The organism is Bradyrhizobium sp. AZCC 1610, from assembly GCF_036924515.1.
Taxonomy (GTDB): Bacteria; Pseudomonadota; Alphaproteobacteria; order Rhizobiales; family Xanthobacteraceae; genus Bradyrhizobium.
The window spans coordinates 1,893,791-2,009,133 of record NZ_JAZHRR010000001.1 but is presented as its reverse complement, the minus strand read 5'-3'; the positions used below and the strand labels follow the sequence as shown (position 1 = coordinate 2,009,133).

General features: G+C 62.2%; 98 protein-coding genes and 10 pseudogenes (1 of these 108 cut by a window edge). 51 read left to right on the top strand and 57 right to left on the bottom strand.

Translation table 11 applies throughout. From position 1 onward, the window contains the following. Nucleotides 1-260 precede the first annotated feature (260 nt). From asnB to V1279_RS37785, 3 genes and pseudogenes are all read left to right on the top strand, one after another. On the top strand, nucleotides 261-2,264 hold the full coding sequence (gene asnB, locus V1279_RS09590) for an asparagine synthase (glutamine-hydrolyzing) (RefSeq protein ID WP_334434677.1): 2,004 nt from the start codon (nucleotides 261-263) through the stop codon (nucleotides 2,262-2,264). Nucleotides 2,265-2,404: 140 nt separating this feature from the next. After that, a pseudogene (locus tag V1279_RS09585) lies at nucleotides 2,405-3,454 on the top strand (O-antigen ligase family protein); the annotation flags it as partial. A 233-nt stretch (nucleotides 3,455-3,687) separates the two neighbouring features. Beyond that, nucleotides 3,688-3,792 (top strand): annotated as a pseudogene (locus V1279_RS37785) (transposase); the annotation flags it as partial. Nucleotides 3,793-3,983: 191 nt separating this feature from the next. On the opposite strand, the gene V1279_RS09580 reads toward V1279_RS37785, so the two are convergent. After that, entirely contained in the window at nucleotides 3,984-4,208 is a 225-nt protein-coding gene (locus V1279_RS09580; protein ID WP_334434675.1) for a hypothetical protein, read from the bottom strand. 94 nt (nucleotides 4,209-4,302) lie between these two features. Beyond that, nucleotides 4,303-5,100 carry an FkbM family methyltransferase gene (locus V1279_RS09575; RefSeq protein ID WP_334434673.1) on the bottom strand — a complete coding sequence of 266 codons (798 nt, stop codon included), beginning with the start codon at nucleotides 5,098-5,100 and terminating at the stop codon, nucleotides 4,303-4,305. Nucleotides 5,101-5,461: 361 nt separating this feature from the next. On the opposite strand from V1279_RS09575, the gene V1279_RS09570 reads away from it, so the two are divergent. The 6 genes from V1279_RS09570 to V1279_RS09550 all read left to right on the top strand — a co-directional run bounded on the left by V1279_RS09570 (nucleotide 5,462) and on the right by V1279_RS09550 (nucleotide 9,138). Continuing rightward, nucleotides 5,462-5,725: a carbamoyltransferase C-terminal domain-containing protein gene (locus V1279_RS09570; RefSeq protein WP_334434668.1), complete on the top strand. Its 264-nt coding sequence runs from the start codon at nucleotides 5,462-5,464 to the stop codon at nucleotides 5,723-5,725. Between the two features lie 479 nt (nucleotides 5,726-6,204). Then, on the top strand, nucleotides 6,205-6,516 hold the full coding sequence (locus V1279_RS09565) for an ATP-dependent DNA ligase (RefSeq protein WP_334434666.1): 312 nt from the start codon (nucleotides 6,205-6,207) through the stop codon (nucleotides 6,514-6,516). Between the two features lie 119 nt (nucleotides 6,517-6,635). Then, entirely contained in the window at nucleotides 6,636-7,055 is a 420-nt protein-coding gene (locus tag V1279_RS09560; RefSeq protein WP_334434664.1) for a VanZ family protein, read from the top strand. A 329-nt stretch (nucleotides 7,056-7,384) separates the two neighbouring features. Continuing rightward, the gene (locus V1279_RS09555; RefSeq protein ID WP_442894746.1) at nucleotides 7,385-7,756 is read left to right on the top strand and encodes an acyl-CoA dehydrogenase family protein; all 372 of its coding nucleotides are present in this window, start codon (nucleotides 7,385-7,387) and stop codon (nucleotides 7,754-7,756) included. After that, a complete protein-coding gene (locus tag V1279_RS37780; RefSeq protein ID WP_442894745.1) occupies nucleotides 7,756-7,962 on the top strand; it encodes a hypothetical protein in 207 nt (68 codons plus the stop codon). Before V1279_RS09555 ends, V1279_RS37780 begins: the two co-directional genes overlap by 1 nt. A 15-nt stretch (nucleotides 7,963-7,977) precedes the next feature. After that, a complete protein-coding gene (locus V1279_RS09550; protein ID WP_334434662.1) occupies nucleotides 7,978-9,138 on the top strand; it encodes a GNAT family N-acetyltransferase in 1,161 nt (386 codons plus the stop codon). 107 nt (nucleotides 9,139-9,245) lie between these two features. On the opposite strand, the gene V1279_RS09545 is transcribed toward V1279_RS09550, so the two are convergent. Next, on the bottom strand, nucleotides 9,246-12,455 hold the full coding sequence (locus V1279_RS09545) for a VCBS domain-containing protein (RefSeq protein WP_334434660.1): 3,210 nt from the start codon (nucleotides 12,453-12,455) through the stop codon (nucleotides 9,246-9,248). Nucleotides 12,456-13,019: 564 nt separating this feature from the next. On the opposite strand from V1279_RS09545, the pseudogene V1279_RS09540 reads away from it, so the two are divergent. Continuing rightward, nucleotides 13,020-13,160: pseudogene (locus tag V1279_RS09540) on the top strand (helix-turn-helix domain-containing protein); the annotation flags it as partial. 313 nt (nucleotides 13,161-13,473) lie between these two features. Then, nucleotides 13,474-13,803: pseudogene (locus tag V1279_RS09535) on the top strand (LysR substrate-binding domain-containing protein); the annotation flags it as partial. 135 nt (nucleotides 13,804-13,938) lie between these two features. On the opposite strand, the pseudogene V1279_RS09525 reads toward V1279_RS09535, so the two are convergent. From V1279_RS09525 to V1279_RS09500, 6 genes and pseudogenes are all read right to left on the bottom strand, one after another. Then, nucleotides 13,939-14,980 (bottom strand): annotated as a pseudogene (locus tag V1279_RS09525) (amidase); the annotation flags it as partial. A gap of 247 nt (nucleotides 14,981-15,227) precedes the next feature. Next, nucleotides 15,228-16,927: pseudogene (locus tag V1279_RS09520) on the bottom strand (relaxase/mobilization nuclease domain-containing protein); the annotation flags it as partial. Next, on the bottom strand, nucleotides 16,924-17,148 hold the full coding sequence (locus tag V1279_RS09515; RefSeq protein ID WP_334434658.1) for a hypothetical protein: 225 nt from the start codon (nucleotides 17,146-17,148) through the stop codon (nucleotides 16,924-16,926). The pseudogene V1279_RS09520 and the gene V1279_RS09515, both read right to left, overlap by 4 nt. A 326-nt stretch (nucleotides 17,149-17,474) precedes the next feature. Next, the gene (locus V1279_RS09510; protein ID WP_334434656.1) at nucleotides 17,475-18,539 is read right to left on the bottom strand and encodes an IS110 family transposase; all 1,065 of its coding nucleotides are present in this window, start codon (nucleotides 18,537-18,539) and stop codon (nucleotides 17,475-17,477) included. A gap of 199 nt (nucleotides 18,540-18,738) precedes the next feature. Then, entirely contained in the window at nucleotides 18,739-19,248 is a 510-nt protein-coding gene (locus V1279_RS09505; RefSeq protein WP_334434654.1) for a S26 family signal peptidase, read from the bottom strand. Continuing rightward, nucleotides 19,245-19,706, bottom strand: coding sequence for a DUF2840 domain-containing protein (locus tag V1279_RS09500; RefSeq protein ID WP_334446290.1), 462 nt, complete (start codon nucleotides 19,704-19,706; stop codon nucleotides 19,245-19,247). Before V1279_RS09500 ends, V1279_RS09505 begins: the two co-directional genes overlap by 4 nt. A gap of 793 nt (nucleotides 19,707-20,499) precedes the next feature. On the opposite strand from V1279_RS09500, the gene V1279_RS09495 reads away from it, so the two are divergent. Together V1279_RS09495 and V1279_RS09490 are read left to right on the top strand one after the other, a co-directional pair. Continuing rightward, nucleotides 20,500-20,736 (top strand): helix-turn-helix domain-containing protein, encoded by a 237-nt coding sequence (locus V1279_RS09495; RefSeq protein WP_334434651.1) that lies wholly within the window; start codon nucleotides 20,500-20,502, stop codon nucleotides 20,734-20,736. 42 nt (nucleotides 20,737-20,778) lie between these two features. Beyond that, nucleotides 20,779-21,810, top strand: coding sequence for a tyrosine-type recombinase/integrase (locus V1279_RS09490; protein ID WP_334434648.1), 1,032 nt, complete (start codon nucleotides 20,779-20,781; stop codon nucleotides 21,808-21,810). 328 nt (nucleotides 21,811-22,138) lie between these two features. Here V1279_RS09490 and V1279_RS09485 read toward each other — a convergent pair whose 3' ends face one another. The 21 genes from V1279_RS09485 to V1279_RS09385 all read right to left on the bottom strand — a co-directional run bounded on the left by V1279_RS09485 (nucleotide 22,139) and on the right by V1279_RS09385 (nucleotide 47,657). After that, entirely contained in the window at nucleotides 22,139-22,891 is a 753-nt protein-coding gene (locus V1279_RS09485; RefSeq protein ID WP_334434647.1) for an ABC transporter ATP-binding protein, read from the bottom strand. Further along, a complete protein-coding gene (locus tag V1279_RS09480) occupies nucleotides 22,885-23,952 on the bottom strand; it encodes a FecCD family ABC transporter permease (RefSeq protein ID WP_334434645.1) in 1,068 nt (355 codons plus the stop codon). The genes V1279_RS09485 and V1279_RS09480 overlap by 7 nt, the downstream gene beginning before the upstream one ends. After that, on the bottom strand, nucleotides 23,949-25,121 hold the full coding sequence (locus V1279_RS09475; protein ID WP_334434643.1) for an ABC transporter substrate-binding protein: 1,173 nt from the start codon (nucleotides 25,119-25,121) through the stop codon (nucleotides 23,949-23,951). Before V1279_RS09475 ends, V1279_RS09480 begins: the two co-directional genes overlap by 4 nt. Beyond that, nucleotides 25,118-26,347: an MFS transporter gene (locus V1279_RS09470; RefSeq protein ID WP_334434641.1), complete on the bottom strand. Its 1,230-nt coding sequence runs from the start codon at nucleotides 26,345-26,347 to the stop codon at nucleotides 25,118-25,120. Before V1279_RS09470 ends, V1279_RS09475 begins: the two co-directional genes overlap by 4 nt. Next, nucleotides 26,344-28,233 (bottom strand): IucA/IucC family protein, encoded by a 1,890-nt coding sequence (locus V1279_RS09465; RefSeq protein ID WP_334434639.1) that lies wholly within the window; start codon nucleotides 28,231-28,233, stop codon nucleotides 26,344-26,346. Before V1279_RS09465 ends, V1279_RS09470 begins: the two co-directional genes overlap by 4 nt. Then, a complete protein-coding gene (locus tag V1279_RS09460; protein WP_334434637.1) occupies nucleotides 28,233-29,372 on the bottom strand; it encodes an NAD/NADP octopine/nopaline dehydrogenase family protein in 1,140 nt (379 codons plus the stop codon). The genes V1279_RS09465 and V1279_RS09460 overlap by 1 nt, the downstream gene beginning before the upstream one ends. After that, on the bottom strand, nucleotides 29,369-30,379 hold the full coding sequence (locus V1279_RS09455) for a PLP-dependent cysteine synthase family protein (RefSeq protein ID WP_334446288.1): 1,011 nt from the start codon (nucleotides 30,377-30,379) through the stop codon (nucleotides 29,369-29,371). The genes V1279_RS09460 and V1279_RS09455 overlap by 4 nt, the downstream gene beginning before the upstream one ends. Then, the gene (locus V1279_RS09450) at nucleotides 30,361-31,755 is read right to left on the bottom strand and encodes a Y4yA family PLP-dependent enzyme (RefSeq protein WP_334434635.1); all 1,395 of its coding nucleotides are present in this window, start codon (nucleotides 31,753-31,755) and stop codon (nucleotides 30,361-30,363) included. Before V1279_RS09450 ends, V1279_RS09455 begins: the two co-directional genes overlap by 19 nt. Next, nucleotides 31,752-32,183, bottom strand: coding sequence for a ParB N-terminal domain-containing protein (locus V1279_RS09445; protein WP_334446286.1), 432 nt, complete (start codon nucleotides 32,181-32,183; stop codon nucleotides 31,752-31,754). The genes V1279_RS09450 and V1279_RS09445 overlap by 4 nt, the downstream gene beginning before the upstream one ends. 47 nt (nucleotides 32,184-32,230) lie before the next feature. After that, nucleotides 32,231-32,401: a hypothetical protein gene (locus tag V1279_RS09440; RefSeq protein WP_334446764.1), complete on the bottom strand. Its 171-nt coding sequence runs from the start codon at nucleotides 32,399-32,401 to the stop codon at nucleotides 32,231-32,233. Between the two features lie 31 nt (nucleotides 32,402-32,432). Further along, on the bottom strand, nucleotides 32,433-34,724 hold the full coding sequence (locus tag V1279_RS09435) for a TonB-dependent receptor (protein WP_442894744.1): 2,292 nt from the start codon (nucleotides 34,722-34,724) through the stop codon (nucleotides 32,433-32,435). 524 nt (nucleotides 34,725-35,248) lie between these two features. Then, on the bottom strand, nucleotides 35,249-35,632 hold the full coding sequence (locus V1279_RS09430) for a response regulator transcription factor (protein ID WP_334434631.1): 384 nt from the start codon (nucleotides 35,630-35,632) through the stop codon (nucleotides 35,249-35,251). A 357-nt stretch (nucleotides 35,633-35,989) separates the two neighbouring features. Continuing rightward, complete coding sequence (locus tag V1279_RS09425) at nucleotides 35,990-36,796, bottom strand: enoyl-CoA hydratase/isomerase family protein (protein ID WP_334434629.1); 807 nt, start codon at nucleotides 36,794-36,796, stop codon at nucleotides 35,990-35,992. 31 nt (nucleotides 36,797-36,827) lie between these two features. Continuing rightward, on the bottom strand, nucleotides 36,828-38,372 hold the full coding sequence (locus V1279_RS09420; RefSeq protein ID WP_334434627.1) for an AMP-binding protein: 1,545 nt from the start codon (nucleotides 38,370-38,372) through the stop codon (nucleotides 36,828-36,830). Then, complete coding sequence (locus V1279_RS09415; RefSeq protein ID WP_334434624.1) at nucleotides 38,365-38,883, bottom strand: (2Fe-2S)-binding protein; 519 nt, start codon at nucleotides 38,881-38,883, stop codon at nucleotides 38,365-38,367. Before V1279_RS09415 ends, V1279_RS09420 begins: the two co-directional genes overlap by 8 nt. Then, nucleotides 38,880-39,695, bottom strand: a complete 816-nt coding sequence (locus V1279_RS09410; protein ID WP_334434622.1) for an FAD binding domain-containing protein — start codon at nucleotides 39,693-39,695, stop codon at nucleotides 38,880-38,882. The genes V1279_RS09415 and V1279_RS09410 overlap by 4 nt, the downstream gene beginning before the upstream one ends. Next, complete coding sequence (locus tag V1279_RS09405) at nucleotides 39,692-42,703, bottom strand: xanthine dehydrogenase family protein molybdopterin-binding subunit (protein ID WP_334434620.1); 3,012 nt, start codon at nucleotides 42,701-42,703, stop codon at nucleotides 39,692-39,694. Before V1279_RS09405 ends, V1279_RS09410 begins: the two co-directional genes overlap by 4 nt. A gap of 134 nt (nucleotides 42,704-42,837) precedes the next feature. After that, the gene (locus tag V1279_RS09400) at nucleotides 42,838-43,680 is read right to left on the bottom strand and encodes an AraC family transcriptional regulator (protein WP_334434617.1); all 843 of its coding nucleotides are present in this window, start codon (nucleotides 43,678-43,680) and stop codon (nucleotides 42,838-42,840) included. Between the two features lie 105 nt (nucleotides 43,681-43,785). After that, entirely contained in the window at nucleotides 43,786-45,516 is a 1,731-nt protein-coding gene (locus V1279_RS09395; protein ID WP_334434614.1) for a thiamine pyrophosphate-binding protein, read from the bottom strand. Nucleotides 45,517-45,591: 75 nt separating this feature from the next. After that, entirely contained in the window at nucleotides 45,592-47,016 is a 1,425-nt protein-coding gene (locus V1279_RS09390) for a UbiD family decarboxylase (RefSeq protein WP_334434612.1), read from the bottom strand. 29 nt (nucleotides 47,017-47,045) lie between these two features. Next, nucleotides 47,046-47,657, bottom strand: a complete 612-nt coding sequence (locus V1279_RS09385) for a UbiX family flavin prenyltransferase (RefSeq protein WP_334446284.1) — start codon at nucleotides 47,655-47,657, stop codon at nucleotides 47,046-47,048. Between the two features lie 199 nt (nucleotides 47,658-47,856). Here V1279_RS09385 and V1279_RS09380 point away from each other — a divergent pair, with 199 nt between their 5' ends. The 3 genes from V1279_RS09380 to V1279_RS09370 all read left to right on the top strand — a co-directional run bounded on the left by V1279_RS09380 (nucleotide 47,857) and on the right by V1279_RS09370 (nucleotide 51,513). Next, the gene (locus V1279_RS09380) at nucleotides 47,857-48,843 is read left to right on the top strand and encodes a LysR family transcriptional regulator (RefSeq protein ID WP_334434611.1); all 987 of its coding nucleotides are present in this window, start codon (nucleotides 47,857-47,859) and stop codon (nucleotides 48,841-48,843) included. A gap of 95 nt (nucleotides 48,844-48,938) precedes the next feature. After that, nucleotides 48,939-50,183, top strand: a complete 1,245-nt coding sequence (locus tag V1279_RS09375; RefSeq protein ID WP_334434608.1) for an alpha-hydroxy acid oxidase — start codon at nucleotides 48,939-48,941, stop codon at nucleotides 50,181-50,183. Nucleotides 50,184-50,532: 349 nt separating this feature from the next. Continuing rightward, nucleotides 50,533-51,513: a Bug family tripartite tricarboxylate transporter substrate binding protein gene (locus tag V1279_RS09370; protein ID WP_334434606.1), complete on the top strand. Its 981-nt coding sequence runs from the start codon at nucleotides 50,533-50,535 to the stop codon at nucleotides 51,511-51,513. Between the two features lie 352 nt (nucleotides 51,514-51,865). Here V1279_RS09370 and V1279_RS09365 read toward each other — a convergent pair whose 3' ends face one another. Next, a complete protein-coding gene (locus V1279_RS09365) occupies nucleotides 51,866-52,546 on the bottom strand; it encodes a response regulator transcription factor (RefSeq protein WP_334446283.1) in 681 nt (226 codons plus the stop codon). Nucleotides 52,547-52,837: 291 nt separating this feature from the next. After that, on the bottom strand, nucleotides 52,838-54,433 hold the full coding sequence (locus V1279_RS09360) for a Do family serine endopeptidase (RefSeq protein WP_334434603.1): 1,596 nt from the start codon (nucleotides 54,431-54,433) through the stop codon (nucleotides 52,838-52,840). 370 nt (nucleotides 54,434-54,803) lie between these two features. Here V1279_RS09360 and V1279_RS09355 point away from each other — a divergent pair, with 370 nt between their 5' ends. Next, nucleotides 54,804-55,517, top strand: coding sequence for a hypothetical protein (locus tag V1279_RS09355; RefSeq protein ID WP_334434601.1), 714 nt, complete (start codon nucleotides 54,804-54,806; stop codon nucleotides 55,515-55,517). A 237-nt stretch (nucleotides 55,518-55,754) separates the two neighbouring features. Here V1279_RS09355 and V1279_RS09350 read toward each other — a convergent pair whose 3' ends face one another. The 9 genes from V1279_RS09350 to V1279_RS09310 all read right to left on the bottom strand — a co-directional run bounded on the left by V1279_RS09350 (nucleotide 55,755) and on the right by V1279_RS09310 (nucleotide 64,776). Beyond that, a complete protein-coding gene (locus V1279_RS09350) occupies nucleotides 55,755-56,276 on the bottom strand; it encodes a DUF1993 domain-containing protein (RefSeq protein ID WP_334434598.1) in 522 nt (173 codons plus the stop codon). 73 nt (nucleotides 56,277-56,349) lie between these two features. Next, the gene (locus V1279_RS09345; RefSeq protein ID WP_334434596.1) at nucleotides 56,350-56,847 is read right to left on the bottom strand and encodes a cytochrome c-type biogenesis protein; all 498 of its coding nucleotides are present in this window, start codon (nucleotides 56,845-56,847) and stop codon (nucleotides 56,350-56,352) included. 4 nt (nucleotides 56,848-56,851) lie between these two features. Next, the gene (locus tag V1279_RS09340; RefSeq protein WP_334434594.1) at nucleotides 56,852-58,834 is read right to left on the bottom strand and encodes a heme lyase CcmF/NrfE family subunit; all 1,983 of its coding nucleotides are present in this window, start codon (nucleotides 58,832-58,834) and stop codon (nucleotides 56,852-56,854) included. Continuing rightward, nucleotides 58,831-59,322 carry a cytochrome c maturation protein CcmE gene (gene ccmE / locus V1279_RS09335; RefSeq protein ID WP_334434592.1) on the bottom strand — a complete coding sequence of 164 codons (492 nt, stop codon included), beginning with the start codon at nucleotides 59,320-59,322 and terminating at the stop codon, nucleotides 58,831-58,833. The genes V1279_RS09340 and ccmE overlap by 4 nt, the downstream gene beginning before the upstream one ends. A 41-nt stretch (nucleotides 59,323-59,363) precedes the next feature. Beyond that, nucleotides 59,364-60,467: a c-type cytochrome biogenesis protein CcmI gene (gene ccmI / locus V1279_RS09330; protein WP_334434589.1), complete on the bottom strand. Its 1,104-nt coding sequence runs from the start codon at nucleotides 60,465-60,467 to the stop codon at nucleotides 59,364-59,366. 162 nt (nucleotides 60,468-60,629) lie between these two features. After that, on the bottom strand, nucleotides 60,630-62,036 hold the full coding sequence (locus V1279_RS09325; protein ID WP_334434587.1) for a hypothetical protein: 1,407 nt from the start codon (nucleotides 62,034-62,036) through the stop codon (nucleotides 60,630-60,632). Nucleotides 62,037-62,198: 162 nt separating this feature from the next. Continuing rightward, nucleotides 62,199-63,572 (bottom strand): sensor histidine kinase, encoded by a 1,374-nt coding sequence (locus V1279_RS09320; protein ID WP_334434585.1) that lies wholly within the window; start codon nucleotides 63,570-63,572, stop codon nucleotides 62,199-62,201. A gap of 98 nt (nucleotides 63,573-63,670) precedes the next feature. Next, nucleotides 63,671-64,342: a response regulator transcription factor gene (locus tag V1279_RS09315; RefSeq protein WP_247520805.1), complete on the bottom strand. Its 672-nt coding sequence runs from the start codon at nucleotides 64,340-64,342 to the stop codon at nucleotides 63,671-63,673. 281 nt (nucleotides 64,343-64,623) lie between these two features. Next, nucleotides 64,624-64,776 (bottom strand): hypothetical protein, encoded by a 153-nt coding sequence (locus tag V1279_RS09310; protein WP_247785450.1) that lies wholly within the window; start codon nucleotides 64,774-64,776, stop codon nucleotides 64,624-64,626. Between the two features lie 263 nt (nucleotides 64,777-65,039). On the opposite strand from V1279_RS09310, the gene ku reads away from it, so the two are divergent. Continuing rightward, nucleotides 65,040-66,017, top strand: coding sequence for a non-homologous end joining protein Ku (ku, locus tag V1279_RS09305; protein ID WP_334434580.1), 978 nt, complete (start codon nucleotides 65,040-65,042; stop codon nucleotides 66,015-66,017). 36 nt (nucleotides 66,018-66,053) lie between these two features. After that, the gene (locus V1279_RS09300; protein WP_334434578.1) at nucleotides 66,054-66,290 is read left to right on the top strand and encodes a hypothetical protein; all 237 of its coding nucleotides are present in this window, start codon (nucleotides 66,054-66,056) and stop codon (nucleotides 66,288-66,290) included. Nucleotides 66,291-66,394: 104 nt separating this feature from the next. On the opposite strand, the gene V1279_RS09295 is transcribed toward V1279_RS09300, so the two are convergent. Further along, a complete protein-coding gene (locus V1279_RS09295; protein WP_334434576.1) occupies nucleotides 66,395-66,559 on the bottom strand; it encodes a Flp family type IVb pilin in 165 nt (54 codons plus the stop codon). 343 nt (nucleotides 66,560-66,902) lie between these two features. Here V1279_RS09295 and V1279_RS09290 point away from each other — a divergent pair, with 343 nt between their 5' ends. From V1279_RS09290 to V1279_RS09270, 5 genes are all read left to right on the top strand, one after another. After that, nucleotides 66,903-68,537 (top strand): thiamine pyrophosphate-requiring protein, encoded by a 1,635-nt coding sequence (locus V1279_RS09290; protein WP_334434574.1) that lies wholly within the window; start codon nucleotides 66,903-66,905, stop codon nucleotides 68,535-68,537. Between the two features lie 102 nt (nucleotides 68,538-68,639). Continuing rightward, the gene (locus V1279_RS09285) at nucleotides 68,640-68,867 is read left to right on the top strand and encodes a hypothetical protein (protein WP_334434572.1); all 228 of its coding nucleotides are present in this window, start codon (nucleotides 68,640-68,642) and stop codon (nucleotides 68,865-68,867) included. Nucleotides 68,868-68,938: 71 nt separating this feature from the next. After that, nucleotides 68,939-72,049: a GAF domain-containing protein gene (locus V1279_RS09280; RefSeq protein WP_334434570.1), complete on the top strand. Its 3,111-nt coding sequence runs from the start codon at nucleotides 68,939-68,941 to the stop codon at nucleotides 72,047-72,049. Between the two features lie 2 nt (nucleotides 72,050-72,051). Continuing rightward, nucleotides 72,052-72,441: a response regulator gene (locus V1279_RS09275; RefSeq protein ID WP_334434568.1), complete on the top strand. Its 390-nt coding sequence runs from the start codon at nucleotides 72,052-72,054 to the stop codon at nucleotides 72,439-72,441. Next, the gene (locus tag V1279_RS09270; protein WP_334434566.1) at nucleotides 72,438-73,685 is read left to right on the top strand and encodes an adenylate/guanylate cyclase domain-containing protein; all 1,248 of its coding nucleotides are present in this window, start codon (nucleotides 72,438-72,440) and stop codon (nucleotides 73,683-73,685) included. The genes V1279_RS09275 and V1279_RS09270 overlap by 4 nt, the downstream gene beginning before the upstream one ends. Before the next feature lie 10 nt (nucleotides 73,686-73,695). Here V1279_RS09270 and V1279_RS09265 read toward each other — a convergent pair whose 3' ends face one another. Continuing rightward, a complete protein-coding gene (locus V1279_RS09265) occupies nucleotides 73,696-75,270 on the bottom strand; it encodes an MDR family MFS transporter (RefSeq protein WP_334446281.1) in 1,575 nt (524 codons plus the stop codon). A gap of 174 nt (nucleotides 75,271-75,444) precedes the next feature. Continuing rightward, nucleotides 75,445-75,960 (bottom strand): YcgN family cysteine cluster protein, encoded by a 516-nt coding sequence (locus tag V1279_RS09260; protein ID WP_334434564.1) that lies wholly within the window; start codon nucleotides 75,958-75,960, stop codon nucleotides 75,445-75,447. A 292-nt stretch (nucleotides 75,961-76,252) separates the two neighbouring features. Between V1279_RS09260 and V1279_RS09255 the strand changes: the two genes are divergently transcribed. The 5 genes and pseudogenes from V1279_RS09255 to V1279_RS09235 all read left to right on the top strand — a co-directional run. Further along, complete coding sequence (locus V1279_RS09255) at nucleotides 76,253-78,538, top strand: transglycosylase domain-containing protein (RefSeq protein ID WP_334434562.1); 2,286 nt, start codon at nucleotides 76,253-76,255, stop codon at nucleotides 78,536-78,538. Nucleotides 78,539-78,690: 152 nt separating this feature from the next. Continuing rightward, entirely contained in the window at nucleotides 78,691-79,269 is a 579-nt protein-coding gene (locus V1279_RS09250) for a DUF1214 domain-containing protein (protein ID WP_334434560.1), read from the top strand. Next, entirely contained in the window at nucleotides 79,266-79,880 is a 615-nt protein-coding gene (locus tag V1279_RS09245; RefSeq protein WP_334434558.1) for a DUF1254 domain-containing protein, read from the top strand. The genes V1279_RS09250 and V1279_RS09245 overlap by 4 nt, the downstream gene beginning before the upstream one ends. A 263-nt stretch (nucleotides 79,881-80,143) precedes the next feature. Then, nucleotides 80,144-80,494: a DUF2846 domain-containing protein gene (locus V1279_RS09240; protein ID WP_334434556.1), complete on the top strand. Its 351-nt coding sequence runs from the start codon at nucleotides 80,144-80,146 to the stop codon at nucleotides 80,492-80,494. Nucleotides 80,495-80,554: 60 nt separating this feature from the next. Beyond that, a pseudogene (locus tag V1279_RS09235) lies at nucleotides 80,555-80,884 on the top strand (DUF1254 domain-containing protein); the annotation flags it as partial. A gap of 146 nt (nucleotides 80,885-81,030) precedes the next feature. Here the strand turns inward: V1279_RS09235 and V1279_RS09230 are convergent. Then, nucleotides 81,031-81,888 carry an MBL fold metallo-hydrolase gene (locus V1279_RS09230; RefSeq protein ID WP_334434554.1) on the bottom strand — a complete coding sequence of 286 codons (858 nt, stop codon included), beginning with the start codon at nucleotides 81,886-81,888 and terminating at the stop codon, nucleotides 81,031-81,033. Between the two features lie 93 nt (nucleotides 81,889-81,981). On the opposite strand from V1279_RS09230, the gene V1279_RS09225 reads away from it, so the two are divergent. Beyond that, the gene (locus V1279_RS09225; RefSeq protein WP_334434552.1) at nucleotides 81,982-82,839 is read left to right on the top strand and encodes a LysR family transcriptional regulator; all 858 of its coding nucleotides are present in this window, start codon (nucleotides 81,982-81,984) and stop codon (nucleotides 82,837-82,839) included. 173 nt (nucleotides 82,840-83,012) lie between these two features. Here V1279_RS09225 and V1279_RS09220 read toward each other — a convergent pair whose 3' ends face one another. After that, the gene (locus tag V1279_RS09220; protein WP_334434550.1) at nucleotides 83,013-84,809 is read right to left on the bottom strand and encodes a vanadium-dependent haloperoxidase; all 1,797 of its coding nucleotides are present in this window, start codon (nucleotides 84,807-84,809) and stop codon (nucleotides 83,013-83,015) included. A gap of 456 nt (nucleotides 84,810-85,265) precedes the next feature. Here V1279_RS09220 and V1279_RS09215 point away from each other — a divergent pair, with 456 nt between their 5' ends. The 7 genes and pseudogenes from V1279_RS09215 to V1279_RS09185 form a co-directional block, all read left to right on the top strand. After that, complete coding sequence (locus V1279_RS09215; protein ID WP_334434548.1) at nucleotides 85,266-85,562, top strand: hypothetical protein; 297 nt, start codon at nucleotides 85,266-85,268, stop codon at nucleotides 85,560-85,562. Nucleotides 85,563-85,722: 160 nt separating this feature from the next. Next, nucleotides 85,723-86,394 carry a tyrosine-type recombinase/integrase gene (locus V1279_RS09210; RefSeq protein WP_334434546.1) on the top strand — a complete coding sequence of 224 codons (672 nt, stop codon included), beginning with the start codon at nucleotides 85,723-85,725 and terminating at the stop codon, nucleotides 86,392-86,394. Between the two features lie 716 nt (nucleotides 86,395-87,110). After that, a complete protein-coding gene (locus V1279_RS09205) occupies nucleotides 87,111-87,389 on the top strand; it encodes a hypothetical protein (protein ID WP_334434544.1) in 279 nt (92 codons plus the stop codon). Nucleotides 87,390-87,685: 296 nt separating this feature from the next. After that, nucleotides 87,686-87,931 carry a DUF2934 domain-containing protein gene (locus tag V1279_RS09200; RefSeq protein ID WP_334434542.1) on the top strand — a complete coding sequence of 82 codons (246 nt, stop codon included), beginning with the start codon at nucleotides 87,686-87,688 and terminating at the stop codon, nucleotides 87,929-87,931. Nucleotides 87,932-89,265: 1,334 nt separating this feature from the next. Then, complete coding sequence (locus tag V1279_RS09195) at nucleotides 89,266-89,628, top strand: hypothetical protein (RefSeq protein WP_334434540.1); 363 nt, start codon at nucleotides 89,266-89,268, stop codon at nucleotides 89,626-89,628. 605 nt (nucleotides 89,629-90,233) lie between these two features. Further along, a pseudogene (locus V1279_RS09190) lies at nucleotides 90,234-90,395 on the top strand (transposase); the annotation flags it as partial. Nucleotides 90,396-90,411: 16 nt separating this feature from the next. Then, a pseudogene (locus V1279_RS09185) lies at nucleotides 90,412-90,549 on the top strand (IS5/IS1182 family transposase); the annotation flags it as partial. A gap of 17 nt (nucleotides 90,550-90,566) precedes the next feature. Here V1279_RS09185 and V1279_RS09180 read toward each other — a convergent pair. Further along, entirely contained in the window at nucleotides 90,567-91,283 is a 717-nt protein-coding gene (locus tag V1279_RS09180; protein WP_334446279.1) for a hypothetical protein, read from the bottom strand. A 73-nt stretch (nucleotides 91,284-91,356) separates the two neighbouring features. Beyond that, nucleotides 91,357-91,557 carry a hypothetical protein gene (locus tag V1279_RS09175; RefSeq protein WP_275183902.1) on the bottom strand — a complete coding sequence of 67 codons (201 nt, stop codon included), beginning with the start codon at nucleotides 91,555-91,557 and terminating at the stop codon, nucleotides 91,357-91,359. A 245-nt stretch (nucleotides 91,558-91,802) separates the two neighbouring features. Between V1279_RS09175 and V1279_RS09170 the strand changes: the two genes are divergently transcribed. After that, complete coding sequence (locus tag V1279_RS09170; protein ID WP_334434534.1) at nucleotides 91,803-92,780, top strand: DUF2336 domain-containing protein; 978 nt, start codon at nucleotides 91,803-91,805, stop codon at nucleotides 92,778-92,780. On the opposite strand, the gene V1279_RS09165 is transcribed toward V1279_RS09170, so the two are convergent. The 3 genes from V1279_RS09165 to V1279_RS09155 are packed head-to-tail and all read right to left on the bottom strand — an operon-like array spanning nucleotide 92,777 to nucleotide 95,728. Then, nucleotides 92,777-93,121, bottom strand: a complete 345-nt coding sequence (locus V1279_RS09165; protein ID WP_334434532.1) for a DUF1491 family protein — start codon at nucleotides 93,119-93,121, stop codon at nucleotides 92,777-92,779. The two genes, V1279_RS09170 and V1279_RS09165, sit on opposite strands and share 4 nt — an antisense overlap. 35 nt (nucleotides 93,122-93,156) lie before the next feature. Beyond that, nucleotides 93,157-93,879: a peptidoglycan-binding domain-containing protein gene (locus V1279_RS09160; RefSeq protein ID WP_334434530.1), complete on the bottom strand. Its 723-nt coding sequence runs from the start codon at nucleotides 93,877-93,879 to the stop codon at nucleotides 93,157-93,159. Continuing rightward, entirely contained in the window at nucleotides 93,863-95,728 is a 1,866-nt protein-coding gene (locus V1279_RS09155; RefSeq protein ID WP_334434528.1) for a sensor histidine kinase, read from the bottom strand. The genes V1279_RS09160 and V1279_RS09155 overlap by 17 nt, the downstream gene beginning before the upstream one ends. A 373-nt stretch (nucleotides 95,729-96,101) precedes the next feature. On the opposite strand from V1279_RS09155, the gene V1279_RS09150 reads away from it, so the two are divergent. Next, entirely contained in the window at nucleotides 96,102-96,524 is a 423-nt protein-coding gene (locus tag V1279_RS09150; protein WP_334434526.1) for a DUF5330 domain-containing protein, read from the top strand. Between the two features lie 83 nt (nucleotides 96,525-96,607). Further along, nucleotides 96,608-97,036, top strand: a complete 429-nt coding sequence (locus tag V1279_RS09145; protein ID WP_334434524.1) for a SufE family protein — start codon at nucleotides 96,608-96,610, stop codon at nucleotides 97,034-97,036. Nucleotides 97,037-97,075: 39 nt separating this feature from the next. Here V1279_RS09145 and V1279_RS09140 read toward each other — a convergent pair whose 3' ends face one another. Then, entirely contained in the window at nucleotides 97,076-97,489 is a 414-nt protein-coding gene (locus tag V1279_RS09140; RefSeq protein WP_334434522.1) for a MucR family transcriptional regulator, read from the bottom strand. Between the two features lie 29 nt (nucleotides 97,490-97,518). Further along, entirely contained in the window at nucleotides 97,519-98,403 is an 885-nt protein-coding gene (locus tag V1279_RS09135; RefSeq protein WP_334434520.1) for a DUF308 domain-containing protein, read from the bottom strand. 347 nt (nucleotides 98,404-98,750) lie between these two features. On the opposite strand from V1279_RS09135, the gene V1279_RS09130 reads away from it, so the two are divergent. From V1279_RS09130 to V1279_RS09120, 3 genes are all read left to right on the top strand, one after another. Beyond that, nucleotides 98,751-100,400 (top strand): glycosyltransferase family 39 protein, encoded by a 1,650-nt coding sequence (locus V1279_RS09130; protein WP_334434518.1) that lies wholly within the window; start codon nucleotides 98,751-98,753, stop codon nucleotides 100,398-100,400. 114 nt (nucleotides 100,401-100,514) lie between these two features. Next, nucleotides 100,515-101,294 (top strand): class II aldolase/adducin family protein, encoded by a 780-nt coding sequence (locus tag V1279_RS09125; RefSeq protein WP_334434516.1) that lies wholly within the window; start codon nucleotides 100,515-100,517, stop codon nucleotides 101,292-101,294. A gap of 31 nt (nucleotides 101,295-101,325) precedes the next feature. Then, nucleotides 101,326-102,309, top strand: a complete 984-nt coding sequence (locus V1279_RS09120) for an NAD-dependent epimerase/dehydratase family protein (protein ID WP_334434514.1) — start codon at nucleotides 101,326-101,328, stop codon at nucleotides 102,307-102,309. A 170-nt stretch (nucleotides 102,310-102,479) separates the two neighbouring features. Here the strand turns inward: V1279_RS09120 and V1279_RS09115 are convergent. The 4 genes and pseudogenes from V1279_RS09115 to V1279_RS09100 form a co-directional block, all read right to left on the bottom strand. Beyond that, nucleotides 102,480-103,015: pseudogene (locus V1279_RS09115) on the bottom strand (REP-associated tyrosine transposase). A gap of 74 nt (nucleotides 103,016-103,089) precedes the next feature. Beyond that, nucleotides 103,090-104,493, bottom strand: coding sequence for a M20/M25/M40 family metallo-hydrolase (locus V1279_RS09110; RefSeq protein ID WP_334434512.1), 1,404 nt, complete (start codon nucleotides 104,491-104,493; stop codon nucleotides 103,090-103,092). Nucleotides 104,494-104,510: 17 nt separating this feature from the next. Continuing rightward, on the bottom strand, nucleotides 104,511-105,830 hold the full coding sequence (locus V1279_RS09105; protein WP_442894881.1) for a glycosyltransferase family 87 protein: 1,320 nt from the start codon (nucleotides 105,828-105,830) through the stop codon (nucleotides 104,511-104,513). Nucleotides 105,831-105,867: 37 nt separating this feature from the next. After that, entirely contained in the window at nucleotides 105,868-107,493 is a 1,626-nt protein-coding gene (locus V1279_RS09100; protein ID WP_334434508.1) for a helicase HerA-like domain-containing protein, read from the bottom strand. A 337-nt stretch (nucleotides 107,494-107,830) separates the two neighbouring features. Between V1279_RS09100 and V1279_RS09095 the strand changes: the two genes are divergently transcribed. The 8 genes from V1279_RS09095 to scpA form a co-directional block, all read left to right on the top strand. Next, nucleotides 107,831-108,196 carry a DUF2267 domain-containing protein gene (locus V1279_RS09095; protein WP_334446277.1) on the top strand — a complete coding sequence of 122 codons (366 nt, stop codon included), beginning with the start codon at nucleotides 107,831-107,833 and terminating at the stop codon, nucleotides 108,194-108,196. Between the two features lie 55 nt (nucleotides 108,197-108,251). Further along, nucleotides 108,252-108,659, top strand: coding sequence for a DUF4332 domain-containing protein (locus V1279_RS09090; protein WP_334434506.1), 408 nt, complete (start codon nucleotides 108,252-108,254; stop codon nucleotides 108,657-108,659). A 74-nt stretch (nucleotides 108,660-108,733) separates the two neighbouring features. Beyond that, nucleotides 108,734-109,591 (top strand): dihydropteroate synthase, encoded by an 858-nt coding sequence (folP, locus tag V1279_RS09085; RefSeq protein WP_334434504.1) that lies wholly within the window; start codon nucleotides 108,734-108,736, stop codon nucleotides 109,589-109,591. Continuing rightward, nucleotides 109,588-109,959 (top strand): dihydroneopterin aldolase, encoded by a 372-nt coding sequence (gene folB / locus V1279_RS09080; protein WP_334434502.1) that lies wholly within the window; start codon nucleotides 109,588-109,590, stop codon nucleotides 109,957-109,959. Before folP ends, folB begins: the two co-directional genes overlap by 4 nt. 1 nt (nucleotide 109,960) lies before the next feature. After that, nucleotides 109,961-110,452 carry a 2-amino-4-hydroxy-6-hydroxymethyldihydropteridine diphosphokinase gene (gene folK / locus V1279_RS09075; RefSeq protein ID WP_334434500.1) on the top strand — a complete coding sequence of 164 codons (492 nt, stop codon included), beginning with the start codon at nucleotides 109,961-109,963 and terminating at the stop codon, nucleotides 110,450-110,452. A 93-nt stretch (nucleotides 110,453-110,545) separates the two neighbouring features. After that, complete coding sequence (locus tag V1279_RS09070) at nucleotides 110,546-112,414, top strand: methylmalonyl-CoA mutase subunit beta (RefSeq protein WP_334434498.1); 1,869 nt, start codon at nucleotides 110,546-110,548, stop codon at nucleotides 112,412-112,414. Beyond that, a complete protein-coding gene (locus V1279_RS09065; RefSeq protein ID WP_334434496.1) occupies nucleotides 112,411-112,878 on the top strand; it encodes a GFA family protein in 468 nt (155 codons plus the stop codon). The genes V1279_RS09070 and V1279_RS09065 overlap by 4 nt, the downstream gene beginning before the upstream one ends. Before the next feature lie 409 nt (nucleotides 112,879-113,287). Then, nucleotides 113,288-115,343, top strand: the 5' portion of a protein-coding gene (gene scpA / locus V1279_RS09060) for a methylmalonyl-CoA mutase (protein ID WP_334434494.1). 104 nt of this gene lie beyond the right edge of the window; 2,056 of the gene's 2,160 nt are visible here — the first part of the coding sequence; its start codon is at nucleotides 113,288-113,290; its stop codon lies off the right edge, out of view.

Below are 115,343 nucleotides of genomic sequence, written 5' to 3'. Positions count from 1 at the left end.
AACTTGAAGCGGACGAGCCGCTTCTTCATTGGATTTCGGTTCGCTTTCACCAGCCTTGTCTGTTTGTTTCCGTTGCAGGCCAACGTGGGAGTTGTGCATGTCCTGTACGAAATCAAGGTAACGGCATCTGTACCATTCACAGACCAGGTGGTCTGGGGTTCTACTGTGATCGAGAATGGGTAATCCGAAAGGGTCGAGCCCCGGACCGGTTCAAAAGACTATGCTCGCGTTGACCTCCTCCAGCGAGCTCTTTTCAAAGCATGTGCGGAATTTCCGGAATTTGGGAGCGGAATGGTTGCAGCCTGCAAGTTCTAGAAAGGCGCGCGTCTGCAATGACGAAAACCCTGAGTCACCGCGGACCAGACGACAGTGGAGTTTGGTTGAGCCAGGAGGCCAGCATTGCCTTCGGGCAGCGTCGCCTTGCAATTATCGACTTGTCCCCAATGGGACATCAACCGATGACCTCGGCCAACGGCCGATATACAATTACGTTCAATGGTGAAATATATAATTTCCGAGAGCTGAGGACCGAGCTGGAGGGTCGCGGAGTTCGGTTTCGCGGGCAATCAGATACAGAAGTTATTGTCGAAGGCTTCGCCCAATGGGGCGTCAAATCGACCATCGCTCGCTTGAACGGGATGTTCGCAATTGCAGCGTGGGACGCGGGAGCGCGTCAACTGTTCCTATCTCGTGATCGAATGGGCGAGAAGCCGCTTTATTGGGCGATCTTCGATGGACTAGTGTTGTTCGGATCAGAATTGAAGGCGCTGCGCGCTCATCCCGGTTGGAAGCCAAGTCTCAATCGTGGAGCGATCGCCGCTTTTCTCCGGCATAGTTATGTGCCGGGTCCATTCACGATCTATGAAGATGTCTACAAACTGCCGCCCGCCGGGTTCGTAAAAATCGCGAGCGGCGGCGGCCCCGAAGTGGGCGTGTACTGGGATCTCGCTGGTGTTGTTTCTCAGGGTCGGCGCACTACGCTTCGAGCCGACGAAGAGGAACTGGTCGATGAACTCGACGCGTTGCTTCATGATGCAGTATCGCGCCGCATGGTTGCGGATGTACCGCTTGGCGCCTTTCTGTCCGGCGGTTATGACTCATCTACTGTCGTCGCACTGATGCAAAGAGCTTCTCGGAGACCAGTCAGGACGTTTACCATCAGCTTTGAGAACGCGGCATTCGACGAATCGAAACACGCTGAGGCTGTCGCTCGGCATCTTGGGACCGAGCATACAACGTTTCCCGTCAGCGGCGCTGAAGCTCTCGATGTGGTGCCGAAGTTGGCCGAAATGTATGACGAGCCATTTGCTGACTCCTCCCAGATCCCGACCCATATTGTCTCCGCGTTGACGCGGAAGCGCGTCACGGTGGCCCTCTCAGGAGACGGTGGAGACGAATTGTTTTCCGGGTATGACCTGTATCGGTGGACGGAGAGCGTTTGGCGGCCGAGTGCGAAAGTGCCGCTTGCACTCCGCCGCCTCGCGTCTTCAAGCATTCGCGTTGTGCCGCCTAGCGCCTTCGACAGGATAGCGCGCTATGCACCATACTTTCGGCGTGTGCCACAGGTTGGCCAAAAGGCCCATCGGTTGGCTCACATCCTCTCAGCGTCATCGATCGACTCCGTGTACTATCAAGTTGTCTCGCACCATCAGAACCCAGACAATCTTGTAAACGGGTCACAAGAGGTGCGGACGGCCTGCTGGGGTCAGAACCTCAAGGTCCTCCTGCCCGATCCGGTGGACCGTATGCGCTACCTCGACATGTGCACGTATTTGCCCGATGACATCCTAACTAAGGTTGATCGCGCTTCTATGGCTGTCGCTCTTGAGGTGCGCGCTCCGTTGCTCGACCATCGTCTAGTTGAATGGATCTGGAAGCTGCCGTCATTTCAGAACGCGCGCGCCCCGCGCCCCAAACACTTGCTCCGGCGTGTTCTTGCCCGCTATGTGCCCGATGGTTTGGTCGAGCGCCCGAAAATGGGCTTCGGAGTTCCGCTCGCAGATTGGTTGCGCGGTCCGTTGCGGGATTGGGCCGAAGACCTGATGGACGAGGCTGGCCTGAGCGCCGGTGATATTTTTGACGTCGAGGCAGTTCGTTCGGTCTGGGCCGAATTCTTGAGCGGAGATAATGGACGCTATTTCTTCATCTGGAACATTCTAATGTTTCAGGATTGGCATCGTCGGTGGGGCGGTGCATCGGTGGCGGACACCGGAACAAGGAGACCAGCTCTCTATTCCCAGCCGGAGGTACGATGTCCTTGGTAAACTTTCTCCAGACGAGCGAGCCGCTTGAGCGAGAAACCGTTGGACGGACAGCATCCCAACTTGTGGCCGCGATTTCGCTGCCGACCGCATGCTTGACTTAAAGAGAAACATTTGGACTGGGCTTTGGTGGAGAACCGCCGATGCGATCCCTGACAATGTCAAATGCACATCCTCAGATATCCGGGCTCATCTACTCGAGAGTCGCCGAACTGCTATTCATCGGTCTGCTGCTGGTCTTTATATATCCATTCTTTTTTGTGATTTCCGGAACGGATCCGACTATTCCGATTGAAAGTCAATCGGAGACAAAAAACGTCTATTATTTACAGATGGCACTTCCGTTTTTTTGCCTCGTAATTGCCTTGATGTGTCGGGGTTCAGGCGTATGTCTTCCGAGCGCGATTATGATTTATGCCGGTATCTGCCTCGCATCGACCGTATGGTCTGTTGATCCATACGACACATTCAAGCAAGCGTCGTTGGTGTTTCTATATATCCTTGCCATTGCCGCTGTCTGTCAGGTTTTGGATATCGGTACCTTCTGCAAAATAATAGTCAAACTATTGGTTTTTTTGATGCTCGCGAGCGTGGTGATGGCGGTCGCTTTTCCGAAATATGGAATACATCAAGTGAATGATAGCATACATCAAGATGAAAATGTCGGCCGGTGGCGCGGGGTATTCGCGCATAAAAATCAACTGGGCGCCGCGGCGTCTATCAGCGTTTTCACCTTCTTGTTTCTCAGGCGTCTCATAAACGTGTCCGTTGGTTTCCGCGTGATTTGTATTGTCGCGGCGATTGTGTGCCTGATATGCGCGCAATCGGCAAACTCGTGGATCGCCTTGTGCATGCTGTTAGTCTATTACTGGCTGATAGGCGCTGTTCGTGCTTCCCGAAGCACTCTAATGCTGATTGTGGTCGGTGTAAGCGCATTGGCGTTTACAGCCTTCTCTTTTTTCAGCGAAGACCTCGTAGCTGTCGTTGGGCGCGACGCGACCTTTTCTGGACGCACCGACATCTGGCGCATCGTGCTTGACGCAATTTGGCAGAAGCCCCTCCTTGGATACGGCTATTACGCCGCAACGGCCGATTTCATGCGACCTCTTCTCGTTGGCGAAATCGGAAAGGCTGCCGTCGATGCTCATAATGGATATCTTGACGTCTTGCTTGGAACAGGGATCGTTGGTCTGGTGCTATTGCTATGTTGTATTTCGTCAGTCATAGTAATAGGCATTGGCCGCGTGAAGACGTCTGCCCCCGAAAGGGATTTCTTTATGCTGCTTTTGAGTTTTCCTATTTTGGGCTTGTTGTCTTCATTCTTCGAGGTGGCGGCATTGTCCGGGGTTCAGGACCCGCTCGGTGCGCTGACTATCTTATCGTTAACCGCGATCCCATTGTATTTGCGATTCGATCGCGGCACTTATCAGTGGACGTCTGCCGGACACACGGGATCAGCAGCGCGACTTTCTGTTACTGGAAGTGGAGGTACGGCGCGCTGAGGGGCTCCGACGCTCGGCGGCTGAAGGCGGCGCGCGTGTGCGACTGGCGACCTCCCAAATACTACCTCGCTGCCGGGAGTGCGGGTCGTTCGCAGGCTCGAGGCCGTCATCGCCCACCGCGGCCGGCAGGCGAAGTGCGTCGCGGATTCGGCGCCGAGCTGACGGCATGGCAATCCTACGCTGGAGTATGCTGACCGAGTAGCACCAACAGCAAAACGACTCAAGCGCAGCAGTTAGCGCGACGCTGCCAGAGTTGCCGCCGCGCCGCCGCGGTCGACCACCCAAACATGGAGCCCACGATCACCAGCCAGCTGGCTGATCGCCGAGTACCCTGCGCCTGGGGAATTTCTGCTTCGCCACATCTGGGGAAATTTGAACCGGCATTGACAGCGTCGAGCATCCGCTCGGCCAGAAGCTTCTTCAGCTTCGTGTTCTCCTCTTCCAAGGCCTCAGCCGCTTGGCCTCGGAAGCATCCATACCACCGAATCTAGCCTTCGCGGTTCATCTTGGCCGGCTGTCTCTGCGAGCGAGAAGCTCGCTTAGGCACTGCCCATGCGCACCGTCGGGCAGTACAGAAAGTTATTGATATAGGAGAGACTCCTCCGACGTTCGTTCCCAGTCTCGAAAGCCAGCGACGGTAGTTGATTGCCTGCGTTGTCGAACGTTCTGGCAGGACGACGCTTGCCACGCTCAAAATAGAACCCTTCGTAGCCAAGAGCGGACAGGCTCTTATCAATTCGGCTAAGCCCACCTGGATTGTGGCGTTCCTCGATTTCTATCAGCAGGCAGGGGCGATCGCGGACGATTGTTTCTCGTCCTCCGTCAAGCACGTCCTCCTCATGGCCTTCGACGTCGATCTTGATGAAGGAAATGTTTTTGAATTCATAGTCGTCTAACCGACGCAGAGAAACGTCGATCGTCCGAGAAAGGCGCTCGTCAGCGACCACGCGCGGCTCAAGGCTGGCCATACCTTTATCCTCTCCTTGAGAGGGAACGAGCGGAATTCGCAACTTTGCCCGGCCTTCCTGGGATGATAGTGCAACATTCTCGACTACAATATTCCTCACTCTCAACCGGCGAATGCGCTCGGCGTCTTCTGGAATCGGCTCGAAAGCATAAACGTAGCGGGCCATCCGACTGAGATGGTATGCATAGACCCCAGTACTGGCGCCGACGTCGAGAGCAACACCATCTCTGCGCACATATTTGTGCAATTCGCGCAGCTCCCATTCTCCAGTGCGGAGGTACTCATGCCAAAAACACTTGCGCATCCCGAGCCAGTATCTCATCTCTGCCCATCGCGCGTACTGTGAAATCTCAGTGGCCTTGTCCAACATCGTAGTTCCCCAAACCAGTATCCTTGAGCGACGACTGACCTGTCCTGGTCATGCTACCAACTGGTGCTTTCTCAACCTCTTTCGTTTCAAGTGCCGGCACGCATTGCAGCGGCCCTCATCTGTTTACGGCTTCCTGACCACCAGCTTTCGGCTCGGCCGAAGATTGCCCACCTTCCAACATCCAAAATACGCTTGGCGACGCCCGATACAGCCAGCCATTGGGATATCGTGCCTGCCCCAAAAGGGGTAACTAGCGGCTCTTGATGATCAGTGGCTCCTTACGTCATCTCCGGCCATAATAGGTCTCTGACCAGAGCGCGGCGCCAAGGTCGGAGCCGTCGTCGCTTGTGGCCGGCTGAACTTGGCCAATCCCGGCCATACGGAGATGCGTGATCGCATCGACGCGATGGTCAAGATGCGCGAAGCCTTCCGCCCGTTCGCTCCGGCGGTGAGTCTCGAACAGGTACAGGATTGGTTCGAGGTACCGAAGGGCTTCGAACTTCCCTACCTGATTATGATCGCCGACGTTCGCCCTGAGCATCGTGCCGCGCTGCCTGCGATTACGCGCACGTCAGCGGCTCGGCTGCAGACGATCAACAAGGGCAATCGGGAATTCCACGCGTAGGTGCAGGCTGTCCGTAAAGTGACTGGTCGGGAAATGGGTGCTGAACATGAGCTTCAACGCGAAGGGTCGGCGATCGTCAACACCCCGCGCAAAGCCATCGACACGTTCTTCGGGACAGGCATCGAGTTTCTCTTCCTCGAGAACACACTCGTCCGCCGCGCAGGGCAGAGGTAGCGGCGCAAAGGCACACATTTTGCGGAGCGTTAAAGCGTCGCTCGCGCTGCTCCAACCAACCACCATATTCGTGCCCTTGATCGACAATCTCCCGATGGGAAGTTCCGGAACTCATCCTTCCCGAGCGCAATGGCGGTCTACGCCGGAAACCTCTCACCACAACTGACGATCGGCTGGCAACCTCGACCATCTATCTGAGTCTTTGCCTCGCTCAAATACGACATGCCGACCAGCACTGTGGACGACACAGAAGGCCCCAGCTCTAAGGGTAGATGAGGCCTTCGGCATGGCGGCATGGCAAGGTCTTGGGCAATTTCGTTCTCGGTGGCGAGGCCGTCGCGCTCGATGTTGACGTCATCGCGGATTTCAACGCGCTCCCTTCTCGCAAGCACGACAAAGAAGTGCAGCTCTGCGCCTTCGACGTGCTGGCCGCAGGCGGCGCGGATCTCCGCAAGCTTCCCCTCTCGACGCGCAAGATGGACCTCGAACAACTGCTGGCGCGGCGTCCTGAGGGCGTCTTCTCAATTCATGGGCGGGTTGCAGAGACGACCATAACCGGTGGAACTCAAGAGGAGTGCCCCTTTTTAGCAATTATTCCACCCGGTGCACTTGCGTAGGCTAGCCCGGCGCACCGGCTTTACGGCGCGACCCCGGTCCTGAGAGCGGGCCGCCATGGCAAGCTCTGCGCTTGGGCTAGTTACGCCAGGCAGTAGAGCAAAGCCGAGAGGAAAACCTCATGTCTCAAAAACTACTTAAGTTCGCTGCATGGGCCGGTCTGTGTGTCATTGCTTATTTAACTCTGTCGCCGCTTAGAGATAGGCCGATTTTGCTGACCTCGTTGAAGCTGGAACATCTTGCAGCATTTGCCATTCTCGGCACGCTCTTCTGCTTAGCCTATCCTCGACGCACTCTTGCCGTCCTATTCATCGTACTTGGCAGCGCCGCATTGCTTGAGCTTCTGCAGTTTCTTAATCCGGATCGCCACGCGCGAACCTTAGACGCACTCCAAAAAATTGCTGGAGGCGCCGCAGGCGTTTTCGCTGGCCGCGCTGTCCTACGTTTCGATCGAGCACGTTTCTGGTTGTTACGCGCCGCAGGCACCCGAACTGTCGAGCGGGCCGCCAACATTAGACATCGCACCAATTTGCACGATTGATCGACGCGTCGCCAAGCCGTCATGTGCCGCTGTTATCGCTAGATTATCGTAGCGTCCTGGAAGCTCGTCACGGGCGACTTCATTCCCCGCTCGCGGCCCACCACGATAGTCCGGCCCCATCAAGCCGCCAGGTCAGATTTGCGAGCTGACGGCCTTGGGACCAACGACACTTCGGAGGTACCTCGTCCGGAAGCGCATTGCTCATCGACATCCACCTTTGCGCCGCCGACTCCGCAGGCGCGGTCGGGTTAGATTCTCGCCCTCGAAATCTGCGTGGCATTCATCTCGACGCGATGCGGATCGTCCGACCAAATGGGAGGCTTTGGGCTATGAACGTGCAGGAAGCCCAGTTCCGCAACTTCGTCCTGGAAAGCAGCCGAGTACAATTCCGTTCCGACTGCGCCTCATTCCGGCAGCGCGCGGCCGCCGTCGCAGAGGCTGCGGCGGCGGAGGTCGAAGCCGCGGACCGCGAGGCGCGCTTTCCGCGGAAGGCCATCGACGGGGTGCGCAAGCAGAGGCTTCTGGGGCACCCAGATCCCATCGAATTCAGCGGAGACGGCGCATCGATATCCGAGGTGACCGACATGTGTTACACGCTCGGTCGCGCCTGCGCATCAGCGGGCATGACCTTCGCGACGCTTCAGACCAAGGTCGCATGTCTAGTCCGACACGGCGCGGGCAGCGCCGGCACGAAAGGCTGATGCGCCGCGTGGCCGCAGATGAGCTGCTGCTGGCGTCATCGACAACGGGAGGCCAGAACGGCGGGAACATGCGCTTCAGCTCGGCGGCAGTGGAGCGCGCCGGCACGGAGATCTCACTGCTGCGCGACGCGACTGTGATTTCCTGCGGCGCCGAGGCAGACGGCATCATCACGATCGCCCGTCGGAGACAAGCACATTCAATTTGACGGTGAGTGAGAAGCATGGCCAGGTTGGCTGTTCTAGAGCCTGGGAAGCAAGCCGCGTCGTTCCGCGTAGAGTTTGTCCGCGACTGGACCAAAGCCTCGGCGCGCTGGGGCAACGGCGGCGACGCCACGGTCTTTCAGCACAGGCACTGGCTCGATGCATGGTATCGCGCCTTCGACACCGTCAATCCCGTTATTGCCATCATCAGCGACACGAGTACGCAGCGCGATGTCGCGCTCGTTCCGCTGGTGTTCCGCAATCAACACGGCGTTCGCTCGGTCGAGTTCGCGGATCTGGGCCTGAGCGACTACAACGCGCCGATACTGGCGTCCAACGCGCAGTATGTTGCCGCAAGCCTGCGCACGATCGGTTCCGCGCTGCTGGCGGCATTGCGCCAATTGCCTGATCGTCCCGATCTGATCCGGCTGAAAAAGATGCCGCTTGAAATCTGTGGGCGTCCCAATCCGTTGGCGGAGATCGAGGGGGCCCGATCCTGCTCGATGAACGGCAATCTCGTCGAACTCGGCGATGATTTCGAGGTCTATCGCGCCTCGATCCGCAAAATACAGATGCCGCGGTGCTGGCGCGTCTTCACCCGCCACCACCCCGGAGCCCGATTTGAAATCGTCACCACCGTCGACGAAGCGCTGCGGATTCTCGATGTGATGGACCGCCAACAGCACAAGCGCATGAAGCAGTTGGGAGAGAACTTCGTTCTCGACGAACCCCGTCGCGCGAAGTTTTATCGCGACGTCGTAAGTCGCGGTCTCGCGGAAGGCTACGCCGTGGTTTCGGCGTTGATCTGCGACGACGGCGTCGTGGCCACCACCCTGGGACTCAGGCACGGCCGGCACTATTCTCTGCTGCGGAACACCTACGGAGAGCAGTGGTCCAATTTCTCACCGAGCCGGCTTTGCATCGAGCGGACGATGGCCGCCTTGCACGGGCAAGGTGTGCGGCACTTTGATTTCAGCATCGGCAATTACGATTACAAGCGGCGTTTTGGCGCGGAACCTCTTCCATTGACGGATGTCGGTATCGCCCTTTCCTGGCGCGGCACGCCCCATGTGCTGCGCGACCAGGCCGTGGAGAGACTGCGACGCTATCCGCGGCTCGCCGGAAAGGTTCGGCGCGCGGCCGGCAGTGTTGCAGCGGTAAAAAAACTCTGGGCACGGTGACGGGTTGCGCGGCCCTTACGCCGCGATGTCTGCGCTGTGCAGGATCGGACGCGCGAACGATGGATGGTCGCGTCCGCCGCGCGCTTCAAGACCGGAAGGCAGCACCATCACACGATCAGATCGTGCGGCACATGATGCTGTGCGCCCTTGGCGTGATCAGCGGCGTTTTGCTCCGGGAGCGAAAGCCCGGCCGGTTCAGTATCCTGGATCGCTTCCAGCCCATCATGTTGGACAATGTGCCGGTCATGCGCGGCCGAAGCCGGATCGTTGCCCACATCTGCCACAGTGTCTGAATGTTTGGAATCGGCCATCTCGCTCTTGAACTGGAATGAATCTCCGAGTGCCGGGGCGGCTGCCAGCTCTGCGTGACCGGCGTCGGCGGGGGCAGGTTGATCCTTGCTGGCAGCGTTCGGGTTCGATTCCGAATGTGAGTTGTTGGACGCGTCTGCAGACGCTGCGTGCAAATCGCGCTGCGATTGGCCAGGATTGGCACCGCTTACCGGTGTTGCGCCATGCGCGGCCTGCTGCTGCTCGGTGGCTGGGGGATCGTTTTCAGAGGCTGCGTGCAGGTCGCGCTGCGATTGGCCGGGATCGGCACCGCTTGCCGGTGTTGTGCCAGGCTCGGCATGCTGCTCGGCGACTGCGGGACCCTTTGCAGAGGCAGTATGCAGGTCGCGCTGCGATTGGCCGGGATCGGCACCGCTTACCGGTGTTGCATCCTGCGCGGCGTGCTGCTCGGTGGCTGCGGGACCGTTTTCAGAAGTGGTATGCAAGTCGCGCTGCGATTGGCCGGAATTGGCACCGCTCCCCGGTGTTGCATCATGCGCGGCATGCTGCTCGGTGGCTGCGGGACCGTTTTCAGAGGTGATGCGCAACTCGCGCTGCGATTGGCCGGGATCGGCACCGCTCCCCGGTGTTGCGACATGCTCGGCATGCTGCTCGGCGGCTGCGAGGGCGTCTTCAGAGGCGGCGGGCAAGTCGCGCTGCGGTTGGCCGTGATTGGCAGCGCTTCCGGACGCTACGCCATGCTCGGCGTGCTGCGACGCGGCCGTTGCGGTTGCCACGGCGAAGCCACCATGATCGACCGCGCCTCCCGCAAGCGTTGCGGCGGCATCGCTGGTCGTCATTGCGACGGTGCTTGCGTGGATCGGCCCCTGATCGAACGTGAAGTGATCCTCCGCTGGTCCGGTTGTGTAACTGCGGAGAAGCTCGACCGAAGACGCGCTGGCGAGGGTAGCGGCGCCATCTTCGCCGTCTTCGGTCGCATGCTCCGGAGCTTCGCCGAGACTGGCAAACCGGGCAGAACCGGTTAAATCGACCCGCTCCCGCGCGAAATGGAAGCTGAAGCTCTCGTCGGCTGTGGTCCAGATGCTGTCTGTGACGCGCGCAGTCTCGCTGACAGTCGCTTCCCCGGAAGCCTCGGCGCCACTCGTCGTCAGAACGTCTCCTGCCGTCGTCGCGGCCAGCGCCGGATCGATCGCCTCGCCGGTGGCCGCGACGGTCGCTGTTGCCGGCTCGTGGACGAAATCCGACTCCTGAACGAACGCATCGCCCTGAAGGTGGATTTCCAGCAGAGCCGAATCGCCGATATCGAGGGTCTGATCGGTCTGATTCACGTACACGATGGTTTGATTGTTAGCGCTGTCATAGATCCAGGCGATGGTATGCGGCGGCACGGTCTTAGCTGTGGGAGACAGCGCCATGAACGCCAGCGCGCCAAAGGCCGCCAGATTGATCCTGTCCGACCCGGATTTGAAATCGGCAATGGTATCGAACTGGGTCGAACTGGAGCCCCCCACAGCGAGATAGACGAAGGTGTCGTCGCCGTTGCTGCCCTTCAGCCGGTCGCCACCAAATCCGCCGATGATGGTGGCGGCGCCGTTGTTGCCGTTGACGGATCCGGATCCTGTATACAGAGGGTCATCCCTGCCGGTACCGTTGACGGCGTCCTCGCCGTCGCCCGCATAGACGATTTGAAATTCATCGTCGCCTCCCGCGAAGGTGTCGCCTCGGGGAGTCGCGAAGATGAATGGCGGATCGGGTATTACGCGGTCTCCCAAGGCGAGGTTGTCGAAATTGTTGGGGCCCGCATCGGCGCCGCCACCGATGGTGACCGTCACCGCTTGCTTGGTGCCGCCTGCAGTAGTCACGGTGAAGGTATCGGTCAGGGTATCGCCGACATCGAGCGCCTGCACGGCGCTGTTGGCGTTGTCGAGCGTGTAGGACCACACTCCGGCGGCCGTCATCATGAAGGTGCCGTAGCGGCCCGAACTCGGCCTCGTCGAGCTGACTGCCGTGAACGTATTGGCGGTGTTGTAGACGTCGGAATCGATGAGTTTGCCGGTCGCGCTCGGCGTGCCCGGTGCGGCATTAGCAACGCCAATAGTGACCTTATAGGTTTGGTTGCCCGAGAGGGTGCCGTCCGAAACCGTGATTGCACAGATTTCGGTCGTGGGCGCCGCCAGCGCATTGCCCGGGTCATTGCTGGGAACATAGGTGTGAACGCCGGTCGCGCTGTTCAGGTAGAGCGTACCATAGAAGCCGGTCCTCGACACATCGTCCAACACCGTTTCACCAGCGGTGCCGTCGTAGGTCAGCATGGCATCCTCGCGGGAACTGCTGGCCTGGACATCGTCCATCGCTGCGAAGGTCAGTGCTGCAAGTGGCAGCGTGCCGAACCCGCCGTATCGTTGTGATATGGCGAGCGCCGCGAGCACCGTCCGATTGTTGATCTCAAGCTTCTGATATATGTGGTGGAGGTGCACTTTGATGGTGCCTTGGGAAACGTTCAGCCGGCGCGCAACGGCTTTGTTCGACAGGCCTTCGGACACCAGACGCATGATTTCGCGCTCGCGGTCCGTCAGCACGGCCAGCACATCTTCGACATTGGCGCAGTTCACTTCCTTGCCGGTTGGCGCCAAATTTGGGGGCGGCTCTGGCACCAAACTGATGCCCTCCATCACCGATCTCAGGGATTGCAGCAAAGATTCGGGGCTCGCGTACTTCGAAATCGCACTGCAAGCACCGGCGGCGATTGCCGCGGCGAGATCATGTTCGACTGATGCGGTGAAGAAAACCAGCCGGGTGGAAAGATTCTCGGCGTTGGCAATGGCGAGAATTTCAGATGCCGTCAGATCAGGCAGTGAGTCCTCGAGAAGCGCGACATCGGGCGCAAAAGTCCGAATCGCTTCAACACAGCTGGCTCCATCGCGACAGGACGCAATAATCTCGAGGTCACGATGGGCCGCGAATATTGACGTCAAGCCCTGCAGAACGATCGGGTGTCGGTCTGCGATCACCAACCGGGTACGACGCATGAGCGGTCCTCGACCTGCCCTCTAGGGTAAACCCCGCCAATCCTAATATAGTGCATAGGATTTCTTCTCAGTGAGCGCAGTTCAGGTGCTGCATCGCAAACTGTTCTGGCGCTGGCATGCCTGCCTCCGCGCAATTATACCTTATCTTTCCGCGATTCAGTCAATCCACCGTGTCGTTTTCGCTAACGCCGCTGCGAACGCAAGTAACGAGGCCATCGCCGCCGTACCCTTGTTGCGGTGGGAGTTCCCGGCGCCGGCGTCCCGCGGCTATGAGATCGGCGAAACCAACACTCTCGCTCCAATTCATTATGGGCGCCACGGAAAAGAGGGAGTAGTTTTTATATCTCAATATCTTACATTATTTTTTCAGACTTGCACCTCGTTTTGGCCGCTCTGTGCACGCGCTGGCATCCAACCGATAGAAAGAACCAAGTCTCGTTGCATCCGGGCTGCGGAAAATCCCACGACGATCGCGGGCACTAGACCTCTTTTGTTGGCACCGGCGCCGCACTCTCAAGCACGAAAATTGCATGGAACTGCCCTGCCTGCACAGCGAGCACCGCCATGAACCTGATCAATCTGGACATCCGCATGCTGCGCTCGCTGATGTCGGTCGTCGAAACCGGCAGCATCGCCGAGACCGCGCGGCGGCTCGGCCGCACCCAGCCCGCAATCACCCTTCAACTGCAGCGGCTGGAGGAACTCACTGGAAAAGCGATCTTCATCCACGAAGGCCGCCGGCTGTTTCTGACGGCGGAAGGCGAGACGGTCCTGAGTTACGCGCGGTCTATCATCGGTTTTCACGACGAAATGTTGTCGCAGCTCGCTTCTCCGGACATCGAAGGCCACGTCGTGCTCGGCACCCCCGACCTCTATGCCGTCTTCATGCTTCCCTCGATCCTGAGGATTTTCCGCAAAGCCTTTCCGCGCGTTCAACTGGAGCTGAACTGCTCACTCTCGACGCACGCTTGTCGGATGCCTGAAGCGCGGCGAAGTCGATATCGCGCTGGTGACCCGCATGAACGATTTCACCGGCGGGCAGGTGGTGCGGCAGGGGCAATTGATCTGGATGACCGGGGAGCAATCGACAGCGCACAACGAAAAGCCGGTCCCCCTCGCGCTGCTGCCACCGGGCAACATTTTTCGCGACCATGCGATCGAGCAGCTGGAGGCCGCAAGGCTCCGATGGCGCATTGCATGTGTCAGCCACAGCGTTGGCGGTTTGCAGGCGGCCGCTTTCGCCGGCATGGCGGTCACCGTCCTCGGGCGCTCCGCGTTGGTACCCAACATGCGCGAGATCGGCGACAAGGAGGGGCTGCCGCCGCTGCCGAAGGTCGATCTTCTGCTGTACAAATCGCCGACCGCAACGTCAAAGGCCGCAAGCGCCCTGCACGACTATCTGGCGCACTACCTCAATCTCGACGACAAACTCCTGCTGGGCAAGGAGCTGCCTTTGTACACCGCTGACAGCGACGAACCCGGGTCAGGACATGCGGGGACGAAACTGGCTCCAGGGCCGCGCGCGCTCGAACGCGGCAGCGATACGCACAATCAAGCCCTCGTCGAGCCACGGCGCAATGATCTGAAGCCCAATCGGAAGCCCGTCGGCGTCGAAACCGCAGGGAATCGTAGCAGCCGGCAGTCCGGTCAGATTTATTTATCGGCCAAGAGAACGGCGACCAACCTAGATGGCGGTCGACGGGGACGCCGTCGATGCCGTCGACGCCGTCGACGCCGAGGGCGCCCGCAGCAAACGCCGTCACCGCAACCGTTGGGGTGACGATCGCATCGACCTTTCCGAATATTTCCAGGAACGACGTGCGCAAGCCGTTACGACGATAGCCGGCCTCGACATATTCAATGCCGCTGTAGGAAGCGCCTTTTGTCACAACGTCGCGGTAGTCGCTGTCGGAGGCCATTAGCGCATTGGCGCCGCGGGCCGAGACGGCCGCCGCTTGCTCGGTATAGGCGATCGGCTTCAATATCCGATCGAGCATGTCAGGTTCAAATTGGACGCAATCGGGAACGATGCTGGCGTCAAGTGAACCGAGCGTCTCAACCGCCGACTGAAACGCTTTGCGGATGTCAGGCGCCACTGCCGCATAGCCGAAGTCGACGCTGCTTCCAATCCTGATCCCGTCGAGCTTTGCTGCTGTCGCATCAAAGCTCCGCGCCGGCACCGGCAGACTGGCGGCATCGCGCAAATCGTGGGTCGAAACCGCTTCCAGAAGAAGCGCTGCGTCGGCAACCGTGCGCGCGATCGGGCCGGTATGGGCCAGCGACGCCCACGACGGCGGCGAGAATCCGGGCGATCTCGGGACCAGCCCGAAGGTCGGCTTGATACCGACCACGCCACAGAATGCTGACGGAACACGGATCGAGCCGACACCATCGGTGCCGATCGCAAGCGGGCCGCATCCGGCGGCAACCGAAGCCGCGGCACCGCCGCTCGATCCGCCGCTGGTCCGATCGCGGTTCCAGGGATTGCGGGTGATGCCGGACACCGGGCTATCGGCGTCCGATTTTGCTTCATCCGGGGTCACAACTGGAAATCTGGATCACTTGCGCCCGGCATTTCGGCCCGAGAATCAAAAATCACGAGCATGACACCGAAAGCTGTTCCGATGCGCAGTGGGCTCAAATCGGCGGCCAACAGCCGAGCCCCCTCGCATCAGACTGGTAGCTGCCGGCCTCGCGCCTGTCATCCTGAGCATGCTGCCTTGCCTCGTGATGTCTCGCGATCTTTAGGAACGCGATCAGATCGCCAGCCGCGAGGCCGGAGACCTGTCGATCGAGATGCTGCTCCAATGCTGGCCGCCAGGGTACGAGTTGGAATCCAAGCCCGCCGTCAATCATGGCAAACCGGCCTGACGCCAGCGTTACGCGCTGACGATAGACGCCCACGATGCGTTCCCCCTCCAACGAAGGATTGTGGCGTAATCCGGTCTCGGACGAGAGGCTTGCGACCGTCGCATCGAGCTCCCGCTGTCTTAGCGTATTGAGGAGATCGCGGGCAAAGATGACCCTTGCCCCCTGCCGGCGTGCAAGGCCTTCACCTGCGAGATAGTCAACCCGGCGGTCCATCGCTTCGCGCACTTCGGATCCAAAGCCACCCCTAGCCACGGTCGAATCCCCTGCGAGTAACTGCCGGTCAATCCAGGTCGCTCCCGGCGCCGTAACCTGGGCTTCGACGTCAAGATCGGACCGCGTGGCGAGCGAGAGCCGCTTGCGGCCCTGCGCATCGTCGTAAGACCGCGCCTCCACGATCGCGCCAGGCGCGGCATCGCCGGTCATTTCGATATCGGTGAACCTGATGTGATGCGTTCGTCCATCGATTCCCTCAACGATCGCATAGGCCGAGCCTTTCAGTTCGTCATGCAGTCCGCGTTCGACCAGCCGGCCGAGCACGGAATCTGTCGGTACCTCGCCGTGCAAGGCAAAGCCGGAGACATCCGGCTCGCGGCCACGAACGCTCATCGCCCGATGCATGGTCTTGATGACATCGCCACGAATCGAGAGGTCACGCAGCTTGTCATCGATACCAGGCTTAAGCGTCCAGCAGCCGGGTGCAACTTGATCGGCAAGACCGAGGCGCTCCAGCCTGCCTGCCCGGCCGACCATCAGACGGCGGAGGCTCAAGTCTTCGCCAGATGCATTTGGCCGAAGGTCCGCAACGCCGGCGCCCTCGTCGGCGGCGACACGCAGCGCCCGATCGAGGCTTGTCCAGCGTTCGGCCTCAACCTCCCTTTCCAGGGCGGACTGGATGTCCCGCTCGCTGCGCGGCCCGAGCTCGAGCGTGACGCGCTCGGCCGCGCGATCCCGGAATCCGCGGCTGATGTAATCCCGGCTGATAACCAGATCCTAAATTAGCCGTCTTCCGCGCGGCCGCGGATCAGGACGTGAATGTGCGGATTGTCGGTATTCCAGTGGTCGACCGCGATCCAGTCCAATTGGGTACCAAGATCCCGCGCGACGTCGGTCATCAGCTCGCGGGTGAAAGTGCGGAGATCGCCTAGTTCGGCGGCATCCTCCGGAGAAATAATAAATCGAAAATGGTGCCTGTCATTCTCGCAGCGTTCGGCAAAGGCGCGTTCATCCGCCGCATCCGACCCCGCGTCGAACATACGGGCGTCCGCACGATCACGTGTCACGCCCTCGCGTTTCAAATAGGTGATGTGCTTGCTCAGCGGTGCCGAGCGAAAGCGGGTGCCGTGGCGACGGACCACGCGCGCCTTCATTACCACGCGCCGCGAAGTCGAGCGGAGTGACAGTGAGAGCGCGGCACGCCGGCCTCGTCCGAACTGCGACCGGCTCCCTCCACCCTTACCGCGTCCGAAACTGTCGCCGACATGCCCGGCCTTCTTGGCCGCCCGCATGACCTGGCCGACAAAGGTCTTCGGACGCGAGAAGCTACGTCCGCTGTCGCGAATACGACCAGGGCGAACACGAAGGTCATTGTCGCGCTGGCTCACGATGGCTTCACCGCAAACTTGTGCAGGCCGACGGCTCCGGCTTCGTTGATTTCCTTGACGATTTGGAATGGAGCGACGGCTTGATCATTCTCGACGCCTCTTAAAACCTCAACTCCACCAACCACATGCGCCCGACCGGAGGCGGCGCTTTTCCCTTGCCTTCCTAATCGGGCGTGCAAAGTCAACTCCGTCCTACGCTTTTTTGCGACTTCTCTAAACAAGCAGCGCTCCTTATCCCGCTGCTTCGATTGCGAGCAGCGTTCGCCATCAGCACGGTCGCGATTTGCATTCTCCAGGCGGGGTCCATGCGTTCCTTCGCGTTCAGCACTTGGGCTGTCGCATGCTCTTCATCAGGTTCGTAAACAGGGCTGTCCAAGCAGTCCGGCGCTCTCGTCCCCGAAGGGCGGCAGCAGGCAAGAGATAGCGGACATTCCCCGTTTCGCGGCCCCGCCAGGGGACGCTCACCGCGCGCGCGGATCTTTAATCTTTGCTCCTCCTCAACATGCTGGGTGCAACACCAGGCTAATCTTTCGTGCTGCTGCAGCAGTTACTGTGCAGGCCTCAATCGCAATCGTTGCGTGACCTTGGCGCCGAACCCGACGTGGAAGTCGGTTTCGCTGACCCACATCCTGTGCAGGATACCGGCAAGCTTGCGCGCGACCGCGACGATCGCGCACAGCATGCTCGACCGTTTGGCGATCCGCAGGCCCCAGGCCCGCAATGCCGACCATTTCCTGACCCGTAGCAACAGGCTTGCGGCCGCCTCGCATAGCGCCTCCCGAACCGCAACGTCGCTCTGCTTGCTGATGCGGCCCTCATAGTCGATCGACGTTCCAGACTGATGTCGCCTCGGCGTCAGGCCAAAATGCGCTCCGACCGTTCGAGATCGCGCAAAGCGTCGGGGATCATCTAACCCCACTTTGAACGAAAGAGCGGCAACGGGCCCGACGCCGGGAACCGTCATCAGACGCCGACAGACCGGATCATGTTGGACCACTTGCAGGAGCACGCGATGTAACCGCTCGTAGCCCTCGAAGATCGCTCGCCGCACGTCGAGCATGGCTTCGATGGTCATCGCGAAAATCGGATCGCTACGTTCGAGCAGCTCGCGAATGCGTGCTTCGTAGGCACCTCGAGCGACGGCTCCAACCAGTAACCCATAGGCCCGCAGCGCCCCACGAATGTGGTTTTCGATGTCGATCAGTTTGCGTTTGAGCAGCTTCCGATTGGCCAGCAGCGTACGCACCTTCTGCATGTCGATGTTCTTGACGTGAACGGCGCGGTACCAGCCCAGGCGCATCATCTGTGCGATGCCGCGCGCGTCGTTCCGGTCGGTTTTGTTGCGCATTGTCGACAGTGAAACGCGCATATGGCGGGCTTCGACAACGATGATCGGGATCCCGACCGGTTGTAATTCGCGGTACAACCAGATGCCCAGCGAGGACGCCTCGACGCCCACGCGATCGAGGCGATCCGCGGAGCCTTCAAGAGCGCAGCGGATCGCCTCCGGCTCCGTGCTAACCTTCAGCTCGCGCACCGTCTGGCCCTCGCTGTCGACAACGCAAAGACTGGTTTCCTCAAGGCCGACGTCCAATCCAACGTAAAGTTTCATCGGAGCTCTCCTTTGTGCCAACGACCGTCTAAGTCGTTGCACCAGGCTCCGGATTCGGCCACGGCTGCGTTATCCCCGTGCACCGGTTTCTCGAAGCCCGATTTGAAGAGCCATCCGCGGTCGACCACTTCCTCGGCACTCTCAACCAATTTCGAACTTGCCAGGACTTCCGACAGCCCGGACGGTATGCAAATTATGATCACTCCTCCCAAGTCCACACGGGCAGCGCTTTGCCAATGACCGAAGACTGAGGGAGAAACCGGAAATAACGGCCGTCCAGAGAGTCTTCCGATTGCCAGTTCATGAGGAAGAGTTCGTCCGCGCCAACGACGCGGCATCCCTGCCAGGCCGGTAGCGGCCTCCCATGACCATCGCGCGCTTTGGCGTTGCCCATCTCGATCGCATCGACGGAGATTCTGAGGCCTCGCCTGCAGACCGTTTGCCCCGGAAGAGCGACCACGCGCTTGAGCATGAGAACGCCGACCGGCAGATAGCCATACAGATGGAGAAAGGTCGCAAGCGGTTCTGGCGGGCGAACTGCGACGAGTTCGGTGACGACAAGTCGGCCAGCGGGCTGCAATCGGTAGAGGCCGATCGGAACACTCTTCGAGGCGTTCCAGACGTAAATTGGTGTTGCCGGTCCAGTCGTCGACGACACAAGAGCGACCGCAGCAGCCGTCACGAGAGTGGTCGCCAGCCGATTTCTCATGGTGCAATCTCCCGGCGGCGCAGCCACGCCTGGTGGCGCGCGCGGGTGTACGATCGGGGCGTCTCATTCACGGACAAGCGGTTGTGGACGTGATGCCAATAATCCGGCGCGACATCCGCCGGATCGATGTCGAGGGCTCCCACCGCGTCGACCAGTTGCAGGATGCGCTCGACCTTTGGCCAGCCGGCAAGCCGCAACAAGACGTCGCCGCCGGGTTTGACCCAAGGCACCGTCGAATAGCGCTGCCCAGGCGTCGCCGCACGCAAAATATCGAATCGCGAGATGACAGTGCCAAAATCGTTGGACGCCCATCGCACGAACCCAAATGTGCTGCCGGGAGCAAATGAGAGGATGCGTCGACGGCGATCAATGATTTGTTCCGACACGGCGCGACCGAACCGGATTCGATTCTCGATGCGCTTTTCGAGCCTGAACGGAAAGCGAGTTGATTGGTTGATGCTGTCGCTGAATTAAGTCCCCTCCCCGCAGAAATGGCTTGTATTTGGTGCTCAGCCAAGAGGATGGCCTCGATCATCGCCAAGCCTTCGGTACTTTTGGCTGAATTTGAAGTCGATTATACGAGCCCATGCGTGGCTCGACGATCTGTCAAGCGGGCGCCAGGCATCCATCGAAGTGCTCGCTGCGGAAGCGAACCTCCATCCCAAGGTAATCCGGCAAGGACTGCGGCTGGCGTTTCTCCCAACTAACCTAGTGCGCGCAGCTCTAGAAGGTGACTACTATCGAGCTGAAGCAGATCCCAAAATCCCTGCCCCTTTCATGGCGAGAGCAGCATCGCTAGATCGGCTGAAAGGCCGATCGAACGTCATGGAACTTGCGCACGCGCCCTGCCCGCTCATAACGGTCTGGTTGAAGGCTCAAGTCCGGGCGAACCATTTACGATATCAGCAGCTGATCACCTTCACAGTGGTGAGGGGCTTCGCCCCAGACTCCAGAAATTCGTCGCAGCTATTGCCCTGAGTAGGGGCGAAGAAACTGGGAAGCGGGAACCTCTCCTTTCATTCGCTTTGGCATCCAATTGTACCACGCATTTCTGACAACCATTTTGCTTCGGCACGGCCAATTGCATCATGTGGGGGATGATCACGTTTTCCGATGCGCTCTTTATTGGCCGCTGCACCAAGCTACGCCAAGGAGCGCGTGAGATTGTCGCCCGTGCCGGAATCGCAGTTCGAGGACAAAGGCGACGAGACTAGCCACGACGTGGCCCGCAAACGATAAGGCGCTTATGTGATGAACGAGTTCGGGCAGAAGGGAAAGGTACCGCTCTGGGAACGGCTCTCGGTGTCACCCGAGGAGGCAAGCGCCCTCACCGGGATCGGGCTGACGTCCATTCGCGAGGCGATCAGCAGCGGTGATCTCAGGGCCAAGAAGCACGGGAGGCGCACGATCATCCTGCCGGACGATTTGAGAGTATGGCTCAACATGCTGCCGGACGCCGGCAAGCCGATTGAAGAGAGCCCCGCTTAGGCGGGGCTTTTATCTGGTGGTGCGCGAAAGCGGTGATCGGGTGTGCGCTTCACCGACCTCGAGGGCAAGCGGGCGCAAATGGAGTTCGCCAGGGCTGGCGACCGCGACAGCGCAAGCGGTGACGTTCTGACCCTCAGCAGCGCGCGCGAAAAGGCGCGCGACTATAAGGTCGGGTTGAAGCGCGAGGGCATCGATCCGCGCGTCAAGAAGCGGGCCACCGCTCAGGGCAGCAAGACGTTCAAGGAGTTTGCCGAGGAGCAGTACCCTGTTTGGTGCCAGGGGCTGTCCGAAGAGGAGTTGAAGCAGTGGCGGCGCTCCGTCCGGGACGTGCCGAGCCTGCACGACAAGAACCTCCAGGAGATCACCACCGAGCACGTGTTGGAGGCGCTCAAGGCGATCTGGACCGTGAAGCCGATTACAGCGTCACGGACGCGCCAGCGGATCGAGCGGCTGATGGACGCGGCCAAAGCGTTGAGACTGCGCACGGGCGAGAACCCGGCCGCATGGCGCGGCAACCTGAAACACCTGCTGCCGTCGCCCCGCAAGCTGAATCGTAAGAAGGGGCATCGGTCCGCGCCATATACGAAGATGCCGCAAATGATGACAGGGCTGCGCTATGATCTCGGCAACGCCGCGCGCTGCACAGAAGTCGGCATCCTCACCGTGTCGCGGAGCCAAGAAATCCGGCTGATGGAGTGGACGGAGCTCGACTTCGAAGCAAGGACGTGGATGGTTCCGGCTGAGAAGATGAAGATTAAGGGCGAGCTAGAGTCGAAGCCGCATCTCGTCCCGCTGTCAGATCAGGCCATCGAGATCATCCAATCGATGCGCGCACGGATAAGTACGTGTTCCCCTCCGACCACGCCGAGCAACATCAGCCGTTCCGGGCGAACGCGCTTGTGGGGGCCATCGAGCGCACTGCCGTCAAATCCACCATGCATGGCTGCCGCACGAGCTTCCGAAATTGGGGCGCTGACAACAAGGAGCACAATTTCCGCCGCGAAGTGCTCGAGTTCTGCCTGTCGCACCGCGTCGGCGATGAGGCTGAACTATCGTATTGGGACAGCGAGATGATCCGGCGGCGCCGCGAGGCGCTGCAGGCGTGGGCTGACTTCCTCAAGCCGCGCAAGAATACGTCGGGCGAGCAGCCGCCCGAAAGAAAGCGGCAAAAGCTCAAGCTGGTCGCCTAACCAGCAAGCCGCCCTCCGGGCCGCGGTTCGGATCTTCACCGCGAGCGGGTTCCCGCACCGGGCGCAAGGTCGGAACGATGGAGCCGCTGATTAAGAGACATACCGGGCCGGTGTCGCGAGCTTTGGCACCTTGGCCTGGGTGCGCCGCTGAACGGTGAAGTTGTCCTTCACGACGGACTTCTGAGGCCGGCCAGCCCCCGACGCGTGGGACGTCAGATCGCGTCGTCGACGATCAAATGTGGTTTGCCCTGCGAACAGAATTCGACACGTGCCCTAATGCGAAAGGTTGCGGCAAGGTTTTCCGGCGTCAGGACACCAGCCGCCGTGCCGAAATCGTGCAACGTCCCATCAGAGAGGATAGCGACCTTGTCGGCGAATTTCAGTGCCAGGTCGAGATGATGCAGCGCGATCAGCACGAGCATACCGTCGTCATGCGCAAGGCTGCGCACCTGCCGCATCGCTTCCAACTGGCGGTGCATGTCCAGCGCGCTGATCGGCTCGTCCAAGAGCAGCACCTGCGGTTCGCGCACAAGACATTGGGCAAGCCCGACGAGCTGGCGCTGTCCACCGCTCAGTTCGGAAAGGATTTCATTGGCAAGATCGCCTATATCGAGTGCTGCCAGCGCCTGCTCCGCCGCTACCAGATCAGAACTCTCCAGACGCCAGCCGCTCACCTGCTTGCGCGCAAGAAGGACGGATTCGAATACAGTCAGCACTGCGCTTGCCGTTTGGTCCTGAGGCATGTAGGCGACGGCGCGATCTACATCGCGCACACCCTCCAATCGGCACTCGCCGGGCCCCGGAAGAATGGCTGCCAGACGCCGGAACAGCGTCGACTTGCCCGCAGCATTCGGTCCAATGACGGCCACCACCTCGCCGCCATGACAGGGCGGAAGCGTCACATCACGTAGTACCTGGCGTGATCCAAAGCGGGCGCCGAGGCGATGCGTGCTCAGCACTACCATATCTCTCTTCCGCTTTTCAGGATCAAATACAGGAAGACCGGCAATCCGATCGCTGAGGTGACAATGCCGATCGGCAGGACGGCCCCGGGTACCGCGATTTTGGCCAAGATGGAGCTGAACGACATGATCAGCGCACCAGTCAGCGCGCTCGCGGGCAGCAGGAAGCGCTGGTCTTCGCCGACCATCATGCGGGCGATGTGCGGGCCAACGAGACCGATAAAACCGATCGTGCCGACAAACGCGACGGGGATCGCCGTCAAAAGGGAAACAAGGATCAGGGTTTCGAGCCGCAGGCGCCGCACGGGAATGCCGAAGCTCGCCGCGCGCGCCTCGCCAAGACGTAAGGCCGTCAACTGCCACCGGCGGCGCAGAAAGACCGGCAAGGTTAGACCCACGACGATCGCGGTAATGGCGAGCTTGGGCCATGTTGCGTTGGTGAGGCTGCCCATGGTCCAGAAGACGATGGCCGCGACCGCCTGCTCGGCGGCGAAATATTGAATGATGGCGAGGGCCGTATTGAAACTGAAAACCAGCGCTATGCCCAAAAGCACGATCACCTGGATCGACGCTCCGCGCCGAAGGCTGGCCAAATGGATCAAGAAGGCGGTTGCCATGGCCATGACGAAAGCATTGGCCGCGACGATGTAGTCCCCTGCCATGGGAACCAGCGCGACACCGAAGGCGAGTGCAAGGGCCGCACCGAAGCTTGCACCGGCGGAAATGCCCAGCGTGAATGGGCTCGCCAGTGGATTATTCAAGATGGTCTGCATTTGCGCGCCGCCGATGGCAAGCGCCACGCCGACCACGACGCCCATAAGGGCCGACGGCATGCGGATCGACCAAACTATGACGCGCATCTGCGCATCCGCCTCTGCTGGCAGAACGAGCGTGCGCACAACCTCTCCAAGCCCGTAGCTGGCCGGTCCAGTCGAAAGGTCGCCGACCAATGCGATGCAAACCCCGACCGCCAGCACAAGGAGAACGATCCACCGTCTGACGCTGAGCGCTTGATAGGCGTCGCGTCCGGCTAAGGTCAGCGCTTCGGTATGGAGATCTGTCATCGCTGGCTGTCGGAAAGGCTGATGCTATAGCCGGGCCGGTAGTTTATGGGCAGGAAGCGACGATGGTATTCGGCAAAGGTCGCATTGGGATCCAGATCGGCAAATAGGTCGGGATGGAACCACTTCGCCAATTGTTGGACGGCAACAAATTCGTATGGGCTATTGTAGAACTGGTGCCAAATGCCGTGAAAATTCCGCGTCCTCTTTGCCGCGATACCGGTATAGGCGTCGCGAGTAACGAACCATTCGAGCTTCTTGCGCATCACCCGAGGATCCGCCCCTGGTCCGAGCGGAATCCAGTGGCCGCCGGGCACATAGGCTTTCCAGTCGGCGCTGGTAACCACTACATGTTCTGGATCGGCGACGATAACCTGTTCGGGGCTGATCTGCCCGAAGGTCGAAGGAATGATGTCGCTGGCGATATTATGGCCGCCGGCGAGTTCGACATATTTGCCGAAATTCTCTGCGCCGAAAGATAGGCAGCAATCCTGCGAGTAGCCACCGATCCGTTCGACGAATACATTGGGGCGTTTCGGTTGTTTGGCGGCGAGGACGTTGGCAACCGCAGCCATAGCTTGGCGGCGGAATGCGATGATCTCCTCCGCACGCGCCTCACGCCCCATGATCCTACCCAGGAGCCGAATGGTCGGCTCGGTGTTTTCCAGAGGGCGGTGGCGAAAATCGATATAAAGAACCGGTATGTTCAGTGCCGCGAGCTTCTCGATGTAGTTGGCGTCCTTGTTGGCCTGCATGGCTTCAAGATTGAGCAGCACCACATCAGGCTTCTGGATGATCGCCGATTCGATGTCGATCAGGCTGTCCTCTTGGCCCTTGAAGGAAGGGAGCTTCGCCAACTCGGGAAACACTTCGAGATACTGCGCGTAAGTGGTCGGGTCGGCCACGATCAGATCGGTGCGCCAGGCAACCACATGGGCCAGAGGATCTTCGGGTTCCAGCGATGCGACGAGATAGAGCTGCCGGCCTTCACCCAGAAGCATGCGCTTGACGGGCGCGTTAAGCGTCACCTGGCGGCCCGCGATATCAGTGAGCGTAAGCGGCGCTTGCGCCCGTGTCAGTCCAGGCTTGCCCGCAAATGCTGCTGTTGGAAGCAAAGCGATCAGGACAATAGCCGTCACCGCGGCAAGCAGCAGCGATCGGTGTTCCGTCATGGCTGGCTTCCTTTTTGAGTGGGCTGCGAAGTTTTGAGCCATATGCCGAGAGCCAACAAAAATGACAAGGCGTAAAGCGTGGCGACGAGCGGGAAAGCGGCTTCGAGACCAAAGAGCTGGGTGATCACGACGCCGGCAACGATGCCGCTCGCGGAAGCGCCCTGCTGGCAAGCTTGCGCGAGGCCCAGAACTGAACCTTGCCGATCATTAGCCACGGCTACCGAAATGAGCGCAAGAAGGACCGGCGTCGTTCCTCCAAGAAGAATGCCCCAGATAAAATACAGGAACGCGAATACGGCAACGGAGCTCGTGCTGCCGGCCAGATAAGTAACCAAAACGCACGCAGCCGAAATTAGCGCGCTCCCGCCGAGCACATAGGATGGCGTTCGATTCTCGAAGAGCCGCGCCCATAGCGGCGCGGCCACAACAAAGCCGCACGCCAGCAGCCCGTAAGTGAGGCCAGCGACCCAGTGCCGGGCACCAAATACCTGGGTCATGTACAGTGAGAAAGGAACCTGCAGGACCATGCGGCTGGCAAGCAGCATCCCCATCAAGGCAAGAAGAGCTGCGATCGGAGCACCTGTCGACGCCGCAGGTCTTGCGGTACCCGCGTTTCCGGGATTGGCGGCAACAGTTCCTGGCGTCGGTACGGGCAGGCTCAACCAGGCAACAGCAGCGCACAGCGCACAAATTGCCCCAGCGGTCAGATTTATTGCGGCAAAAGGAAAGGAATCGAGAATGAGCCCGCCTAGGAACGCGCCGCCCATCGAGCCCACATTGGTGGCAACCTGAAGCCAGGCGAAGAGGCTGGCGCGATCCTTTCCGCCGGTAATCTGCACGCCATAGGCCTGCGCTGGGGCGATATACCCGGCGCAGGCGCCCTGCAAGAGACGCAGCGCCATGATCGTCCAGACATCCTGTGCGACAGCAACAAGTAGTTGCGTGACCGCTAGACCGCCGAGCGCCCGAACCATCATCAGCCGATTGCCGTAGCGATCGCCCATTCGCCCCCAAAAGGCGCTGGTCAACGACATGCCAATCATCGGGCCAACGTAGACACCAACGCCTGCGAGTCCAAAGACGCTGTCGGAAGGGCTCAACACCTTGATTTGGATTGGCCAGAATGGACCACTCATTTCCATGGCGCCCATGGAAATGAATTGCAGCCCGAACAACAAAATAAAAACAGGTCCGAAGCCGCGAAACGCGACAGAAGCATTTGTCATTCCGCTCCCGCCAGTGGATTTGGAAGTTCGTGCTCAACCCGATAGTCGTGATAACGCTCCAGATGCATCCGCAGCACCGAGCGGCTCGGCCAGGGTTTCTCAAGAAAGGCCTTGCGTTCTTCCAGCCAGAATGCGTCTGACAACATGCGCGGCTTGAGCGCGTCGAAAACTGCCTCGGCCTCTTCCCGCAGGATGCGCCAAGGGCTTGTGCCCGACATTGTATATTGTTCGTCGAGGCACAGTGCGACCTCATGAAGGTGGCAGACGAAGCAGGCATCAATGACAAATGAGCGCACGAGACTTATATCGTCATCAAATGTAGTGGGTAAGATCCCCGTGCGAGTGAAGGGCTTGAGGTGATGCCCTCGTTCCTTAAACAGGGGTGCAAAACTGCGGCCATCGCCAAAATCACGGATCAACAGTTTTCTCGGGCGGCCGGCCTCATCGAACAGGATCGTGCTGTTTTGCTGATGCGCCTCAAAGGCGATTCCGTAAAGCAGATACATGGCGAGCGTTGGGCCGATGACGGTCCTCACATATGCACGGAAGAACGCAGATACGGCTGCTTCACTTTCATCGCCGTTTCTCGCGATCAATTCGCAAATGAGCGGGCGGCCATCGATCGGGCTTGCCGCTAAGAGTGCCGCGACGGTGACCGAGAGCAGTCCATCATTTCGCGCCAGAGCGGTGGAGTTGCGGTAGACGACCGAAAGAAAGCGGCCCGGATGCTCGTCGCCCGTTACGGGGTGGTGCAGGATTGCGCCCAGCTCTTCGGTGAAGATCTCTAACCTGTCATAAAGATCCTTGTCTTTTGACAGAATATCGGAAATCAGGGTGCTGAGACGCGGCCCCATGTGAATCGACTTGGCCTGCAGAGTGCGCTGTTCGCTGGTCATCCAGATCGCCACCGGGAGTTTGATAAAGGGTCTCGGCTCCTGTGTGTCCGGCAGCATCGTGCGGAACGACATTGACGGCAGCGTCACGACCTCCGGGCCATCCGGGTCGAAAACTCCGGAAGTTATTTCGGACGCGAATTCACGGCGCACGAAGTTGTCAAGGTGCCAAATATGGACAGGTAGAGGCAGCCAGTCCTCAGGAGACTTTCCACGTTTATTCAATCCTTCGGCCCAATCGCGCCAGAGCTCCGGGAAATTTTGTGAGAACCAATCCGAATAGCTGCCGACATGTGGCATCTTCTCCACAAAGGACCATTCCTTGCGCAGCGCTGCGACTCGGACGCGCACGCGAGCACCGAACTCCGGCGACAAAGCAGTGACGTCCTCGGGTGACAGGTCGGATTTAGCCTTCCATGTCGGATAGAAGGGGTGACCTTCCAGCGCGCCCCACTGATCGAGAGTCATGGCCGCCAGATGCGGCGGCAGGCTCTTTTCCAGATATGCGAGGAATCCCTGCGCGCCTGCTTCAGCTACTTTCCCTCGCAGCTCGACGCTCCAGTGCTCCCGGTGACGACGCGCCAGGACGTCGTTGCGCATGCTGTCCTCGACGTCGCGTATTAGATGCTGGACGCCGTCCGATGCAGGCGCGATCGCCAAGGCGGGCGCGACCTGTCCGATGAGGTCGGAGGGATCATCGATCCGGTACCGAGCACCGGTCTCGTCCAGTACTTCGACAGAACCACGATTTTGCAATGTTCCGGCAGGCGCACGACGCAGGTCGGTGAAATGCAGGACCCGGCGTGACTGCCAAAGGGGGAGCCATGCCTGGTTGCCTTCGCGCGCCCACAATAATGCATCCGGTTCAAGAAGACGTTCGGCAAACAGGCAGCGGACCAACCGGTTGAGCGCATTGCGCGATGCGCCCAACCGAAGCTGCGCGGAATGCGCCCGAGCTTCGGCATCTGCCGAGGAAGACATCCTCTCGTCCATTACGCTTCCTCCGGCCAGTTGGCGGGCAAACAGGCCGGGGCGCCTTCGGTGAACCCGCCGTGGTAGTTGAGCGCCCAGTTGTAGGTTTTCGTGATAGCGGGAGTTGCCACTTCAAGCCGCGCGGCCAATTCCACGAGCAGCGCCTGCCCAAAGGCTATGTCTTCGTGGAAAGCGCGGCTTGCGCGATCGATAACAAGGCCGGGCCCGTCCGGATTGGGAACAAGTGGGGCGCGAATGCCCGCGTAAGCACGGTTAGTTCGCAACAGCGTATACATGGTCCGGTTGTCGCCGATCTGGCTGCCATAAGCCTCAATCAATTCCTGTCGGAGCGGCTTCACCGAACTCAGATCAATGCCCAGGCGTGACTCGACCGCATGGCGGATTGCCTGGTTTTCCGCATCGCATGCCTCCAGCAATTCGGCGCCGGCGCGCGGGCAATCGCTCCACCAGCAAAGGGGACGGTCAAAGGGCTTGTTTTCCCAGGGTGCGCCAGGGCCGATCAAGGCATAGAGCACGGCTGGATGCATCATTGCGTTGCCCGGCGTCAGCGTGATTTCCAGATAATCCTGCAGCAGGGTGACGGGGGCTTCATAAAGGCGACTCAGCATCGCCTGGAGCTTGGCGCGGCTCGCTGCGGTTTCGCGGCGATGAAGTGCCGCGAAGAGCTGAGCCTTGGCCCCTCCCATGCGCACCCGCTCGCCCGGGACCAGGTCAAACGCCGTATGGGGCACGTCCTTCATGCCCCAGATCACCACATTGTCTGTGCCCGAAAGGGTTTTGGCTGCGAGCCAGTTGAAGCCGCAAAAGCCGGGAATCGCGCCGACGTAGACGCGCCTGTCCCGGGGGAGATGCCGTGCGAAGTCGTGTAGAAGCGCAGACCGCGCGTGGGCCGGCTGCGTCACGATCACCATGTCCGTGTTTATGAGCGCCTCACTCGGATCGGTGCCGACATAGTCGGGCCGCCCGCTCAAGACGTGGCCGTCCGGCGTCTGGGCCCACCAAACACCGTCTCCGCTCGTCCACCGATCGACGACGGCAGCCGCTCCCGTCAGCACGGAAACAGTGATACCTGGACGCTGCTTGAAGAGCACGGCATTCAAATGCCCAGTGCGCCCTGCACCGCAGATCGTCACCTTCATGCTGCGCGCGCCCTTCCGGGTAGCCAGGCCTCGAGCTGTTCGACGATTGTCGGATCAAACAAATCGCGCTTGGCCATCCATTCATCGTCGAAGACCGAACTGAGATATTTCTCGCCGCCGTCGGCAACGGGCGTGACCACCGTGCCGGACAGCTTGCCGGCCGCAATGAATTCCAGTGCCTTGTAGATGGTGCCCCCGGTCGAGCCCCCTACCAGAAGCCCGTGGCGCCGCGCGATAAAACGTGCTGTTTCGAAGGCTTGGGTGTCGGTGACCTGTACCCCTTCGTCGATGCATCCATAGTCGAGCACCTTGCCGATTTCATCGCCGGCGGGCGTTCCCGTGCCCGACTGGTAGTAGGGATGGCCGGGTTTGCCGAAGACGATCGAGCCGGCCGGTTCCACAGCGATCGTTCGGACAGCAGGATTAACCCGCTTCAGACGCTGGGCGATACCGGTCATTGATCCGCCAGTACCGACACAGCCGACATAGGCGTCGACGCCGTCTGGAAGCTGTGCCAGGAGTTCCTCGACGAAACCGGCATAGCCTTCCGGGTTTGCCGGATTGTCGGACTGGTTCATGAACAACGCATCAGGAAGCTGGGCACCGAGTTGGGCGGCCAGCCGCTGGCGCTCCACCACCGCAACCTCGTCCTCCCGATAATCGCCTTCGACATAGCGAATTTCCGCGCCCAGCGCGCGCATCATGCGGATCTTGTCTGGCGCGGCGTGATGATCGACAACAGCAATGAAGCGCAGGCCCAATTCCAATGCGACCAACGCCAGTCCGATCCCGGTGTTTCCAGATGACGATTCGACGATCGTGCCGCCCGAGGCGAGCCGCCCGTCCTCAAGCGCGGCAAGCACCATGCTGCGCGCCATGCGGTCCTTCATGGAGCCACCCGGATTGTTCTTTTCAAGCTTCAGCACCAGCGTGGCATCGCTGTTGGGTACGGCAAGCGGCATCACCGGCGTTTGGCCGATCAACTGGCTTACGGTCGTGCAGAGCATTGTGCCTCTCCTATTTTGTCGGGAACGAGCGTTAGCTGCCCTTTTGCATCCTGAACCACGCAAAGGCGGCTCGGCATCGGATGGCGATGGAATTCGTTTTCAAGGAGGTCCATCTGGTAACCGCCGGTGTTGGCGTAAACCAGAAGGTCTCCCGCCTGCGGAGCGATGGGAAAGGTGAGCCATCGATTGCAAAGGACGTCCTCGTCCAGACAGCTATGGCCCGCCAGATAACCTCGGATAGGTTTTGCGGCGACCGGCGGCGATATGGCCGGAACCAGGACGGGATCGACCAGGAATTCGGAGCCAAACCAGGTTTCGCAAGCGCTGAAGCTGCTGCCTTCGACGAAGACGACATGGGTATCAGGGCCAGCGGCTTTCACGCGCAACACTCTGAAGACGGAAATCGCGGCCTGATCGGCCAGTGCTCGCCCAGGCTCCATCCCCAGCACCAGCCCCTCATGGACAAGATAGTCCGCGAAGCTGCGGCCATCGGCCATCGGCGCGCGCAGCAGGCAGCGCAGCCACTCGGCCGCGGAAAGCCCTCCCCCATAGGGATAGAACGAGGCCGGCACCTTCCCGGTACGGTAGTCCTCGGGCATCTGTGCCCCGAGATGCGCCTGATAGGCGCGTTGATCGACATATTGGATCGGCAACCCGCCGCCGATGTCGATCATGCGTGGCGCAAAACCTTGGGCGCGGGATTCGCTGATCAAGCCGGCGACTTCTCTAATCGCTTGCGCACGAGATTCCCAGCTATAGCCACTCAGGTGGAAGTGCAGCCCGTCAAAGCGCAACCGGCTTTCGCCAGCAATGCGCGACAGACAATGCCGGATGGCCGCCGCCGACATGCCGAAGCGACTCCGCGCCTGGTTGGTGGGACGCAAACGCAGCAGCACCGCCTGAACCGGGCCGCCGCCTGCTGGAAGCCAGCGGATCAGATCCTCGAGCTCTTCCGGTGAATCTACCGATATTAGAGCGTTGCAGTTGATAAGCTCGTTGTGGAATGCCGCCGTCTTCGCCGGGCCTGTCGCCACAAGTTGTGCGCCCTCGGCACCAAGCCGTCTGGCGTCTCGCAACTCATAAAGGCTTGAGACGTCAATGCCGGCCCCTGCGCGCAGAGCTGCCGCCAATAGCCCGGGCGATTTGTTGACTTTCGCTCCGTAATAGAGCGCGTGCGCGACACCGCTCTCTCGCAAGACGCCTGTGAGTACCGCGAAATTCTTCTGCAGCTCATCGGGCCAGATCAGATTGACCGGAGACCCGTGTCGGGCGACCCAATCGATCAGCAGCGGGCCGTTGCCAGCCAAGAGCTCCGCCGTGCTTGGCCGCAGAATCGGTGAGAGGCCCGCGCCGGGCTTGTGGCAATGCACGGTCATGACCTCGCCCTTTCGGCATAGGCTACGGCGCGTTCTGTCTGAGCAAGGTTGCGCAAGCTGTCCAACGGCAGGTTGCAATTGGGCAGGCCTTGATCAAAAATATGTCGCGTCGTCTTGCAGGGAAATTTTCGGCCACTGCGCGCCATCGCGAGGATGCACGCGGGCGTGATCGTCTGGCCCGGGCGCCAGCTCTCCACCCGCACTGCGCTGTAGTTCAAGAGAATCACTGGCACCAGCGGCAGTTGCAGACGGTGCGCGACCGCCAGCCGGTGATGACCGTCCATCACGAAGAGGGCGTCCTTCTCCACCGTGATCGGAACAGTCCAGTAACCCGTGCGGAGGATTTGCGCTTCGAGCTCCGCTACCCTGTCGAGATCGACCTCTTCGGTCGGAATCAAGCATGTTGGCGAAAGGAGGCAAACTTGCATGTCGACCAGCCTGATTTTTGTCAGCAGGAACCGTTCATGAAGCGCCTTCAGGGTGGAGCCGCTTCGTTGGTGCCGATGCACAGAGACAAGAACATGGTTTGCAGGCACGCCGGCTGTTCACGAGCAAGCTGCTCGGTCGGCGCGTCCAGCGGCGGGGTTAACGCGCGAACAAATGCGCCGACACCTCCATTAAAGAACGAGCCATCACGAGCATCCATGAAGCGTCTCACCGAACTATAAGCGCAGCGACTACATGTCCACGGTCATCGACAGGAGGTACGTGCGCGGTGCTCCCAGAAAGAACGTTCCGAATGAGGCCACGCTGGACCAGTAGTTCTCACCGGTCACATTCTGAACGTTGGCGCGGAAAATCGTCTTCCTGCCGTTGATCGCCGTCGTGTAGCGGGCGCCGAGATCGAGTCGCGTCCAATCCGGGATCGGCTGCTTGTTCGCGGCATCGACGAACTGCCTGCCCGTGTAGATGACCGCCCCGTTCAAAGTGAGCCCCCTCACCCACGGGAGATCCCACTCGGCTCCAATATTGGCCTGGACGTTCGGAACGCCGATTGGCGTATGGCCAACGTTTGCCGCGATGGCGGTCTTCGTGAGGGTGCCATCCAGCAGCGAAACGCCTCCGAGGACACGAACATCGGGCCTCAGCTCGCCGAAGACGTTGAACTCGAGCCCACGGACCTGCTTTTCGGCAGTCGCCGAGAAGCGCCCGGCCAACAGTTCGCCGCTCGGCTTCGAGATATCGAAGGCACTGAACGTGGTCGCGATCCGGCCGAAGTCCACCTTGATGCCGGCCTCGTATTGCTTGGCGATGTAAGGCGGGAGCACTTCGCCTTGGTTGGAAGCCTGCTGCGGCGCTATATCGCCCCGGCTTAGACCTTCAACGTAGTTCGCGTACAGCGAGACGTTGTCCCAGGGCCGGACGACGAGACCGACCACGGGAGTGGTCGCGCTCTTGTCGTAGGAGTTCGAAAACGTTCCGAGATTGGCGGCATAGTTGGTCGCCTCGACGCCCTGGCGCCGGACGCCCAGCGTCAGCAGGACGCGCTCGTCGAGCACGGACAAGGTGTCGGCAATCGACAGCCCCGTGAGCTGGCTGTCCGAGAACCGGGGGCGATCGCTGATCTCGTTCGCAAACTGGGTTGGCGCGACAGTCGGGCTATAGATGTTCGAGGAGACCGGACTGCCATTGGTCGTCCGCCGGTGCAGCACGTCGTGATAGACGGAGGCCTGGAAGGTGACGGCATGCCGGACGAAGCCGGTATCGAAGCGGGCGCGGACGCCGCCATCATAGGTGTGCCGATCGATGCTGAGCCCGAAGAATTGCGGCGTCGAGGTGGTGTTGCCGCTCGCACTGGTGATCGTCGGAAGACCGAAGAACCGCTCGACATTGGTGTGCGATCCGCCGACATCGGCGAACAGCGTCACCTGATCGGTCAGATCGTATTCGTTGCGCCACAGGACGGATTGATCGTTGATGCGCGACCATTCCCAAGGCTGCATCACGTTGAGCCCGCCGTCCGGCGCCTTGGGCACTTGCAGATTGGGCTGCAGGGGATCCATGAGGAACGGACGTGACGGCGCATTGAACCGGTCGGTCTGGGCGATCAGGTAGAGCCAGGACCTGTACCGTTCGCCCTGATAGTCGAGGGCCAGCGATCCGACGCCCGTCGTTTCAGACTGGCGGTCAATCGGCGTGTCGCCGCCGCGCAGGCTGCCGGTGGCGCGCACGCCCCATTCCCTGCCCTCGCCGTAGCGCCTCGCGACGTCCCAATGACCGCCGAACCGCGAGGCCGAACCGTAACCCGCGGTGAAGCGGGTCAGGTCCTCTCCGGCACGCTTGGGCACGACATTGATGACGCCGCCGACGCCGCCATTGGGCGCGATCCCGGAGAGCGCGGCCGAGGGACCCTTGAGCACCTCGATGCGCTCGACGTAATCCGTGAAGATGCGGTAGCTCGGCGCGATGCCGTAGACACCCTCGAAGGCGAACTCACCATTGTTGCCTTCATTGATCGGGAAGCCGCGAATGTTGAAGGAATCGACTATACCGCCCGTTGGGTGGGTACTGCGCACGGAAGGATCCAGGATCAAGGCATCCGCACCGGTTGCTGCCTGCTGATCCCGGATGAACTTGTCCGTGTAGCTCGTCACGTTGAACGGAGACTTCATTGTGCTGGTGTTGCCAAGCATTCCCAGCCGCGCGCCTTGAGCGACCTGGCCGCCTGCAAAGGCGGGTACGACACCCGGCTGCGACGGCTGCGATTGCACCGCGACGGGGCCGGCCTGCGGGGCGGCAGGCACCGTGGCGCGCCGCGAGGCCGATCGGACCCGGGCGTCACTTCGTTTGGTTGGCGCGCGGCGGACTGACTGTTGCGCCGGCGCATCGACAGTAACGGGTGGAAGGGAGTTGCCGCCTTGCGGTGCTTGTGATTGCGCGGGCGATTCGAACCACGCCAACAACGCCACTCCACCTAGCAGTGTCGCACCAAAGCGAGCCACCGCCCCAACCCCACCTGCACGTCGCATTTCGAGAAAGTCCCTTATCAACAGCACGTAGCCCAGCGTGAAATTGCTTCACGCTCGACCTGCAACGACCGTGGATCGAAGATCCGCTCTCCGTGTCCGAATACGGCCAACACTTATGGCCCTGTGAATCAGGTCCTCCGCAGACTCGCACGCCGGATTGGTTGCCTGCGCATTTTCGGCAACGTCCGATTGCTAGCGATCTGAATTGCCTCTTAGAGCGACGCTATCGTGGACGCAACGCAAATGCGTGCGCCGCGACTTAGAATTTCTCGATCCTCGACGGCTCGAGTCGGCTGACATTGTGTTTGGAGCAATTCCAAAAATGCTTGGAAGATTCCAAATCAGTGCTGTTGAAATTGGCAGGAAAGATAGACGAGAGCGCTCTCGCCCAGCGGCCATGCTTTTCCTGCGTGAGACAACGCAATAGGCCTCGCTTTTTCAGGAACGCGCCAGACTCGTCGTGGATTGACTGTTGCGTGTCATTCGAAGCCGGTCACCGGATCTCGTATCGTGCATCTCGGCACCTATGACTTGCCACCGAGCCACCGCGCCCCCGATCGACACGCCTCCTGCCCGTGCTGCACTGTCCGGCTGCTGACGTCGAGCTGCTGAAAGATGTGATGAAGATGAACTTTGATGGTGCCGTCGGTAATGTTCAATTTTCGCCCAATTTCCTTGTTCGATAGTCCTTCCGACACCAGATGCATGATCTGGCGCTCCCGCTCTGTCAGCACCGCCAGCACATTCTCCGCAACCGCGACCTTTCCTTGTTCCCGGGACACGATCCGATCCGAGGAAGATGGCGGCAACAGCCGCTGGCCATCTGCGATCCGGCGCAAGGACTGCACGAGAATTTCCGGCGTCACGTCCTTCCGAATGACGCCGTAGGCGCCGGCGGCGGCTGCCATTACAAGTTCGCGGTCGTCGATAGATGCGGTGAAAAGAATCAGCCGTGTAGGAAGGTACGCAGTGAATATCCTCTAAGTTATTGATTTTTCTTGCTGTGGCAGGCGTTTCCGCCACGTTGTTCACGGTCATTTCACCCAATCCGTTGCGGCGTTCTCAGATAGAACGGTAGCCCCCTTGGTCTAGACGTGTATCACTCGGACCGAACCTCGTATGGATGCTGCCAGTTCGCCAGCTACGTCTACCGGTGAAATGACGGTCGGCGTCGTGCCGCTAGACGCAAAGTCGATATTCGCTGACCGCTCGGTGTTTGCGGCGCTGTCGGCCGCAGCTATCGTGGTCGCCATGCCCGGTCGTACTCAGCGCCCGACAAATTTCGGCGGACGCTTGGCGTTGAAGGCCTCGACACCCTCCTTGAAGTCGTCCGACTGCCGCAGACGGCTGTAGCAATGGCCTTCAAGCTCGATGGCGATCGCCAACGTGGAGTCCTCGGTATCGTTCAAGAGTTTTTTCGCGGTCCGCTGTGCCAATGGCGAGAATGTGCGCAGTTCATCCACCAGCATGTCCGTCGCCTTCTCCAATTCCGCATCGGGCACGCATTCGGTGGCAATGCCCCACTCCAGCGCCTGCTTGGCGGAAATGCGCTTGGATCGCATCACGATGTCCTTGGTACGGGTAATGCCCACCATCTTCTGCAAGCGAGCCGAACCTCCCGACCCTGGAATCTGGCCGAGTTTCTGTTCCGGCAAGGCGTACAACGTGGTTCCAGAGGCGATCCGGAAGTCGCAGGCCAGCGACAACTCGAACCCGACGCCGAAGCAATAGCCGCGATTGGCCACGATCACCGGCTTGGCACAGCGCGCTGGCGACGCGATGTTCCAGGCAAGCTTGGAGACGTGTTCGGGGCTCGCTTCCAGGAAGCCGCCGATATTGCCGCCGCTCGAGAAATGCTCTCCCTGCGCACGCAGGACGATCACGCGCACTCGCGCATCCTCGTCAAGCGTCTCGAAAGTCAACCGGAGTTGATCGCGCTCCGGCATCGCGACGACGTTGTAGGGAGGTCGAACGAGAATGATGTCGGCCCGCTCGCGCGCTTCGTCGATCTCGACCTGAAACCCGTCGAGCTTGCTCAGACGGGGATCGGAAAACGTGTAGGGTGACGGCATGTGAGCGTTTCCTTCTGTTGGGGAGATTTGATCAGGCGGCGCCCGACGGCGGTGCACGCTCGGATTCGTATTCTCCGGCGACGAGCAGCCGCCGGAGCAGTTTTCCGACCGGCGATTTGGGAATTGAACCGACGAAGACGTATCGTCGCGGACGCTTGAAATTGGCCAGCCCGGAAGCGCGACAGAACTGCTCGAGTTCCGCTTCCGAGACCGGCCTGTTGCGCCGGACGAAGGCAGCGACGATCTTGCCCCACCTCTCGTCTACAAGACCGACGACAGCGACCTCGGAGACCGCGGGATGCAGGGAAAGGCAGCTTTCGATTTCTACCGGCGAGACATTTTCGCCGCCGGTAATGATCATGTCGTCGACCCGGCCGGTTACGAACAGATCGCCATCGGGATCAATGAAGCCGGTATCGCCGGTGAAATACCAGCCCTCCCGCAACGCCTTGGCGTCGGCATCCGGGCGCCGCCAGTAGCCTTCGAACGCCTCGTCTCCGGCGAGCGAGGCGATGATTTCGCCCTCCTCGCCCGTTGCCGCAAACTCGGTGACCGAGCGCGCGCCCATCCGCACCACCTTGATGTGCTGGTTGATACCAGCCTTCCCGGCCGAACCCGGCTTGGCGACAGCGTTCTGGTCGATCGTGAAGGTGTAGATTTCGGAACTGCCGTAGTGATTGACGAAAAGCGCCGGCTTGAACGCCTGATTCAACTTCTGCAGCAATCCGTCCGTCATTGAGGCGCCGGCGAACCCGATTTTCCGTACGCTCGATACGTCCGTCGCCGCGAATGCCTGGTGGTGGACGAGGTCGTGATAGAGCGTCGGCACCAGGTAAAGGTTGGAGATCTTCTCGGCCTGGATCAGCGCCAACGCCTGGCGGCTGTCGTAGCGCGGCAGGCAGACGAAAGTGCCACCAATCAGGGACATTGCGAGCAGTGAGCGGACGCCCATGGTGTGGTAGAGCGGCATCACGCCCAGCGTGCACTCGTTGCGGCCGTAGAGATTCTGCGCCACATGCGCAATCGCCGCAGCGCGTTCGGCGCGATGGCGGCGCGGCACGCCCTTCGGTTTGGAGGTCGTGCCTGAGGTGTAGAGCATGATCGAACAGGCCTCGGCGTCGACCCGGGGGACGGCATCCGGTGCGCGGCCTTCGACCATATCGGCAAACGCCAGCGCGCCGTCATCACGCCCATCGGTGGCAACGCGCTGCAGCACTCCGGCAAGCCGGGATCCCCTGACGGCTGCAGCGGAAACGTCCTGGTAGAAGACGGCGCGCCCTTCGGCATTCTCGATGCAGAAATCGAGCTCGTCGGGCTTGGCACGCCAATTGACCGGCGTGATGACGAGCCCTGCGAATTGGCACGCCCAGTGCAGCGTCGCCGCCTCCCAGCGGTTCTGAAGCACAGTGATGACGTGATCGCCGGGTTTGAGCCCGATCCGGTCGAACGACGCTACCAGCGACGAGATCTTTCCATACCATTGATGATAGGTGAGACGAAGATCGCCATCAACAAGCGCAACGGCGCCGGGATCACGCGCGACGCTGGCGACAAAACTGCTGCCGAGATCAAGCATCTGACTTCTCTTGGCTGGTTGCGGCAAACTCGGCGGCTGCCTCGAGCGTCGCCCGTATGATCGGTGTGTAGCCGGTGCAGCGGCACAGATGGCCGCTGAGCAGGTCGCGGATATCGCGCTCGCTTGGGGTGGTGTGTTCCTGCAGATAATGATCGAGCGACATCAAGATGCCGGCGGTGCAGAAACCGCATTGCAGGGCATGGTTGCGTCTGAATGCCAGTTGCAATACGCCGAGCCGGTCGGGAGACGGCGCAAGGCCTTCCACCGTTCGCACGTCGCAGCCGTCGATCTGCACGGCCAGCGTCAGGCAGGCCCGCGTCAGCATATCGTCGACCACAATCGTGCACGCACCACAAACACCGTGCTCGCAGCCCACATGGGTACCGGTGGCGCCAATCTGGTGGCGCAGGAAATCGCTCAGCAGCATGCGCGGTTCGGCTTCCGCCTCCGCCGGCTTTCCATTCAGCGTGAAACGAACGAGGTGACGCTTCTCCGCGCACAGGTGGCTCATTGCAGCACCTCGCGTACCAGATCGCGTCCGATCGCCCGCACCAGATCGCGCCGATAGCGCGCGGTCGCGTGCACGTCGTCGCGCGCGTCGAGCTCGTAGGCGAAGCCGTTCAGCGCATCGTCCAGCGCGCTGCCATCCAGCCGCGGCCAATCCCGCGCAGTGGGAACGTCGGCGACGCCGCCGACCACAAGGCGGACGCCGCTCGATGTGGCGAGCGCCGCGCAGGCCACGATGGCGAAATCGCCGTGCCGGCGCGCGACCTCGCGGAAGGCGCAGCGGCTGTTGCCTTGACAGGGAAACGATACGGCCTCGATCAGCTCATCGTCCGCGCGCGCGGTGGCCATCATGCCAACAAAAAAATCCTTCGCCGCCACGCGGCGGGACTTTTTCCTGCTGCGCAGATGCACTTCGCCACCCAGCGCGATCAGCGCGAGCGGCATCTCGGCGCTGGGATCGGCATGGGCCAGCGAGCCGCACACGGTGCCGCGGCTGCGGGTCTGGACGTGTCCCACCCAGGGCAAGGCGCGCGCAACGAGATTCAGCCTCTGCGTCAACTCGGGCCAGACCAACAATGCGGCCTGGCGCACGCCCGCGCCGATGGTCACAGCGCCGTTCTTTTCGTCGATGCCGCCGAGTTCCTTCAATCGCATGATGTCGATCAGGAATTTCGGCCTGGCGAGGCGCATATTGAGCATTGCCATCAGCGACTGGCCGCCGGCGATCACGCGCGCATCGCCACCTTCCTTCGCCAGCCCATCAAGGACCTCATCGACGGATTCGGCGCGGACATAGTCGAAGGCGGGAGGCTTCATCGCCGGCCTCCGAACATGCTTGCGAGCCTGCCGAACAGCGCCAGCCAGGAGCCGGATGGGGCCTCACCACCGGCCTTGCGCGCGAGCGCGGCAAAGAACTGCCCGATGATGACGCGCGTGGCGCCATCGAGCAGGCGGCCGCCAATGCTGGCCACCTTGCCGCCGATTGCCGCCTCGTAAGCATATTGTAGCCGTGTGCCGCCCTTGTCGTCGGGCTCCAGCGTAATGCGTCCCTCGGCGCTGCCGAAGCCGAGCGCGCCCTCGGCCCTGCCGCGCAGCGTAACGGCATGCGGCGGGTCGAGATCGGACAATGTGACGTCGGCGCGATAACGTCCCGTCACGGGTCCGATGCCGAGCGTTACATCGGCACGGAAATGCGTGTCGGAGACCCTGTCCACGCGTCGACACCCAGGGATCACCGATTGCAGCGTGACAGGGTCGAGCAACATGGTCCATACCTGCTCCGGTGCGGTATCGACGGTCGCGCTGCCCGCGCCGCGCAGCCGGCGATCGCCGCCGCGTTCGGCGGCCGGCACGCTCGATCGCCCTGCCGGTGCGGCCTGCTCCGGCCCACGAACTCGATCCGCGAGCCTCGCGGGGACCAACGGCAGCGTAACGTCGCTCAACCCCAGCGCATCGGCGACTGCATTCGCCACACAGACCGGCGTCGACATGCAGTTGCCCTCGCCGACGCCCTTGGCGCCGAGCGGGGTAAAAGGCGACGGCGTCTCCATGTGAATGATCTGCGGTTCGGGAACCTCGGTCGCTGTCGGCAGCAGATAGTCGGCGAATGTTCCGGTCAGAAAACTGCCGTCCTCGCCATAGGCGTATTCTTCGTAGAGCGCCGCTCCCAGAGCCTGGGCGAACCCACCACGGATCTGACCGTCCACCATGCCCGGATGCAGGATGGTGCCGCAATCATGCATGGTGACATAGCGGTCGATGCGGATCTCGAGGGTGGCGCGGTCGATCTCGACGCCGCAGAAATCGAAGATGAAGCCATGACACAGCGACGAGTTGATGCGGTCCTCATCATCGGGCGCGGTCAGCTCGGGCGGGGTCCAGAACACCGTCTCGCGGATGGTCTGTCCGGCTTCGTCCGGCAGCGAGCCCGGCGACCAATGGCTCAGCGCGGCCACGCGCGAAAACCCAATCCTGTTTTCCGGATTGTGCCTTGACGCCACAAAGCCGTCGGCAAACGCGATATCCGCGACCTCGACGTTCAACTGGCTGGCGGCGATGCGGGCCAGGCGTCCGGCGATCCGCTCGGCCGCCAGCTTTGCCGTGCCGGCCACCGCGGCGGCAAACCGGCTCGCATAGTTTCCGGAGGCGATCGACCAGGCATCCTTGGCGGTGTCGATCTCGGTGTTGACGCGAACATCCCTCGGATTGAGGCCAAACACGTCAGCGACAACCTGTGACAAAACGGTGCGATGACCCTGGCCCTGCGGCACTGAGGCGACGTGCACGGATACGCCGCCCACCGGATCCAGCGCGACCGTCGCGGTAGCCTGCGCGCCATTCTTCGGGCCGGCCTTGCGACGCTCCGCGGCGGTAAGCACCGTCGTGATGTAGCCCATGTTCGAAACGCTGGGTTCGACCACCGCGGCCAGACCGATTCCATACAGGCGACCTTGCGCGCGAGCATCGTCCCGCCGCGTCTTCAGTTCGGCGAACGCGCCCTGCTCCACGGCGCGCGCAATGGCCTCCTGATAATTGCCGGAATCGAGCAGCGCCCCGGTCGCGGTGCGATAGGGAAAGGCGTTCGCAGGGACGAGATTACGCTTGATGATTTCCAGCGGATCGAGATCGAGGCCAACCGCGATCCGGTGCACGAGGCGCTCCAGTGCGAAATAGACCTGTGGTCCACCGAACCCACGGTTCAGCCCGGTCGGTGTCTTGTTCGTGACCACGACCCGGTTTCGCACCTTCACATGGCGGATGTCGTAGGCGCCGGTGAGATTACCATGCATACGGTAAAGCGTTGCCGGCTCAGGCGCCCGCAGATGCGCACCGCAGTCTTCGACTTGATCCCAATCGAGGGCAAGAATCCTGCCTTCTGCCGTAACGGCCGCCGACAGTGTCGTCGACCGGTTGGTCGCCGAGACCGACGCAGCCAGATGTTCGAGCCGGTCCTCGATCCACTTCACGGGGCGCCCGACGGCGCGGGAAGCTGCAGCGACCAGCACAATGTAGGGAAATACGCCCTGCTTGACGCCGAAGCTGCCGCCGGAGTCGGGCGGCGTTCGCAGCCGCATGCGATTACCGGGCACCTTCAGCGCACGGGAGATGACGGTATGGATGCTGAACGGTCCCTGGAAATTGGCCAGGACATCGAATGCATCCTCGGCGGCGTCATATCCGGCGATCACGCCGTAAGTTTCAATCGGCGTACAGGAGTTCCGTGGGTATTCGATATCGATGGTAATGCGATGCGCGGCTTCGGTGAACGCCTGCTCCGGATCTCCATAACGGAAGCTGCGGTCGCTCGCGAGGTTGCCGGGAAAACCGTCGTGCAGGACCGGCGCGCCCGGTGCGAGCGCCGCAAGTGGCGCGACCACAGCGACACGTGGGCGGTATTCGACGTTGATCAGGTCGATCGCATCTTCAGCCCGGGCGCGGTCGGTTGCCACGACAACGGCTACCGGCTCGCCGACATAGCGAACGCGATCGGTCGCGATCGGCCAGCATTCGACCGGCGCTTTTACACCGACGACAAGGCTGGACGTCAATGCCTTGACGTGTTCGCCGGTGAGAATGGCAGCGACACCCGGCGCCCTGCTCGCGGCTTCGGCGTCAATCGAAACGATATCCGCATGCGCATGCGGCGAGCGGAGGATAGCGGCGTGCAGCGTTCCAGGCGGCGTACCCAGATCGTCGATGAAGCGGCCACGACCGCTCAGGAGTGCCGCGTCCTCGACGCGCTCCATCGAACGGCCGACCCAGGGCCGATGCTCTGCCCCGTCTTGACCGATGATTGATGCGGATCGAACAGCGGCTCTCGCCATTCCGACACTCCTCCCGATCGCGCTCTCCGACACGGTCTGGAGCAATTGCCAGAATGTCCGTCGTGCGAGCCATATCTGCCATTCTCACAACTTACCAATTCGTCTCATTTAGAACTCGATCGTGCGCCGCAACATCAGTTCGCAAGCCGCGAGACATTGCGGAATTCGCGCGGGCCGACGCCGGCGTGATCGCGAAAGAAGCGCGTGAAATGCGCCGGCTCGGCAAACCCAAAGCGATCGCCGAGTTCGCCGACCGGCGTATCCTGGTGGATCACGGCATCCAGCGCCCGCTCCATGCGAACGACATTCAGATAGATTTTGGGCGATACGCCGAGTGACACTTCAAACAAGCGGAAGAACTGCGCCCGCGACAATCCAGCTTCCTTGACAAAATGATCGACGCTTGCGCACGAGCCCTCCTGCGCGCGCATCGCCTCCACCACCCGTTTGATCCGCCAGTCGCAGGCCATCGCTTTCATGCCGCGGATCGAGTTGGGAAAGTTGCGCCACGGGGTGAAGCGCTCGATCACCGCGATCATCAGCTCCGACAACGTCTGCTCGTGGGCACGTTTGCAGTCCGGGCGCGTCATCATCTCGCTTGCCAGCCGCATGGCGAGTTGGCGGATTCGAGGCGACACCTCCCCGGTGGGTTGCTCGAAAAACCCGGGCGCTCCGCTCGCAGCCCATCCCGCGCGAAACTCCTTCAGCCATTGCGGCTCGATATAAAGCGCGAGAATGAGCGTTCGCGGCCGCTCCGGGTCATGCACATAGGCATGCGGCTTCCAGCCATCCACCAGCACGGCGCAGCTGTCGGTGAGAGGATAAACGCGGTCGCCCACCACGAACTGCGTATCGGCGCCTTCAACTTTCAACAGGACATGACAATGCGGATGCGCATGCCGCACCAGCGAACGGTCCATGTCCAACAGCGCAACCCGGCCAAAGGCGCCATGAGCAATGCGCAAAGCTGTCGACATCCGGAGCCTCCCTTCGGATTTGCCAGGCTTTGCCTCAGCATAAGCCAGGTGCGCGATTATCGCGAGATTCGAAACGTGTCCGGACACGCCGGTGCAGGTCAGTCCTTATCCTTGCAAGGCAGCGACCCCCACTTTCAGCGTACGCTGCCGCAATTGGGTCAGGGTGGCATTGGGCGTGATCGCTTCGGGATCGACCTTCAACTCGAGAAGGGCGGGTTTGCGATTTCCGTCTGCGAAAGTCCGGGCACGCGCGAATGCGGCGGCAAAACCTTCGGTCTCCAGAACGATTTCGCCATAGCCGCCGAAGGCGCGCGCCAGCGCCACGAAATCCGGATTTTCCAGAGTGGTTGCGTGAACCCGTCCGGGATACTCCTTCTCCTGATGCATGCGGATCGACCCGTACATACCGTTGCTGACGACGATCACGACCACGCCGAGACCGTATTGCGCCGCCGTTGCAAGCTCATTGGCGCTCATCAGGAAACAGCCGTCGCCGGCAAAGCAGACAGCGGTACGTTCTGGATGGACGAGCTTGGCCGTGATCGCGGCCGGCAGGCCATAGCCCATCGCTCCCGACGTGGGTGCGAGCTGGGTTCTGAAACCGCCGTAGCGGTGGAACTTGTGCACCCAGATGGCGTAGTTTCCGGCGCCATTGGAGATGATGGCATCCTCCGGCAGCACCTTGCGCAAGTGCAGCATCACCGCGCCGAGATCGACCGGACCCGGCATGGTGCGCGGTGTCTGGTCGGCCATTAATTCCGCTCGCGCCTCGGCAACCCAAATCTTTCGTCGCGCCTCCGCGCGCGGCTGCATTGCACCATCGGGGCGCAGTCGCGCGACGGCCGCGGCCAATTCGGGCATTCCGGCGTTGATCAGAAGATCGGCTTGATAAACGCGGCCGAGTTCGGCCGGATCGGCATGGACATGAACGAAGCGCTGCGACGGCTTCGGAACCCCGAACAGCGTGTACCCCGACGTCGTGGTCTCGCCGAGGCGACCGCCGATGGCGATGATCAGGTCAGCGCTGCGAATACGCTCAACCAGTCCTGGGCTTGGCCCAAGCCCGACATGGCCGACATAGTTTGGATGGCGATTGTCGAAGATGTCCTGCCGCCGGAAACCGCTCACCACCGGAAGGTCGAAGGCTTCGATGAACGTCTTGAAGTCCGCACACGCACGGGCGTTCCACCCGCCGCCTCCAACGATCACCAGCGGCCGCTCGGCGCGCGCGATCATCTCGAGAAGCCGCGACAGTTGAGCGTCGCCGGGGTGCGCCGCAGCGCGCGCATAACGTCCGGCATCCGCAACCGCGGCTTGTTCGGCGAGCATATCTTCCGGCAGCGACACCACAACCGGCCCCGGTCGCCCTGACACGGCGACATGAAATGCGCGACTGACCAATTCGGGAATGCGCTCGACGCGATCGATCTCGACAACCCACTTCGCCATGCCGCCGAACATCTGCCTGAAGTCGACTTCCTGCCAGGCCTCGCGCCCCAGCATGCCGCGGGAGACTTGTCCAATGAACAGGATCATCGGCGTGGAGTCTTGCGAGGCGGTGTGAACGCCGATTGCCGCGTGGCTTGCACCCGGCCCTCGCGTGACAAAGCAAATGCCGGGCTGCCCGGTCAGCTTTCCATAAGCCTCGGCCATGTGCGCTGCGCCCGCCTCGTGCCGCGTCACGACCGTCTTGACCGCATTGCCCGCGCCGGCCAACGCATCGATCGCCGCCAAAAAGCTTTCGCCCGGCACGCAGAACACCGTGTCGACGCCGTGGATCTTTAACGCGTCAACAAGAATTTCACCGCCGCTGCGCAGGCCTGAGGTGCTCAACATCGACAGCTATTCTCCAGAATTGTCGGCCACGACCACACCCTTTGCGCGCTCGTCTTCGTCGACATGGCGATTGGCTCAGCCATTTTCTGGCCGTAGCCTTGCAACAAGGCTGGCGAACGCAGCACTGGAATCCTTCTGCAGGACCGATTCGAGATCGACCTGCTCCTCCCCTTTGACATGAATGCGCTTGAAATCGAGCTCGGGCGCGGCGATTGGCACGGTCGCATCGAGCCCCATCTTTGCGCTGATCCCGTCATTGGTCGTCGGATCCAGCTTGGAACCGAGCGCCCCGGAGATAACCAGCAGGTCGCGATCGGCCTGGAAACGCGTGGCGACGGCCCACTCGATCTCGTCAGTATCGCTGATGTTGACGTCCCGGTCGACGACGACCACCTGCTTTATGTCGTAATGCGCGCCAAAGGCGGACATGATGATATTCTTTGGCTCGCCGTCGGACGTCTTGTCGATCTGCACGGCCAGATGATAACGGCAGACGCCGCCCCGGGTGAGGCGTAAATCCAGCACGTTGGGAAAGCTGCGCCGCAGATGCTGCAGCAGCGTCGCCTCGCGCGGCACGCCGCCGAGAACGAGATGTTCGTAGCCCCCACCCACGATCGTGTGAAAGATCGGCCGCTCGCGATGGGTAATCGCGTCGACTTCGATCACTTCGCGATTTGCGCGCGGCCCATAATACTGCGGAAATTCGCCGAACGGTCCTTCCGGCGCGCGAATGCCGGGAAGAATTCGTCCCTCAATCACGATCTCCGCATGAGCGGGAACGCGAACCGAATTGGTCTTGCATTTCACCACGTCGACGGGGCGGCCGAGAAGCGCGCCGGCGATCCCCATCTCGTCCTCGTCCAGCGCTGCAATTGCCTGCGATGCCAGGATCAGGGCGGGATGCACTCCGATCACGATGGCAATCTCGAGCGCCTCGCCAACCTGTTCTGCCATTCGAAAGTAAGCAAGCGTATGGCGCGGCAGCAGCAGAACGCCGATCCGATTTGGCCCGCTGATTTGGCAGCGATGGATCGAGACGTTCTGCACGCCGGTGCGCGGATTGCGGGCGATCAACAGCCCCGCAGTGATATAGGGCCCGCTGTCGCGCTCGTTGTGTTTTGGGATCGGCAGTTGCCTGAGAAGATCGACTTCCTTGTGCACCACTTCCTGCACGGGCCCGCTTGCCACCTCGCGGACCGGAAGCGGCTCGCGCGCCGCGGCAAGAAAGCGGATCAGCAATTGATCCTCTTTGACCCCGATCGCATCCGCAACCCAGTCGCGTGCCGCAAACAGGTTGGCGACGACGGGGATGCCATGACCGCCCGGCTTGGGAAACAGCACGGCCCGGTCGCGCTCGAGCCGCTTTGATACGGCCGCAAGCTCATCCGTCAGATCGATCCCCTCGCGGGCGATGGCAAGCTTGCCGTGCTCTGCAAGGTGAGTGAGCCAGGAGCGCAAATCCTTTGGGGCGTCCACCCCGGACAGGTTCTCGGTCCGCATGTTGCGATCCTTTCCGCGGTTTTCTTGCTTTAGGGAGTTTTGCGCAGCGGACGACGCTTCAGGTCTTCGTCCTCGCCCCAACGCCTGATGACGCCGATATCGATGTCGAACAGATCCAGCACGCGTCCGACGGTATGTTCGACCATCTCGTCGAGGCTGTCGGGCTTGGCGTAGAACGCGGGCACCGGCGGCGCGATAATGGCGCCCATCTCCGAAAGCGCGGTCATGGTACGCAGATGTCCGGTATGCAGTGGGGTCTCGCGAACCATCAACACGAGCCGGCGGCGCTCCTTCAATGCGACGTCGGCGGCCCGCGTCAACAATGTCGTGGTGACGCCGGACGCAATCTCCGACATTGAGCGCATCGAACAGGGGGCGACAATCATGCCCGCTGTACGGAATGATCCGCTGGAGATCGGGGCCGCCATGTCGTCGATGGCATGGCTGAAACTGGCAAGCGCCCTGACCTCGGAGATCTTCAGGTCGGTTTCGTAAGCGAACGTCTGCTCGGCCGTCTTCGACATGACGAGATGCGTCTCGATGCCGGCATTGCGCAGGAGTTGCAGCAGCCGTGCGCCGTAGATGACGCCTGAGGCGCCGGAGCTGCCGATGATCAGCCGTCGTGGCTCCCGATCCTGCATGACGTTCAATGGCTCCCTCAGTTCGGTCACTCGCCCAACGCCCGCTGTCGGCCGCAACTTTCGGCCCACCCGCAACGGTTCGAAGCGACGGTAGAGGGAAGACGGGATCAGAACAAATAATGATTGGTGATCAACTCGATCATATGAAATGATGGGAAGATGCGGGTTTGCAACGCCGGGTGGCTGGAAGGGAGCGTCAATGGAGTTCAGGCAGATGCAGTACTTCCTTTGCCTCGCAGAAGAAAAGAACGTCACGCGCGCCGCCCGCCAGCTCAATATCGTGCAGCCGGCGCTGAGCATGCAGATCGCCAAGATCGAGGCCGAGCTTGGTCAAAAACTGTTCGACCGCAGCATCCACGGAATGACGCTCACCGTCGCGGGCGAAGCCCTATTCCGGCTTGTGACCCCGATCCTGCGCGACGTTGAATACGCCAAGCAGGAGATGGCGCGGCTTGACGGCCGCATTTCAGGCAGGGTTTCGGTTGGGTTGATCACCTCGGTTGCGCAGAGCACGATGGCAAGCTCTTCGGCAGCAGTTGCGCATCTATATCCGGAAATCACGCTCTCGGCGTGCGAAGGCTACACGGAGACGTTGGCCGACTGGGTAAACTCCGGGCAACTCGACTTTGCGTTGATCAACGTGCCGCGCAGGCGCGTTTCGCTGACGGCGCATCACGTGCTGGATGAGGAGATGGTGTTCGCCTGCCGAAAAGATGCACCGGTCAAGCTGCCGGCAAGCCTGCGGTTCGCGCATCTGGCCGATTTCGACGTGGTGCTACCGTCGAAGCGGCACGGCCTGCGCATAATTCTCGAGGAGCACGCTGCCGCGGCGGGCATCGAATTGAAGCCGCGGCTGGAGCTAGACACCCTGCCGGCGCTTTGCGACGTGATTGCCACCACGAATCTCGTCACCGTGCTGCCGACGATCGCGCTCCAGCAATCGCTGGCGAAGGGAAATGTGCGAGCCCATCGTTTTGCCGACCCGAGGATTTCCCGCTCCATCGCCTGGGTGCATCATCCGCGCCGGATGGTATCCCCCGCCGCGAGGGCGGTGCTCGACATCATACGCCACAACCTGGTCGAGGCGGCGACGTCGGCCAGAATCTATCTGGGGCCAGCCACCGCGGTTGATTCCAAACCTGGAACCTCGCCCCGCCGCAAGCCGCGCTCGTCGCGGCCCCGGTAATCATCCAGAGTTATCTATGTTATCATTCGTAATTATTTGCGTTGATGGCTGCGCTCGCCGTAGGGAAGTCACGCCACGCAACGAGGGCTATTCTCATGACCGGCGATATCAGCCGCACTGCTTTGCCGCTCGCGCGGGCTTGGGGCGCCGGCAGCAGGACAGGCCCCGAGGCGCGACTGCAGCGAAGGCTTCCGACGCTGGACGATATCGAACGTCGAGCCCATCGCCGCATTCCGCGCTTTGCCTTCGACTTTCTCGACGGCGGCACGGGAAGCGATCTCAACACGCTGCGTAACCGGCACGCTCTGGATGCGGTGGAATTGGTGCCGCGCTATGGCACGCCGGCCCCGGTCCGTACCGAGACCGAGCTTTTCGGCATAGACTGCGCCGCGCCGATCGGTATTTCGCCGGTGGGCGTCGATGGCATCATTTGGCCTGGCGCCACGAAGATCTTTGCGGCGGCTGCCGGCAAGATGCGAATCCCCTACATCGCCGGTACACTCGCAACCGCTGCAATCGAAGAGGTCGCGGAACTCGCAGGTCCTTACGGATGGTTTCAGCTTTACGGACTGCCCGCAAACGATCATTCCGTCACATTCGATCTGATCAAGCGGGCCGCCGCGGCCGGGGTACGCGTCCTCTCCGCAACATTGGATGCGCCGGTTCGCTCCAAGCGGCCGCGCGACCTGCGCAACGGTCTGGTTGTCCCGTTCCATCCTACCGTAAAGACCATTTTTGATGTTGCTTCGTCGCCGGCCTGGCTGCTCGCGCTCGCGAGAGAAGGCATGCCGGCCTTCCGCAACATGGAGCGCTACGTCGAAAAGCCGGCGACGCTGGCGAAGACCGCGGGGTTTGTGCAAAGTCAGATCAAGGGCACGTTCTCCTGGGATTTCGTCAAGCGAATGCGCGACGCCTGGTCCGGAGCACTGGTCGTGAAGGGTGTATTGCATCCTGCCGACGCCGAGCGGGCGATTGCCGTGGGCGTCGACGGGATACTGGTCTCAAACCATGGTGGGCGTCAGTTCGACGCCGCGCCTGCGGCGATCGATGTCCTGCCCGCGATCACCGCAGCCGTCGGCACCAAGGCCACCATCCTGTTCGACAGCGGCATCCGCTCAGGCCTGGACGTAGCGCGCGCCATCGCGCTCGGAGCCCACGGCACGTTTGCCGGTCGCGCCTTCCTTCTTGGCCTCGGTGCACTCGGCGAACGAGGAGCAGCCTATGTTGCCGGGCTTTTGAGGGAAGAGTTGGAAACCGCAATGGGGCAACTGGGCACGCCATCTCTCGACGCGCTACCGCAACTGTCAGTTCGCCATCGGGACGCGTTCGATTTCACCTGAAGTTCGCAAAGAGCACACCCCACGCGACAGCCGCGTACGCTTCGTTTCCGGCGCCGCCGCCGCCCCAGGCAAACACTCAGGCGCCGCGCCATGCCTTATCTCGGCTGACTTTTAACGGCTGGTCGCGCCAGCTCGGCGCGCCGCCGAACAGGGCATCTGCAATTTTTGAGACTCTTTGGTAAGTCGCGAGACTCGGTGGGATCGAGATGCGTCAGCGATAGGCCCAAAAGTACGTCACAAGGGCGCCCCAAGAGCGCCGTGACAAGAAAAGGCCGAGCCCGCGGTCCTGCAGTTGCAGTGCCATCCGAGTGGGCAGGCTCTGCGAGGAACCCATCTTCGAGGAGGCTCGATGTTGCTCCGCCATGCTGTTATTGCGCTCTGCATGTTATCCGCTCTGGCCGTATCCGGACCGTCGGCCGTTGCAGACAATTATCCCTCCCGCCCGATCACGTTGGTAGTGCCATTTCCTGCAGGTGGCGCAAGCGATGCGGTAACCCGCATCCTGGCAGAAAAATTGGGAGAGGCGCTGGGCGGCACCATCGTAGTCGAAAACAAGGGAGGCGCTGGCGGCAATATCGGAACGCACAGCGTGGCGAGGGCTGTTCCGGATGGCTACACCCTGCTGTTAAGCTCTTCAGGCCCGCTCGCCGTCAACAAAACGCTCACGCCAAACCTCCCTTACGATCCGGAGACCGATTTCGAGCCGATTTCACTGATCTCCACGATGCCCAATGTTCTTGTGGTCAACCCGAAAAAAATCCCTGCATCCAACGTGCAAGAATTTATCGATTTCGCGAAGGCCCAGCCCGAGCAGGTCATGTATTCGTCGATCGGCAACGGCAGTTCGCAGCATCTTGCAGGCGTGCTGTTCGAGCGCCGGACGGGAACGCGTCTGCGTCACATCCCGTACCGCGCCGCCGGACCACTCGCGATGGATCTTCTCTCTGGTGACGTGCCTGCAAGCTTTCAACTCATACCCAACATTGCGAGCCAACTTCAGGCCGGCGAGCTACGGCCGCTTGCGGTAACCAGCAAGCAACGCAGCAAGGCACTTCCGAATGTGCCCACGATCGCCGAAGCGGGTATTCCAGATCTGGACTCCTTCGCGTGGTTCGGCCTGCTCGTGCCGAAGGGAACACCAAAGCCGATTGTCGATCGACTGCACAAAGAGGTGGTCAGGATCATGTCTGATCCGACGGTGCAGAAACGGATGATCGATATTGGCGCCGACCCTGTCTACACGAGCCAGGCTGAATTCAAGGCGTTGATCTCATCTGAGGTCGCCAAATGGCGCGATCTCATCAAGGAAGCGGGCATCACACTCAATTGACGTTTGCGATCGAGGTTGCTCAAGGGCTTCCCGGACGAAGTGCGCTCTGCCCCCGCCGCGATTGGCAAGCGCCCTCACCGGGATCGGGTTGACCTCCATTCGCGAGCCGATCAGCAGCGGTGATGTCAAGGCCAAGAAGCATGGGAGGCGTACGATCATCCTGCCGGACGATTTGAGAGTATGGCTCAAAACGCTGCCGGACGCCCGCAAGCCGATTGAAGAAAAGCCCCGCTTAGGCGGGGCTTTTACTTTTCGGCGGTGCTGCGGAGCCGACTGAGACGGTTGGGAGAAGCGGTAGATAGTTGGCAATCTAAAAACAATACGCCTGAAAAAGTCCAACAATTATTGTACCTTATCTGATCCCGTCACGGATCATATATCCGGCGCCACGGATCGTGTGCAGCAAGGGCCGCTCAAAGCCCTTGTCGATCTTGGAGCGCAGCCGTGAAATATGCACATCGATGACGTTGGTCTGCGGATCGAAATGATAATCCCAGACGTTTTCCAGAAGCATCGTGCGCGTCACCACCTGGCCCGCGTGCTTCATCAAATATTCGAGCAGCCGGAATTCGCGCGGCTGCAGCGTCAACTCGTCCTTGCCGCGGGCGACCCGATGCGAGAGACGGTCGAGCTCGAGATCGCCGACGCGGTAGGTGGTCTCTTCGGCGGGGCCGACATTGCGGCGCGACAGCACCTCGACGCGCGCCTGCAGTTCGGCAAATGAATAGGGTTTCGGCAGATAGTCGTCGCCGCCGGCGCGCAGGCCCTTGATGCGGTCGTCGACCTGGCCGAGCGCGGAGAGGATCAGGACCGGCGTGCGATTGCCCTTGTCGCGCAGCGCGCCGATCACGGACAGGCCGTCCCGCTTGGGCAGCATGCGATCCACCACGAGCACGTCGTAATCGCCGCCGTCGGCCATCGACAGGCCCTCCTCGCCATCGCTGGCGAGATCGGCGACATAGCCGACTTCACGGAACGCCTTGACCAGATAGTCGGCGGACTCGCGATCGTCTTCGATGATCAACAGGCGCATCTGAGTGACAGGCGTGGGGATGGCTTCGGTGGCGCTCACGGAACTGGCTTCCTCTCACCATGGCGCGGCCGCCCTGCACATGCAAGGCGACCGGCGATTCTGTCGATGAAGTGAAAAAAGCGGGCGGTGAAGCTGGGGGACCTCACCGCCCTTAGGCCCTTCCGACGGAGGGGGGCGTGTTCCGAAGGAAGGTTGCCTGAGGGAGCGAGTTTTGCACCCGCTCCCCGGAAGGAGACGTCGGCGGGGGCGACGAATGCCGGCGAAACCCTCCATCTGATATCTAGTCCTCGTTTAGCCCTTCGCCAGCGGCACCGCGACGAAGCGCGACGAACCGCCGCTCTTCACGCGCATGAGAACGCTGTTCTTGTTCTCCGTGCGGGCGGCGTCGATCGCCTCACGCACCTCGCCGACGCTGGCGACGCTCTTGCCGGCGACTTCGAGGATGACGTCGCCTTCCTTGAAGCCGCGTTCGGCCGCCGCGCTCTTCGGGTCGACCTCGGTGATCACGACGCCTTCCCTGCCAGCGCCGGCCACGCTGTTGGCGGGGGCAACCGTCAGGCCGAGCTTCGGCACACTGGTTCCCTTGGTCGGGCCACCCTTGTCTTCCTTGTCGGGGTCGGCCTTGGCCTCGACCGTGTTCGGCAACTGGCCGAGCGTCAGGTTGATGACCTTGTCCTGGCCCTTCTGCAGCACATTGAGCTTGACCGCAGCTCCAGGCGCGAGACCGCCGATGGTGCGGGCGAGTTCCTTGGCATCCTTGACCGGCTCGCCATTGACGGCGGTGATGACGTCACCGGACTGGATGCCGGCCTTGGCCGCCGGACCATTCTGCTGCGGTTCCGCCACCAGCGCGCCTTCCGCCTTCTTCATGCCGAGGCTGTCGGCAATGTCAGACGTCACTGGCTGGATCTGGACGCCGATCCAGCCGCGGCTGACCGAGCCCTTGTCCTTGAGCTGGGCGATCACGCTCTTGACCGTCGAAGCGGGGATCGAGAACGCGATGCCGACGCTGCCGCCGGACGGCGAATAGATCGCGGTGTTGACGCCCATCACTTCGCCATTGGTGTCGAACGCCGGACCGCCGGAGTTGCCCTTGTTCACGGGCGCATCGATCTGGATGAAGTCGTCATACGGGCCGTTGCCGATGTCGCGGCCGGAGGCCGAGACGATGCCGGCGGTCACGGTTCCGCCGAGCCCGAACGGGTTACCGACGGCGAGCACCCAGTCGCCGATCCGCGGCTTGGAGTCCGACAGCTTGGCGAACGGGAAGTCAGTGCGGCCCTCGACCTTGATCAGCGCGAGGTCGGTGCGTGGATCGGTGCCGATCACCTTCGCGGTGTAAACCTTGCCGTCCTCCATCGTGATCTCGACCTTGTCGGCGCCGTCGACCACGTGGTTGTTGGTCACGGCATAGCCGTCAGGCGAGATGAAGAAACCGGACCCCTGACCCGTCACCGGGCCACGGCCGCCACGCGGTCCGCCGCGCAGACCCGGGGGCAAGCCATCCGGGCCGCCGAAGCGACGGAAGAAGCGCTCCATCGGCGAACCCGGCGGGAACGGCGAGTCCTCGTCCTTGTTGGCGCTATCGTCCTTCGAGCTCTTGGCGGCGATGTTGATCTTGACCGAAATCACCGACGGCTTCACGCGCTCGACAATGTCGGCGAACCCGATCGGACGCTCGACCTTGCGGACCTCGGTGTTGACCTGCGCATTCGCCGCGCTGGTGAAGACATCGAGCGGGCCCTGCTGCGGCGAGAAGCCATACACGGCGGCGCCGAGGCCGGCGACGACGGAAGCCATCAGCGCGAACTTGCGCGCGGAGAACAGCGAACGGCGCGGCGCGCCGTTGGACGGTAGCTGGGAAAGATCGACGGGACGTTCGGTCATGTCTGTAAAATCTCCAGAGCGTGAATTCTTCATTCTTCTACGGTGCGGGGGTGGGCACCTGTCACATCGGAAGATGGGGCCTGCCGCCTTACCGCGCGCTGGCTAGGGAATTAAACTTTGGTAATGCGGCGGCTTATGGATGCGACGGAATAGCGCAGGCAATCAATGGGTTAGCGCAGGCTGAGAAACGGTCCTCAGGGGAACGGCTCCTCGCCATATTCGAGTAGGTGCAGGTCTTTCGAAGCACTCGTAAATCTTACGTTAAATCAATTCGTGCCACAACCTCTGCACGAACAACAAGAGCGTGGTTGCGGGCCGCCGAAGGCGAACTTCGATCCTCGCCGTCAACGACAACGATCAGAAGAAAACCATGGTCAGCGCCGTTTCCAGCCAAGCCGCCACCTTTAATCCCGTCGCCTATACGGCTCTCGATACGGCCGACAACGCCAAACAACCCGCATCGAACGCGACACCGAACGAGAGCGACCGTGGCCCGGCCACGCAGGTGTCGCTATCGCAGGACGCGCTGGATCATCTGATGGCCGCCTTGAAGCAAGGCCCGGACGCCGCGCAGCAAGCCTTGGATGCCTATTCACAGACGGCTAAGGATCGTTTCCAGGCAGGCATACAGGCGATTCATCACCAAGCAGAATTGGCCAATGTTAGCTTCCGGCTGACAATGCTCGATCTGCAGGACACCCGGCAAGACACGAATAAGGCAGGCATCGAAAGACTTCAGAAATCCTACGACAAGATGCTGAACTCTCCGATATCCCCCCTCGTAACGCTCAATGCTGCAGACACTGCTAAGGCATTGCAGATGTTAAAGGACGCCGGCCGGACACTGCCCCCTCTTGGTCCAGACGTTACCTATGGCTTCGTGAAGGACGGTATCCAGTACAATTTCCGAGGCGATGGCACGGTAACCACCCGCAAGGAAGGCATCGCAACGTCCGTCGAGGATCAGCAAGAGGCGTTGGCTTCCATCCGTGCCATGATGGATTTTATGTCGAGCGACATCCGGGACAACAGCGGCGCTCGCGCGAACCTCATCGCGCAGCGCGACGCGCTGATGGGTAAATAGCAGCAACCATCTGAAAAGGGAACGGCGCAGGAGCTCTCCTGCGCCGTCTTCTTGCCTCTTGCGACTCTAGACTAGCTGATCTGGATGCCGTTGCCGTTGATGTCGAACACGAATTCGAGAGTGTCCGCGTTGGCCGGATCGAAGAAGCCGACCACATCGACGTAGTTCTCGAAATTGGTATCGAGCGCATCGTTGCGGGGACGCGCAACAATCGCACCCCTCGCCCGAAGACCCGCCTCAGCTCTTCATCTTCAGCCGGCCCATGAAATCACGCTTGCCGAGCGGCACGCCGTTGGTGCGCAGGATGTCGTAGGCGGTGGTGGCGTGGAAATAGAAATTGGGCAGCGAGAACGACATCAGAAAGCCTTCCGCCGTGAACGGCAGTTTGCGCTCGCCGAGATTGAACACGACGTCCTTGCCGGACAGCGCATTAACGGCCTCCGGCGTCCATGCTGACAAGGCGTCGCGGGCCTCCGCGACCAATCCCTGCAATCCCGCATAATCGTACGGCGTGTTGGACGCGGGCGGACGAAACTCTCCGCTTTGCACGCCCTCGATGGCGCCGCGCGAATGCTGGGCGACGGAGATGATCTGGAAACGCAGCGGCAGCATGTCGGGCGCCAGGCGCGCCTCGACGATGCTATCCGGATCGATGTTGTTGTCGCGAAAATGAACGAGGCCGCGCTCGAGGAAGCCGCTGACGGCGCCAAGGGTCTGCAGATAATTCGCCACGCTGGCGTCGTAGAGTGAGAAGGCCATATCCGGTTTCCCCTGGTTATGTTTATTTTGACAGGGGAGTCATAGCTAAAACCTATTCGCTTGCAATGGCGAACTAAGACTTCTTGTCCGGCGCATCGGCTGCGAGCAAGCGCTCCAGCCTCGCCTGTTCCTCATCCGTCAGATGCAACAGCGAAGGATCGGTCGCGCTGCCGGTATTCGAACGGCGGCGGCTGTAGAACCAGAGCGCCAGCCCGCCTCCGGCCAAGGCGAGCGGCGGCAGCAGCCAGAGCAAGAGCGTATGCGGCGTGAAGCGCGGCTTCAGCAGCACGAACTCGCCATAGCGCGCGACCAGAAAGTCCATCACCTGGCTGTCGCTGTCGCCGGAGGCGATCCGCTCGCGCACCAACAGGCGCAGGTCGCGCGCCAGCGGGGCGTCGGAATCGTCGATCGACTGGTTCTGGCACACCATGCAGCGCAGCTCGCGCGACAGGTCGCGGGCTCGCGCCTCCTTTGCCGGATCGGCCATGATCTCGTCGGGCTGCACGGCGTGAGCCGGCCCGCAAAGCGTCGCGGCGACAACCAGCACACATGCTGCAACGAGGCGCTTCAAGGCTCTACTCCGCCGGCTGCAGCGCGCGGGCGGCCTTGGCCGGCTTGGGCGCGCCGACGCGCAGGCGGCGGTCCGAGAGCGACAGCAGGCCGCCGAACGCCATCAGGACCGGGCCCCACCAGATCAGCAGCACCAGCGGCTTGTGATAGATACGCACCGCGATGGCGCCCTCGGCATTGGTTTCGCCGAGCGAAACGTAAAGCTGGCTGGCGCCGCGGGTCAGCAGCGCGGCCTCGGTGGTCGATGATTCCCGCGTGGTGAAGTTGCGCTTCGATGGCGTCATCACGCGCAACTCCTCGCCGTCGAGCGTGACCGTGAACTGGGCGATCATCTCGCGAAAATTCGGCCCCTGCCGCTGCGTTACGCCATCGAGCTTCAACTGATAGCCGGCGACCTTGGCGACATCGTTCGGCTTCATCGAGCCGATATATTCGCTGTTCCAGGTGGTTTCGCAGACGATCCCGATCAGGGCGATGCCGACGCCGGCATGGGCGAACGCCGTGCCCCAGGTCGCCCGCGGCAATCCGCGCGCGCGGGCCACCGCAGTCGCCAGGGGAGCACGGAACAGCGCCGTGCGTTCGGCCAGATCGCTGAGCGCGCCACCGATGACGAAGACCGCTAGCCCGATCGCAAGCGGCGCGAACGTGGCTCCGCCCCAGGTCCACGCCCACAGCACGGCGATCGCGATCAGCGCCGCAATGCCGGCTGCCGTCAGCCGCTGCGCCGCGCCGAGCAGATCGCCACGCTTCCATGCCAATAGCGGCGCGAACGGCATCGCCGCCATCAGCGGCACGAACAAGGGACCGAAGGTGAGATTGAAGAACGGCGCGCCGACCGAGATCTTGTCGCCGGTCACAACCTCCAGCGCCAGCGGATACAGCGTTCCGATGAAGACGGTGGCGCAGGCCGTGGTGAGAAACAGGTTATTGAGTACCAGCGCGCCCTCGCGCGAGATCGGCGCGAACAGTCCGCCCTGCTTCAGCGCCGACGCGCGCCAGGCGTACAGCAACAGGCTGCCGCCGATAAAGATGCAGAGGATCAGGAGAATGAACACGCCACGCGCCGGATCGGTCGCGAACGCATGCACCGAGGTCAGCACGCCCGAGCGCACCAGGAAGGTGCCGAGCAGCGACAGCGAGAAGGTCAGGATCGACAGCAGGATGGTCCAGACCTTCAGCGCGTTGCGCTTTTCCATCACGACGGCTGAATGCAGCAGCGCGGTGCCGGCGAGCCAGGGCATCAGGGAAGCATTCTCGACAGGGTCCCAGAACCACCAGCCGCCCCAGCCGAGTTCGTAATAGGCCCAGTACGATCCCATCGCGATGCCGAGCGTGAGGAAGATCCACGCCACCAGCGTCCACGGCCGCACCCAGCGCGCCCAGGCGGCATCGATGCGGCCTTCGATCAGGGCGGCGACGGCAAACGAAAACGAAATCGAAAATCCGACATAGCCGAGATAGAGCATCGGCGGATGCACGGCGAGGCCGATGTCCTGCAGCACCGGATTGAGGTCGCGGCCCTCGATCGGGGGGCTGGCGATGCGCAGGAACGGGTTCGAGGTGACCAGGATGAACAGATAGAACGCGGCGGCAATCCAGCCCTGCACCGCCAGCACATGCGCACGCAGCGACAGCGGCAAATTGTTGCCGAAGGCGGCGACCAGGCCGCCGAACAGCGCCAGGATCGACACCCACAGCAGCATCGATCCTTCGTGATTGCCCCACACACCGGTGATCTTGTAGAGCAGCGGCTTCATCGAGTGCGAATTCTCGAACACGTTGACGACGGAGAAATCCGAGACGACGTACAGCATCGTCAGCGCCGTGAACGAAGCCGCCACGAACAGCAATTGCGCGAGCGCCGTGGAGCGCGCGACATTCATCAAGGCATGATCGCCCCAGCGTGCGCCAAGCAACGGCACGGTGGACTGGATCAGCGCCAGTCCGAGCGCCAGCACCAGCGCGTAATGCCCGGCTTCCGCGATCACTTCGAAGCCCCCTGGACCGGCGCGGCTGCGGCCGCGGCGCCGGGCTTTGCGCCGTAATCGTCCTTCCAGTGCCCCTGCTTCTTCAGGGCGTCGGCGACATCCTTGGGCATATAGGTCTCGTCATGCTTGGCGAGCACGGTATCGGCCTTGAAGACGCCGGAGGCATCCAGCGCGCCTTCGGTGACGACGCCCTGCCCTTCACGGAACAGGTCCGGCAAAATGCCCTTGTAGGCGACCGGCACCGTGGCGCTGCCGTCGGCGACGCTGAAATTGACAGCGAGATTGTCGCCGCGCACCAGCGAGCCCGGTTGCACCAGGCCGCCGAGGCGGAACCGCTTGCCGGGCGGGATCTGCTTCTCGGCCGCCATCGTCGGCGTGGAAAAGAACACGATGGAGTCGCGCATGGCGTTGAGGACCAGCGCCGCGGCAATTGCGAGCACCGCGAGCGAACCGCCGATCATGGTCAAACGCCGTTGCTTGCGCGTCATTTCTATCCTCTGTCTTCGCCTTTGGGTTCCGGCATCATGCCTCACCCACCAAGCCCGAGATTCTTCACGCCCTCATTGAGCTGGCGCAAGCGCTCGGTATCGTTGGCGACCGCCTGCCGCGCCTCAGTCAGCGCGCTCGCCGCCCTGTCGCGTTCACCCATCACCATATAGGCCCGCATCAGCCGCAACCATCCCTCGACATCGTCGCCGTTCTGCTTCAGCCGGGTTGCGAGCCGATCGACCATGCCGCGGATCATGGCGCCGCGGTCGGCCTCGTTCATGTCCTTGGCCGCGGCCATCGCATCGTTGGACAGCGCCGGCGCGGCAGGATCGCCGACCCTCGCCAGCGCCGCCTCGATCAGCGACCGCCATGGCGCGTCGGCCGGCGCCTTGGCGAGCATGCCGCGCCAGATCGCGGCGGCATCGGCCTGGCGGCCATCCTGTTCGGCGGCGAGCCCGAGGTAATAATTCGCCCTGGGCTCATTGGCGTTCTGCGCCACCGCGCGTTCGAATTCGACCTTGGCCTCCGCCGTGACGACACCGCCCGCCACGATCGCTAGCGCCTCGCCGAGATCAGAGCGACGCTCCGCGCTGTCACCGGCATAGGTGATGACGTTACGGTAGGCCCGGACCGCATCACCGTAACGGCCGAGACGCGCCAGCACCGGCGCCAGCACGGTCCAGCCGCGGCCGTCGGACGGATTTTTTTCGAGGTGCGCCTCGACCTGCGCCACCATGTTGTCGAGCGGCTGGTTGACATCCGCCGTGCGCGTGCGTGAGGCCAGCGGAAAATCACCAAGACGCGGCGAGCCGAGCGCGAGGTAGAACGTCACCGCCGCGATCGGCAACCCCACCAGCGCCACGATCGCGGAAGCGCGGCGCAGGCTGAGGTTCGACCGCGCCGGCAGGTCGCGCTGGCCGTCCGCGGCAGCGAGCAGGCGGCGGCCGATTTCGACACGCGCGGCCTCGGCCTCGGACACACCGATCAGACCCGCAGCGACGTCGCGATCGATCTCGGCGAGCTGATCCCTGTAGACCACGGCCTCACTGCCGCCGGCCGATGCAGAGGAGCCGCGGCTCAACGGCCAGAGCACGGCAAAGATCGCCGCGACCGTCATCAGCGCGAACACAAACCACAACGTCATCAAGCGGTTCCCGGGGGCGGAACGGCGCGTCCAGGCGAGCGCCGATACGCCGCTTTACACCACCGGCGGCAAGCCCGGCAATTGACAATTGCGGCAGAAAAACCACCCGGACCGAGGCGCCCAGACGGCCAGGCCGGCGGGGGATTCGATGGAACGGCCAGCTCAACTCGCCCTGGTCGTTTTGCGCTCGCCGGTCACGGCATTTTCGGCCGCCCGCCTCATCAGCGACGCATAGTCTTGCCCGAACAGGATTTCGCAGAAGCGGATCGCCGCCTGAGCCTGCATCTGGCGGTAGGCGCGCCCCTTGGTGTCGCCGCCGCGCAGCGCCTGCACCAGGCTCTCGGTGGATCGCTCGACGTAATGCTGCAGGTCGGAATAGGTCCGCAAGGTCACCTCGTTGATGGCGAGTTCGCTGGCATAGGTGCGGCACACCGCCACAAAGTCGATCAGAGCGGCGATCTCTTCGACTTCCGAGGCGTCGATCTTGGGCGCGGAGGCGATATCCTTGTCGGCGCGCTGGCGCAGGATGCGGCGGACCCGGCCGGGCACGCTCTCGATTTCCGACTGCAGCGAATTGGAAATATCGGCGCGGATCGACGTGAGCTGGCGGCCCCACGCGGAATCGTTGCGCAGATCGAGCTCGGTGCGCAGCCCACGCACGCCATCGTGCAGGATTTTCAGTTGCTCGCCGACATTGTCGAAGTGGCTGCGCCTGATGTCCGTGCGCAGGCAGGCCGTGAGGAACGACAGATCGTGCAGCGCGATCGTGACGGCGATGCCGTAGGGCGTCGCGGCCACGCGAATCTCGTCGTCGGACGCCGCCATCTTGATCGCGAGGCGGATGATCTGCCACGGCTGCGCCAGCCGCTGCATGATCAGCGACAGCGCGAACGGCAGCAATTGCGGCGTCTGCAACGAGGGAACGTTGAGCGCCGAACCCACCGAGGCTATCTGGGATTCCGAAAATGCCCGCATCTGGCTCGGCATCCGGCTGCCGAGCGTATCCAGCGTCTCGCGCGCCCGCAGCACGCCTCCGATCGACAACAGGTCCTCGACGACATTGGGCGGGCCGATACGGGCGAGCGTCCGCTGCCTGTCGTCGCCCGGGATCGGTGTGGCGATCTTGATGATCGCATCGGCTGCGGCGAGCTGGAACTTGCGGGTCGCGCCTTCGAGGCCGGCATTGCTGCCGCTCTGCCTGATCTCGGCGAGCGCGGTTTCGAATGCGCGCGCGGCCTCTGGCGCCCCGTCGCGCCCCAGCCATTGCCAGACCGGCAGCAGCGATGCACGCCGGATCTGCCCGGCCCTGACGGGAAAATTGCTCTCGACGAGAAAAGGCTCGAGCGGACCATACAACAGGCGCGCCGGATCGTCGGTCCGCGGACGCGCCTCGTCGTCTTCCTCGGTTCCGCGCACGACCTTGCGAAGTTGCTCGAGCACGAAATTGGCGACGGCTATGTCCTCCCCGCGCTCAATGGCGCGCTCGAACTCCCGCATCAGCAGCGCCTGCGATTGGGGCGGGAGCTGGGCGAGATAGTCCCTCAGCCGCTCGGTCGATGTCTGGCTCATTCGCCTGGTGTGGATATGCGTGTGTCATGTGGACGGCAAAGCGCGCCCACCGCCAATCTTAGAAGTGTGCGCGTTAAGAAGTCGTTTAGGAATAACGAAATCAACCCCTGGCATTGCCGGATACCGCTCCCTCAACCCCAGGTAATCAGCCGGGCGAGGCGTTCAGACCCCCGGCAGCACCAATTCCGCCCGCAACCCGCCGATCGGGGCGTCGCCGAGGGCAAGGCTGCCGCCATAGAGGGCGGCGAGATCGACCACGATCGAAAGCCCGAGCCCGGACCCCGGCTTGGACTCGTCCAGCCGTTGGCCGCGCCGGGACACCTGCGCGCGCTCGGCGGCTGACAATCCGCGGCCATCGTCATCGACGATGATCCGGAGCCGCGGTCCGGCACGGGGCTCCGGCGGCGGCTCGACCCTCACCTCGATGAAGACCTGCGAGGCCGCCCATTTGCAGGCATTGTCGACCAGATTGCCGGCCATCTCCTCGAGGTCCTGGCGCTCGCCGCGGAACTTGGCCAAGGGATCGGCCTTCGCCGCGATCGTGATGTCGCGATCCCGATGGATCTTTTCCATGGTCCGCCGCAACGCCTCGATGGCGGGCGCGACCTCGGTGACGGTACCGACGATGGTGACGCGCGCGGCGATGCGCGCGCGCTCGAGGTGATGGGCAACCTGATCCCGCATCACATCGGCCTGCTCCAACACCTTGCTGGCAAAGGGATTTACTGCGTGAGCCGCGGCTTCGTTGACGATGACGGAGAGCGGCGTCTTGATGGCATGGGCAAGATTGCCGACATGGGTGCGCGCGCGCTCGACGATCTCGCGGTTGGCGTCGATCAGCGCGTTGGTCTCGCGCGCCAGCGGTGCGATCTCGACGGGAAACTCGCCTTCCAGCCGTTCGGCGCGGCCGGAGCGGATGGCGGCGATCGATTCCGAAATGCGCTTGAGCGGCGCCAGGCCGAAGCGGACCTGGAAAATCGTGGTCAGGAGCAGCACGATGCCGAGCGCCGTGAAGGTGCCGCCGAGATAATAGTCGAACGCGCGAATTTCGTCGAAAATCTCGCTGGCGTCGCCGGCCACGCTGACCAGAAATTTGCCGTCGACGCCGAGATCGACCGGCCGCTCGACGATCCGAAGATCCTGACCCTCGGGCCCATCGACATACCCGAGACGGATCCCGGCGGGGGTCAACTCCGCGCCGAAATCCTCCAGCTTTGGCAGCTTCTTGTCCCACAACGAACGCGACGCCCGCGTCTCGGCCTTCTCGTCGGTGCGAACGACCTGCCAGTACCAGCCGGACAGCGGCAATTCGAACAGCGGCTCGCCGAGCGACTGGAACTGGTGGTCGGGCGGCTCATCCGGGGTCGCGACTTCGGCGATCAGGGTGCGGAGATAGAGGTTGAGGCGGCGGTCGAAGGCGCGCTCGGTCGCGTTCCGATAGACCGACGACAGGATCACGCCTGTTATGACCAGGATCACGACCACCCACGCGGTCGCCGACAGGAACAACCGCGTGGCGAGCGAACTTCCGCGCATCAGAGCAAGATCCCGAAAAGCATATCCCCAGGCTCCAATCCTGCGGATGGAGACTGGCCTTCGGATAAGATCATGCTCGAATAAAAGAGCAAGGCTCATCAGGTGCCGGGCGATGGCGGCGTCAGCAGATAGCCGAGCCCGCGCACCGTCTGGATGATGTCGACGTCGAGCTTCTTGCGGATGCGGCCGACGAATACTTCGATGGTGTTGGAGTCGCGGTCGAAGTCCTGGTCGTAGAGATGCTCGACCAGTTCGGTGCGCGACACCACGCGCCCGGTGTGATGCATCAGGTAGGCCAGCAGCCGGTACTCGTGCGAGGTCATCTTGATCGGGTTGCCGGAGACGCTGACGCGGCCGGTGCGGGTATCGAGCGAGACCGGGCCGCAGGTCAGTTCGGACTGGGCGTGGCCGGCGGAACGGCGCAACAGCGCGCGAATTCGCGCTAGCACTTCTTCCAGGTGGAACGGCTTGGCGACATAGTCGTCGGCGCCGGCGTCAAAACCCTGCACCTTGTCGCTCCAGCGGTCGCGTGCGGTGAGGATCAAGACCGGCATGGCGCGGCCGCCGCGGCGCCACGCCTCCAGGACCGAGATGCCGTCCATCTTGGGCAGCCCGATGTCGAGCACGACGGCGTCATAAGGTTCGCTGTCACCGAGGAAATGCCCCTCCTCACCGTCGAACGCGCGATCGACCACATAACCGGCATCCGTCAAAGCCGTCGTAAGCTGACGGTTGAGATCCGGATCGTCCTCAACGACAAGCAGGCGCAAGCTGGCCTCCAAAAAGTGAGCCCTACAATATCAGGTCTCAAGATGAGGCCCACCGGCGTGAACGGGCCATGAACGAGGGGTACGGCGCAATGTTACTTTTTCGTCATAAGGCTTTCCGCGGCCGGGGCATGGCCGCAGGCCGAACGCCTAGCACGGCCAATTAACTGCCCCAAGGGGGGCCTGTCAGGAAGCGGCCCATCAGGCCGCTTGCGTCGACAACTTCCGGAAAGGCAGGACGCTCCCAGCCGCAGGGGGTCCGATCGCACCGCCTGGTCGGTCGCTCACGTGCGGAAAAATACGAACCAGATGATGCCCAGGATCAGAATCGCGAGACCGGTCGAAACCGTCAGGAGCGCGAGCACCGACGGGCCGGGTTCGGCCTGGCGCGCCTCGGTGGGGGTCTCGACGATCTGGCCATGTCGCTGCGTTGCCATGGGGACCTCTTCGAGTAAGTGCCTGTAATGCCAGCGAATGCTTCGACACCGCCGGTTAAAGCAACGCATGATCGGAAGTGATGTTCCGACCGTTCGGGCCGTGCCGCGCGGCGGGCAGCGTCCAAAAGGTCGCAGGCCGGCCGGCAGAACTGGGCCGTTCGACGGTTAACGCCGTTGCGCGATTCCCGGCTCCGCCGTGTTTGAGAGCCGGTGATCCGATGGTATTGTTACCGGCCGTCTGTTGCGTCCTTCGGAGTATCCCCATGGCCCCCCGCGCCAACTGGAAGGGTTTTCTGCGTCTTTCGCTCGTGACCTGTCCGGTCGCCCTCTATCCGGCGACGTCGGATACCGAGAAGGTCTCGTTCAACCAGATCAACCGCAAGACCGGCCACCGCATCAAATACGCCAAGGTCGACGCCGAGACCGGCGAGGAAGTCGCCAACGACGACATCATGAAGGGCTACAAGATCGACACCGACACCTATATCGAAGTGTCGAAGGACGAGCTCGACGACATCGCGCTGGAATCGACCCGCACCATCGAGATCGACGAATTCGTCCCGAAATCCGATATCGACGGCCGCTATTTGATCCGGCCCTATTACCTCGTGCCGGACGGCAAGGTCGGCCACGACGCATTCGCGGTGATCCGCGAAACCATCCGCAGCATGGACAAGGTCGCAATCGGACGCGTGGTGCTGACCAACCGCGAGCACATCATCGCGCTGGAGCCGCTCGACAAGGGCCTGATGGGAACGCTGCTGCGCTACCCCTACGAGGTGCGCAGCGAGACGGAATATTTCGAGGATATCCAGGATGTGAAGATCACCAAGGATATGCTTGATCTGGCAAGGCATATCGTCGAGCAGAAGTCCGGATCGTTCGAGCCCGAGCAGTTCGAGGATCGTTACGAGCAGGCGCTGATCGACCTGATCAATCAGAAGCGCAACGGGCTAAGCACCAAGGCAAAGGCGGCGCCGAAGAGTACCGGCAATGTCATCAACCTGATGGATGCGCTCAAGCGCAGCCTCGCCAGCGAAAAGCAGGCCGCCCCTGCCGCCGAGAAAACCAAGGGCAAGAAGCCGAAGAAGGCCGCCGCCGGCCAGCGCGAGATGCTGTTGCCGATCAGCGGCAGCGGCAAACGCGCCGCAAAGGAGACGGCCAAGGAAACGGTTAAGGAAGCGCCGAAGAAGGCAGAGAAACCGGTACGCACCGCCGCCCGCACCAAGAAGGCTGGATGATTGGGCAAGGAGCGCGATGGCATCATCTAGCGCGCGATGCCCTGGTCAACCCCGTTTGATGACCCGATACCACTTCGCGGCGCAGGCAAGCTCGTGACGCTGCAGCAGGCCGCCGACTACGTCATGGCACTGCCGGAAAAAGTTCAGCACGAGGCGCACTGGCAGACTGCGATCGAGAATCTGATCAATGCGGCCGAGACCGGCGGTGGCTGGCTGATGTTCGCGCGGATCGCGATGATGCGGGCGCTCAATGCGGACGGGAAGGAAGGCTAGCCGGCTTCAATCGCCGCCGCCGTCCCCGTCCCCGCTGCCAAAGTCCAGCCCGCCGTAGTTAACCCAAATAGCAGCTCTAGCATGATGCCTGCGCGGCCTTGCCGCTACTTGATCTTGGTGCCGACGTCGGTGAATTTCGTGTTGAGCACGCTGCCGATGCCGTTGACGGCGGTGACGATCACGATGCTGAGGCCGGCCGCAATGAGGCAATATTCGATGGCGGTAGCTCCGCATTCATCATCGACAAATCGTGCCAGTAATCGACGCATGACAAACTCCTGCCGACGCTCCCCGGAATTCTCCCGCGCCATACTCGTTAAACTCTAGGCGGGAACGGTTGAAGAGGCCTTGACGAACAGAATGAACGATCGATTAAGGCGGACGAAGAATCCGCGCGCGCCAGAATCATACGGTACGGAAAATTTACCCTCGATTGGCGCGCCGCCCGTCCATCGTCGCCCGATCGGCGTCTTGCGGAGTGAGGCCGCAAAATGCATATCAGCACTTCCGCACCCACGTGCCGCGCACGCTTTACCGCGCGGTAAAATCCTGCTCCAACTGTCGCAAATCGGCCGGACCGAACCGGCCTGCCATCCAGGGGGAGAGACCGTCATGAAGCTCGGCGCCGCCATTGCGGAAATCATGAAGCGGGAGGGAATCGAAATCCTCTGCGGCTATCCGGTCAATCATCTCATTGAATATGCCGCCAATGCCGACATCCGCCCGGTGATGGTGCGCCAGGAACGCATCGGCATTCACATGGCGGACGCGATCTCGCGCGTCACCTCAGGGCAATCGATCGGTGCGTTCTGCATGCAGCATGGGCCCGGCGCCGAGAACGCGATGGGCGGCGTGGCGCAATGTTACGGCGAGTCGGTGCCCGTGCTGGTACTGCCGATGGGCTATGCGCGCAGGCTTGCCAATATCGACCCGAACTTCAATTCCAGCCAGGCGATGAAGGCGTTCTCGAAATCGTCCGAGCCGATCAATATCGCCGCCGAGGTCTGCAACATCTTCCGGCGCGCGTTCACCAAGTTGAAGAACGGCCGCGGCGGGCCGGTGATCGTCGAGATCCCCGCCGACATGTGGAACGAGGAAGTGCCGGAACCGCTGAACTACACGCCGGTGCTGCGCACGCGCTACGGCGCGGATCCCGTGCATGTGAAGGAAGCAGCCGCCCTCCTCGTCGCGGCGAAGCGCCCGGTGATCTACGCCGGCCAAGGCGTGCACTACGCCAAGGCCTGGCCGCAGCTCAGGCGGCTGGCCGAGCGCCTCGCCATCCCCGTCACGACCAGCCTGGGCGGCAAATCGTCCTTTCCGGAGACACATCCGCTGTCGCTGGGATCGGGTGGCCTCGCCGTGCCGCGCGCGGTGCCGAAATTTCTGGGCGAAGCCGACGTGATCTTCGGCATCGGCTGCTCCTTCACCGAGACATCATTCGGCATCGCCATGCCGAAGGGCAAGACCATCATCCATTCGACGCTCGACCCCAACCATCTCAACAAGGATGTCGAGGCCAGGATCGGCCTGGTCGGTGACGCCGGGCTCGTACTCGACGCGCTATTGGAAGAGATCGGCAAGACCGTCACGACGGATCGCGACGCGACGGCGGTCGCAGCCGAGATCGCGGCTTCCCACAAGGAATGGCTGGCGAAATGGATGCCGAAGCTGACGCATAACGACGCGCCGCTGAACCCCTACCGCGTGCTGTGGGATCTGCAGCACACCGTCGACATCAACGACACCATCATCACCCACGATGCCGGCAGCCCGCGCGACCAGCTTTCGCCGTTCTGGAAATCGGTCGAACCGCTCTCTTATATCGGCTGGGGCAAGACTACGCAGCTCGGCTACGGCCTTGGGCTCGCGATGGGCGCCAAGCTGGCAAAGCCCGACAAGCTCTGCATCAACGTCTGGGGTGATGCCGCGATCGGCTTCACCGGCATGGATTTCGAGACCGCGGTGCGCGAGCGCATCCCGATCATGTCGATCCTGTTGAACAATTTTTCGATGGCGATCGAATTGAAGGTGATGCCGATCTCGACCGAGAAATACCGCTCGACCGATATTTCCGGCGACTATGCGGCGATGGCGCGCGCCTTCGGCGGCTATGGCGAGCGGGTGACCAAGCCGGAAGACATCATCCCCGCCATCCAGCGCGGTATCCAGAAAACCAAGGAAGGCGTCCCGGTGCTGCTGGAGTTCATCACCAGCAAGGAGACCGAGGTCTCGCGGCCGGGGACCTGAGACTCAACGCAAGCAATCCAGTCGCGAATGTCACGCGTTACCATCATAGAAACCGGGCTTCTCAGTCCCCAAAACCGCGAACTCCACGGATCGTATCCACGGATGGCGCGCAAGGGCCATGCGCCTGACAGCCTTGTCGCAGCCGCGAAGGCCTCGCTCGCCGAGCCACTGGAAAGCGCCGGGCTCGGCCGCGCAATCACGCGCTTCCTCACGCAATCAAGCGGACGTGAGCGGGGCGCTGGCATCAGCGGACACCCTGCCGCTGGCTTTTCAACGCAGAAAGGCTGCCTCAAGACGGCCGTGGTGCTGGCTCTAACGCTTCCGGGATGAAATAATCCGACTGGAACCGGGGCGAGGCGGCCTGTTTGGCCCTGCCCGCGCTTCGGGCATGGATTATTGGAATGGCGACGTTTCCCGAGGACATGTCTGTCGCGATCGATGAGCTGGTGTCAGCCATAGCCGAGATGGAGTCGCGCCTCGAATCTACCCGCGCCGAGCGCGACGAGGCGAAGGCGCGCCAAGTCGAACTTGAGATCGAGAATGCGAACCTGCGGCGCGAACTGGCGCTGGCGCGAGAGTGGCAGGGCGCTACTGCCGATATCCTGAAGGTCATCGCCAGATCGCCCTCGGACGTGCAGCCGGTGTTCGAGGCGATCGCGTCGAGCGCCAAGACACTGCTCGGCGCCTTCTCGACCACGGTGTTGCGCTTCATCGGCGACGAACTGCATCTTGTGGCCTACACGCCGACGAATCCCAAAGCCGACGAAGCGCTGCAATCGTCGTTCCCCCGCCCTCTGGCCGAATTCCCCACATTCATGCTGGTCCGCAACGGGGAAACGATCCAGTTCCCGGACACCGAGGCCGATGACGTGCCCCCCGCGAACAAGGAATTGGGGCGGCTGCGCGGCTTTCGCAGTGTGCTGTTCACCCCGCTGATGAACCAGGGTACGCCGGTTGGCATCATCAGCGTCACCCGCGCCGAGCCTGGCGCCTTTGCGCCGCATCACGTCCAGTTGCTGCAGACGTTCGCCGACCAGGCCGTGATCGCGATCGAGAACACGCGGCTGTTCAACGAGACAAAGGAAGCGCTGGAACGGCAGACCGCCACCGCCGATATCTTGAAGGTGATCGCCTCCTCGCCCTCCGACGTGCAGCCGGTGTTCGACGCGATCGCGCACAGCGCCAACCGCCTGATTGGCGGCTTCTCGGCCGCTGTGTTCCGCTACAGCGACGGCAGGATTCATCTGGCTGCCTTCACGCCGACCGACGCGAAGGGCGATGCCGTGCTGCAATCCTCGTTCCCGGTCCCGCTCGCCGAGTTTCCGCCCTACCAGCTGACGCGCGACGGTGCGCCGGTGGAACTGCCCGATACCGATCTCGAACCGGCGGCGCGCGACATCGCGCGCGCCCGCGGCTACCGCAGCATGCTTTTCGCGCCGCTGATGAATGACGGCGCGGCGATCGGCATCATCACCGTCACCCGCGTCGCGCCCGGCCCGTTCGGCGAACAACATACCCGCTTGCTGCAGATGTTCGCCGACCAGGCGGTAATCGCGATCAAGAATGTTGGGCTGTTCAACGAGGTGCAGCAGCGGACCGACGACCTGAGCGAAGCGCTGCAGCAACAGACCGCCACCGCGGAGGTGCTCAAGGTGATCGCCTCATCGCCGACCGAGGTCAGACCGGCGCTGCAGGCGATTGTTGAGAGTGCCTGCAAGTTCTGCGACGCGTACGATGCCAACGTCCTGCTGAAGATCGGCAACGACTTGCATTTCAGCGCGCATCACGGACCCATTCCGACGGGCCAGAAGGCCCGCCCGATCAATCGTGACTGGGTAACGGGTCGTTCGGTCGTCGACCGTGTGCCGGTGCAAGTGTCCGATTTCCAGGCGCCGGAGGCAGCCGAATTTCCCGAAGGGCAGCGGCAGTCGCGCGAACAGGGTCACCGCTGCACGCTCAGCGTACCTCTCTTGCGGGAGGGAGAGGCCATCGGCGCGCTCGCACTGCGTCGCCTGGAACCGACACCCTTCAGCGACAAGCAGGTGAATCTCCTTCAGACCTTCGCCGACCAGGCCGTAATCGCGATCGGCAATGTCCGCCTGTTCGAAGAGGTGCAACAGCGTACGCGGGAGCTCTCGGAGGCCCTCACCTACCAGACCGGCAGCAGCAACATTCTCAAGGTCATCGCGTCCTCACCAACCGATGTCGGGCCGGTGCTCGACGCCATTGTCGAAAGTGCCTGCGAGCTTTGCGAAGCCAACGATGCTGTCGTGTTCCTGAAAGACGGCGACCGCCTCCGGTACGGGGCGCATCACGGCCCGATACCCGTGGTATTTGACGAGCAGGGCGTCATCAGCCGGAATTACGTCGCCGGTCGGTCGGTTATCGACAAGATGCCGATCCATGTCCACGACGTGTTTTCTGAAGAAGGCGCCGAGTTTCCGGTGGCGCGGGAGCTGTCGCGAAGCGGCGGCATCCGCAGTATATTGTGTGTGCCGCTGCTGCGCGAGAACGAAAGCATCGGCACAATCCTGCTTCGGCGCACCGAAGTGCATCCGTTCAACGACAAGCAGATCGCGCTGCTGCAGACCTTCGCCGACCAAGCCGTGATCGCGATCGGCAATGTTCGGCTGTTCGACGAGGTTCAGGCTCGCACCAAGGAGCTGGCCGCCTCCCTCGACGACCTCCGAACCGCGCAGGACCGTTTGGTGCAAACCGAAAAACTCGCCTCGCTCGGCCAGCTCACTGCGGGAATCGCCCACGAGATCAAGAATCCGCTCAACTTCGTCAACAATTTCGCCGCCCTCTCAGCCGAATTGACCGAGGAGCTGAACGATGTCCTCAAGCCGGCCGAGATCGCCGAAAAAGTCCGCGCGGAAGTCGATGAGCTGACGGGGCTTTTGAGGGACAACCTTGATAGAGTCGTGCAGCACGGCAAGCGCGCTGATTCCATCGTCAAGAACATGCTCTTGCATTCGCGCGAGGGGGGCGGCGAGCACCGGCTGTCCGACATCAACGCACTGGTGGATGAGAGCCTCAACCTCGCCTATCACGGCGCCCGCGCCGAGAAGCCGGGCTTCAATGTAACGCTGGAGCGCGACTTCGATCCCGCCGCGGGCCAGATCGACGTGTTGCCGCAGGAGATTACCCGCGTGTTCCTCAACCTGGTCTCGAACGGATTTTATGCCGTCACCAAGCGCCGGAAGGAGAACGGCGACGCCGGTTTCGAACCGACATTGCGGGCCAGCACCAGAAACCTCGGCGATGCCGTCGAAATCCGCATCCGCGACAACGGCACCGGCATTCCGCCCGAGGTGAGGGAGAAGATGTTCAACCCCTTCTTCACCACCAAGCCGGCCGGTGAAGGGACCGGGTTGGGACTATCGATGAGCCACGAAATCATCGTGAAACAACATGGCGGCACAATTGACGTGGATACTGAACAAGGCCATTTCACCGAATTCCGCATCGTGTTGCCGCGAACAAGCAATTTTGCAGAATCTAGAGGATAGCCGTGAGTGTTCTGGTTCTGGTTGTGGATGATGAGCCCGACGTGGAAGCGTTGTTCCGCCAGCAATTCCGCCGCGACCTGCGCGCGCAGCGTTTCGTCATGGACTTCGCCAGTTCCGCGCCGGATGCGCTGGCGCGCATCGGCTCGACCATCGAGCATTCGCTAATCCTGGTCCTGTCCGACATCAACATGCCCGGCATGACGGGGCTGGAAATGCTGCCGAAGATCAAGGAAATGCGGCCCGAGGTGCCGGTCATCATGATCACGGCCTATGGCGATGCCGACACCAAGCGCAAGGCACTCGAGAACGGCGCAACTGACCTTCTGACCAAACCGATCGACTTCGTGACGCTACGTCAGAAGATCGATGCCCGGCTCGAGCAAGCCGCATGACCGCAACAATCCTCGTGGTCGATGATGAGCCGGATCTGGAGGCGTTGGTCCTTCAGAAATTCCGACGTCAGGTTCGCGAGGGTTTGGTCAGCTTCATGTTTGCGCGTGACGGGCTCGAGGCGTTGCAGTCGCTAGAAGAGCATCCGCACGTCGACTTGGTGGTCGCCGACATCAACATGCCACGAATGGACGGCTTGTCGCTGCTCGCCAAGCTGCAGGAATCCGAGGACAAGAAATCTACCATTATCGTGTCGGCTTACGGCGACATGAGCAACATCCGCACCGCGATGAATCGCGGCGCATTCGACTTCCTGACCAAGCCGATCGATTTCGCCGATCTCGAAGCGACGATCGACAAGACCCTGCGGCACATCGAAGTGCTGCGCGAGGCACGTCGCCGTCAGGCGGAAGCCGAGCGCGCCCATGCTTCGCTCTCCCGCTATTTCTCGCCCGAACTCGCCAAGCGGCTTGCGGCAAGCGTGGGCGACAGCACGGAGGTGACCTGGCGCGACGTTGCGGTCATCTTCACCGACATAACCGGCTTCACCTCGCTCGTGGAGACTGTCGCGCCCGAACTCCTTGGGGAACTGCTCAACGAATATGTGGCCGGAATGACCGACGTCGTCTTCGCGCACGAGGGGACCGTGGCAAAGGTGATCGGCGATGCGATCGAGGTACTGTTCAATGCGCCCAGCGACCAGCCCGACTATGCAACGCGCGCAGTCGCCTGTGCGCGAGAGCTCGACGCATGGGGGGAGGCGTTTCGCGAACGGTGGAAGGCGAGAGGCGTGAGTTTCGGCGCCACTCGCATCGGCGTTCACGCCGGTCCTGCACTGGTCGGCAATTTCGGGGGCGGCCGCTTCTTTGACTACACTGCTTACGGCGACACCATCAACACGGCGGCTAGGCTTGAAGCGGCGAACAAGTTTCTCGGCACCCGGATCTGCGTCAGCGCGACAATTGCAAACGCGGTGGAGAATTTCAGGGGCCGACCGGTCGGCGATCTCGTGCTGCGTGGGCGCCGCGAACCATTGCGCGCTTACGAGCCCTTATCGGCAGCGAGTTTCGGGGCGCCGGCGACATCGCAGTATGGCGAAGCTTTCGCCAAGCTTGAGGCCGGTGATGGCAATGCAATGCCGGCCTTTGCTGCACTTGTCGGCTCGCACGCCGAGGATCCTCTGGCCAACTTTCACCTAAAGCGGCTGCTCAACGGCGCGAAGGGTGTCCGTATGCAGCTTGAATAGCCAAGCAGCCCTACTCCGCCATCTCGGCCGGAGTCGGTGGGCCGGCGAGCGGCCGTTCCTCCATCGCGATGATGCAAAGCGCCGCACAGGCCAGCAGCGCGGTGGCGGCGCCGAACACATAGTGGAACGCGGTGATCATGTCGGCGACCGGAATCGCGTTTGCAGGGCCGCGGTGTTCGCCGAGCGAGATGCCCGCGCCCAGCGCCATCAGGAGGATCGCGCTGAAGGCGGCGACCGTAAACGACGACATCAGCGAGCGGAAGAAATTCATCGCGCCCGTCACGGTGCCGATCTGCGCGCGCGCCACCGAGTTCTGCAGCGAAACCACGCTGACCGGGAATGTCGTGCCTAACCCGAGCGCGAACAGCGACAGCACGATCAGCAAGCCCCACAGCGGCAGCGTCGTCACGGTCAGCACCGCACCGAAGATCGCCGCCGCCGACGTGCCCGCGATCGCCACGCGCTTGTAGTGTTTGGCGCGCGCCATGGTCCGTCCGGCGATCGCGGCACCACAGGTGGAAATCGCAGCGAGTGGGATCAGCGCAAGCCCCGCTTCGCTCGCGGTCAAATGATAGACAACCTCGTAATACAGCGGAAGATGCACGGTCAGCCCGGTGATGGCGCCCAGCGCGCAGCCGCCGGCCACCATAGCGTAAGGCACCACCGTTCCGCCCATCAAGGGCAGCGGCAGGAACGCTTCGTCGGCATTGCGCGCGTGCCAGATGAAGGCGAACGCCAGCGCGACCGACGCACCGATCATCGCCATGATCGCAGGCGACAGCCATGCATAACGGTTGCCGCCCCAGCTCAGCACCAGCATGACGACAACCGCAGACGCCATCAACAGCACGCCGCCGAGCCAGTCGACCTTGCGCCGGCGATGGAACACCGGGATCTTGCCCATCTTGGGCAACAGCAGAAACAGCGCGCCGACAGCGAGCGGCACGTTAATCCAGAAAATCATCGACCAGTGCAGGTGCTCGGCGAACACGCCGCCGAGCACGGGACCCATCAAGCCGGCGGCCATCCAGACGCCGCTGAAATAGGCCTGATACCTGCCGCGCTCGCGCGGTGAGACCACGTCCGAAATCACGGTCTGAACGACCGGCATGATGCCGCCGCCACCGAGCCCCTGCAGGCCGCGCGCGACGATCAATACCGGCATGTTCGGCGCCACCGCGCAGAGGATCGAGCCGACCGTGAACAGGACAAGCGAAACGGTGATCATGACGCGGCGGCCGTAGATGTCGCTCAGCGTGCCGAACACCGGCGCGACCGCGGTCGAGGCCAAAAGATAGGCCGTGATGACCCAGGACAGGTTGCTGACGTCGTTGAACTGGCGGCCGATGGTCGGCAGCGCCGTCGCCACGATGGTCTGGTCGAGCGCGGCCAGGAACATCGTCAGCAACAGGCTCATCAGGATGGTGCGGACCTCGTCGGGGCTCAGCGGCGCAGGTGGCGCGAGCGGCGGCGCATCGCTGACATCGATGACCTCCGTCGTGATGTGCGAGAGCTCTTCGCCAATATCGTCAGGCAATGTCGCTTGGTCGGCAGGTTCACGGCCCTGCCGTTGGTGCTTGTTCATGTCGGACGTAATATTGTTCTGCGCGGCCAAAGCCGCCGAGCTGGAATCGCCATATGGCTGCACCATAGAGGGCCAAACTTCCTCGCGGCAGACGCCTGCGCGCATGGGTGCATCCCGCGAGGACACCTTCGCGTTTCCGTGATCGGTCAGCGCAAGCCGTTCAAGGATTTACGTTCAGGCTTTCGGCCGCTTCTTCAGGCGCGCCCGGTTCGGCAATAGTGCCGGCCATTGCACGATGTGGTCCTCGAGATCCTCGTCGGGTATCTCGTCCTCAGTGCCCTGCACCCTGCCGCGCACGGAAACCCCGGCTTCATGCACGGTGTTGGGGTCACCCGAAATCAGCGGGTGCCACCAGTAGAGATCGCGTCCCTCCGCGACCAGCTTGTAGCCGCAACTCGGCGGCAGCCAGTTCAGGGTGCGGACGTTCTCGGGCGTCAGGCGGACACAATCCGGAACCTTGTCGGAACGGTTCGGATAGTCCTTGCAGGCGCATAGCCCCGAATCCAGCAGCTTGCAGGAAACATGGGTGAAGTAGATTTTCCCGGTATCCTCGTCCTCGAGCTTTTCCAGGCAGCAGCGCGCGCAGCCGTCGCACAGGCTTTCCCATTCGGCGCTGGACATTTCTTCCAACGTCTTGGTTTTCCAGAAGAATCCCTCCTGGCTGGAAGCTCGCTTGGGCGGTGCGGTCATGAGGTCGGATGGTTTCCGGGTCGAGTTCGGCTGCAGCCCTTCTAGGGGGTCCGGCAACCAGGGCGCAAGCGGGCTGATTACGGGCCCAAAAAAGCCGGGAACGCGTTAGGGCTGACCACGTAAATGGTGAGCGAGAGCATTGGTTTATAGCCCCCGCTCGGATAGAACAATTGCGAGTCCCCAAGGGTCCTAAAAGCGCCTTGGGTTTGCCGCAACACTAAAGCATGACGTCTCGATAGCGCCCGGCCGGGTGCGTGAGCGTTTCGAACCGACCAAAGGTCCAAAGGTCCCGGTGCGCCAGATCCTATCTCCACACTGGAAGCAGAAGATCCGGAACTTCTTTCTGGATCTGGACGCGCGCATCGATTCGACGCTGTTCTCGTCGGGCAAGGGCCTGCGCGAGCTGTACGAGCGCTACTCCACCTTCATGGATCGCTTCTATGTCGGCCGCTGGAAGCGCTGGGTCTTTATTGAGCCATTTTCGGAAGCCGCGACCATCGGACTTGGCGGGCTGATCGTGATGCTGGCGCTCGCGGTTCCCGCGTTTCGCGAAACCGCCGACGACGACTGGCTCAAGAAGTCCGATCTCGCGGTGTCGTTCCTCGACCGCTACGGCAATCCGATCGGCAGCCGCGGCATCAAGCACAATGACTCGATTCCGCTGGAGGATTTTCCGGACAATCTGATCAAGGCGACGCTCGCGACCGAAGACCGCCGCTTCTACGACCATTTCGGCATCGACATCGCCGGCACCGCGCGCGCGCTCGTCACCAACGCGCAGGCCGGCGGCGTGCGCCAGGGCGGTTCGTCGGTCACGCAGCAGCTCGCCAAGAACCTGTTCCTCAACAACGAGCGCACCATCGAGCGCAAGGTCAAGGAAGCCTTCCTCGCGATCTGGCTGGAGACGCGCCTTACCAAAAACGAGATCCTGAAACTGTATCTCGACCGCGCCTATATGGGCGGCGGCACCTTCGGCGTCGACGGCGCGGCGCATTTCTACTTCAACAAGTCGGCGCGCGACGTTACTCTGGCGGAATCGGCGATGCTGGCCGGCCTGTTCAAGGCGCCGACCAAGTACGCCCCGCACATCAACCTGCCCGCCGCCCGTGCCCGCGCCAACATCGTGCTCGACAACCTCGTCGATGCCGGCTTCATGACCGAAGGCCAGGTGTTCGGTGCGCGGCGCAATCCGGCGATCGCCGTCGACCGCCGCGACGAAAATTCACCGAACTATTACCTCGACTACGCCTTCGAAGAGATGCGCAAGCTGGTCGACACCTTTCCGAAATCCTATGTCGAGCGCGTCTTCGTGGTCCGCACCGCGATCGACATGAACGTACAGCGCGCCGCGGAGGACGCCGTCGAAAACCAGTTGCGCCAGTTCGGCCGCGACTATCACGCGACGCAGGCCGCCACCGTGGTCGCCGATCTCGACGGCGGCGTTCGCGCGATGGTGGGCGGCCGCGACTATGGATCCAGCCAGTTCAATCGCGCGACCGACGCCTACCGGCAGCCGGGTTCGTCGTTCAAGCCCTATGTCTATGCCACGGCTCTGATGAACGGTTACACCCCGAACTCGAAAGTGGTCGACGGACCGGTCTGCATTGGCAACTGGTGCCCGCAAAACTATGGCCACAACTATTCCGGCTCGGTCACGCTGACGCAGGCGATCACCCGCTCGATCAACGTCGTGCCGGTAAAACTGTCGATTGCGCTGGGCGGCAAGTCGCCGAACCCGGCCAAGGCCGGCCGCGTCAAGATCACCGAGGTGGCGCGGAAGTTCGGCCTCACGGCGCCGCTGCCCGATACGCCGTCGATGCCGATCGGCTCCGACGAAGTCACCGTGCTCGAACACGCGGTCGCCTATGCGACCTTCGCCAACAAGGGCAAGTCGGTGAAACCGCACGCGGTGCTGGAAGTGCGCACCGGCGCCGGCGACCTGGTCTGGCGCTTTGACCGCGACGGCAAGAAGCCGGTGCAGGCCATTCCCGCCTCCGTCGCCTCTGACATGGCGTGGATGATGAGCCATGTCGTCAGCGAGGGCACCGCCCGCCGCGCCGCCCTCGACGGTATTCCGACCGCAGGCAAGACCGGCACCACCAACGCCTACCGTGACGCCTGGTTCGTCGGCTACACCGGCAACTTCACCTGCGCGGTCTGGTACGGCAATGACGACTACTCGCCGACCAACCGCATGACCGGCGGTTCGCTGCCCGCGCAAACCTGGCACGACATCATGCTCGTCGCGCATCAGGGCGTCGAGGTGAAGGAAGTCCCCGGCATCGGCATGGGTACGAAACTGCCGCAGCCCGCCCTTTCCGCCAGTGTCGCGGCCAACAGCGCGGCACGGGTGCTGGAGACCAAGCCGGGGCCGCCGCCGGTATTGACCAAGCGCGGCGCGGATATTCTGGTGCGTGTCGAGCGGCTGCTCGACGAGGCCGGCAAGGCCGCGGGCAAGACCTCGTCCAACGATCAGAAGCAGCCCGCCAAGGCGATCACGTCTGGCGCGCTGGCCTTCCCGGAGAACTATATCGCAGCCGCCGGCGAACAGGCTGCGCCGGCGCAGCGGAAGAATTAGAAGGCATGATCCGGCAGAATGTTAACCGGCTTTCCTCGGAACGGATGCGAGGCGTCTGTCCCGACATGCCAAGACAAAAAGAAACGCTTCAGGTTTCGGATGAAGCCGGTTCAACCGGAATCTGATGCCGTGAGATTTCGGAGCACCGGCCTGTGCGGCTGATCTTCATCACCTTGCTGGCGTTGGCGCTTGCCACGGCCGTCGGTCTCGGCTCGACCTATATGACAGCGACGCGCGGCACCGATCTCGGAACGCTCACGATCGGCGCCTGGACCGCGCGGCCCAAGAGCGGCACTGCCGAGGTCGATCCCTATTCGCGCGCCTTGATCGCCCGCAGCGGCGAATTGCCGATCGGCACCGGCGACGGCATCGCCTTCTCGGCCACGTCAGACGACAAGAACAAGCCGCTCGACGGGCGCTGCGACGTGCTGGTCAGCGGGGTAACGCCGGCGGCCCGGTTCTGGACGCTGACGCTGTTCGACCGCAAGGGGCATCTGGTCGCCAATTCGCTGCAGCGCTACGGCTTCACCAGCCAGGAGATCGTCCGTGGCTCCGACGGCGCGTTCGAGATCCGCGTGGCGGCGCGGTCGCGGGCCGGAAACTGGCTGCCGACCGGCGGCATCGAGCGCTACGCGCTGATGCTGCGGCTCTACGATACGCCGGTTGGCGTGGCGACGCGGACGCAGCGCGACGCGCCGATGCCTGCCATCTCCACGGTGAACTGCCCATGATCCGGCTGGTGTTCACCATCATCGCGGGCGTGCTGCTGGGCGGCGTGGTGCATCTCGTCAGCGTGCTGGCGCTCCCGCGCATTGCCACCCAGGATGCCTATTCGCGGCTGACGCCGATGACCAGGGAGAATGCCGTCACCGCCCTGCCGCTCGCCGAGCCCAACAACGCCCCGATGCCGTTCATGGACCCCGCCTTTGCGGTCGCGATCTGCCGCTACGATCTCTCCGGCGGCCCCCTCAAGCTGACGGTGCCGGTCAGCCAGGCCTATACGTCAGTGTCGTTCTACACGCGCAACGAGGTCGCCTATTACGCGATCAACGACCGCTCGGCCGGCCGCAAGGTGATCGAACTCGACCTGATGACGGAAGAGCAGCATTCCGCATTGCCGGAGGATGAGGAAGTCACCGCCGCCGACCGGCTGATCATAGACTCGCCCACCGCGACCGGCCTGATCGTGCTGAAGGCATTAGCGCCGGAGCCCGGCCTGATGCCGCAGGCGCAGGCCTCGCTCGCGGCATCGCGTTGCACGTTGCAGACCGAGCCTCCGCCGGCCAAGCAACCTGAACCGGCGCCGCCCGCGCCTGCGCCAGCGCCGAAGGGCAAGCGGTGAAGACGGTCTATCGCGCGGACGCGTAGATCGCGCGGAGCGAAAAACGTTGAACAACCAAAGCGAGTATGCCTAATTGAGCCCGTGGGGCGAGGAAACAGCGAGGCAATTGCCAGCGGTTCGTTGTTTGCCGTCGATTTCGAACTGGGCGCTTTCCAATATTGAGACGGGGGCATATGAGGTCAAAAGTCGGGGCGCTGCCCCTTGTGCTTGTCGGATTTTTGCTTGCGAGTTGCGCGAGTCCACGCGGCCTCGATGAACCGCCCTTGCAGATCCCGGCATTGAAGCCGGGTTACGGCCGTGTCTACTTCACCCGGCCGGGTGAATTGACGGGATCGGCTATTCAGCCCGAGATTCGGCTGAACAATGAAGTCGTCAGCAGATCGGTGCCCGGCGGCTTCTCTTATGTCGACCGCCCCCCGGGGAAATACGCCGTAACAACGGCAACCGAGGTGGAAAATGCGGTTACGTTCCAATTGGCAGCGGGCGAGACGAAGTACATCAAGACAACCGTGACACCCGGCATACTCGTCGGCCACGTCACGCCGACGCTCGAATTCCCCGAGCAGGGACAATCCGACATAAACCGCCTCAGGTACGTCGGCCCCAAATTCTGATCCCTTGCGCGGGACGAACTAAACTGCATGCCGCGGGTCCGAGCAAAGGGCCGCATCATGACGCGCAACGAGGTCGCCTATTACGCGATCAACGACCGCTCGGCCGGCCGCAAGGTGATCGAACTCGACCTGATAACGGAAGCGCAGCATTCCGAATTGCCAGAGGACGAGGAAGTCACCGCCGCCGACCGGCTGATCATCGACTCCCCCACTGCGACCGGCCTGATCGTGCTGAAGGCCTTGGCGCCGGAGCCCGGGTTGATGCCGCAGGCGCAGGCCGCGCTCGCGGCGTCGAGCTGCAAGGTGGAGACCGAGCCGCCGCCGGCCAAGCAACCCGAACCGGCAGCGCCCGCGCCAGCCCCTGCGCCTGCGCCACGGTCCAAGCGCTGATCACGGCCTCGAGCGGTACACCGCAGGGCCCAGACAAAAAATCGCGAAAACAACCCCATGCAAAGTAGAATGGGCCCCGGCTCGCAGCACTCACGCCGCTTGCGTCCGGGGCACGAGATGGTCCGTCGTAACAGCCCAACCTAATCTCATCCTGCTCTAGCGTGAGCCGGCACTTCCTGGTGTTGGCCGCAGCGGCAATTCTCGTAGTCCACGGGGTCGTGGCTATTGAAGATGGTCACGGCATCGCCGTGATTGGCCTTGAGCGTTCGTAACCTCTCCTGGTTTTCGATCCGCATGGCGCGATCCATATCGCCGCGGCGCTGAAACATGCCGAGCACCAGCGGCACCCGCGGCGAAGCCTGCATCTGGCCATAAAAAAAATAGGCATCGCCCGCGTGCAGCAGCCATTTGTCTCCGCTCCGCACGGCGATGCCGCAATGGCCGAGCGTATGTCCCGGCAGCGGGATCATCAGGATGTCGGGCTCGCGGTCGCCGAGCGCGCGCACGCCCTTGAAGCCGAACCAATCTTCGCCGCCTTCCCCATAGAACGCCCATTGCGGGCCATGCTTCCATTGCGCGGTGACGTAGCGGCCCTTCGGTGCGGGCGTCCGGCGCGTCACCGCCATGTCGTACTCGCGGCGATGGACGTGCACCTTCGCGTTCGGAAAATCCGGAATACCGCCCGCGTGATCGCGATCGAGATGCGTCAGCAACAGATGCCGCACGTCGCCTCTCGAATAGCCGAGCGCCTCGACCTGGCGCACGGCCGTCTCGGCCGGATCGAGCCGCGGCGTGGTCTGCCGAACCCATTTGGGTCCCAGCCGCGGCGGGTTCGCGATGTCGTCCAATCCGATGCCGGTATCGACCAGCGCCAGCCCGTCATTGGTCTCGATCAGCAGGCAATGGCACACCAGGCGCGCGCGCTGAAAAATGCTGCCAGTGCCGTTCACCAGGCGTCGGCCGATCGGGCACATGGTGCCGGTGTTGAGATGGTGGACGCGCATGAGGATGTCTCCTTCGAGGTCAGGCGCCTTGCTTGCCATTCCGCACATCATAGGTAAAATATCGATATCTGATATTATCGATAGGAATAACCTATGGATATCCGCGAACTCCGCTATTTCACCGCCGTGTTCAGGGAGCGCAACCTGACGGCGGCCGCCAAACGCTGCTTCATCTCGCAGCCCTCGATCTCGGCGGCGATCACCAGTCTGGAAGCCGAACTCGGCACGGCGCTGTTCATCCGGCACAAGAAGGGCGTGGCGCCGACGGAAGCAGCCGAACAATTCCACGCCGTGGCCCGCCGCATCATCGACGAGACGGACGCCGCGAAAAACCTGTTCCGAAAGCCTGCGACGCGGAACGCGCTAACGCTCGGCCTGATGCGCACGCTTGACCGGCCGCGAACCATTGCCCTCTTGAAGCCGCTGACCGGGACGTCCGACATCGCGCTCCGCCTCGTCGGCGTCGATGATGCCGCGGATGCGCGGATCGTATCCAAAAATCTGCTGCGCGCCGACGAGCATTTCGTTCCGCTCTGGATCGAGCGCTACGTCGCAGCATTGCCGCCATCGCATCCGCTGACGCTGAAGGAGCGGCTGCGCACCGCAGACCTCGCCGGCGTCGCCATGGTCGATCGCTGTCACTGCGAGCAGAGCGAATTTTTCGGCCGTGCCGCATCAGCGTCACGCCAGCCCGCGGCGATTGCCGAATCCGAAGACTGGGCGATGGCGCTGGTGGCCGCCGGCGTCGGCATTGCCATCGTTCCCGAAGGCGTGGCCCGCGCCAATTCCGATGTCGCCGTGCGCGAGATCGACGTCGACGTGAAGCGCGAGGTCGGCCTCGCCTACAGCTCGGCACGGCCGCCGTCGGAGGCGTTGCAGAATTTTATCGCGAAACTGCAGAGCCAGCGGCCCAAAGCGGGCCGCGTCAAATCGAAGGCTCGGCGCAGCTGACTAGGATGCGTACTCGCGGCTGATCGATGTCCGCTATGCCCCGGATGGCGACCAAATTCCGCATCGCAGCGAAATGACGCGATGTGCCAAACCCGGAAGTGGGCTGTGCCTACTCCATTACTCTGCACAGGACCGGGGCGGCGCCCCACGGCAGGGGCGTCGCCCGGCTGCTGTCAGATCGTCACGCGGCTGCCGTCAAAGCGCGTCAAGGAGAAGCCGTCGAAGGATTCGCGGAGGGTGGTGCGCTCGTCACGCAGCATGCCGATAGCCACTTCCTCGCCGATCGCCATTGAGGCCGAAGCGTCGGAGCGCCAGTGGATGCCCGCCCAATTCCGTCCGAAACCGAAATTCACCGCGAGCTTGTTCAACTCTCCGCCGACCGTGAGCGGCGGGCCGCTATAGGGCACGAGCCTCGTCGGGTCAGCCGGATCGGGCTGTACCGGGTTGGCGATGACGCGGCTCTCGTCGAAAAACGCCTTCAATATGGTAGCCGTGACGGCACCAACGCTCGTGGCACCGCCGGGATAACTGGAGTGAAGGGGCGCGGCCTCCGGATAGGTTTGTGACAAAAGATAGGAGCCGTATTTGGCTTTACTGCGATCAAGCGCTTCCGATTTCAGGAAGTTATCATGCAACGGGTAGTCGCTCACGCCATTGGCGAGGCGATGGTGCGCCAGAGCGCCGTAGGCTTCCGGTCGCACAGCCCGGTGCACCATATACTTCTGCCAGTAGGACGCGCGGACGGAGTTACTGATCCCCGCGGCGAGTAGTGCCTGCACATAAGGCAACCCGAAGGTGGCACCCGCAGGGCTTTGGGTTTTCGATTTCCGATACGGGTTCGATGGGTAGGACACGGGCTCTGCCGGTGGATACATCCCGGCGTACCGTTGATCCGCTCCACCGCCGGGGGTTGCAAGGATCAGTGCTGCCGCCCACCCAAGTGCAGGACCAGCGTGGATATACTCCGCGAGATCTCTTCCTGTCGTGATGTATCGCGGTGTCGGGTCGAACTGCAACCGGCGTTTCGGTACGGCGCCGTTCTGGATCGCCAGCCACTCCTCGTATTCGGTCAGGAATTCGTTGGCGGGCAACGTGGTGCGAATTTGAGCACTGATCCACTGTGCGGCATAGGGCACGTCCCGGAGCAGGAATTGCGAGATCAGCGGGCCGTCCAAAACGCCTGGAGGCGTGACGGAGCGGCCTTTCGGGTCAGTTGGGTCGAAATAAAGCGCATTGGCACGGAACAGCGTACCGGGTGTGACTAGCCCACCAGACTTCGGCCCGCGGAAATCGGCGAGCTTGTTGAGTTCCTCGGTAGCTGCAAGCACGTCGCGATTGGCGGTGTCGTCGCGCAACTCGGTAAGCGGAACATCACGAAGCAGCGATTGCCAATATACCTCGACCGCCTCGCCGCCGCGCTCCGCACTTGCAAGGGCCGGTGCCGCCGGTATCGCAATCTGAGTAGGGTTCATGCCGCTGAGACTGACGGCTTGTGTGCCTACGGGATTGACCAGTTTGCGCGTGCCGCCGAGGGGGATTTTCTCGAAATCTGCGGGATCGCCCGACTGGCAAGCGGTATAGAGCGCCTGCCATGCCGCTTGCTCCACTTCGCCGCGTTTATCGTGCGGCAGGCCCCGTGAATCCGAACCGATCTTGTTGGTGTAGCGCGCCTCATCGCCATTCGTCGGGTGGGGCGCGATGGGAATTTTCTCGTTGTTTCTCGCGCAGGCCTCTCGGACTTCGAAGGCGCGGCGCTTGAACGCCGCGTCGAGCGGTCGCACGTCCACGCTCACGCCCACAGTCTGCGCCGCGGCCGGGGCTACTCCGGGCATGCCCGGCGGAGACGCAAGCACGGCGGCGCTAACTGCGATGCCGGCACCGCCGAGGAGCGAGCGGCGAGTGACCGCGGTAGTCGGCAGGGTCGGCGATGCCAGGTCAGATTCAGTCGAAATGGTGGGGTGGTCAGCCATGGAGATCTCCTCCCTCGCAGGCACCGCTCTGGGGCCCGCGTTTTTCCCTTTTCAGGATTCAAATGGCATCCGGGCGCGCTTACGCGCACCCGCGTTGGAATGCGAATGCTGAAGGACCGGCGAAAAAGGAAGTCGGCTATTCGAGTGCAATGCTTGCCGATGGCACGACGGCTGTCCGTTCAGTCCCGCGAGGAATTCGGCATTTCCCGCCTGCGACGACAGCTATTCAAAGAGTACACGATCTCGTGCGTCCTGGAAAGACGTCTGATCTTTGGACGACTTCCGCTTTGGGTCAAAAGCGTCGTTTTCACAGTCCGACGAAGACTTCCAGTGTACCCCGGTGAACGGACATCGTCAGGGCCGGTCGGCATGTCTCAAAAGTGCCATAGGCGACATACGAGTTTTCGCTTAAAGAGAGGCCGGCAACTGGGCCGACCTTGTAGGATAAAAGGTGCAATGACCCAATTTATGGGTATCGTAATCGGTTGCTTAGAATCGTCCGGCGCGAGTGCTCTTTGGATCAAAAGCCAAGTGGAAGTTCTTGGCGAAATAGCACGCGAGCGTCCTGATCTGGTAGAGCGATACGACAGAGCTATCGCGCTACGCGATGGTCGGGAGATCGAGCGTATTTGGTTTCAGTGCTGCGTCTCCAATAGAGCAATTGACGCAAGTTTGCGGATCAACGGCATCACTGGCCGGGTTCATTTCGGCAATGGCAGCCGTTCGACCCCGCTTTTCCCGCTACCGAATTAGCACACTCGCGGAGTCAAATCAGGGTACTCGGGTCAAAACAGTACTCGCCGCCTGATGTCTGCTCTGGGTCAATCGCTACAAGGTGTTTGCCCCCAGGCCGCAGGCGAAGTCCGCTTTGGCCCGAAGACCGACCCGATTCCTATGCCTAACGCGCTGACGCATGCTTTTCGTGCTCTGTAACTCAGCCGAGGAGTATGGCCATGCAGGATCAAGTGAATACACCCCCGCGCCCAAGCGAGTGCCGTGGAATAAGGGAAAGCTGACTGGCGCAAAGCCACCGCTGCGCCCTAAACACGTGTGGTCGATCCGGACGAAGCTCCAGATCGAAGGCCGCACTCGTGACCTCGCCTTGTTCAATCTGGCAATCGACAGCAAGCTTCGCGGCTGCGACGTGGTCGCCATCCGGGTCGAGGATGTTGCTGCGAGTGGCTACACGGCGGATCGCGCTATTGTCCGGCAAAAGAAAACCGGGCGGCCTGTTAGATTTGAATTAAGTGAGCAAACCCGTCAGGCGGTCGATGACTATCTAAAGGCCGCCAACAAGAGGCCCGGGGAGTTCTTATTCACGGGTCGTCGCGGTTCCGACCGCAGCATGACAACGCGCCAATATGCGCGGCTCGTATCGGAATGGATCGGAAGCGTTGGGCTGGACCCGAGGCTGTTTGGCACGCACTCATTACGACGCATAAAAGCTACCTTGATCTATCGGCTGACAGGCAACCTGAGAGCGGTCCAACTCTTGCTCGGGCATACGAAGATCGAAAGCACGGTCCGGTATCTTGGCATCGAGGTTGATGACACCCTCGCAATAGCGGAACAAGTTGATGTCTGAAATACCAGGGCAGAGTGGACGTGCTCTGCCCTCCCTCAAACCGGTGGTTTGTGCCAGAAGCCGACGAGTTCAGACAAATGCAGTAGATGCGACTGTTATTCCGGCAGCCCAGCCTTGCGAAGAGCGTCTGTCAGATCTTTACGGTCACTCGAAAGCCTGTACGGCACCTTTGAGGCGCGTCGCCAAGGCATGTGAACTCGTTCATAGCCATTTGTGTCATCCGGTACATAACGTAGGCGCAGAGGGCACACGCTATGACCCAACCTGCGAAACGCATACCCACATGGCTGACGATTGACGTGCTAGTGATCGTCATATCGCTGGCGATTATCGGGATCGGGATCGGGATCGGGATTGCTCCCTAGCCACGGGCCGACCGCCCGAACGCTAAAACAACGTATCCGGCTTGCAACCGCGTCAAGGATCGGTTCTGACAGCTACCCCAGTACTACCCAAATTGGTACATCCGGACTGCCGGCTTTCCGAACGGCTCAGTTTTCATAACATCGCAAACCAGAGGAGCTCTCTTGTGTGCGCGCTCCGGCGAGAAAACCGCGTTGGCTCAATCCAGCCCCCTGTACCGCAGCCAAGGGCATGTATCTCGTCGGGGCGCGCAAGCAAGAATTGCCTGGCGCAACGTTCCTCGGGACGCTGTGGATGTGACTTGCAAGCGGAACGGCGGTGAGCATGCGTGGTCGTTTTTACGGATTAGTCGAGTGTTTGATATATCAAGTACCAAACGCCGCTGCCCGGGTTGCATCGGCTGCGACCAGACCGCTGCCAAACGCGACGGGCGGCCAAAAAACGCCTCGACGGACACGGGGCTTTCCGATGTGGGCATTTCTTACGATCAATCCTCGCGCTGGCAGAAACTCTCGGCCGTACCCGAGGAAATTTTCGAGCGCCAGGTGCAAGACAAAACCCACATGCCGGCCACGGCCGGCCTGATCCGCGCTGCTGCCGAGCGAGGCCACCTGGTGCACCTGACCACATAGCTCCGGCTTTGGCGCAATCCTGCGCCGCCCAGTCGCCTCCGGTTGGATACCCCCGGGGCGAGGAGATGCCAGAGTGTTCATCAGGCTGGGGCCGTAAGTTCGACGAGCCGATCGCGCTGCCGGGCGGCGGCAGGCTCGTCCTTCGCCCGCCGCCGCGATCTTGACGCGCTTCAAAGAGACCGGCTGATCGCAATCCGACCAGGCAATCCAACCGACACAAGCGGTTAAGATTTCGTTAACCTTACAGAGCAAGACTTTGCCTGCCGGGGCTGGGCGCATCATGAAAGGAGAATCCCATGCCAAATCTGGAAGAGGCCATTCGCGAACGTGCCTACCACCTCTGGATCGCCGATGGTCAACCCGAGGGCCAGGCGGACATCTATTGGCTCAATGCTCAACGCGAAATTCTCACGACATCCGTTGAAAGCTCAGGCAGCAACGCTGCCGCCGCAGCGCCCACCGACACGAGCTTGGTTGCGACGAAATCCACTAAAAAGGCAAAGGTCGCCCGATCGGGAAAAAACAAAACCCGCGCCGCATAGGTCCATGCGAGCATCGTCACGCGGACCCGTAACGACGACTCCGTCATCAGCGGAGCGGGTAGCCCCGCTCCTGTTCGTCAAAACGAATCGAGGCCGATTTTCAGGAGAAGTACCGGCGCTTCCGCGGCCGTTTCGTGGGAGCGCTCATCAACTGCCGCCCGTTCCAAGATCGCGCAGCGCCTGGGTGGACAAGCCGTTGGCTAAGCGGGAAGCGATGATGCGCCGAGAGTGAGCGACTCGGCAGTCCTGACCACCGCGGCGATCGCGGCGCCGCCCCGCCCGCCAAGATGGCCTGGGCGACGTCATTCGATTGCCTTCGGAGGCAACGCAGATTGCGGCGTGCGCTCGGTGATCTGACTGGATGATAGCCAATTCAACGCGGGAGCGCACCGCTTCCATCTCCAATGGTCATCAGTTCGCGCCCCACCGGTTGGACTTTGATCGCTTTTTGACAGCTACTAATCCAAGCTCCCGCGCTTTCGTTTTCACCGAACCAACGTAGCGTCCAAGGGATTTCGATATTTCTGCCGCGCTATGCCGCTGCCCGCTCATGGAGATCAGGGTCTTAACCTCTAGTTCGGTCCATTCCCGGGGCTTAGACGACTTCATCGCGAGCCAGATGATCTACGGAAAATCCAATGATGGGCTCCAATCTAGGCGAACAGGAGGCCAAGCACGATTTAGAGGTCGCTTCCATAGGCGAGTGCAGTGCTCTCCCGACCGTGACATGAAAAAATCTTCGGCCTGATGGAAGCTTGGCATGGCAGTGGCGGCAGTCGCACAACGTCGTTCGCTTTGCCGAAAGCTGGTGCATCCTAGCGCCGACATTTCACCTGAGCGTCGCGCCGGGTCAGTGACGTCTGCGGGTCAAATTCGGAAGTCCGGGCGCGCAAACTCGGCAGTCCGCTTTACCCCAAGAACAGACATCATCAGCCCGGCCTATCAGGTCCGGAAAGTGCCAGACGTCCCCGTCTTATTCCATCCCATGTACGCAAGCGGCGCTACCGCTTCATCCATTCGGCAATTCTGAGGGGTCTATTTATAAGCCATGCCCGGCCGCGCTCCGGCGCAAAATGGGTCCCGAGGCTGCCCGGCCGCAGTCGCCGCCGTTGCTGGAGCGTTTCTTTTGATCTTCATCTCTCCTACGGGTCCTTTAGAAGTTGGTTCCCGGATGGCCTGGCCGGCGTGAAACCGGCGAGCATTCCGCCATCTGTTTCGCAACGTAGCGGACCGCGCATCAGCCACATTGGTTTCACCGAATAGCCAAAAGAGAGCCAGACGCTAACCAAAGTTCGCGGATAGTGTTTTTTTAGGTTCCCAAACTGAGAAAAGGAATGACCATGCGCATCGTTACTGCATCCGTCATTATTGCAGCACTCTCCCTTGGGACGCCCGCTTTCGTGCAGGCACAAGGGGCATCCCCGCAGTCCGGAGCACAGGAGCCGCCTGCTAAGTCCAGCGCGGTCATTCGGAGCATACAGGTAGTCGACGTTAAGCAACTGCAACCTGCAGTCCGCGCAAAGGTCGACGAACTCGTCGCGCAGACAAGCGAAGAAGACATACAGTCACTTCGGAAGTCCATTGACGCTACACCGGAGGCATCATCTGCACTTAAAGCGAAGGGCTTGAGCTCGTCGCAAGTTGTTGCCATCAACATCGCCGACGGTGTGCTCACGATTTTCGCCAAGACGGCCTGAAGATATGGATCACCAATACTCAGAAGCTCGCATCCGTGAACCGGCGGGGCCTAACGCTCCTCTTCCGGGTGCACGAACTTGTAAGGCGTGATCTTCCCCTGTGCGTTAGGCAAACTCATCGCCGTCCCCGACGCGCAGGGGGCAGTCGCGTGTTCCGAACCCCACCCGTATGACGACTTGCCTACCGTTTCCCGCTGCACATTGATGTGGCATGGCCCGCTTGTTTTCCGTAAGCATACTTTGATCGCGCAGCTCTCATTGTACAGGGGTTCACGGCATAAAAAAGCCGCGTGTGAGGTCAGATAAGCGGACGGCCGAATTGGGTCATTCGCGTCGGTTTGGCCGGACCACGGCGACTTCCGGTCTACCCCGGTGAGAGTCGTCGATACGCCGGCCGGCAGGCATCGGGCGGCCAGCGCAAAGCCTCTTATAATAGCTCGGCTCCCGCGGTGTATGAGGTATGCATACTTTCCCACTATCTGATCTTCATCCGGAAAGCGGAAGTAAATTCAGAACATTGGCGGCACCATCGCTAGCCATTTCGGGTTGATGGGGCTGGGGCCACCGCGAACGTGATTCAATCTCCAAAACTCGAGCCTCGAATCATGCGCTACGAACTCGGCGATTATGAGTGGACCTCGATCAAGCCGATGCTGTCCAACAAGCCACGCGGCATTCGGCGTGTAAATGACCGTCGCGTGCTCAATGGTATCTTTTGGGTCCTGGGGTCAGGAGCACCTTGGCGCGACCTACTAGAGAACTACGGATCTGCTTAGCCCGTATCTGTACCGCACGCGGAATTTGATCGAACGATTCTTCAACAAGACCAGGCAATGTCGGCGTGTCGCGACCCGGTACGACAAACTCTCGGCCAACTATCTAGCGTTCATCAAGCGCGCATCGATCCGAATTTGGCTGCGTGCTAATGAGTCCACTCTTTACCCCTTCACCGTCACGGCGCGCCCGATCACGGGCTGCGCGGCAACCGGCGGGTTGGCGGTTTGCGCCGCGAGTTCACCGATCAGGCGGTCCGCATCGGCCGCGATAGTGTCGGGCGTCTGAATCACCAGCCGCTCCAGCGCCCAGCGATACGATGAAATGCGCCGCTCCAGGCATTGCTGGACCCATTGCACGATCAGCGTGTTCTCTTCCATGCGGGCGATCGCATCGGCCGCTTCGCGCGGCGACAGTTCCGACACCATCTTGAGGCTGGCGCTACGCTTGCGGTCGAGTTCGATGACGCGCGCGGCGGAGGCAAAGAACGGCTCGAACCGCGTGATGTCGTTGCGGACGTCCTCGATCAATTGCTGATAGCGCGAGGTGTGCGAGCGGTGCGGCTCGTCGATCAAAGCGCGTCCGTAGGTGGTGCGGTCGAACACCACCTTCTGCCGCCATGGCGAGGGCAATGGCTGGTAATCGCCGAACACGCTCTTCCAGGCGGGCCGCGAATGCGGCGGCTCGATCAGGGGATAGGCGAGATCGCGAAGCTGGCGCTCGTTCTCGGTGAGCTGGAAGTGCGACGGCTTGAGGCCGACACTAGCCGTGGCCTCGGCACCGAGCCAGCGGTGCATGTCGTCGTTGCGCATATCCGCGCGAGTGCGCCCGAAATCGCCGCCGCTGCAGCCGCCGAGCACCGCACTTGCCACGAGCAGCATGAGAACCGGGAGTGACCGAAGCCCGGTGGTCCGGATCGGGAGGCACAGCTCCGGCATTTCAAATGTCCGTCGTTCAGGGGCGCCGACGGCGACGGCGACCGGGCGCCGCCCCCTCTTCCGGCCCGCGCCCGTCGCCGGTCTCGCCGGCTTTACGTTCGATGCGGACAACGGGAAGGATCAGCACGGTTCCCAAGCCATCGCGTGGAGCGCCATCCATGGTTGAGCCCGGCCGCCGCGAAGCCGCATCCGCCGGAAATTCAATGATGGTGCCCATGTTCCGTTCTTTCTGGTTGCCGCACGGACACGATCTGGCCGGCGACATGCCATTATTCAGAACAGAACGTGGTTAACGGCATCTTAATTTGTGCAGGCGGTACAGTTACGGGGTCCGGCACTGCTCGCGCCCGCCGAAAGCTGGCATTTTATCGGATTTCTTCACGGGCTGTTTTCCTTAACCAACTCTTAAAGCGCGCTGCGTAGGCTGACCCGAGGGGATTACCGAAGTCGCGTACACCTGACATGACAGCAGCTCTATTGTTTCCGGGATTCGACGGGCTGATGACGCTCTCGCGCCGCGAGGGGGTCGATATCAGGCCTACCTTGCTGCGCGTGCTGACCGACCTCTATGTCCAGACCAGCGCCCATTCCGCCGACGAGGAGCGGCAGTTCATCGAACTGACGTCCCGTTTGATCGACCAGGTCGATGACGCTACCCGCGCCGCTGTGCGGGCGCGGCTCGCGATCTATCCGGCAACACCGGCCGAGATCATGGACAAGCTCGGGCTGCGGCGTTCGCATCCCGGCGAGGCGCTGCCGCTCGCAGCCGCGATTGCCGCCGCGCCGACCAGCGCGCCGACGCTGAAGCCGCCGACCGAAGCGCAGTTGCGGATGGCGTCCACCCTGTCGATGCGGCCCAACGATGCCGCCGAAATCAGCGACATGTTCTTCGCGGCCGGCGCCAGCGAGCGCGCGCTGATCCTGCACAATATCGCCGACACGCCGCTGAAAGCCTCGCCGCGAATTCCGGCAGCCCGCGCCGCGCGCGCGCTCCATATCCTGGAGATGGCCGCGTTCGCCGAGGACACCGAAAACTTCGCGCTCGAACTGGGCGAAGCATTGATCCTGCCGCAGCGGATTGCCGAACAGGTGGTCCACGATCCCGGTGGCGAGCCGCTGGCCTGCGCCGCGCGCGCACTGGACATGCCGAGCGCAGCCTTCCAGCGCGTGCTGCTGTTCCTCAATCCCGAGTTCGGCTCCTCCGTGCACAACGTCTATAGGCTGTCACGGCTCTACGACCGGCTGAGCGAACGGTCCGCGCTGGTAATGCTGGCGGCGTGGCGCGGCTCGACCATGGCCGTCACCCGCGCCAAATACCGCGCCGCGCTCTACGACGACGACCGGCATCGCGCGCGCGTCGCGACCCCGCAGACCCGCCCCTCGGTGCAGCCCGGAAGCTCTCCGGCGGTACGCACCGGCACCGACGGCCAGAAGCGCTAAGACTTCGCCAGATCCAGAAAATGCCGCCCTGCCCGGTCCTCGGTCTCGACGATCCAGGCGTCGGGATCGAACCGGAGTTCCTTGGCGAGGCGTTCTTCCACCGATTGCTCCGGCACCGGCTGCAGCGAAGCGGACACGAACAAGCGCTCGGCCGGGCGGCTCTCGTCATAGACGGTCTGCGGCGCCGGTGCATACAGCATGGCGTTGCCGTCGAGCAGCGCCACCTTGACGAACACCGCCCCCGCCTCCTCCGCCCCGCGCTTGCGCACGGCGCCAAAGATTCCCTCGGTCTGGCAGCGGCGCAGGTAAGCGGCCACCCAGATGCTGGATTTCAATCGCATGGTGGCGACGGTATAGGCCAGCGACCAGGCGGAAGCTAGTCGATCGGATGCCCGATCATTGCCGTAAGCTCTTTCACCAGGCGATCGGACATCTGGCCGGTCACCGGGAGCTTGCGGTCGCGCTCGAATTTCGAGATGGCGGCCTGCGTGTCGGCACCGACCGCGCCGGTCGGCTTCAACTGGCCGTAGCCATATTGCGTGAGCGCGCGCTGCACCGCCGCCACGCGGCGCGCGCCGGCGCTTTGCGCGGTGGCCGGAATCGGCGCGGGCGGACGCGCCACATTCGCGGGTGCCGCGGTAGGCGCACCGGTCGACTTGACCATCAGATTGGTCATCGGATCGGCGTTCTTGGAATCGGTGTTCCTGGGATCGGCGCTCCTGATCTCGACGTGTTTGGGATCAGCGCCCCTGACCTCGACCGGCCGGCTTTCCGGCGGCTCGATCTCGACCGGCCTTGAGGTCAGTTCGACCGGGCGCGGGCGCGGTAACGAGCTCACGACGGGGCCTTGCGGCGCCGGCAGCGTCACCACCGAACCGAACATCGGCGAAGGATGGCGGCCGGCCTGCAGGAACAGCGCATTGGCGAGGATGGCGCAGATCGCGGCAGCGGCGAGCAGGCCCGCGACCATGTCTTTCGGACTGTGCAGGAGGATGCGCATCACAAGGCCGCGCTTTTCCTCCACTTCAATCGCAGCCGCCTTCGCGCCGCGACGGCGGCGGCGCGGCATCTCGTCATCGTCGTCAATACGCCTGGGCACGCTTCTTCACCTGATGGACTTGATCCTGTTCGGGTCGCAACGCCGGCTTCAGCGTCGCGACGTTGTTTGAAGTGGTCAGCGAAGGCGCAAAGTCAAGCGGCAAGGCAACTGTCACCGTGGTGCCCTCGCCGACCGTGCTCTGCACGTTCATCTCGCCATCGTGCAATCCGACCAGACTCTTCACGATCGACAAACCGAGGCCGGTGCCTTCGTGCTTACGCTGATAGGTCTTGCCGGCCTGGAAGAACGGATCGCCGATCCGCGAGAGATCCTCGGCGGCGATCCCGACCCCGGTATCGGTGACACACAGCATCAGCCGCGCGCCCTCGACCGCGGCGGAAACCGTTACGCTGCCGCCGCGCTCGGTGAACTTGATGGCATTGGCGACGAGGTTCAGCGCGATCTGCTTGAACGCGCGGGGATCGCCGTTCATCACGGGCAAGTCCTCCGCCGCGCGGGTGATCAGATCCACGCCGTTGTCCCGCGCCTTCAGCGCCAGCAAATTGCAGCAGTGCAAGAGCGCCGCGCGCGGCGCGAACGGCTCCGGCGAAATTTCGAAATTACCGGTTTCCATCTTGGAGATATCGAGGATGCCGTTGACGACCGACAAGAGATGCTGGCCGGAATCGTTGATCAACTGCGCGTATTCCTTGCGGCGCGCGGCATCGAGCATCATCGCCTCTTCGTGCACGATCATCTCGGAGAAACCGATGATGGCGTTCAGCGGCGTGCGCAGTTCGTGGCTCATGGTGGCCAGGAATCGGGTCTTGGAGGCATCCGCCTGCTCGGCGGCGGTGCGCGCCAGTTCGAGTGCCTGTTCCTGGACCTTGCGGTCGGTGACGTCGCGCATCACGGCGACGACATCGGCCTCGGGCGAAACCTGCTCGAGCGGCCGGCAACGCATCTCGACCCAGATGAAATCTGCGGAAATGTTCTGGCCGCGAACCGCGTCGCGGCGCAGACGGAATTCGACGCGTTGCTCGCTGCCGCGCGCGGCATCCGACAGCGCCGTGAGGTAGGCCGGACGATCAACGACATGGACGCGGTCGAACAGGCCCTGGCCGGTGAGCCGCGCGCCCGGCGTGCCGAGCATGGCTTCCGCCGCCGGCGAAATGAATTCCACGGCGCCGTTGCGGTTGTGACGCGAAATCACGTCGCTCATGTTTCGCGCGAGCAAGCGATAACGGTCTTCCTCCAGATAGAGCAGCGCCACGGAAGTGCGCGCCAGCGATTCGGCGCTGACGGCCAGTCCTGCGGCATAGAGCGTCGCGCAAGCCACGCCTGCTCCCATCAGGACGCCGCGCAGGGCCGCGTTCGACTCCGGCACCGGCAGGAAGTGAAAATGTCCGAGCGCGATCAGCAAGGCGGCGCATGACAGCGCCAGCGCGGAAGCGAATGCGACCACGCGGCGCGAGGCCGACAGCGCGGCTTCCAGGGGAACGACGATGAGCCAGACCGCGGCAAATGATTCGATGCCGCCGGTGGTTATGGCAACCATCATGACGAGGCTCGCCAGCGCCAGCGCGGAAAGGATATGCGCGCCTTCGTAGCGGCCGGTGCGCGACAGGAACCAGGACAACAGAATGGGCGCGATCAGCCAGGCGAAGGCCGCGACCTCGAGCGCCGTGGGCGCCCCGCGTATCGCCAGATAGATCGGAAAAGCTGCGAGCGCCACCAGGCTGCCGAGCAGCCGCGGCCCCATGAATGCGCGGTGACGCGAACGCGTCAACGCATCATATCGCGCCGAGGGATGCAGCAGGGCATCGAGACAATCGCGGATGATACTCAAAACAATCACGGCTCTCGCGCTTCGGTTGTTCGTCGGACAGACGCGCCGGAACGCCCCCATTATCCTTTGCGCCACCGTGTCAGAGCGAACTTAAGCGAACGCTAAGGCGCGGGGAGTCGCCGACCAACGCCGTGCATTCGCGGGGGTTTCACGCCTCGCACGGCGCTCATTCGACGCGGATGGTGAACGACAGGTTACAAGCCGCGATCGATCTATGGTTTCGAAATGGTGGATGCGCGAACGGCGCGAACTTTTCGCGCGATAGTGGGTCATCAATCGAAAATTTACGCCGAATCGAATCATTGCAATTTTCAGCGAATTTTTGGCGACTTTACCTCAATGGAAACACTTCCGATTTATCGACGGCTGGTAGTCAGGAACAAAGCTGCGGTTTAACCGCAACACAACCATAAGAGACGACCGGGGTCGCGAGATGTTTTTTCTGCTTCGCATGGCATTCTGGCTCGGGCTTGTGCTCGTGCTGTTGCCCAGGGAAAAGACGCCTGAATCGGACAAGGTGCCGCAGATCGGCGCGTCCGAAGCCGTATCGGCTGCGACCGCGGCCGTCTCCGACATGGGCCAGTTCTGCAAGCGCCAGCCGGCGGCTTGCGAGGTCGGCGGTCAGGCGGCGACGGCGATCGGCCAGCGCGCCCAGGATGGCGCCCGCCAGTTGTACAAGATCATCACCAAGCCCGACCATCCCGGCACCCCCGACAAAAAGCCCGATCACACCAGTTCGATCGGCGATGACGCCGAGGCCGTAGTCGTGAACGCGTCGCCCCCCGCCGACGCGCTGACGGGAGACGACATGGCGATCGAATGGCGACTGCCGCGGACGCCATTGGCCTCAAAATAAGACCGCGGAACCGGTTCCATTTCCGTCGCTTTCGTTCGATCCGCATCCTATATAGGACTTTAAGGAAACGGACGCGGGCCAGGATGACGATCGACGAAATCAGGGACAATTTCGAGCTGCTGGAGGAGTGGGACGACCGCTACCGGTACGTCATCGAACTCGGCCGTATGCTTGATCCGATGCCGGACGCCGAGCATTCCGCCGAGAACAAGGTCAATGGCTGCGTCAGCCAGGTCTGGCTGGCCAGGCAGATCGACCGCAGCGGCAACGGTGAGCCGCGCCTGAAATATTTGGGCGACAGCGACGCCCACATCGTGCGCGGCCTGATCGCGATCCTGCTCACGCTTTATTCCGGCCGCACGCCGCAGCAGATCCTGGCAACGGATGCGCTGGCCGTATTCGACGAATTCGGATTTCGCGATCACCTGACGCCGCAGCGTTCGAACGGCTTGCGCTCCATGGTCGAGCGTATCCGCTCCGACGCGCGCGAGGCGCTGGCCGCGGCTTCCTGACGTTTAGAGGTTACCCGCTTCGCTTGAAAACGCTCTGGGCTACTTCCGCTTCCGCGCCTGCTGGCCGAGGCCCATCTTCTTGGCGAGCTGTGAACGCGCCACCGCGTAGTTCGGCGCCACCATCGGGTAATCCGGCGGCAGGCCCCATTTGTCGCGATATTGCTCCGGCGTCATGTTGTACTGCGAGCGCAGATGGCGCTTCAGCGACTTGAAGCGCTTGCCGTCCTCGAGGCAGACCAGATATTCCGGGGTCATCGACTTCTTCACCGACACCGCCGGCTTGGCCGGCTCGAGCGGCGTCTCGGGGCGGCCGCTCGACACCCGCATCAGCGCGGCATGGACCTGGCTGATCAGGTTCGGGATTTCCGAGGCCTGGGTCGGATTGTTGCTGAGATAGGCCGACACGATATTGGCGGTCAGTTCGACGGGCGTCTTGCCGGCGGAATCGGTCATGGCTCAACCTTTTTGGGATCGCGAATGCACTAAGACCGCTGGTCGAGATGCGCGCGCAGTTCATCGATCGAGGCGAAGCGCATCATCCCTTCCGGCATCTGGGCCTCGATCGAACCGTCGGAATAGAGCGAATAGGCCATGCCATCGACAACGCCCGATTTCAGCACCGTCACCTCCGACTGCTCCTCGGTGTGCGCCGGTCCGCCATTGGCTTCCGTGGGCGTCGGGGGCATGCGGCCGCTGCGCCGCAGCGGCGGACTTTCACCGGGCTTTGCGCGTTCCGCTTTCGGCCAGGCATCGTCGAACGGTGCCCGCTGCGGTTCGCCAGTTTCGACCGGCGGCACGGTGGGCGGCCTGGAGCGAAGGTCTGACGACAACAGGTCCGGCGGCAGCGGCTCGCTGGCCCGCGCTTGGGCGCGCTCGCGCTCTTTTCGCGATGTCGAGGAAAACAGCAAATTGCGCTTCGGCTTCGTAGCTGGCGGTTCGGGGTGCATCGGTTCCGGGATCGGGTGATCACGCAGGACAGCCTCGTTCTGCCACGGCGGCGGTGCCGCTGGAGCGAAAGGCGGCGGCGCCGCTGGAGAGAAGGGTCCGGAACCGCCGGGCTGATCAGCGGCCGGGAAGCCGCCACCGGCAGAGGCGGAATCCCGCGCCGCAGCGACGGGAAGCACGGGCCGCGCCATGGCTTCACCGCGCGCTTCAGGCACGCCAGCGCCGAGCCGCCGCGCGATGTTCTTCAACTCCCGCACCGTCATCCAGAGCGCGAGCATGATCGCGCCGGTGCAGACGCCGATCACGCCGGCGATGATCAGCGTGTTGCCGGTACTGAATTCCTTGATCGGGATCCCAAAGCCGATCGCCAGCAGGCCCGCCAAAACGAGGCCGATCCCGGCGACCAACATAACAAACGTCATTGAACTAATCCCTCAGCCGCGCCCGAAACGCTCGCAAGCCGCCCCACGCCACGATACCGTCATATTGTGTGCACCGCCAACCGCCAATTGCGTCCAGGGTTCCGCAATAGCGTCGTTCGATTGCAGGATTCCGGTCGCGGACAATCATGCTGCCATTCAGGTAGCGTTCAGCCCGCTGCCCGTAGTTTTACCATCTACTAATTACCGTCTTTTTGTTGCATTGCATCAGGGATTTAGGCCACAATTCCCAATTACTTGGAAATGGAACTGCGCTATATGGGTACCCGGGGAATGAGGCTCAAGCATATCCACGTTGGGCCATAGGGGACGCTGGGTTACCAATCGCCATGTCAGCCATCACGACTTCTGCCCTCGATACGCCCGCGCGGCGCTCGGTGGAGCGGACCTGCGACGACCTCGCCATATTCGCGCTGGCCGCGGTCACGCTCGTCGCCGGCCTGACCTTCCGTGACTACGGATTGGGCTGGGACGACTACACGCACGCCGAATATGCCGATCTGCTGCTGCGGATGTATGGTTCCGGCTTCAAGGACACCGGCGCGCTGTCGTTCGCCAATCTCTATATGTATGGCGGCGGCTTCGACATGGCGGCGGCCCTGCTGCACAAGGTCATTCCGCTCGAACTGTTTGAAACGCGCCGCCTGCTTGGCGCCGTCGTCGGCCTGATCGGCCTTGCCGTGACGTGGCGGCTGGCGCGGCGCGTCGGCGGCCCGCTTGCCGGGCTCGCGACGCTGCTGCTGTTGGCGCTGTGCCCGACTTTCTACGGGCACATGTTCATGAACCCGAAAGACGCGCCGTTTGCCGTCTCGATGGTGATCCTGATCCTGGGTCTGGTGCGCCTCGCCGAGGAATATCCCGCCCCCTCGCCGCGAACCATCCTGATCGTCGGCCTCGGCGCCGGTCTGTCCATCGGCTGCCGGATTCTCGGCGGGCTGGCTTTGGTCTATGCGCTGGTGGGCTTCGTCCCGCTGCTAATTGATGAAGTTCGCACGCAAGGCTCGCGTGAAGCGATCCGCCGCTTTGCCCATGTCGTATACGTGCTGCTGCCCGGCCTTGTGGTCGGATACCTGATCATGGGCCTGGTATGGCCGTGGGCGATCATGGAGGCAGACCATCCCTTCAAGGCGCTGACCTATTTCTCGCACTTCTTCGAAAAGCCCTGGAAGGAAATGTTCGACGGCGCGCTGGTCTCGGTGCCGGATATGCCGTGGTCCTACCTGCCGACGCTGTTCGCGCTGCAGCTTCCCGAAATATTGCTCGCGCTCCTGCTCGCCGGCGTCGTCGGCACCTTCATGTCGCTGTCGCGCGCCGACGTCTCGGCCCGCCGCAAGACCATCTTCCTGATGCTGACGCTGGCGGCCAGCCTGCCGCTGGTGATCGCGATGGTGAAGCGGCCGGCGCTCTACAACGGCATCCGGCATTTCGTTTTCGTCATCCCGCCGATGGCGGTGCTCGCCGGCGTATCGTTCGCCTGGGGCATGAAATGGCTCAAGGACAATCACCGCCGCTGGCAACCGGCCGCGCTGGCGATGTTCTCGTTCGGTCTGCTGTTGCCGCTGAGCGAGATGATCCGCCTGCACCCGTACGAATACACCCATTTCAACCACATCGCCGGCACCGTTCGCGGCGCCGACAAGATGTTTATGCTGGATTATTGGGGGCTGGCGCTGAAGCAGGCTTCCGACGGTCTGCGTGAGGAACTGGTCGAGCGGCAGGAATTTCCTCCACTGGGACGCAAGTGGAAGGTCGCGGTGTGCGGCCCGCAGCGTCCGGCGCAGGTGGCGCTCGGCCCCGACTTCACGATCGGCTGGGACAGCCAGTCCGCCGACTTCGCGATGACGCTGGGCGAGTTCTACTGCAAGGGCCTCACCGCGCCCGTCATGGTGGAAATCAAGCGTGACGATGTCGTGTTCGCGCGCGTCTACGATATCCGCGGCCGCGGCATCTCGACCCTGCTGGCAATTCCGGCGCCGTAACGGCGCATGGCCGCGATAGCATAACTGCCACGCAGGACGTCCGCCTTGCTGCCCGTCCGGCACAGGGCTAGGCTCGCTTGCGAAAATCAACAATTTTTCCGGAGAAAGCGCGCCATGTCGCCAGCCGAAGCTCGCTTGAAGCAAGTTCCCGCCGGCATGACGGACGCCGAGTGGAACCAGCGCGTCAATCTCGCCGCCTGCTATCGCCTCGTCGCGCTGCATGGCTGGGACGATCTGGTCGACACCCACATCTCGGCGCGCGTGCCGGGCCCCGACCATCACTTCCTGATCAACCCTTACGGCCTGATGTTCGAGGAAATCACCGCGTCGAGCCTGGTCAAGGTCGATCTCCACGGCAACCAGCTCAGCGAGAGCGAATACAGCATCAATCCGGCGGGCTTTACCATCCATTCGGCGATCCACGAGGTGCGCGAGGATGCCGGCTGCGTACTTCATCTCCACACGCCTGATGGCACGGCGGTCGCGAGCTGCATGGAGGGCCTGCTGCCGATGAACCAGACCGCGCAATTCGTCACCCACGACCTCGCCTATCACGACTACGAAGGCGTGGCGCTGGACCACGACGAACGCCCGCGGCTGCAGAAGGACCTCGGCAACAAGAACCACATGCTGTTGCGCAATCACGGCACGCTGACGGTCGGCCGTTCGGTCGCCTCCGCCTTCGAGCGCATGTACCACTTAGAGCGGGCCTGCACGATGCAGGTGCGCACCCGCATGTTGGGACCGACCGCCTATCCGATCGAACAGGCCGTGATCGACAAGAACGAACAACTGTTCAGCAATGCCGATTTCGCCGAACGGCGCTCGACCGAACTGGTGTGGCCGCCACTACTACGCAAGCTCGATCGCATCGATCCGAACTACAAGACCTGAGCCAGGCAAGCGTGCGAAAGGTTTTGGCGGCGTGACGGTACTGGTGACCGGCAGTTCCGGCCATTTGGGCGAGGCGCTGGTGCGTACGCTGCAGGCGCAGCGGCGCGATACGATTGGTATCGATGTTCTGCCCGGCGCGTTTACACACCAGGTAGGCTCGATCACCGACCGGGCTTTCGTGCGCCGTTGCATGAAGCACGTCACGACCGTGCTGCACGCCGCCACGCTGCACAAGCCGCACGTCGCAACGCACAGCCGCCAGGACTTCGTTGACGTCAATATCACCGGCACGCTCAATCTGCTCGAAGAAGCCGCCGCAGCCGGCGTCACGGCGTTTGTCTACACCAGCACCACCAGCGTCTTCGGCGATGCGCTGGTGCCGCCGCCGGGCGAGCCGGCAGCCTGGATCACCGAAGACGTCACGGCGGTGCCGAAAAATATCTATGGCGTCACCAAGGCGGCCGCGGAGGACCTGTGCCAGCTGTCCGCGCGCAATCGTTCGCTTCGCACCATCGTGCTGCGCACTTCGCGTTTCTTTCCCGAAGAGGACGACAATCGCGCGGTACGCGAGGCCTACACCGACGCCAACGCCAAAACCAACGAGTTCCTCTATCGCCGCGTCGATATCGAAGACGTGGTCAGCGCGCATCTACTGGCGGCCGATCGCGCGCCATCGGCCGATTTCGCGAAATACATCATCAGCGCCACCACGCCATTCGCGCGCCAGGACGTTGCAGAACTCCGCAACGACGCGCCGCTTGTGGTCCGCCGTTACGTACCAGACTATGAGGCCGAATTTGCACGGCGCGGCTGGACGATGATCCCGGGCATCGATCGCGTCTACGTCAACGACCGCGCGCGGGCCGAACTCGGCTGGCAGCCGCGCCATGATTTCCGCGCGCTGATTGCGCGGCTGCGCGCCGACGAGGACATCCGCAGTCCACTCGCGCGCGAGGTCGGCAGCAAAGGCTATCACGATCGCGTTTTTCGCGAGGGACCCTACCCGGTGGAGTGAGGGCACAGCGAGAAATATCCGGTGGATCGCGCCGGGCGGATGCGCTAAACTGTCAGCCACATACCTCTACACATTCGGAATCAAAACGCCACCCAATCCCGGGCGGCGTTTTTATTTGAGGCACTGCCGTAGGATGGGTAGAGCGCAGCGAAACCCATCATCTCGCCGCGCTAAGATCGCTCGCCGAAATCCCCGCTCAGCTTTGCGGCGTCACCGCCCCAATCCTCAGGATAGATTCCAAGCTGCACCATCCGATGGAACGACGAATATTGCCAATCCCTGACCCGTTCCACGAGTCCATGCTTGACCGGATTGATATGAACGTAGTCGATGTGACGCCCAAATCGTCCTCATCGCGGATCGTGTGCTCCCAATAGCGCCGTTGCCAGATGCCTCGCTCCCTCTTGGCGGCACGGCTAGCCGAAATAGGCTCGCCAGCGCCGAGGTTGCGTGAGAACGTCGATTTGATCAGCCGCCAGCGCGTGGAAAAATCCCGGTCACCTTCAGGCAGCGTCCAGACCGCATGGAGATGATCCGGCAGTACGACCATTGCGTCGATTGCGAATGGATGACGTCGGCGGATCTCGCGAAACGCGGAGCGGAGGGCTTCAATATTCTCCGTCAGCAGCCGCAACCGGCGGTCGGCAAGATTGACCGTAAAGAAGAAACAGCCGCCGGGGATGAAATTGCGACGGTACGCTGTCATGGCCTGCTCGATCGACGAATTGATGGGTTTCGCTGCGCTCTACCCATCCTACGGAGCCCCCCTTGGAATTCGCGCTACTTCCCCGCCTCCGCGAACGCCCCCAAGATCCGCGCCCAGGAGCGGATGCCCTTGTGATAGCTTTTCAGGTCATACTTCTCGTTCGGCGAATGGATGTTGTCGTCGTCGAGGCCGAAGCCGACCAGCACGGTGTCGAGGCCGAGCGTGCGCTTGAAATCCGCCACGATCGGGATCGAGGCGCCCGAGCCGATCAAAAGCGCTTCCTTGCCCCACTCGTCCGTCAGCGCGCGCTTGGCGGCGGCCAGCGGCTTCATGTTCCAGTCGAGCGCGATTGCCGGCGCGTTGGAATGGTCGGTGAACTCGGCCGTGCAATCGGCGGGCAGGCGCGCCCGGACATAGTCGCGGAATGCCTTGCGGATCTTTTCCGGGTCCTGTCCCTCCACCAGGCGGAACGAAACCTTGGCGGAAGCCTCCGCCGGGATCACGGTCTTGGAGCCCTCGCCGGTATAGCCGCCGATGATGCCGTTGATGTCGCAGGTCGGACGCGAGGACACCTGTTCGATCAAGAGACGATCCTTCTCGCCGGCCGGAATGGAGAGACCGATCGGTTTCAGGAATGACTCCGGTGTGAGATTGAGGTTCTTCCACTGCGCCAGGATGTCCGGCGGCAGGTCCTTCACGCCGTCGTAGAATCCGGGAATAGTGATATGGCCGTTGTCGTCGTGGAGGCCGCCGAGAATGTTCGTCAGCACCCGGATCGGATTGCGCGCACCGCCGCCGAAGATGCCGGAATGCAGGTCGCGATTGGCGGCCTTGATCTTGACCTCGTCATAGACCAACCCGCGCAGCGAGGTGGTGATCGCCGGCGTGTTCTGGTCCCACATGCCGGTGTCACACACCAGCGCGAAATCGGCCTTGAGGTCGGCCGTGTTCGCTTCCAGGAACGGCACGAAATTCTTCGATCCGATTTCCTCCTCACCCTCGATGACCATGGTGACATCGACCGGCAGCGATCCCGTGACCTTCTTCCAGGCGCGGCAAGCCTCGACGAAGGTCATCAACTGCCCCTTGTCGTCCTCCGCGCCCCGCGCCACGATGATCTTGCGGCCGTCGGCGTGGTCGGTGACGACAGGCTCGAACGGCGGGCGGTGCCAGAGGTTCAAAGGATCGACTGGCTGCACATCATAATGCCCGTAGAACAGCACGTGCGGCCGGCCGCCCGCGCCGCCATTGGCTTTGGCAACGATCGCGGGGTGCCCCGCCGTCGGCCTCACCTCGGCCTTGAAGCCGAGCGTCGCGATATCCTTGGCAAGATGATCGGCAGCCGCCTTGCAATCGCCGGCGAAGGCCGGGTCGGCCGAGATCGACTTGATCCGCAACAGCGCAAACAGCCGCTCGAGGCTGTTGTCGAAATCGGCGTCGATGTGGTCGAGGACCGGCTGGATCATTGCGTTGGACATGGCTGACTATCCTTAAGTTACCCTTGGCTGTGGGCCTTGTTATTGGCATCAAGTTGTAGCTTGCCCGCGGCCTGGGGCAAGGCAACATCCGCGGCAGGCGGATGCAATATGTGCCAGACCAGCCCTGCCGTCAGCAGGATGGTGGCGGCGAGATTGTTGCCATAGGCCTGCAGGTCGATCGGAAACAGCGGAAGCGACAGGCACAGCAACCCGCCCGCGGCGGCGAGCAGCGCCCATGTGCCAAGCTTGACGGCAGCGCGCGGATCATAGGCGGCGCGATGGGCCAGCACGGTGATCGGAAAGAACAGCCAAAGGAAGTAATATTGGCGGGCCAAAGGCGAGGCGACGGTGATCAGGCAAAAGAGAATGCCGATCTCCTCGGCATCCGACCGTTCAGTTCGGCGCGATGCAGGCGGCATGACCACGACATAACCGAGGCCGATCGCAAGCGATATCGCCAGCACGACAAGGTTCGCCGTCTTGAAATCGAGATTGGCGACATTCATCGTGCGCACGGGCTTGGATGGATCGTCCTGATTGTAGTTCACCGGCCGCGTCAGCCGGTGCGTCACCGCGATGATCGACTGATTGACCCAGGACCAGTTCTGCTCGTCGCGCTGTCCGAACCCCTTCGCTGAGCTCGACCCCACCATGCCCTGGTACCAGGTCTTCAGCTCCGTGAAATTGTGCTGGAAGCCGCGAAACGGCGCCGGCAGCACGAACAGAAACACGCCGACGAACACCAGCATGCTCGCGGCCGCCGCCCACTGTCTTCGCCACACCAGATAAGGCAACACCGCCACCGGAAACACCTTGATGGCGGCGGCAAGCGCAAACATGCACCCCGCCATCCAGCCGCGCTGGTCCCGCAACAACCAGAATCCATAGAGCATCAGCGCGAGCAGCAGGAGGTTCGGCTGGCCGAGGTCGAACATGTCGAACACGAAGGTGACGGTGACGAAACCCGGCAGCGCTTCCAGCCACGGCCCGGGCTTCCGCCCCGATCCCGCCATCGCATGCGAGAACTGCGCGGTCATCCACCAAGCGACGATGTTAAGGAACGACAGGCACAGATAAAGCGGGATCTTGCCGAACCAGCTCGGGATCGCGAGCAGCACCGCCGACAGCGGCGGATAGATGAACTCGAAATAGCTGGCGGGATCGTCGGGATAGAGATTTTTGCCCTGCAGCACCTGCTGCCCCGCCCAGAACCACAGCGGATAGTCCTTGGTCTTGCCGTTGCCCCAGATTTCCGGGACCAGGACATCGGCGGTCAAGGCAACGCAGCAGACCAGAAACAGGAGATCGAGCGGCCTTCGTAGCGACGGATATCTCAGCACACGCTCGTTCCGGATTCAGAGGGAGATCGTAGCTTTACCGCCGCAGCAATCCGCCGAGTGCGCCGCGCACCAGCGCGCGCCCGACCGAACTGCCGAGCGATCCGCCGACTGATTTGCCGAGATCGGCGACGATGCCGCCCACCACCTTGTTGGTGACGGATCGCGTAACGTCTCGCGCAATCACCTGGCCGGTCGACAGCCTGCCGCGCCTGACGTTGGTGCCGAAGATCGTGCCGACGATCGAACCGATCTGTCCGAGAATTCCGCCGCCGCTTCCGCCGGCATCCGTTCCGTCCGCGGGCGCCGCCGTTCCGGCCACACGGTTCAGCAGCATCTCATAGGCGGATTCGGCATCGACCGCGGTATCGTATTTGCCCTTGACCGGGCTCTTGTTCATGATCGCCTTGCGCTCTTCCGGCGTGATCGGCCCGATCCGCGCCGTCGGCGGCCGGATCATGACGCGCTCGACCATGGTCGGCGTGCCGCCGCCTTCGAGGAACGACACCAGCGCTTCACCCTTGCCGAGTTCCATGATGACGCGGGCGGTGTCGAGCTTCGGGTTGGGCCGGAAGGTCTGCGCCGCCGCATTCACCGCCTTCTGGTCGCGCGGCGTGAAGGCACGTAGCGCGTGCTGCACGCGGCCGCCCAACTGGGCCAGCACCTTGTCCGGCACGTCGATCGGGTTTTGCGTGACGAAATAGACGCCGACGCCCTTGGAGCGGATCAGGCGGACCACCTGCTCGATCTTGTCCAGCAGCGCCTTCGGCGCGTCGTTGAACAACAGGTGCGCCTCGTCGAAGAAGAATACCAGTTTCGGCTTCGGCAGATCGCCGGCTTCCGGCAGCTCTTCAAACAGTTCCGACAGCATCCACAACAGGAAGGTGGCGTAGAGCCTGGGACTCTCCATCAGTTTGTCGGCGACCAGAATATTGACGATCCCCCGGCCATCACTGTCGGTCTTCATGAAATCCTTCAGCGCCAGGGCCGGCTCGCCGAAGAATTTCGTTCCGCCCTGATTTTCCAGCACCAGGAGCTGGCGCTGAATGGTCCCGATCGTTGCCTTGCTGACATTGCCGTAGCTCTGCGCGGCCTTTCGGATCTCGGCGAGTTCATCCTCTTCGGCATCCGGCCCCTTTTTGCCGCCGGCTGGCGCGATCGCATCCAACAGCGATCGCAGATCCTTCATGTCGATCAGCGTCAAGCCGTTTTCATCCGCCACACGGAATGCGACATTGAGAACGCCTTCCTGCACGTCGTTCAGATCGAGCATCCGCGACAGCAATAACGGTCCCATCTCCGTGACCGTGGCGCGGACCGGATGGCCCTGCTCGCCGAACACGTCCCAGAACACCGTTGAGAATTGGTCAGGCTGGAAATTGAGGCCCATCTCTCCGGCGCGCTTGAGGATGAAGTCCTTGGCCTCGCCGACTTCGGAGATACCGGACAGGTCGCCCTTGATATCGGCCGCGAACACGGGAACACCGGCGCGGGCAAAGCCCTCCGCCATCACCTGCAGCGACACGGTCTTGCCGGTCCCGGTTGCTCCGGTGACAAGGCCGTGCCGATTGGCAAGCGCGAGCGCCAGCCAGGCCGTCTGTTCGCCCTTACCGATGAAAATCTTCTCGTCGGTATCAGTGGTCTTAATATCGGAGGTCGCCATCACATCGCCTCATCGCGCATCGGGGAGCTTTTCGTGTCAAGTCACACCATCATATCGCATCCTGTCCGCTGATTGAAACCGTCAGCGACACCGTCGCAGCGCACCAAGGACCATGCCTCTCATACTTTTTCCCGACCTTCGGCAGAAAAATCGAGGGCGCAGCGCAATAACTCTGCATGAATCCGGCATTCACTCTTGCATTGCTGCAACACTCGTCGCGCGAATCGAGAACCACATCGCCTTGATGTGCGCGGATCGCTTGTATTTCAGGTCGCAGGCGCTCAAGATCATTTTAGGAGTAGACGACCCGGTTAAACCGGTTGGGGACGGGGCAAATATGGACGAACTGATAGGGCGGCTGGCCTCCAAGGCCGGCATCGATAGCGCTGTCGCTGAAAAAACCGTCGGAATCGTTCTGGGTTTTCTCCGTAACGAGGGGCCCTCCGACAAGGTTCAGGCCCTGATCGACCAAATTCCGGGTGCCGAAGCTGCGATTGCGGCGTCCAGCAGCAATGGCGGCTTCTCACGGCTGATGGGCGGGGGCTTGATGGCGGTCGGCACCAGGCTGATGGCGCTCGGTCTGAGCATGAGTGAGATTCAAAACGTGGCGCGTGAACTTTTCAGGTTCGGCCGCGACAAAATCGGAGCGGATCAAATGGGCGAAATCATTTCAGGGACACCAGGCCTCAACCAATTCGCATAATACGCATCTTGGTGAGCGCATTCGGCCTGGGCACATTCTTTTTTCATCGAGTATCATGACTTATCCCCTTTCCGAGATCGATGGCCTGACCGCCTACTCTGCCTCGAAACTGAAATCGCTGGGCATTCGCACCACCGATGCACTGCTGGAAGCCGCCCGCACGGTGAAAGGGCGCAAGGCGCTTGCTGCGAAGACCGGAATCAGCGAGCAGCAACTGCTCGAGTGGGCCAATTTTTCCGACTACATGCGCATTCCCGGGATGGGCAAGGCCAAGGTAGGCCTGGTGCGCGCGGCCGGCGTCACCACCGTGCGTGAACTCGCACTCCGCAATCCGGCGCGGCTCGCCCAGAATATGAAAGACGTGAATACCAAGCGCAAACTTGTCCGGGTTTTGCCCTCGGAAAGATCGGTCGAGCAACTGATCGAGCAGGCACGCAAGCTTCCGCCGATGATCAGCTACTGAAGCCGGTCAGGCCGGACTGCGGGACCCTCCTCTCACGCCTTGACTCCCCGGCGCGGACCGCGCAAAGCGACCGAATGATCGCAGCCAAGCCCAGCCCCACCGCCGCGACCGGTCCGGCCGGTCATCCGGTGCTGCCTGTGCTGCTGTCCAGGCCCTATCCGGCAGTGATGGGCGTGCTGAATGTAACGCCCGATTCATTCTCGGACGGCGGGCAATTCGCCGCCCCCGAGCGCGCGCTGGCCCAGGCCCGGCGGATGATCGCCGAAGGCGCCGACATCATCGACATCGGTGCGGAATCCACCCGGCCCTACGGGTCGGAACCGATCTCGGCAGAAGAAGAATTGAAGCGCCTGCAGCCCGTGCTTCCCGAAATCGTCGCGCTCGGCATTCCCGTGTCGATCGACAGCATGAAATCGGCCGTGGTCGCCTGGGCGCTCCATCAGGGCGCCGCCGTCGCCAACGATGTCTGGGGCTTGCAGCGCGATTCCGGTATGGCTGGCCTCGTCGCCGAGCGCGGCGTGCCCGTCATCATCATGCATAACCGCGATAGCGCCGATCCCGCTGTAGATATCATGCAGGATATCGCCGATTTCTTCGCGCGTTCGCTCGACATCGCGGCGAAAGCGGGAATTTCGCCTGACAAGATCGTGCTCGACCCCGGCATCGGCTTCGGCAAGACGCCCGAGCAGAGCATGATCGCACTGGCGCGGCTCGGCGAGTTGCAGTCGCTCGGATTTCCACTCTTGGTCGGCGCCTCGCGCAAGCGTTTCATCAGCACGGTGACGCCATCGGAGCCGCATCAGCGTCTCGGCGGCTCGATTGCCGCGCATCTGCTGGCGGCTCAAAACGGGGCGCGGATCATCCGGGCGCATGACGTCGCCGAGACCGTACAGGCGCTGCGCGTCACCGCCGCAATCAGGGAACAGGAATGAGCGATACGATCTTCATCACCGGCGTCGTCATCCATGCCCGCCACGGCGTGATGGAGCACGAGACCGAAGTCGGGCAGCGTTTCGTCATTGATCTCGAACTTTCCATCAACCTGTCGGAACCCTCACGCACCGATCACCTGTCCGACACCGTATCCTATGCCAGTGTGGTGGCGACCGCGACGGCGGCGTTCAAGAACACCAATTACAAGCTGCTGGAGCGCGCCGCCGGCGCCGTTGCAGACGCGACACTCGCGGCGTTTGCGCGCATCGATGCGGTCAAGGTCACCGTGCACAAGCCGCATGCGCCGATTGCCGCGATCTTCGAGGATGTCGGCGTGGTGCTGACGCGCAAGCGGCAATCGCCCTGAGATGGCGGATGTGCTGATCGCGCTCGGCGGCAATGTCGGCGACGTCCGCGCGACATTCAACAAGGCCATCTCCAATATTTGCGGCATGACACAGGCCGCCCTGCTGGCGCGTTCCTCCGACTACACCACCCCGCCCTGGGGCGACGAACAGCAGGCGCCCTTCACCAACGCCTGCATCGAGATCGAAACCAGCCTCGATCCGCATGCGCTCCTGTTCACGCTGCACAAGATCGAGAAGAAGTTCGGCCGCGACCGCGCCAATGAGAAACGCTGGGGTCCGCGCACCCTCGACCTCGACCTGATCGCCTATGACGACGTCAGAATCGACAAGCCGGAACTGACGCTGCCCCATCCGCGGGCTTTCGAGCGCGCCTTCGTGCTGGTGCCGCTGGCCGAGATCGCGCCCGACCGTGTCATTGCGGGACGCCGGGTCCGGGATGCGCTAGCGCAGTTGTCGACCGCGGGTATCCAGCGGTTGCCCGACCTCGATTGACCCCGAAAGACCCCAAAACAACCGTTTGGCTTGGCGGCCGCCCCGTGGCAATTTCCGGCCAAATCAAGAGACGACCAGGGATTAATGGGCCGGATGACCAAGACTGACGAGCTGACACTGGCCGCGGAATTTCCGCAGGCGACCTACGAGGACTGGCGCAAGCTGGTCGACGGGGTGCTGAAGGGCGCGCCGTTCGAGAAACTGGTCAGCAAGACTGCCGATGGATTGAAGATCGATCCGATTTATCCCCGCGCGCAGGGTGCTGCGCCCGTCGCTGGCCGCGCCGCCGCCGCGCCCTGGCAAATCATGCAGCGGATCGACCATCCGGATGCGAGGCAGGCCACTGCGCAGGCGTTGCATGATCTCGAAAACGGCGCCACGGGGCTAACGCTCGTGTTCGCAGGCTCCAATGGCGCGCACGGTTTTGGGCTGGATCCTTCAGCGGAGGCCATCGCGCAGGTTCTCGACGGTATTTATCTCGACGCCGGCATCGGCATCGAACTTCAGATCGGCCCGCAGTCGCGAATGGCCGCCATTCACGTCGCCGAATACATCAAGCGCAAAGGCATTGATCCTGCGGCCTGCGACATCCGCTTCGGTCTCGACCCGCTCGGATCTCGTGCGGCATGGGGCTCCAGCCCCAATGACTGGGCCGAGATCGTGACCGCGACCACAAGCGTCGTCAGAGACATTGCAGCGATCGGCTTCAAGGGCCGGTTTACGGCAGCCGATGGACGGGTGATCCACGATGCGGGCGGATCGGAGGTGCAGGAGCTGGCATACGTGCTGGCGGCCGGTGTCGCTTATCTGCGCGCGATCGAGCAAGCTGGAATTGCGCTCGAAGATGCGCAAGGCATGGTCTATGCGCGGCTTAGCGCAGATGCCGACCAGTTCCTGACGCTGGCGAAATTCCGGGCGCTGCGGCTGTTGTGGGCGCGAATTGAACAGGCCTGCGGCCTGACACCCAAGCCGCTGTTCGTCGCCGCCGATACCGCCTGGCGCATGCTGACGCAACGCGATCCTTACGTGAACATGTTGCGCGCGACGGTAGCGACCTTCTCGGCCGGCCTCGGTGGCGCCAACGCGATTGCCGTATTGCCGCACACGCTGGCCTTGGGATTGCCCGACCCGTTCGCCCGGCGCGCCGCGCGCAATACGCAACTGGTGCTGCTGGAAGAATCCAACCTCGCCAAGGTCTCCGATCCCGCGGCCGGCTCCGGCGGCATCGAAACTCTGACGAAGCAGCTTTGCGAAGCCGCATGGTCGCTGTTTCAGGAGATCGAGAAGGCCGGCGGCATGTTCCCCGCGCTCGAACAGAACCTGATCCAGCGCAAGGTCGCAGCGGCCCGGGCCGCACGCGAGGCCAATATCGCCAAGCGGAGAGACGTGCTCACCGGTGCCAGCGAATTTCCGAACCTGCACGAAGCCGAAGTCGCCGTGCTCGATGCGAAGCCGGTGGTGCTGCCGCCCTATGGCGAGGCAAAATTCAAGTTCGATCCGCTGCCGCCAATGCGGCTGGCCGCGCCGTTCGAGGCGCTGCGGGACAAGTCGGACAGTGCGCTCAAGACATCAGGCGCGCGGCCAAAAATCTTCCTCGCCAATCTCGGCACGGCCGCCGACTTCACAGCGCGCGCCACCTTCGCCAAGAACTTCTTCGAGACCGGCGGCGTCGAGGCGTTGGACACGCAAGGTTTTGCTGACCCCGCAGCGCTTGCCGCCGCGTTCAGGGCGTCCGGCGCGGCTATTGCGTGCCTGTGCTCGTCCGACAAGGTCTATGCGGAACACGCAGCGGCCGCCGCCAGGGCCCTTCAAGCCGCCGGCGCCAGACATATCTATCTGGCAGGGCGGCCCGGCGAACAGGAGGCCGCGTTGCGCACGGCCGGTGTCGGCGACTTCATCTTTGCCGGCGGCGATGCCCTGGCGATGCTGCAGGAAGCCTGGCAGCGGATGGAGCGAGCATGACGGAAAACAACCATAAGACGGTGCTGACTGGCGGCTGCCAGTGCGGCGCCGTCCGCTTCGCGATGTCGAAAGCGCCGACCAAGGTTAGCATCTGCCATTGCCGGATGTGCCAGAAAGCATCGGGTGCGCCCTTTGCCTCGCTCGCCGATATCGAGCACGAGCATTTCACCTGGACCCGCGGCAAGCCGGCGACATTTCAGTCCTCCTCCATCGCCGAGCGCGATTTCTGCGCGGCCTGCGGCACGCCCCTAACCTACCGGCTGATCGGCGGCCCCCGGATCGAGATCATGACCGGCGCGTTCGACCGCCCCGACCGGGTGGTGCCGACCCGGCAATATGGATCCGAGTCTCGGCTCGGCTGGGTGGTCGGCATCGCCAACCTGCCGAGCCAGACCACGCAGCAGAACTACGGCCCGGAAAAGATGGCCACCATCGTCAGCCACCAGCATCCGGACCATGATTGAGATGAAGCGGACAGGACAACGACGTTTGGGTTCGCTTATGATATTGTTGGATTTGGTACTTGAGACGATGGATCAGGATGCGCTTTGGAATCAACTTGAGAGGTGATTTGACGAAGCTCAGCGACGCCGAGCTGAGTTCGGAATTTGACCGGCTCGTAGAATACAGGATCGCACGATTTGGATCAGAGCCTCGTGTGGGCAGCCTCAGAGGGATTATCTACCATGGTCCGGAGTGGCCGTTCGGACGTGGCCCGATCCATGCCCGGTGGGCTTACAAGATTTGGATCGGCTATTTTTGGATTTTCAGAGGACGGCGAGGAACTCTTTATCTGGTCGAGTGCGAGATTAAGGATGTTAGGGACGAGATAGAGCGTCGGGTTCGGCACCAAAAAACAGCAATGGTAAAATCATGACCCGCATTCCGAACTTCGCGGATATCAAGTTCGAGGCAATTGCTCCGGCCCAACCCGCCGGCGCCGCCGAGCCGTGGCTGACGCCCGAGGGTATCCCGGTGAAGCCGGGCTACAGCGAGGCCGATCTCGAAGGCATCGACTTCCTCGAGACCTGGCCGGGCATCGCGCCCTTCATGCGCGGCCCCTACCCGACGATGTATGTCAACCAGCCCTGGACCATCCGGCAATATGCCGGCTTCTCCACGGCGGAAGATTCCAATGCGTTCTACCGCCGCAACCTCGCCGCCGGACAAAAGGGCCTGTCGGTCGCATTCGATCTTGCCACCCACCGCGGCTACGATTCCGATCATCCTCGCGTCTCCGGCGACGTCGGCATGGCGGGCGTGGCGATCGATTCCATCTACGACATGCGCACGCTGTTTGCGGGCATTCCGCTCGACCAGATGAGCGTGTCGATGACCATGAACGGCGCGGTGCTGCCGATCCTCGCGCTGTTCGTTGCGGCGGCCGAGGAACAGGGCGTCCCGCCGGAAAAACTCTCGGGCACCATTCAGAACGACATTCTGAAAGAGTTCATGGTGCGCAATACCTACATCTATCCGCCGGCGCCCTCGATGCGGATCATCTCCGACATCTTTGCGTACACCTCGCAAAGAATGCCGAAGTACAATTCGATCTCGATCTCCGGCTATCACATGCAGGAAGCCGGCGCGACTCAGGACCTCGAGCTCGCCTATACGCTCGCCGACGGCGTCGAATATCTGCGCGCCGGCCTGGCGGCCGGCCTCGACGTCGACCGCTTCGCGCCGCGGCTGTCGTTCTTCTGGGCGATCGGCATGAACTTCTTCATGGAAGTCGCCAAGATGCGCGCCGCGCGACTGCTGTGGGCCAAGCTGCTGACGCAGTTCAATCCGAAGGACCCGCGTTCGCTCTCGCTGCGCACGCATTGCCAGACTTCCGGCTGGTCGCTGACCGCGCAGGACGTCTTCAACAATGTGATGCGCACCACGATCGAGGCGATGGCGGCGACCCAAGGCCACACCCAGTCGCTGCACACCAATGCGCTCGACGAAGCCTTGGCGCTGCCGACGGATTTTTCGGCCCGGATCGCGCGCAACACGCAATTGTTCCTGCAGCAGGAAAGCGGCACCAACCGCATCATCGATCCCTGGGGCGGCTCCTATTACGTCGAACGGCTGACCCGGGATCTCGCGGCGAAAGCCTGGGGACATATCCAGGAGGTCGAGGCGCTCGGCGGCATGGCGAAGGCGATCGAAGCCGGCGTGCCGAAACTGCGGATCGAGGAAGCCTCCGCCAAAACGCAGGCCCGGATCGATGCCGGCAAGCAGGCGGTGATCGGCGTCAACAAGTACAAGCCAACCAACGAAGCACCGATCATCCTGCTCAAGGTGGAAAACTCCACCGTGCGCCGCCTGCAGATCGACAAGCTGAAGCGGCTGCGCTCCGAGCGCGACCAGAAGGAAGTCGATCAGACGCTGGCCGCGCTGACGCGCAGCGCCGGCGAAGGCAACGGCAATCTGCTGGCGCTGGCGATTGACGCTGCGCGCGCAAAGGCCACCGTCGGCGAAATTTCGGACGCAATGGAGAAAGTGTTCGGCCGTCACCGCGCCGAAATCAAATCCATCACCGGCGTCTACAAGCGGGAGGCGTCCGCCATGTCCAACCGGGTTGAGAAGGTGCAGGAACTGATTGACGCGTTCGAGAACGCCGAGGGCCGCCGCCCCCGCATCCTCGTCGCCAAGATCGGCCAGGACGGCCACGACCGCGGCCAGAAGGTGATCGCGTCCGCCTTTGCCGATGTCGGCTTCGACGTCGATATCGGGCCGCTGTTTGCCACCGCCGATGAGGCGGCGCGGCAGGCGGTGGAGAACGACGTGCATATCCTCGGCGTGTCATCGCTGGCGGCCGCCCATCTCACCGCGGTGCCGGAACTCAAGGCCGCGCTGAAGAAGCACGGCCGCGAGGATATTATGATCATTATCGGTGGCGTGGTTCCGCCGCAGGATTATGACGCGCTCTACAAGGCCGGCG

Bases quoted from the DNA above. Each gene is read 5' to 3' on its own strand.
- V1279_RS09135 (WP_334434520.1), bottom strand. From the start codon at position 98,403: ATGACGTTTGTTATGTTGGTCGCCGGGATCGGCCTCGTTTTGGCGGGC.
- V1279_RS09550 (WP_334434662.1), top strand. From the start codon at position 7,978: ATGGCCAGGTTGGCTGTTCTAGAGCCTGGGAAGCAAGCCGCGTCGTTC.
- V1279_RS09475 (WP_334434643.1), bottom strand. From the start codon at position 25,121: ATGACGGAACACCGATCGCTGCTGCTTGCCGCGGTGACGGCTATTGTC.
- V1279_RS09145 (WP_334434524.1), top strand. From the start codon at position 96,608: ATGACGATCGACGAAATCAGGGACAATTTCGAGCTGCTGGAGGAGTGG.
- ku (WP_334434580.1), top strand. From the start codon at position 65,040: ATGGCCCCCCGCGCCAACTGGAAGGGTTTTCTGCGTCTTTCGCTCGTG.
- V1279_RS09110 (WP_334434512.1), bottom strand. From the start codon at position 104,493: ATGTCCAACGCAATGATCCAGCCGGTCCTCGACCACATCGACGCCGAT.
- V1279_RS09470 (WP_334434641.1), bottom strand. From the start codon at position 26,347: ATGACAAATGCTTCTGTCGCGTTTCGCGGCTTCGGACCTGTTTTTATT.
- V1279_RS09360 (WP_334434603.1), bottom strand. From the start codon at position 54,433: ATGACCGAACGTCCCGTCGATCTTTCCCAGCTACCGTCCAACGGCGCG.
- V1279_RS09270 (WP_334434566.1), top strand. From the start codon at position 72,438: ATGACCGCAACAATCCTCGTGGTCGATGATGAGCCGGATCTGGAGGCG.
- V1279_RS09400 (WP_334434617.1), bottom strand. From the start codon at position 43,680: ATGTCGACAGCTTTGCGCATTGCTCATGGCGCCTTTGGCCGGGTTGCG.
- V1279_RS09575 (WP_334434673.1), bottom strand. From the start codon at position 5,100: ATGTTGGACAAGGCCACTGAGATTTCACAGTACGCGCGATGGGCAGAG.
- V1279_RS09225 (WP_334434552.1), top strand. From the start codon at position 81,982: ATGGATATCCGCGAACTCCGCTATTTCACCGCCGTGTTCAGGGAGCGC.
- V1279_RS09215 (WP_334434548.1), top strand. From the start codon at position 85,266: ATGACCCAATTTATGGGTATCGTAATCGGTTGCTTAGAATCGTCCGGC.
- V1279_RS09390 (WP_334434612.1), bottom strand. From the start codon at position 47,016: ATGCGGACCGAGAACCTGTCCGGGGTGGACGCCCCAAAGGATTTGCGC.
- V1279_RS09485 (WP_334434647.1), bottom strand. From the start codon at position 22,891: ATGGTAGTGCTGAGCACGCATCGCCTCGGCGCCCGCTTTGGATCACGC.
- V1279_RS09430 (WP_334434631.1), bottom strand. From the start codon at position 35,632: ATGGCAGCCGCCGCCGGCGCCTACGGCGTCATTCGGAAGGACGTGACG.
- V1279_RS09175 (WP_275183902.1), bottom strand. From the start codon at position 91,557: ATGGGCACCATCATTGAATTTCCGGCGGATGCGGCTTCGCGGCGGCCG.
- V1279_RS09375 (WP_334434608.1), top strand. From the start codon at position 48,939: ATGACCGGCGATATCAGCCGCACTGCTTTGCCGCTCGCGCGGGCTTGG.
- V1279_RS09450 (WP_334434635.1), bottom strand. From the start codon at position 31,755: ATGACCGTGCATTGCCACAAGCCCGGCGCGGGCCTCTCACCGATTCTG.
- V1279_RS09140 (WP_334434522.1), bottom strand. From the start codon at position 97,489: ATGACCGATTCCGCCGGCAAGACGCCCGTCGAACTGACCGCCAATATC.
- V1279_RS09425 (WP_334434629.1), bottom strand. From the start codon at position 36,796: ATGCCGTCACCCTACACGTTTTCCGATCCCCGTCTGAGCAAGCTCGAC.
- V1279_RS09300 (WP_334434578.1), top strand. From the start codon at position 66,054: ATGCCCTGGTCAACCCCGTTTGATGACCCGATACCACTTCGCGGCGCA.
- ccmE (WP_334434592.1), bottom strand. From the start codon at position 59,322: ATGACGCGCAAGCAACGGCGTTTGACCATGATCGGCGGTTCGCTCGCG.
- V1279_RS09320 (WP_334434585.1), bottom strand. From the start codon at position 63,572: ATGCGCGGAAGTTCGCTCGCCACGCGGTTGTTCCTGTCGGCGACCGCG.
- V1279_RS37780 (WP_442894745.1), top strand. From the start codon at position 7,756: ATGCGCCGCGTGGCCGCAGATGAGCTGCTGCTGGCGTCATCGACAACG.
- V1279_RS09380 (WP_334434611.1), top strand. From the start codon at position 47,857: ATGGAGTTCAGGCAGATGCAGTACTTCCTTTGCCTCGCAGAAGAAAAG.
- V1279_RS09420 (WP_334434627.1), bottom strand. From the start codon at position 38,372: ATGCTTGATCTCGGCAGCAGTTTTGTCGCCAGCGTCGCGCGTGATCCC.
- V1279_RS09505 (WP_334434654.1), bottom strand. From the start codon at position 19,248: ATGAGAAATCGGCTGGCGACCACTCTCGTGACGGCTGCTGCGGTCGCT.
- V1279_RS09395 (WP_334434614.1), bottom strand. From the start codon at position 45,516: ATGTTGAGCACCTCAGGCCTGCGCAGCGGCGGTGAAATTCTTGTTGAC.
- folP (WP_334434504.1), top strand. From the start codon at position 108,734: ATGATCGCAGCCAAGCCCAGCCCCACCGCCGCGACCGGTCCGGCCGGT.
- V1279_RS09295 (WP_334434576.1), bottom strand. From the start codon at position 66,559: ATGCGTCGATTACTGGCACGATTTGTCGATGATGAATGCGGAGCTACC.
- V1279_RS09230 (WP_334434554.1), bottom strand. From the start codon at position 81,888: ATGCGCGTCCACCATCTCAACACCGGCACCATGTGCCCGATCGGCCGA.
- folK (WP_334434500.1), top strand. From the start codon at position 109,961: ATGGCGGATGTGCTGATCGCGCTCGGCGGCAATGTCGGCGACGTCCGC.
- V1279_RS09245 (WP_334434558.1), top strand. From the start codon at position 79,266: ATGATCCGGCTGGTGTTCACCATCATCGCGGGCGTGCTGCTGGGCGGC.
- V1279_RS09095 (WP_334446277.1), top strand. From the start codon at position 107,831: ATGGACGAACTGATAGGGCGGCTGGCCTCCAAGGCCGGCATCGATAGC.
- V1279_RS09435 (WP_442894744.1), bottom strand. From the start codon at position 34,724: ATGCGACGTGCAGGTGGGGTTGGGGCGGTGGCTCGCTTTGGTGCGACA.
- V1279_RS09100 (WP_334434508.1), bottom strand. From the start codon at position 107,493: ATGGCGACCTCCGATATTAAGACCACTGATACCGACGAGAAGATTTTC.
- V1279_RS09370 (WP_334434606.1), top strand. From the start codon at position 50,533: ATGTTGCTCCGCCATGCTGTTATTGCGCTCTGCATGTTATCCGCTCTG.
- V1279_RS09220 (WP_334434550.1), bottom strand. From the start codon at position 84,809: ATGGCTGACCACCCCACCATTTCGACTGAATCTGACCTGGCATCGCCG.
- V1279_RS09495 (WP_334434651.1), top strand. From the start codon at position 20,500: ATGAACGAGTTCGGGCAGAAGGGAAAGGTACCGCTCTGGGAACGGCTC.
- V1279_RS09070 (WP_334434498.1), top strand. From the start codon at position 110,546: ATGACCAAGACTGACGAGCTGACACTGGCCGCGGAATTTCCGCAGGCG.
- V1279_RS09445 (WP_334446286.1), bottom strand. From the start codon at position 32,183: ATGCAAGTTTGCCTCCTTTCGCCAACATGCTTGATTCCGACCGAAGAG.
- V1279_RS09355 (WP_334434601.1), top strand. From the start codon at position 54,804: ATGGTCAGCGCCGTTTCCAGCCAAGCCGCCACCTTTAATCCCGTCGCC.
- V1279_RS09280 (WP_334434570.1), top strand. From the start codon at position 68,939: ATGGCGACGTTTCCCGAGGACATGTCTGTCGCGATCGATGAGCTGGTG.
- V1279_RS09065 (WP_334434496.1), top strand. From the start codon at position 112,411: ATGACGGAAAACAACCATAAGACGGTGCTGACTGGCGGCTGCCAGTGC.
- V1279_RS09350 (WP_334434598.1), bottom strand. From the start codon at position 56,276: ATGGCCTTCTCACTCTACGACGCCAGCGTGGCGAATTATCTGCAGACC.
- V1279_RS09150 (WP_334434526.1), top strand. From the start codon at position 96,102: ATGTTTTTTCTGCTTCGCATGGCATTCTGGCTCGGGCTTGTGCTCGTG.
- ccmI (WP_334434589.1), bottom strand. From the start codon at position 60,467: ATGACGTTGTGGTTTGTGTTCGCGCTGATGACGGTCGCGGCGATCTTT.
- V1279_RS09410 (WP_334434622.1), bottom strand. From the start codon at position 39,695: ATGAAGCCTCCCGCCTTCGACTATGTCCGCGCCGAATCCGTCGATGAG.
- V1279_RS09195 (WP_334434540.1), top strand. From the start codon at position 89,266: ATGACCATGCGCATCGTTACTGCATCCGTCATTATTGCAGCACTCTCC.
- V1279_RS09310 (WP_247785450.1), bottom strand. From the start codon at position 64,776: ATGGCAACGCAGCGACATGGCCAGATCGTCGAGACCCCCACCGAGGCG.
- V1279_RS09170 (WP_334434534.1), top strand. From the start codon at position 91,803: ATGACAGCAGCTCTATTGTTTCCGGGATTCGACGGGCTGATGACGCTC.
- V1279_RS09460 (WP_334434637.1), bottom strand. From the start codon at position 29,372: ATGAAGGTGACGATCTGCGGTGCAGGGCGCACTGGGCATTTGAATGCC.
- V1279_RS09325 (WP_334434587.1), bottom strand. From the start codon at position 62,036: ATGAGCCAGACATCGACCGAGCGGCTGAGGGACTATCTCGCCCAGCTC.
- V1279_RS09200 (WP_334434542.1), top strand. From the start codon at position 87,686: ATGCCAAATCTGGAAGAGGCCATTCGCGAACGTGCCTACCACCTCTGG.
- V1279_RS09415 (WP_334434624.1), bottom strand. From the start codon at position 38,883: ATGAGCCACCTGTGCGCGGAGAAGCGTCACCTCGTTCGTTTCACGCTG.
- V1279_RS09545 (WP_334434660.1), bottom strand. From the start codon at position 12,455: ATGCGTCGTACCCGGTTGGTGATCGCAGACCGACACCCGATCGTTCTG.
- V1279_RS09385 (WP_334446284.1), bottom strand. From the start codon at position 47,657: ATGCAGGATCGGGAGCCACGACGGCTGATCATCGGCAGCTCCGGCGCC.
- V1279_RS09180 (WP_334446279.1), bottom strand. From the start codon at position 91,283: ATGCTGCTCGTGGCAAGTGCGGTGCTCGGCGGCTGCAGCGGCGGCGAT.
- V1279_RS09290 (WP_334434574.1), top strand. From the start codon at position 66,903: ATGAAGCTCGGCGCCGCCATTGCGGAAATCATGAAGCGGGAGGGAATC.
- V1279_RS09265 (WP_334446281.1), bottom strand. From the start codon at position 75,270: ATGAACAAGCACCAACGGCAGGGCCGTGAACCTGCCGACCAAGCGACA.
- V1279_RS09125 (WP_334434516.1), top strand. From the start codon at position 100,515: ATGTCGCCAGCCGAAGCTCGCTTGAAGCAAGTTCCCGCCGGCATGACG.
- V1279_RS09555 (WP_442894746.1), top strand. From the start codon at position 7,385: ATGAACGTGCAGGAAGCCCAGTTCCGCAACTTCGTCCTGGAAAGCAGC.
- V1279_RS09465 (WP_334434639.1), bottom strand. From the start codon at position 28,233: ATGGACGAGAGGATGTCTTCCTCGGCAGATGCCGAAGCTCGGGCGCAT.
- V1279_RS09285 (WP_334434572.1), top strand. From the start codon at position 68,640: ATGGCGCGCAAGGGCCATGCGCCTGACAGCCTTGTCGCAGCCGCGAAG.
- V1279_RS09210 (WP_334434546.1), top strand. From the start codon at position 85,723: ATGCTTTTCGTGCTCTGTAACTCAGCCGAGGAGTATGGCCATGCAGGA.
- V1279_RS09260 (WP_334434564.1), bottom strand. From the start codon at position 75,960: ATGACCGCACCGCCCAAGCGAGCTTCCAGCCAGGAGGGATTCTTCTGG.
- asnB (WP_334434677.1), top strand. From the start codon at position 261: ATGTGCGGAATTTCCGGAATTTGGGAGCGGAATGGTTGCAGCCTGCAA.
- V1279_RS09440 (WP_334446764.1), bottom strand. From the start codon at position 32,401: ATGGATGCTCGTGATGGCTCGTTCTTTAATGGAGGTGTCGGCGCATTT.
- V1279_RS09455 (WP_334446288.1), bottom strand. From the start codon at position 30,379: ATGCTCTGCACGACCGTAAGCCAGTTGATCGGCCAAACGCCGGTGATG.
- V1279_RS09480 (WP_334434645.1), bottom strand. From the start codon at position 23,952: ATGACAGATCTCCATACCGAAGCGCTGACCTTAGCCGGACGCGACGCC.
- V1279_RS09560 (WP_334434664.1), top strand. From the start codon at position 6,636: ATGTCTCAAAAACTACTTAAGTTCGCTGCATGGGCCGGTCTGTGTGTC.
- V1279_RS09130 (WP_334434518.1), top strand. From the start codon at position 98,751: ATGTCAGCCATCACGACTTCTGCCCTCGATACGCCCGCGCGGCGCTCG.
- V1279_RS09165 (WP_334434532.1), bottom strand. From the start codon at position 93,121: ATGCGATTGAAATCCAGCATCTGGGTGGCCGCTTACCTGCGCCGCTGC.
- V1279_RS09510 (WP_334434656.1), bottom strand. From the start codon at position 18,539: ATGAAACTTTACGTTGGATTGGACGTCGGCCTTGAGGAAACCAGTCTT.
- V1279_RS09365 (WP_334446283.1), bottom strand. From the start codon at position 52,546: ATGCGCCTGTTGATCATCGAAGACGATCGCGAGTCCGCCGACTATCTG.
- V1279_RS09155 (WP_334434528.1), bottom strand. From the start codon at position 95,728: ATGGGGGCGTTCCGGCGCGTCTGTCCGACGAACAACCGAAGCGCGAGA.
- folB (WP_334434502.1), top strand. From the start codon at position 109,588: ATGAGCGATACGATCTTCATCACCGGCGTCGTCATCCATGCCCGCCAC.
- V1279_RS09405 (WP_334434620.1), bottom strand. From the start codon at position 42,703: ATGGCGAGAGCCGCTGTTCGATCCGCATCAATCATCGGTCAAGACGGG.
- V1279_RS09090 (WP_334434506.1), top strand. From the start codon at position 108,252: ATGACTTATCCCCTTTCCGAGATCGATGGCCTGACCGCCTACTCTGCC.